This window comes from Leucobacter sp. gxy201 (genome assembly GCF_051043335.1).
Classification (GTDB): domain Bacteria; phylum Actinomycetota; class Actinomycetes; order Actinomycetales; family Microbacteriaceae; genus Leucobacter.
Genome location: NZ_JAMXWS010000002.1, coordinates 1 through 115343, shown reverse-complemented (window position 1 = coordinate 115343; position 115343 = coordinate 1). Strand labels below are relative to the sequence as shown.

Here is a 115343-nt window from a genome sequence, read left to right as displayed (position 1 = left end):
GCCCGAGCTGCCCGTCGGCGAGGGCATCGTGCCCGACGTCGTGCTGCACGCGCACTCGGCGCCCTTCGACCCGTCGAAGGGCGAGATCGAGCAGGGATCGATGCAGCTCACCTTCCCCGCCGACGAGATGGGCACGATCCTCGGGCTCATGGCCGGCGACGCCTGGCAGTCGGCGACCATCGAGAACGGCGAGATCCTCGTCGACTCGAGCTTCGACGTCGGCGGCATGCAGATTCCGATCTCGGCGGCCATCGCCATCACGCCCGGCGACGCGAACGAGCTGCAGATCTCGCCCGAACTGCGCGAGAACCCCGATTCCCCGGTATCGCTCGACGAGCTGCTCGCGATGGGCGGCGCCGAGCTCGCCCAGCCGAGCACGGTCTGCATGCGGGATTCTCTGCCGCAGGGCTTCACGATCACCGGCGTCGAAGTCACCGCCGACGGCGGGTTGCTCGTCACGGTCGACCTCGCGCCGACCATCCTGTCCGACCCGGCGGAGATGCGCGCCGGCACCTGCGACTAGGAGCACCTACGGGTAAGTTCGTAGTGTGTCAATGGGGTTGACATTGCCTGCTGTAATGTTTGATTGTTCTGCGCCTGCGACCCGTCGTGGCGCCCGACCGCGCCCTGGGAGCCCGAGACTTCATGACTCTGCCGTCGTATCCGCTGGATTTTTCGCTCCACTCCTACGAGGAGACCCTGAAGGCCTATCGAAAGGCCGGCTACGAGGCCACGCACTTCGCGGGCTTTCTCGACGACCCGCGTGAGAAGCATCTGATCCTGCGCCACGACATCGACAACGATCTGGAGCTCGCGGCCCGCGTCGCGCGGCTCGAAGCGCGCGTCGGCTGCACCGCCTCGTACTTCCTGCGCGTGCACGCCCGCGGGTACAACCTGCTGAGCCTGCCGTCGCTGCGCACCATCCGCGAGCTCGAAGCCCTCGGGCACGAGGTTCAGCTGCACCTCGAAGGCGGGCTGTGCGATGTGGTCGGCGGCGACAACCTCGAATGGGCCGAGCGGCAGCGCAGCGTCTTCGAAGCCGCGGTCGGCCGGCAGCTCACCGGATTCAGCTCGCACGAGCCCGCACGCATGGGCGGGGTGGAGTTCGCCGACTCGCTGCTCGCCCGCTGGTCTCCGACCGTGCGCTACCACGCCTATGAGAGCCGCTTCATGATGCCCACGATGAAGTACCTGAGCGACTCCAGCGGCCGCTGGCGCGAAGGCCACTTCGGCGACTGGGTGGGGCGCGAACCCATCATGCAGATTCTGACCCACCCGTTCTGGTGGTTCGAGAACGTACCCGCTGAGAACTACTGAACCCTAGAGCGTGTCTGTTGAATAGTTCAGCCAGGCAGTGACTCCGTTTGAATCGCCCTGGGTTTCGTTCCTATCGGGAGGCTTGCCCGGCAAGGGCAAGGGAGGGTGATTCCTGGCCAGCGTAATACGCCTGCTCGACCTCGACTGGGGTGCGGTAGCCGAGCTCACCATGGAGGCGGGAGTTGTTCCACCACCACACGTACTCGAGCGTCGCGAGCTCGACCTGCTCGACCGTCCGCCACGGACCCCGCCGACGGATCAGCTCGGCCTTGTAGAGACTGTTCACTGCCTCCGCGAGGGCATTGTCATACGAGTCGCCGACGGTCCCGGTCGAGGGCTTCGCGCCGAGTTCCGCGTTCCGATCGGTATAGACGATGGAGAGGTAGTTCGAGCCGTGACCGGCGTGATGAACGAGCTCGTCCAGCGGCCGTCAGCGGTGAACGCGGCCATGTTCAACGCCTGCAACGGCAACACGTCCGCCTTCAGCGTCGAGGCAACGTTCCAGCCCACGATCCGACGGCTGAACACGTCGATCACGAACGCCGTATACGCGAAGCCCTGCCACGGGGCGGATTCCAGTGGTCGTTGCAACACTCGGAGTTTGGAGTGGGAATGGCAGAGCAGAAGTACAGTCACGAGCAGAAACAGGCAGTGCTCGCGGCTGTCGATCGAGGGGCAACAATTCGCGCTGCCGCAATAGCTGTCGGGGTGTCACCTCATACCGGCTATCGGTGGGTGAAACAGGCAGGATTATCGACCTCGCGAAGCTCGCCGAGGAAATATTCAGACGAGGAGAAAGCCCGCTTCGTGGCGCGGCTTGCCCAGGTGCGGAACGTATCGAAAGTGTCACGCGAGCTCGGCATCAATCGGGTGACAGGGTATGCGTGGGCGCATCGCGCCGGTATCTTCACCAGTGACGATGCGAACGAACGGAAAGCCGAGTTTCTGCGCCTGCGCGCAGATGGCGTCCTTCGTGCTGACGCGGCCAGGCAGCTTGGTATCGAACAGCGCCAGGCGATGGACTGGGACCGCGGGATCAGGTCATTCGCAAAAGGACGGATCTACCCGGACGGCAGGGTCGTGCTGTATAACCAAGACGAGATACTTGCCAATGTGAGACGACCAAGAACCACGTGGGCACAAGGCGAGCACATCCGGTTAGGCCGGGTAGAGCAAGTCATCAGTGCCAGGTATTTGAGCCTGCGAGAACGTGAGCACATTAAAGACCTCTCCGCGCAAGGGCTCTCGATTCGGAAGATCGCATCACACCTCGGGCGGGCCCCTTCAACGATCAGCAGAGAGCTGCAACGCAATACGACCGGGCGGGGGCACTATCTGCCCCATACCGCGCATCGGCTTTCGGTGAAACGAAGGTTCCGGCCGAAAGCAGTGAAGCTCGCGGCCCCCGGACCGTTGCGGGACTATGTTGCTGCGAAACTTGAAAAGCGGTGGTCGCCTGAGCAGATCGCCCACCGTCTACGGAAAGACCACCCCGACGAGATGGAGATGCGGGTGTGTGCTGAAACGATCAACCAAGCAATATATGTGCATGCCAAAGGTGAATTGAAACGTGAGCTTGCCGCTTCGCTTCGGCGCGGTCGCAAACGACGCAAGCCACGCAAGATTTCCGAGCAGCGCACCCCGAGATTCGTGGACGAGATGGTGCCCATTTCCCAACGGCCAAGCGATGTCGATGATCGTGTGCTCCCGGGACATTGGGAGGGTGATCTGATCGCGGGTACGCAAAACCGTTCAGCAGTCGCGACGCTCGTAGAGCGGAACACGAGATACGTCGTACTGGGGCATTTGCCTGGCGATCATGGGGCTGAGTCTGTACGAGAGAGCCTCGTGCGTGCTCTTCACCCATTGCCTGAGCAGTTGCGTCGCTCTTTGACGTGGGATCAAGGCGCTGAGATGGCTGAGCACAAAGCGTTCACTGTCGCCACTGAAATGGATGTGTACTTCTGTGATCCGGGCTCTCCTTGGCAGCGAGGCACGAACGAGAACACGAACGGGCTGTTGCGTCAGTACCTCCCCAAAGGGGCTGATCTTCGCCAGTTCACATTGGAGCAGCTTGCCATGATTGCGGAGGAGTTGAACGGGCGCCCCCGAAAGTCGTTGGGCTGGGACACTCCGGCAGAGCGGATAGCTGCTTTACTGGAACCTGCATAAGTATCAACTGTTGCGACGACCACTGGAATCCGCCACGTCGCGACATACGTGATGTCCGCCACCCATAGCTTCCGCGGCGCGGGAGCGGTGAAGTCGCGCTGAACGAGGTCTTTCGGCTTCGCCTGCTCCGGATCGGGTTTCGTCGTGAACGCCCGACGGGCTTTCGAGACCCCGCGGACGCCGGCCAGGCGCATGAGCCTCGAGGTCTGGTCGCGGCCGACGTCCCATCCTTGCCGGCGCAGCAAGGCATGCATTTTCCGGACGCCGTAGACGCCGTAGTTCTCGCCGTGAAGCCGCACGATCTCTGGGACGAGCAACTCGTCACGCAACTGCCTGGCTGACTTCGGGCGGGCTTTCGCGGCGCGATAACCGCGGGAGGTGAAGAACCCTCGCACCGCGCCTGGAGGACGCAGCAGATGAGCTCGACCCCGAAACGCTGCCGGTTCTCGTCGATGAACCGGATCATTTCGTCGAGGGGTGGTCGAGCTCCTTCGCGAAAAAGATGCTCGCAGCTTTGAGGATCTCATTCGCCTTTCTCAGCTCCGCGACTTCGCGGCGCAGCCGGGCGTTCTCGGCTTCGACGTCGCTGGGCACGCCGGGCCGTTCACCGGCGTCAACCTCGCGGCGGCGATGCCAGACGCGCAGGGTCTCGGCGCTCATGCCGAGGAGCGCTGCGACATGCCGGACGGCCGTCATGAGGTTCGGGTGCTCGGGCTTCGCCTCGTCGAGCATCCGGAGCGCGCGTTCGCGCATCTCGGGCGAGTACTTCTGATTCATCGTGTTCCATCCTTGCTTGAAGAACGGAACGAAACCCAGGGCGAATCACCACCTCGACTACGGAGGTCTCTCCTACGTCAACAACGATCCGGGTCAGTACACCTAGGCCGCGAGCAGTGACCGGGCGAGCTCGACCGGACGCGTGAACAGCGCCTCGTGGCTGCCCGGCGTCTCGGTCACCGGCACCTCGCCGAGGCGCTGCGGGAATCGGGGCAGATACCCCCACTCGCCGGGAGGCAGTGACAGATCGGCGTCAGAGGCGACATAGCTCACGGGAACGCCCAGTGCAGCCCAGTCGAGCGCTGCCACCGGTTCGGTGAGGTACTGCATGGGCTGCGGGGTCAAGAGTCCATGGGCGAGCCGCTGCGCCTTCTCGTCGGCATCCTGCATGAAGGCCGATGAGAAGATCTCGAGCGGCAGCGCGATGCTGTTGTTGCCCGACGCCGCCGCGAGCCCGGTGAACGCCTCGACGTAGGAGGGCGGCACCTCCTCGAGCAGTGGGACCCCGTCATTCGGTACGAAGGCGCTCCAATAGACGAGCTTCTCCAGCCGCGACGCGAGCCGGGGTGCGGCCCCGGTCATGGGGTACCCACCCCAGCTGTGGCCGACGAGCGTGACGTTCTGCAGATCAGCGCCCTCGACGAGATCCACGAGATAGTCGATGACGTCGGTGAGGCTGTGCGATCGCGGGTCGTCGCCGTCGGCGAGACCAGGGAGGGTCGGGGCAATGACCCGATGGCCTGAACGGCGCAGTTCTTCTGCAACCGGGCGCCAGGCCCAGCCGCCGTGCCATGCGCCGTGAATAAGGATAAAAGTTCTGGTCATGAGCTGATCCACTCCTTCTTCGTTGAAGCCGTGTCTTAACCCGAGAATAGCGTCGCTCCGAAGCTCCTGGACATGAACTTCTTCATGCCAGAAGTAACATTGCAGGTGGTCAGCGCCCGCCGGTCGCGATGACGACGTCCGCGACATAGCGCGCGACCGACTGCAGCGAGTGATGCTCGGCGGCCCAATGGCCGAGCGCCTCGCGCTCTGCAGCGGACGCAGGATCGTCCACGAGCTGCGCCATCGCCGCCGCGACCGCATTCGCGTCGTAGGCGCAGGCTTCGCCCGCGCGCACGTGCTCGTTCGCATGCTCGAGCAGGTCGATCGTCGGGCCGGGGCCGGTGAAGAGCACCGGGCAGCCGACGTTCAGCGACGAGAAGGCCTTCGAAGCGTACGAGTACTCGTACACCGTGTCCGGTTTGATCGAGGCGAGGCTGGCCGCGGCGCTCGCGAGGTGCGGCACCAGTTCGCTCGGCGGCACCGGGTCGATGTAGTCGACGCTGTCGGTGATGCCGAGCTCGTGCGCCCGCGCCTGCAGTTTCGGCCGTTCGACGCCGTTACCGATGAAGCGCAGTCGGTGCCCCGGATGGGTGTCCAGGAAGCGGGCGAAGCCGTCGATGAAGATATCGGCGCCGTGGTACGGGGAGTAGCTGCCGGCGTAGACGAAGACCGGTTCGCGCTCGCGGACCGCGACGGGGAACTCGTCGACATCTGCGCCGAACCCGGTCACCGTCACCGCGCGCTTGGCGCCGAGCTCGCGTACGCGCCGCACCACGCCCTCCGAGACCGTCACGATGTGCGAAGCCCCGCGAAGCGCGAAGCGCTCGACTGCGCGCAGTGCGCGGATCACCCAGCCCGGCACCTCCTCGAGCTGTGCGGCATCGGACCAGATATCGGCGGCATCGTAGACGTACGGGATGCGGCGGAGGGCGCAGACCATGCGTACGACCGCGCCGGTCGTCGGCGGCGGTTCGACCAGCACGACGTGCGGCTTCGGCAGTACGAGCAGACGGAAGGCGAGCGGGATATCGAAGCTCATGTACCCGGCGTAGCCGCGCACGTACCCCGACTTGTCGCGCAGCACCGGCCTGGTGCGCACGCGCTCCCCGCGCGACTGCGGCTGCATTCCGGGCGGTGGCGTCGCGGTGAGCACATCGACCTCGTGCCCCTCGGCGAGGAGCGCGTCGACGACGGCGCCGAGGAACAGCGAGGCCGCAGCCGGTTCGGGGCGGTAGATGCGGGAAACGACTGCGATGCGCAAGATACTCCTGAGGACGATGCTGAAGGGGCCGGGCGCCGGGGACGGGCTACGCCCGCTCGACCCCCATGACGCCGGCGCCGTGCGTCTTCAGATGAGTGTATGCCTCCTCGTAGGTTTCGGCCTCCGGCACATCGTGCAGGCCGAACTTCGCCTGCACGAGCCCTACGAGACCGCGGCCGGGAGGGCTCAGCGGCTTGTCCTTGTGCTCGTGCGCGGGGTGCGGCGGCGCCTCCTGCGGGTTCTCGGGCAGCCACTGGGGCGAGGTCTCCGGCCAATCCTCGGGATGGCGCGGCTGTTCCAGATTCACCACCAGCGAGAGGCTGTTCGCGCTCTCGTCCCGCCGCGACAGCGGCTTGAGGCCGTGCTGCTCGCTGAGCGTTTTGATCACCGAGCCGTGATGCATCACGTCGTTCACGATCGTATTTCGGGCCGTGTAGGCCGAGACGGCGATCGCGGGAACGCGGCATCCGAGGCGCTCGAAGGTGAAGCCCATCTCGCCCGGCGCGGCATCCCCGTGCGGCGCGACGGTCGCGGGCGGCGGCACGTGGTCGTAGGTGCCGCCGTGCTCGTCGAAGGTGATCAGCAGCATGGTGTTCACCGCATTCGACCCCTCGTCCGACGCCGAATTCTTGATCGCCGAGTAGATGTTGTGGATCAGGGCCTCGCCCGCGCGCACATCGGAGACGGCGCTGTCGATGACGTCCATGCCCTCGAGGCTCGACTCCTTCAGCTTGCCGAAGGGCGGGTGGAAGTCGTTGTGGTTGAACGCCATGCGCGGCTCGACGAACGAGTAGGCGGGCAGATCGCCGTTCTCGACATCGATGTAGAACTGGTCCATGGTCGCGAAATGATCCGACTTCCAGAACTTCTCGAGCACCGGCGCGTGCAGCACGCCCGTGAACGCGAGCAGCTGCAGTTCGTCGTAGTAGATGCGCCAGTCCACACCCGCATCGTCGAGGCGGTTGAAGATCGTGGGCGACTGCTCGGAGTCGATCCACTTCTGGTACCCGCCGCCGTGCTTATTGGTGACGAAGCCGTGGGAGGTCGAGGAATGGAAGAACGAGCGGTTGCAGAAGGTCTGCGAGGGCACGGCGCAGAACCAGTGATCGAAGACCGCGAACTCCTGCGCGAGGGTCGAGAGCACGGGCAGCATGTCGGGTGAGAAGCTGCCCATGATGGTGTTCAGCTCGTCGGACGGCGGCTCGACGCCCTTCTGCAGACGCCGGTAGTTGATGTAGTAATCCTGCACGAACCCCGAATTGTCGGGCTGCAGCCCAGGCGCCGGGCTGTTGAACGGGTGCTCCATGTGCTCGACCCACAGCTCGGAGTTGCCGGCGGGAGCGACGGTGCCGAAGAGCTGCGTGTTGACGTGCGGAAACTCTTCGCCCGGGTCGGGGCTCGGCTGGCCCATGATGTCGTCGGTACTGCCCTCGTAGACGTGGGCGCTGTAAACCGTGCCGTCGGGGCCGGTGTTGCTGTAGTCGCCGAACGCGAGCCCCTCGAAGCTCTTGCCCTCGGGCAGCGTGTCGGGCGTGTAGAGGTAGCCGAGCAGATTGTCGAACGACCGGTTCTCGCCCATGACGACGACGAGATGGTCGAAGCCCGGGGTCTTGCGGGGCGAGAGGTTGGCGAAGTTGTCCGTGCCGGCCTGGAAGCCCGCACGATAGCCCGCCGCAGCACCGGCGGCCGCGCCGCCTCCCGCGAATACCGCACCCGCGGCGGCGACCCCGCCCCACTTCAGGAGGTTGCGCCGTGTCGGTTCGGGTGCGCCGGCTTCTTTGCTCACAGAGGGTCCTTTCTTGGCGGCGATGCAGCGGGTCGGCGGCCACGAGGCCGTGCCGTGCCCGAGCGTTACGTTAGCAGCGTGCCCCTGCGTTCGACGGTGGAAGCAGAGCGTCTCCGGCCGAGCGGCGAAACCTCGCCAGGGATCAGGCGCCTACGTGGTTTCCCGTGCCGGATCGGCGCCCGCCGCGCCGACGCCTCCCGGGCGGAGGGCTCGCAGCACGCGCGGTCCGAGCCAGCCGTGCAGAATGATGCTTCCGAGCACCGTGATCACCGTCACGTAGATGGCGGCGTTCGCGTCATCGTCGTTCAAGGCGTTGAAGGCGAGCAGCCCGAAGACGATGCTCGAAGTGCCGCGGGGGCCGATGAACCCGAGGGTGGTGCGTTCGCGGAGCGAGACCCGGCTCCCGAGGAAGGCGATGTAGACCGGCACCATGCGCAGCACCGTGAGCGCGAGAACGGCGAAGAGAATCCATGGCCAACCGGCCGGAGTGGTGAAGACCAGCGCCGTGACCGAGCCGACGATGAACCACATGAACAGCGACGCCACGGCGCCGAGATCATCGACGAGGGCGAGCTCGGCGTGCGGCACGTCGTGGTCGTCGCCGCGACCCCGGGTGCGCAGCAGCTTGTAGGCGATCCCTGCCAGGAACGCGGCGACGAAGCCGTTGCCGTTCAGTGCGACCGTGCACTCGTAGGTGACGAACGGCACGAGCAGCATGGCGACGCGCACGCCGTGCGCATCGACCCAATCGCGTGCGAGGGCGAGGCGGACGGCGGCTCCCATGAATCCGCCGACGCCGACGCCGACGAGCACCGCGAAACCGGCGGCGGGAAGGGCATGGCCGAGCGCCTCGGCGGGAGTGAGCGCCTCGCCATCGTTCGCGGCGCCCAGCAGCAGCAGCGCGAAGGCGAAGATGGGCGAGAATATGCCATCGTTGTAGCCGCTCTCCACGGCGAGGCCGTGCCGAAGCCTGCGGGGCACCAGCCGGTCGCGCATCATTTCGGGAGAGGGGGCGAAATCGACCGGCAGCACGATGCAGGCGAGCACCAGCACCAGCGCGATCGACGAGGTGCTGAACAAGGGCAGGTCGAACAGCGGGATGGCGACGGCCCCGGTGAGGATCAGCGATAGCGGCAGGGCGACGACGAGGAGGCGGGTGACCACCGAGCGCTCTCCGGCGAGGAAGCCGCCGCGCACCTCGGTCGCGTCGACGAAGAGGAGCACCGCCAGGATGAGCTCGACGATGTGCTCGGCGAGATCTGTGTTCAGATGCTCGCTGATCTCATCGCGCAGGAAGAGGCCCGCGATCGTGCCGCACAGCACCATCGCCACGGCTCCCGAGATATGCCAGCGCCGCAGCCGTTTGCTGACGACCGTCCACAGCAGGATCGCAATCGTATTGCATACGAGGAGGGTGGCCATGTCGCGTCCTCTCCATGAACTGCCATGCCGGGCCGTGTGCGCCCGGGTCTGGCTGACCAGAGCGAACCCGACCAGACTATATCGCCGTGCCGCGGAGGCCGCTGCCGCGGAGGCTCGAGCCCTCGCCTCTGCGTAGTTTCACGTAGGGGCTCGGCGACGGTGCTGAAAAGCCCGGGAGGGAAGAATCTCAATGGTCTGCACCATTCGCAGCAGCTGCTCGCACCTCATGCCGCACGGGTCGCTATGCGGGCGATGACCGGCATAGCCGCCGTGGTAGACAGTTTGCAGGGAATGCGCGGGTATTCCACGGATCTAGCAGGCGCGAAGGGGTGAAGACGCAGTGATGTCGCCGAAAGTTGCCATCAGGCTCGCCGGGTTCACGCGACGCGACGCGACGTGCATGCGCTACGTCGCCGACGCCCTGACACCCGCGCAGCTGGCGGGACGGAGCATGCTGCCGGAGATCCTGCCATTCGTGCCCGCCATGAGCGACAGCGTCGTGCCCCGCGACAGTACGCCCGCCGCCCGCCGCCTGCTGCTGCGCGCGGCATTCGACGTCACCGGCCGGCCGGAGATCGTGCTCGCCGCCTCCGCAGTCGACGCATCGGTGCTGCTGCTCGGGCCGCTGAAGCAGGAGCTCAAGATCATCGATGGGCTGCTGCGCTTCGCGGACGAACGCGTACGTTCACGGGTCGTGCACGAGGCGAGCCCGTTCGAACGCAGAGAGGCCTATGTCGAACTCGCGCGCGCGGCGAGGCGCTCGGGGTGCCGCGAGGCCGCACTGCTCTACACGGCCCGCTCGAGCGACCTCGGCCGACAGCGCCCGCTGGTGCAGTCCATTCTGCAAGAGGCTCAGTCGCAGCTCGAACGGGGATACACGCGCAATGCCTACGCGCTGGCGCACAGCGTGATCGACTCCACGCGCGACGCCCAGGCCCAAGCGCTGTCGATCTGCGGAAGAGCGGCATTCTGGCACGGCTGCTTCGATGAGGCCCGCGAGTTGCTCGGCCGCGCCGACGACCATCGCGATCTCGTCGAACTGAGCCACCGGATCGAACAGGGCCCCGCGCCGCACCCCGACAACCGCAAACGCGGCGTCGAGGTCGCCGAGTGGCTCGGCGAAGTCGCCGAGGCGCACGCCGACAAGCAGGCCATGGACGGCATCGGCACGCTCACGGAGCTGTGGTACTCGGAACAGTTCGACGAGTGCGACAGCTACGGCGCTCAGCTGCTGCTGACGATGTCCGCCCTGGGCAGAAGCAACGGGTGGACGACCCAGGGCCACCGCCTCACGCCGCTCGCCGATGCGCAGATGTGCGCGCTCAAGTCCGGAGTCCAGATACAGGCGGGGAAGCTGGAAAGCGCGGCTCAGACCATCTCCGAGGACATGCCGCGGATGCCGCTCGAGCACGCCGCGGCGGGCGTGATCCCGAAATTCATGCGTTTGCTCGCGGAAGCCGGCGTGCCGGTCGATCTCGCGCTGGCAGAGCGCTTCGAAGCGCTCCTCGGGGCCCAACCGGAGAAGCACGTCGCGTTCGGCCCGGTTGCGGGTGAACGCTTCGCGGCGGCCGCGCAGGCGCTCGCCCAGAAGGCCGTCGAACGGGCCGACTCGTGCAACGAGCAACAGGCGGTGCCGGCGCTCACCCCGCGGCAGCAGGCCGTGCTGGGGCTCGTGCTCCGTGGAATGACGAACCGCGAGATCGGCGAGGTCCTGCGCATCAGCGAGCGCACCGTCGAGGTGCACGTCGCGGCGCTTCTGCGCAAGGCCGGCGTGACGTCGCGCAGCCGGCTGATCGCGCTCCTCATGCAGACCGGAGAGTGAGTCTCTTCGTCGTGCGAGGTCAGCCGCGTCGGGTGATCAGCGCGCCGGCGAGCAGCGTGCGGAACGGCGCCTGCGCGTGGAACCAGCGCAACGGGCTGCGCGTCAGCAGCACCGCGGGCGACGTGTAGCGGCTGCGGGCCGCGATCATCGCACGCACGGACACCGCATCGAGCTCGGTGTCCGAGCCCAGCGCATCGAGCACGCGGCGGTCCGCGAGCGACAGCAGCCCCGGCGCCGACGGCGACAAGCGCGTGAGCCGCGCGAGCACCGCACGGAACGGGGCACGGTTCTCGCGCAGCTGCTCATCCGAGTTCGCCCGCAGCAGGAGCGCATCGAACACGTGCATTCTGATGAGCTTCACGACAACGGCCTCGCGCACCCGGGCCGGGGCCTGCGCGAACCACGGCATCGCCTCGAGGTGGTCGAGAAACGCGAAATCCTCGGCCAAGGGGCGCGCCTCGGAGGTGACGCGGTCGCCGGCGTCGCCGTTCACGATGTAGGCGGGGCCTGCGAGGTCGTACGCGAGGCGCGCGCCTGTGAACCACACCGTCAGCGAGTAGGCGAGATCCTCGCCCGACCCGACACCGGTGGTCAGCCGCAGGCCGCCGAAGCGCTCGCGCGACACCATGCCGAGCGGCGCGCTGCGATACGCGAGGCGATCCCTGGCGCCGTCGAGATCGCGCACCCGCCGACCGAGCCGTACGGGAGGGTACGGATCGACCCCGCCGCTCGCGAGCCGGATGCGCGCGAGCACCGCGTCGGCACCCGTCTCGCGTTGCAGCGCCAACCACGAATCGATCGCGCCCGGCGCGAGCTCGTCATCGGAGCCGAGCAGCGCGACGAACGGCGCCTCGGCGCGGGCGAAGCCGAGATTCATAGGGCCGGCGGGGGAATGGATGCCGTCGGCCAGACCGATGAGCCGCAGCCGCGGGTCGTCCGCGAGATCGCCGAGCCGCTCGCGGATGATCTCGGGGTCGATGTTGTGCGCGACCACGGTCACCCGCACCGGGGCCTGCGTGCCGGTGAGCACCGAACCGGCCGCGCGGGCCACCGGGCGCTCCGCCGAGTGCACCGCGATGACGACGTCGACTGCATACTCGTTCACCCTGCCATCTTACGGAAAACACGTACTCCAGGTCGTGCGCGCGCGAGGCAGTAGAGTTGACCGCGGCCCTTTTCCGACGCAGAACCGAGACTATGAACCCGAGAACCGCAGCGATCCTCGCAGAACGCACGCCGCGCCTCGACGTGCTCACCGGGCTGCGCTGGTGGGCCGCATTCATGGTCTTCCTGTACCACATGCGCGTCTTCGCGCCGCTGCCGGGCAAGATCAACCTCCTCTTCAACCAGGGCTACTTCGGTGTCACCTTCTTCTTCGTGCTCTCGGGCTTCGTGCTCACCTGGTCGATGCGGCCGCAGGTGCCGACGAGCACGTTCTACTGGCGCCGCTTCGCCCGCATCTGGCCCGCGCACATGGTCGCGCTGCTCGTCGCCATCCCGGTCTTCTACACCTTCGCGCCGATTCCCGAAGGCAGCTTCCTGAAACCGTTCGACCTCGGCATCCTGCTGCTCTCGGTCGTCGTGCTGCAGGCATGGTGGGCGAACCCCGTCATCCTCTTCTCGGGCAACCCGGCCGCCTGGACCCTCTCGGTCGAGGCGCTCTTCTACGCGATCCACCCGTGGGTGTCGCGCATCCTGCTGCCCCTCACGAAGCGCGGTGCGCTGCTCTTCTCGCTCGCCGCGATCGCGTGGGCCTTCGCCTATCGCCTCGGCATGACGCTCTGGCCCGAATCCTGGCTCGCCGCCGTGCCCGTGCCGGTCACCCGCGTGCCCGAGTTCCTGCTCGGCATGGGGCTCGCCTGGGCCGTGCGCAGCGGCTGGCGCCCGCGCTTGCACCCGTTCGTCGGCGTCGCCGCGATCGGCGCCGCGCTGGTCGTCATCATGGGCTCCGAGTTCTTCAACGGGATCCGCCCGCTCGGCGTGCTCGCGGGCTTCGGCAACGAGATCTTCACGGTCGCCACCGGCCTCGCCATTCTCGTGTTCAGCCTGAACACGCTGCGCGGGCGCCGCTCCATCTTCGAGACCAAGCTGCAGGTGAGGCTCGGCACCTGGTCGTTCGCCTTCTACCTCGTGCACGCCACCGCGATCTACCTCGCCCTGCGCGTCTTCGGCCCGCAGGCCCCCTCGTGGAGCAACATCGGGTGGAACCTCGCGCTGCTCGCCGTCGACATCCTGCTCGCCTGGCTGCTCTACCGCCTCATCGAGCACCCCGTCGAGGGGCGCATGCGCCGCTGGAAGGACGCCCGCGATAAGACCCGCGCCGAGCGGGGTGCCGGGCGCGGCGCAGCTGCCGCCTGAGCCTCGGAAGAGGTGTGCGCTCCCGAAGAGGCGTGGAGCCTGAAGCACCACCCAGGGCATGCCGGTGATGCATGAGGCTCCACACTGGGGGCGCTGTGCCGGCGAGCTGGATGAAATGGCCCGTGTTCGAGGCGCGTGACGGAGATCCGAGCTCCGCACGCGTGTGCCTGAGCCCGGGCTACGCTCGGATCCAGCGCGACGTGAGCGCCCGGGCGCTCGCCTCGCCCGTGTGCATCCGCGCCACGAAGCAGGGGCCGGCCGCCGCGAGCTCGCGCATGCGCGCCGGGTCGGCGATGAGCTCGGCCACCACATCGTGCAGCGTATCGGGCGTCGCCTCGACGATGGGCAGCTCCACGCCCGCATCGCGTTCGACGGTCTCGCGCACCTGCGGCAGCACGTGCCCGACGACGACGCGGCCGGCGGCCATCGCCTCGCACGCCGCGACCCCGTACGAGCCGAGCCGGAACTGGTCGAGCACGATATCGGCGCCCGCGAAGACGCCGGGCATCTCGGCCGACGGCGTCGACCCGATCAGCTCGTATTCGAGCGCGCCGCTCGCGACAAGGGGGGCCATGGCGGGCTCGATGCTGCCGCTGCCTTTCTGCAGGTGGTTGCTGGACGCATGGATGACGCGCGGCCGGCTGCTGCGCGCGGCGGGCAGGAGCGGCGCATCCGTGGCGAAGCGCTCGGCATCGACGACGACCGGGCACCACGTCGCACCGGGCACGTCGATGAGCAGGTCGGGCGTCGAAACGAACACGGGCCGCCCCATGCGCTCGAGCAGGGCAGCGTTCTCGCGGGCGTCGCTCTGCAGGTCGGCGGTGCGCGGGTCTTCGGGGTACGGCGACCACGGGGTCAGCGCCGCATGCCGCTCGGGGTCGCGGATGTCGGTGCCGTGGCAGATGAACGCGACCGAGACGCCCTCGGCTTCGAGCGCCCGCACCTCGGCTTCGAGGTCGCGGCCGAAGCGCTTTCCGAACATAGGCCGCTCGGCCTCGACCAGCACGTGCGTGAACCGCTTCGCGGCCTGCCACTCGGCTTCGGCCCACTCGGCCGACGCGTTCACCGTCGCGATCGATACCGGCGTATCGGCGGGGAAGGCGTAGCCGCCCGGCAGCAGGACGGCGCAGTTGCGGGCCGCGACCGTTTCGCGTTCGCCGTCGACGCTTTCGTTCCCGGCCCCGAACTGCTCCAGGGATCGCGCCCACAGGTAGCCCTGGCCCGAGTAGTTCGTCGGCGCGATGTAGACGCGTACATCGCCTCCGGGCACCTCGGTGTTCGCACTCGCCGCGCCCCCGCCGAGCAGCTTGCCGCTCACGCGCCCGATGAACCCGTCGGGGTTGCGCGCGGCCGACTCCATGAGGCGCCCCATCCAGCGCGGCATGCGCGACTTGTTCTTGACCGCCCAGTCGGCGGCGGATGCGAAGAACTGCTTCATGCTCATGGCTTCCGAGAGTACCGCCTGAGCGCCGGCGCTGACGCGGCCACCCGCAGCAGCACATCGCGCACCTTGCGGCCCGTCGCGAGCATCGAATGCTCCTCGGCCGCCCATTCGGCGACCCGCTGCCGCTCGTCTGCCGGCAGCGGGTGGTCGGCCGCGGCCCGCATCGCCTCCGCGATCGCGTCGGCGTCGTAGACGACCGCGCGCCCGACGGGCAGAGAGCCGGCCGCCTCGTCCATGAAATCGACCGTCGGGCCGACGCCCGCGAAGATGACGGGGCAGCCGCTTGCGAGCGACGAGTACGCCTTCGATGTGAACGCGTAGGCGTATCCGCCATCGGGGTCGAGGGTGGCGAGGCTCGCGACTGCACCGTTCAGCTGCGGGCGCAGCTCGGCCGCAGGGATCGACTCAGTGAATTCGACGCTCGATGCGACGCCGAGACGGGCGGCCTCCGTGCGCATGGCCTCGACGCCGGTGCCGTGGCCGACGAACTTCAGGCGGTACCCGGGGTGCGTCTCGTTGAAGCGGGCGAACGCGTCGATGAGAATGCCGGCACCGTGCAGCTCGGTGAAGGTGCCCGCGTAGAGGAAGAGCTTCTCGAGTGGGCGCTCCTCGTACGAGAAGACCGAGGTGTCGGCGCCGAAGCCGGTCACCGTCATCGGGGTGTCGACCCCGAGCTCGCGCACGCGCCCGACCACGCCCTCCGAGATGGTCGTCATGGCGGCGGCGCCCCGCATCGCGAAGCGCTCGACCCAGCGCAGCGCCCGCACCACGAGCGACGAGTCGGTGGCGTGCCCCGCCGCATCCGACCAGATGTCGGCCGCGTCGTAGACGTACGGTATGCGGCGCAGCGCGCAGATCACCCGCACGACCGCGCCCGTCGTGGGCGGCGGCTCCACGAACACCACCGACGGGCGGCGCACGAAGAGCAGCCGGAACGCGAGCGGCACGTCGAACGACAGGTACTGCAGATAGCCGCGCACGTAGTCGCTCTTGTCGCGCAGCACCGGGAAGGTGCGCACCCGCTCAGAGCTGCTCGGCGATCCCTGGCGAGAACCGCCCGACCGCCCGCGCAGCGAGCGCGGGGGAGTCACCGTCAGCACCTCGATGTCGTGCCCGGCCTCAGCGAGCGCATCGGAGACGCTGCCGAGGAACAGGGAAGCGGCGGCGGGTTCGGGGCGGTAGATGCGGGAGGCGATGGCGAAGCGTTCGACCGAAGTCATGCGTGCGAGTGTACGTGGAAAGACGTAGTGAAAGCTGCGCGGGGGCCTCGACCCGGCCCGATCGCCGCCCGAACGGCACCCGGGCGCCGCACGGTGCGCCCCGCCGCGATGGATGATGCCTCGGGTAGGATTCATCGGGAGAATCCGCGGCTGAGAGGACACGCACGCACATGGAGTCGAGCCGCTGGAAGCGCATCGTCATCACCCTGGCGCTGGGCCTCTTCGCGTTCGTCGGGCTCGGCGGCTGGGCGCTCGCCTCGCCCGTCGGCGCCGCCCCCGACGACGACTACCACCTCGCGAGCATCTGGTGCGCCTGGGGCGAGACCGAGAACGTGTGCGAGCCCGGCTCGGAGGCGCTCGTGCAGGAGGTGCCGAGCTGGCTCGTGCTCTCGGCGCACTGCTACGCCGCGAACGACGAGCAGAGCGCGGCCTGCGTACCCGAAGACGAAGACCTCATGGGCACCACCCGCACCAACGCGGGCGGCGGCTATCCGCCCGTCTTCTACTCGGTGATGCGCGTCTTCGTGACCGACAACATCGAGGGCTCCGTCATCGCGATGCGCCTCTTCAACGCGGCCGTGTTCGTCGGGCTCACCATCGCCGTGCTCGCCCTCATCAGGCCGGGGCGGCGCGGGCCGATCCTGTGGGCGTCGACCGTGGCCCTCGTGCCCGTCGGCGTCTTCTTCATCGCGAGCTCGAACCCGAGCAGCTGGGCCGTGCTCTCGGGCCTGCTCGTGTGGGTCGCGCTCACCGAATACCTGAGAACCGACCGGCTCGGCCCCCGCATCGGGCTCGGCGCGCTCGGCGCGCTCGCCGGCACCATGGGGGCCGGCGCCCGCAGCGACGCCGCCAGCTACGTCGCCTTCGCCGCCGTCATCGCCATGATCATGAGCTTCCGGCGCAGCCGCCAGTGGCTGGCGCTGTGCCTGCTGCCGCTCGGCCTCATCGCCGTCGGCGGCTACTCCGTGCTCACCTCCGGCCAGACCAGCTGGGCCGTTGTCGCCGGCGCCGAGGCGATCACCGCCCCGAGCTACGGCATCGGCGACCAGATCAAGCTGCTCATCTCGAACATCACCCAGCTGCCCTTCCTCTGGGCCGGCAACCTCGGCGCCTGGCGCCTCGGCTGGCTCGACACCCCGGTGCTGCCGAGCGTGATGGTCGTCATGATCGGCGTGTTCGTCGCCCTGCTCATGTGGGGCCTGCAGAAGCTCGGCTGGCGCAAGACCCTCTCGCTCGCACTGACGCTCGCAGCCCTCGTCGTGCTGCCGCTCTACGTGCTGCACGGCCAGCACGCCAACGTCGGCCTCGAAGTGCAGCCGCGCTACATCCTGCCGCTCATGCTCATCTTCATCGGACTCGCCACGAGCGGCTTCGACTCCGACAACCTCGGCCTCAACAAGATCCAGGCCTTCTTCGTGTTCTTCGGCGTCGGCGTCATGAACGCGCAGGCGATGCACACCAACATGCAGCGCTACCTCACGGGCGTCGACGAGGCCAACGGCAACCTCAACCAGGGCTACGAGTGGTGGTGGAGCACCGTACCCCTGCCGCCGCTGACCGTCTGGTTCGTCTCGAGCGCGGCGTTCGGGCTGTTCCTCTTCGGGCTCTACCTGCTGCTCTTCACGAAGCGCGGGCAGCGGCTCATCCCGGGCACGAGCTCCGCGGCGATGGTGCCGGCGCTCGCCGCAGCGCCGGCGGCCGAGCCGGCGATCGCGGGCGGGGCCGCCCCTATCACCGCACCCGATACGACCGCTCCTGAACCGGCCCCCGAAGCCGCAACGGAGACCGCCCCCGAGGCCGCCGAGGAGGACTCCGCGAAGCAGGTCGCCCCGTGAGCGCGCCCCGCATCTCGGTAGCGCTCGGCACCCACAACGGCGAGCGCTTCATCGGCGAGCAGATCGCCTCGATCCTCGCGCAGACGCGGCCGGTCGACGAGATCGTGCTCAGCGACGACGCCTCCCAGGATCGCACCGTCGCGATCGTCGAGGACGCTGTCGCGGCCCACCGCGACGTGCACGGCACCGCCCCCGAGCTCGTCGTGCTGCGCAACGACCCGCCGTTGCGCGTCACGAAGAACTTCGAGCAGGCACTGAGCACCGCGACCGGCGATCTCATCGCGCTCTGCGATCAGGACGACGTGTGGCATCCCGAACGCATCGAGCGTCTCGCCGCCCGCTTCGACGACCCCGCCACGCTCTACGTGTTCAGCAATGCGCGCCAGGTCGACGCGGCCGGCGCACCGCTCGGGCACGATCTCTTCACGGCGCTCGCGATGTCGGCCGAGGAGCGATCCCTGGTCGAAACCGGCCGCGTCTATCAGCAGCTGCTGCGCCGCAACCTCGCGACCGGCGCGACCGTCGTGCTGCGCCGCGAGGTCGTCGAGGCCGCTCTGCCCTTCCCGGATTCGTGGCTGCACGACGAATGGCTCGCCCTTGTCGCCTCGCTGCGCGATGGCGTGCGCATGCACGACGAGCAGCTCACCGACTACCGCCAGCACGACAGCAACGAGGTCGGCATGACGCGGCTCGGCGTGCGGCAGAAGGTGCGCATGTTCGCCGAGCCCCGCACCGATCGCAACCGTCGCCTCTACCTGCGCGCCGCGGCGCTCGCATCGCGCATCTCCGGGCTTCCCGGGGCGAGCCCCGAACGCATCGCCGAGGCGCAGGAGAAGTACCTCTTCGAGGAGGCGCGACAGGCGTACCCCGAAGCGCGAGCGCTGCGCATCGTGCCCGTGCTCAGGCAGCTGCGGCTCGGGCGCTATGGTCGTTACGGCACCGGCCTGAAGGATGCGGTGCGCAACATCTTGCAGCCCGTGTAGCGCGGGCTGCGCACGGGGAGGCCGCATGCGACAGGAGACGCCGCGACGAGAGCAGCGTGAAGCGCGCATCTCTGCGAAGACTGGAATCGTCGTGGGGTACCGCCATGCGCTGCGGCGCATCGGGCGCGGCGCCCTGCTGGTCGTGCTGGTGCAAGGCGCCGTGGCGCTTGTCGCGGTGCCGGCGCTGGCGTTCATGTTCTCCGAAGGGGTGCGATCCGCCGGCCTCAGGTCGCTCACCACCGACGACATCTCGAGCCTCGTCACGAGCCCCTGGGGCCTCGGTATCGTCATCGCATCGCTCGTGTGCGCGGTCATCGCGATCGTGCTGCAGATCATGGTCTTCCTCGTCGCGGCGAACCTGCGGCAGGCAGGCATCACCCCCGGGCTACGCAATATCACGCATGCGATTCTCTCGATCGCGAATCGGCTCCGTCGGCAGCCCGGCACGCTCATGCTCATCCCGTACATCGTGATCGTCGTGCCGCTCGCGCACATCGGTGTGAACTCGGCCCTGACTCGCTGGGTCGCCGTGCCCGCCTTCGTGAGCGACGAACTGCTGAAAGAGCCGCTGCACGCCGTGCTGTACACGGCGGTCATGCTCGGCATCGCCTACCTCAATCTGCGCCTCGCATTCGTGATGCCGGCGATCGTCACCACGCAGGTCGGCGTACTCGGCGCGTTCGCCGCGAGCTGGCGGTCGACCAGATGGCGCAGCGTGCAGGTGCTGCTGCTGTTCGCTGCGATCGTGCTGCCGCTCGTGGCGCTCACCGCGCTCATCGGGGGCGTCGCCCTGCTGCCGGTCTGGCTGACCGATAGCGTGCTGCCGGCCGCCTCGCCGGTGACCGCAGCGATCATGTTCGGACTCGCGCAGCTCCTCGTCTTCCTCGTCACCGGGCTGATGCTGTGGGTGCAGGCGCACCTGCTCATCGCCGCGTACCGCGGGCGCGCAGCACAGCGCTCGCCTGTCGCGCAGGAGCCCTCGCCCGAAGCGCTTCCCCGGACCGCGGAACCCGCGACGGCGGCAGCCGGCGCATACCCTGGCGCATCCCCGGCGAGCACACCTTCCGGTCGCACGCCGAACGGGCGACCGCTGCGGCTCGCGATCATCGTCGGCGGTCTCGCCGTGGTCGCCGCGCTCGCGGTGCACTCGTACGCGGTGATCGACGAACGCAGCACGGGCAAGACCACGATTCTCGCCCATCGCGGCTTCACCGAAGGCGGCGTCGAGAACACGGTCCCTGCGCTCGAAGCGGCGATCGATGCGCAGGCCGATGTCGTCGAGCTCGACGTGCAGCAGACCGCCGACGGCGAATGGGTGCTGATGCACGACCCCGACCTCAAACGGCTCGCCGGTCTCGATACGCGCATCGCGGACCTGGCCCAGGCCGATGCGACGCAGATCGAGGTGAAAGACGAGGCGGGCAACACTGCGACCATCCCCTCGCTCGAGGAATACCTGCAGCGGGCGAGCGACGGCGGGCAGACATTGCTCATCGAGGTCAAGGTGCACGGCGGTGAGACACCCGACTACCTCGACCGCCTCATCGCGACTGTCGACGGGCACGGTGGGCAGAACGATCACTACTTCCACACGCTGAGCGCGAAGGTCGTCGACGAGATGAAGCAGCAGTACCCCGACCGGGCGATCGGGTACATCGTGCCGCTGTCGTACGGCGGGGCGCCCGTCGAGTCGTCCGCCGACTTCCTCGTCGTCGAGCAGGCCGTCTACTCGCACGACGTGCTCAACACCGTGCATGCGAGCGGCAAAGAGCTCTACGTCTGGACGGTCGAGGATCCGCGCGATATGCGCTACCTCTTCCGCGACGGGGTCGACGGCATCATCTCGGATCGCCCCGACCTCGGCCTCGCCGAGCTCGAGCGGGTGCAAGCCGACGCCCGGGTGCTGCCCGTGCTGCTCGACGATCTGCGCGACCTCATCAAGCTGTAGCCCTGAGGTCGCGGTCGGGCCCGGTACGGGTGAGCACGTACTCCGGATCGGCTGTTCTCGCCATCGGGCTAACCTGAAGCCGGTGGCCGGTCAGTGCGCAACGCATCGGCGTGCACCTATCGCATCACTGCCGGCCGCTCAATACCCGGTCGCGCGGCTTTACCCCTGGTCGCACGGTCAACGTGCAGGTCTGCCTCGTAGCTCAGTCAGCGCCGGGCTGCGGGGCAGACCCCTCGCGTGCGGCTCAGCCCCAGCGCACGCCCCCGTCTTCGATGCAGAAGGCGGTGTCCTGATTCTCGGGCGCGAGGCAGGTCTCGTCCACGAGCTCGCGATCGCCGAGGGGATCGGCGAGTTCGACGGTTGCCGGGACCGCAGGGCTTCCCTGGCACGTGTATAGAGTACGATCGGAGCCTGATGCGAGTGGTTCGACGACGGCGCGGATCAGAATACGGCCGGTCTCGTACGTCACCTGGGGCGGCAGCGTCTTCCCCGTTACACCGCTCGAACACTCGGCGCGAGTGACCAAGATCTTGAACTCGGTGGTCTCCGGAGTCAGTTCTTGGCCTGATTGCAGCTCCCACGTCCCTGGCGAGCCCTTCGCGGCCGGAGTCGGCGTCGGGACCGAGCTCGGTGTCGCCGGTGATGCCGAGGTCGGCGACGCGGGCGGTCCCGACGCTTGGGATCCGTATGCGGTGAGAACCGTCAGCGCCGCACCGAGCAGCGCCACGACCGTGGGATTCGTCGACTGCGCATAGCCGCACCATAGCCGGTCGTGCAGCGTCAGCGGGGCATCGTTGGGAGAACGTTACGGCGGTTCCGTCGCCCGTCGCCCGACCGTATGCGATCGGCCGACGGTGCGGCCGATCCCTGGCGAGATCTCAGATCTACGGCCGAAACCGTATCGAAGGGCGATGCCAGCCGGCTTGAGTGCCGACGACGACTCTTCGCGGGCGGATAATCTGAAGTACCGGCCTTGTTGATTAAGGTTATGCTGTTTAAACTTAACTATCAATCGCGGTGGTGAAAGTTATTGGACGGAAAGATGAATGGGTTCGCGACTGCCGGGGTGTGGCCCCCGCACGGTGCGGAAGTTCTGCCCTGGCAGCAGAAAGCTCGCGGCGGTACGCGCGAGGACCGCATGCTGCGCAGCGTCGAGGTCAGCATCCCGCCCGTCATCGCTGAACTCGATTATCTCCCTTCGCTTCTGACGCAGGTCGAGAGCGAGCGCGCCTTGATCGCAGCGGCCCGAGCGGAAGCCGATGCGACAGCGGATGGGCACAGCGCAGCCCTGTCCCGTTTCATGATCCGCAGCGAGTCCGTCGCGTCGTCGAAGATCGAACGCATCAGCGCGAGCGCCGAGGACTTCGCGCGAGCGCTGGCAGGAAGTCGCGGCAACTCGAGTGCGACGAGCATGGTGGCTGCGAGCCGTGCGATGGTCGGGCTCATCGAAGAGGTCGGCGCGGCCGGGAGGTTCAGCTCGGACATGATTCTGGCCGCCCACCGCCACCTGATGGAGGACGACCCCTATGAAGCCGAGTACGCGGGTCGAGTGCGCGATATGCAGAACTGGGTCGGTGGCAGCGACCATTCGCCGCGGGGGGCGCTGCATGTCCCGCCCCGGCCTGAACGATTGGGCGAGCTGTTCGATGATCTGGTCGCTTATCTCAACCGCGATGATGTGCCGGTGATCGTACAAGCGGCGATCGCGCATGCGCAGTTCGAATCCATACACGCATTCACCGACGGCAATGGACGGATCGGTCGTGCACTGGTCAGCGCTTCGATGCGGCGCCGCGGAGTGACTGAGAACGTCATCGTTCCGCTCGCCAGCGGTTTGCTCGCTCGACGCGAAGACTATTTCGACGCACTCACTGCTTATCGTGTCGGCGACCCCGGCCCGATCATTCACCTGTTCTCAGTGTCGGCGCGAATAGCGGCGGAAGAAGCGCGGGGGGCGATCGCGCGCACGGCCGAGATACAGCAAGAATGGCGTTCCGAGTACCACCCGCGCGCGGGGTCGACCGGTAGTGCGCTGCTCGAAGCATTCATCGATCATCCGGTGATGTCGGCAGAGGCGATCGAGCAGGTAGTCGGCGCGTCTGACCCGGCTCGGAACGCGGCGATCTCCGCAATGGAAACCGTCGGGATTCTGCGTGAAATAACGGGCCGGAAACGTGACCGAGTGTGGGTCGCGTCAGAACTGCTCGCCGAACTCGACGAGCTCGACCGCCGCATTCGGAAGCGGATGGGCTCCGAAGCCGGATAGCTGCGTGGCAGGCGACGCGGCGACCGGCCCGCCTACTCGTCGTCGACGTCGAGCGACCCCGACAAGCGCCACACGGCGGCCGTGAGCTCGGGCACCTGCTCGGCGATCTCGCGCAGCAGTGCGAACTCCGCCCGGTCGGCATTGCGGCGGTGCTCCGCCGCGTCGGGCCCGGAGCCGCGGGCGGCGAGGCGGGTCATCGAGTACTCCGCCATACGACCGCGATCCTCGAGCATCTCGTCGCGCAGCGCGGTGACGACGAACTCGTCGACGCCCGGCACCTCGGCCACGGCCTCGGCGGGGTCGCGCCCATCGCGCATCATGTGCTCGAGAATGGTGTCGCGCTCGAGCTTCGCGAACATGCGCAGATGCTCGAGACGCTCCGAGGTGACGGCGATCATGAGTCGCGCGGCTTCCGGGCCCGGGCCGCCGGGGCCGCTGCGGCTGTCACGGCGTTCTCGCGAGGGATCGGCACCCGCCGCCACGGCTCGCGTCTGGGTTCGGCGTCGAGCGACGGCAGCTGGAAGTCGACCCGTGATTTCACGGCGAGCAGCACGAGCAGCATCCAGCCGCCCTCGATGAGGATGCGGCTCTCGGTGAGCGACTGCACGACCAGCGCGATCATCACGAGCCACGGCCACAGGGCGCTCGTCGCGTACGGCAGGGGCGGGCCGTAGCCACGGCGGGGCGGGTCGACGGCGCGGAACCAGGTGCGCCACAGCGTGAGCACCACGAGCGGGGCGAACGCGAGCACGCCGATGATGCCGAGTTGCAGCCAGACGTCGATCCACGCATTGTGGGCGCTCATCACCTGGATGCCGCCCTTCGTGTCGAGCGACTTGAACGGTTCGACCCAGGGCGCCCAGTAGCTCACCCAGCCCCAGCCGAACCAGGGGCGCTGGTCGGCGAGCTCGGCGACCTTCTGCCAGGTCTCGAGGCGGCCGGTGAGGGTGCCGCTCTTGCCGAGCAGCCCGAAGGTGAACTCGCGGGCGAAGAGCGCGGCGGCCGCGACGCCCGCCGCGAGCACCGCCGAGACGATGTAGAGCGGCACGCGCCGCTCGGGCCCGAGCCGGCGCCCCCAGAGCGCGATCGCGAGGCCGGCGATGACGGCGACGAGCGCGACCGTCACGGTCGCTCCGCGGGTGAGCGCCAGCGTGAGCACCGACAGCGCGACCCAGAACCAGCCGTTCAGCCGGCTCACGAGGCCCGCGCGCAGCTGGATGCCGAAGACGATGAGGCCGAGCAGACCGATGAAGCCGAAGAGCACGGAGCTCGCCACGACGCCCTGGATCGGGCCGCCCGCGAAGAGCAGGTCGCGGCTCCAGAAGAGCAGCATCGGCGTCTTCTCGGACCCCGCGGGCTCCGCCATCCACCACGGCAGCAGCGGGTGCTGCACGACGAGCGCGACCCACAGCTCGAGCACGAACGAGAGGCCGATGAGGTAGCGCAGCGCCGTGCCGAGGGTGCGCAGCACCTCGTGCCAGGTCAGTACGAAGGCGAGCACCACCGCGATGAGCGTGGTGGCGAGCTGCGCGATGACGCCGAGCACGCTCTCGAAGCGGTACTGCGACCAGAAGACCGAGAGCACCGCCAGCCCGAGAAACCAGAACAGCGGCGACGGCAGGCGGTACCAGCGAAACTTCTCGGGCTTCACATGGATGAATAGGACGACCGCGCCGCCGGTGATGGCGAGGGAGAGGATCAGGAACGCGGGCCAGCCGAAGAGATTGCGCACGCCATTGCTGCCGAGAGTGAAGATGAAGACACAGATCGCATACGCACTAATGCCCAATCGGGTCTTGCTCTCCGCCATAGTCGGTATGGTAGAGCATCGCGCATGCTGACGAAGTGGAGACCATGCTCATCTTCATCAAGAACACCCCGCGCACCTACGCGTGGGGTTCGCGCAACGCGATTCCCGAACTGCTCGGCGAGCAGCCGACGGGAGAACCGCAGGCCGAGCTCTGGCTCGGCACGCATCCCGGCAGTCCCGCGAGTGTCGCGAAGGCGACGCACGACCCGCACACCCTCATCGACCTGGTCGACAGCGACCCCGAGCTGTACGGCGTGCGCGGCGGGCCGCTCCCCTTCCTGCTGAAAGTGCTCGCGATCGAGGCGCCGCTGTCGCTGCAGGTGCACCCCGACATCGAGCAGGCGCGCGAGGGTTTCGCGCGCGAAGAAGCGGCAGGGGTGCCGCGCGATGCCAGCGGTCGCAACTACGGCGATCCGAACCACAAGCCCGAGCTGCTCGTCGCCCTCACTCCGCTCAGCGCGCTCAGCGGCTTCCGCCCGATCTCGGAGGTGCGCGACGACCTGCGCGGCCTCGAATACCGTGCGAGGGCGCTCGGCGATGAGGCGGGTGCGGCCGGGCTGGCGCACGCGGTGTCGCTGCTGCACGGGGTCGGCGCGGAGGCGGCGCGGGACGCCTGCATGGACTGGGCGTTCGGCGACGACCCGCGGGTGCAGGCGGCGCTCGCCGCGATCGAAGCCGTCGTCGGCGCCGACGCGGCGGGCGACGGGGAGGCCGACGGTCAGGAGCGCGCGCACGAGGCCCCAGCGCCCGGCGCCGAGCGGCTCGACGCGCTGCGATCCCTGGCATGCACCTACCCGGGCGACCCGGCCCTCATCATCTCGCTGCTGCTGCACCTCGTGCTGCTGCAGCCCGGCGAGGCCGTCTACCTCGGTGCGCGGCAGCTGCACGCATACCTCGGCGGCGTCGGCGTCGAAGTAATGGCGGCATCCGACAACGTGCTGCGCGCCGGCTTCACCGGGAAGCACGTCGACATCGCCGAACTGCGCCGCATCCTCGACCTCGGCGAACTCGTCGAGCCCCGGTTCTCGGGCACGGCCGTCGCCCGAGGGGTATGCGCCTGGCAGCCCGCCATCCCCGACTTCCGGCTCGTGCGCGCGCGCCTCTTCGACATCGAGGCGACCCGGCCCGGCCGCACCCTGCCGGGCAGCGCGGAGGAGGTGGTGCTCGACGCGGAGTACCCGCTCGTGCTCATCGCGACGTCGGGGCGCGTGCGCGTCGAACGGCTCGAGGCGGAATTCGCCGAAGTCGCGAGCGTGCGGCGCGGCCAGTCGTTGTATATATCGGCGGGCTCCTCGATCAGACTCACTGGCGAGGGCGAGGTCTTCCTCGCGACCGTCGGCATCGTCGCGGAGTAGGGTATCGCAGCGACTCGTCGGACGGTCGTAATGCAGGGCTTCGTCGGCCGGCTCACCGGACGACCGGTCGGGCTATTCGCCCCTCGCAAATGGGAGGCGCAGAACATTTCAGACACGCCAGCGTGTCATGGAACCTCAAGCACCCATTGAGGGTTTACACTCAGCCGGCTTGACTTGAACGAATGACAACGGTGTAATTGTCTGAGACATCGCGCAGTTGCCGTTGTTTTTCGCTCGAGAGGAGAACAGAGAACGTGGAACACCCGTCACCCTCCTCGATGCCGAGTGCAGTGCCGAGCAACTGGTTCGTCGATCCCGTCAATCTGGGCATGCCCGCGATGCGGCCCGAAGACGAGGCCCTCTCATGGCAGGGCGATGCGCTCTGCGCCCAGACCGACCCCGAAGCCTTCTTCCCCGAGAAAGGCGGCTCGACCCGCGAAGCGAAGCGCATCTGCGAAAGCTGCGAAGTGCGTTCGCAGTGCCTCGAGTACGCGCTCGAGAACGATGAGCGCTTCGGTATCTGGGGCGGGCTCTCCGAGCGCGAGCGCCGCAAGCTGCGCCGCGAAGCCGGCTGACCACGCGGTCGGGCCCCGGCTGTGCAGGAAGCCGTAAGGTGAGCCTCGCCGGAACTCGCAGCGCGCTTCCCGTCGGCTGCTTCCTGAAGTCGTCACAGCGGCTACGCGCGTCGAACCTGCTGAGTCGGTCCCGCCCAATGGTGAGGCCGGGCGCCTTCGGACGTGGCGGTGGGGGAACCGTCAACTGGGGGAGGAAGGGGCCCGGCCAGACGGGCCGTCCGCTGCAGGGGGAGCAGCGTCGGAGTCGACCCGTTCACCTGTGCGCGATCTCTACTGATGAAGAATCGTGCTGGTGGATTCCATCTGTGGGGAATCTCATCCATCATCCGCTGATCCGTACGTCCGCATTCCTTTCGCGGCCAGTTTTAGTGCTGTGCATCATTCGCCTCCGGGAGCGGTCATTCGTATCCGCTGAGCAGACGCCCCTCGCGCGCGATGCGGAGTGCATCGTCGAAGCTGTGGGCACCGAGTTTCCGGTATGCAGTGGTCAGCTGGTTACGGACGGTGTGACGGCTCAGGAACAACGACTCGGCAGCCCGGGGAGTGCTGCCGTGCCGGGCCACTGCGGCCAATGCACGCATCTCCGCTTCTGAGAGGGGCGTACGTTGAGCCGCGGACCCGGCAGCGCCGTCCGAGGGGTCGAGCAGCGGCTGATACACCGTGAGCTGCGCGAGTGCTTCGGAAGTAAGCGTTCGGTACGGCAGCGCCAGTTCGTTCGACGAAGCCCGACGATAGGCGAGTTTCGTCGCGTTGCCGGCGAGGTCCGCGTCACCGTCGAGATGCGCGAGATGCGCCTGCAGGAGGAGCAGCTCGACATGCCGACGCGGGTGGTGGAGGTATCCGGGGAGGCTCAGCAGCCGGCTCACGAGCGCTCGGCTCCGATTGCGTTCATTCCGCCCGATGAGCGCGTACAGGTCGGCCAAGCTGGAGGCGCGTCGTGCAGGACTGAGCTGCCCATGCTTTCCGGAGATGTACTCGAGTCGTCCGCGGAGTCCGTCGAGCTCGGCCTGCAGCGACGGAGCAGCCGGAAAGCGGGAACTCCGAAATTCGAGCTCCTGATTCAGATAGTCGAGGGCGGTGGAAGCGTCGTGGTGCCGTTCCTCCAGCAATGCGCTGATCATCACGAGGTACGGCCAGTACTCGATCTTCAGCCAATGCCGACGCATCTCGCGCATCTGATGTTCCGCTGAGTCGGTGTCGTCGCTTTCCAAAGAGCAGAGCGCTGTGGCGATGCGGAAACCCGAACCCGCATACGATGTCCTCCAGCCCACCGGCAATATCAGCGAGTCAGCGAGTTCGAGGTGTCGTCGAGAGTCGGGGATCTGACCGCGCACTGCGAGTATCAGAGCTTGCAGGGAGATGCGATGCGCCTGCTCGATCGGCCGGGAGCGGCTCTCGAACGCCTGCATCTGACCGAGGGCATCCTCTGCGTCGGCGAAATGGTGCCCATGCAAGTAGGTGATCGCCTGCTGCAGATAGATGTTCGGAATCTTCGTGCTGATCAGTTCGGATTCTTGCTCGCTGAGGTCGGAGAGCGACTGCGAGGTGCGTTTCGCGGCTGCCCGCCCGAGCGCTTCGTCGCCGCAGAGACGTGCGGCGATCATGCGGAGCATGGCGGTGTACAGGCCGGGCAGGCCGGGACGTCTCGAAGCTTCGGCGAGCCACGGGCCCGAGAGCATACGCAACTCCTGCAGGATCTCTTCGAACTGCCCGTCGGGATATGCGTAGGCCTGAAACGCCGCGTAGGCGTAGATCACAGGATATTTCTTGCGCACCTCGAGCGGGATGCGTCGGAGCAGCATGCTCCGCGGATGGTCCTCCGGTTCTCCGACGAGATCGGATATCGGCCCTGTCAAGAGCAGTTCGCTGAGTGCGTCCCATGCCTCGCCGCGAATCGCCGCGCGAAGCGCCTCGAGACGATCGAAAGGGGCGAGGGCGAGGGCGGCTCGACGGTAGCGGCTGCGGAGGTCGTCCGGAGGAGTCCGAGCCTCGACGTCGCGGAGAAGTTCTCGCCGTACGGCTTCAGGAAAACGGTACCAGCGAACCCCCTGCGCATCCATGCGGTAGGTCAGATAGGGGAATGCCGCGGATGACAAAGCCTGTGCGATCGACTCCTCCGGCTGGTTGAGCATACGTGCAAGCACACTGGTCGGCGCCGCGATGACGAGCGCGAGCGCGCCGACGACCGATCGAACATGGTCGTCCCATGTCGCAACTGAACGAGTGATGAAACTGCGGATCCATTCGCTTCCCCGCTCGAGGGCATCCGGGGTCGACCCTGCCCGCCATTCCTCGATGTAGGCGTGCGCAGCCAGCGGCCAGCCTTTCGTGGCGTGATAGACCTGCGCCGATGAGAGCGGTGTGCGGTCGGGGCTATCGGCCTGCGTGCGGACCGAGATCAGGGCGGCGATCTCATCCTCGGTGAATGCGAGATCATCGCTGGTCAGATGCAGAACCGGAACCCGTACTCGAGCGTCGATACCTGAGAGCCCCGGCAACTCGACCTGTGTCGTTACCACCGCCTTCCAGTGCGTGAACGTCTCGAGGAACGAGATGAGGCTGTTGCCGACCTCGTCGTCGTAGACGAGATGCAGCTCATCGAGGACGAGGCAGTGGTCGCCTGCCGCGGCGCCGAGCTCGTTCCGGATGCTTCGGAAGTCTGCCGGTGCTGCTTCCCAGGCGAGGGGGGCGTCGATCGCGGGTGCAGCATCCTGCGCTTCGTCGCCGCGAAATGCGCAATGCACTCTGGACCAGAACGACTGAGCTCCCGTCTCGCCGGCTTCGAACTCGAGCCAGATCGATGAATCGCCGCTATCGATACTTCGCCGGGCGACCGCCGAGGCGAGGGCGGTCTTGCCCGTGCCGAGCCCGCCCTCCAGGACGAGAAGCGCGGGTGACGTGCGCTCGACGCGATGCAGGATCGCCCCTCTGTCGAGCATGTCGAAACGATGTCGAGGTACCCCAAAAGTGCTCAACAGAGTTCACCGTCCTCCCCCTGAACAGATCATCAGCACGACCGGTTCCCCCCTGACCGACCGATATTAGTTGACAACCCTGCTCTACTTAGCAATGTGTGGCGCAATTGATCTCGTGTACCAATGCATTTCTTGGGTTCGAACTATGGCATTGGAAACTCAGATCTCAGTGAACCATCCGCGAAACCACTAGTGCTCTGCACTATTTCGCCGCACCGAGAGCCCCGATTCGACGGACGCTATCTAGATTTGCACCGATGCCGGCCTGCGGTTCTATTCGCAGAAACGGCCCATGAATTCTGGCGCCGCGTTCGAGCGACCCGGAGGAAAGGTGCACTGTGGTGAGAGCCAGAACAGTATTCTCGAGAGTCGCCGCAGTCGCGATCGCGTCGACGCTGGTTGTCGGGGCATTTCCATGGGTGGACACGTCGCAGGCGCGTGCACAGTCGGAGGCTCCCGAAGGCATCACGGAGGTCGCGGAAAGTCCGGCTTCCCCCGACGCGGATACGCCCGCCGAGGGCGAGCAGACCCTCGAGGGCGGGGCGTCGAACACCGAGTCTCCCGATGAATCTCCCGAGGGACAGGACGAACCGGACGGCAGCAGCGAAGGAGCAGCGCTGCCGGACGGCAGCGAAGGTGCCGTCGAGTCGGCGCCGGAACCGCTCGGCCCGTCGGCACAGGAGCTCTCGGCGCCGACAGCCATCGAGCCTCTGGCGCTCGGTACCGTCACGGCTCCTCCCGCGGGGGCGCACTTCACTCGAACGACACCCGGTGAGTTCTCGACGGTCGTGCCCGAGACGATACCCGGGTACACGGGTCAGGTGTGCGCGGTCACGATCACGACCCTCGCGGGCGCGGGGGGCAACGTGAACGATACGACCAATGCGGGCGCGGGAAACTACAAGAACGGATCGGGCGCAGCTGCGACCGCGACCTATCCCGTGCGGCCGGGCATGCCGGTCACTGGGCACGTCGGGCAGGGCGGCCGATATCTCGGACAGGCCTACACTGACGCGGCCTTCGCCACAGACATCGCCGGCTTCTCGACGATGAATATCAACAACAATCAAAACACGCAGAACTCCTCGCGTGCGCGCGCTGCAGGCGGTGCCCCGGACGGTGGCTTCGGCGGCAGCATGCCCGGAGCCTGGTGGGGCAACATCCGCCACGTCGGTGCCGGCGGCGGCGGCTCCTCGCTCGTGAGTATCGCCGGGGAGGAACTCGTCATGGTCGGCGGTGGCGGCGGCAACGGCGGCGGGCACTCGACGCTCATCGGTATCGGCGGAGACGGCGGCCAGCCGACCGGGCCCGGAGTCACCCCGGGGCTCGACGGTTCGAATGGTGCGGACAGCCAGTGGTACCAGAGCCACACCAACTACAGCAACGTCGGAAACATCAATGAGAATCTGGCGAACTCCGGACAAGGGAACCGGATCATCTACTGGACCAACCCGTACATCGAGCCGAACCCGGGCTTCGTTCCCGGCGGCGGGCAAGGCGGCCAGGCCGCCGGTCCGGGCATCGGCGGCTTGCATCGCATCGACGGAAACTCCGACGTCGTGATTCCGACCAACGGATGGACCACCTATCCGACGAACAGCCAGTATCTGCGCAACCAGCGCAACTCGCTGCTCCATGGCTTCGATGCCGTGGGCAGAATCGGGGGCAACGGTGGCGACGACCAGATCTTCTTCCGCGGTTCGGACCCGCAAGGGCTGCGCCGCACCACCGGCAACCCCGACTCCGGCGGCGGTGGGGGCGGTGGATACTTCGGCGGCGGCGGCGGTGCGTCGACGGTCAGCTACGGGCTGAGCATCAGCGCGAACCGCGGAGTCACCGGCGCCGGCGGCGGCGGCGGGGCGAGCTTTGTCTCACCCGGCGGCATCCAGACCGGCAACGGCATGATCGGCGCGGTCCGCGGCATCGATTCCGGCCTCGGCCCGAAGGCGCTCAGCGAGCGCAACGGCGCAGACGGCTTCGTGGCGCTGCAGTACTCGACCGATTGCGGCAGCGCGTGGAAGACCGTCGATCTGGCGCCCATGAGCCCGAGCATCGTGAACGAGAGCGGAGAGTTCGCTGAGCCGGGCCAAACGGTGAAGTACACGCTGCATTTCCGTGCCTCGAGCACGGGCGACTACGCAGTCGATCAACTCGACCACCTGGCGGGGGTGCTCGATGACGCCGAATGGCTCGGCAACTTCCGCTACGGCGACAGCGAGACGGTGCCTGCCGGGCAGACCGGGCCGTATGTTCCAGGGGTGCAAGCGAACTTCGATGCGACCGCGCAGACCATCCGGGTCACTGGCATGGTGCCGTCGAACCAGATCCGCACGGTGTCCTTCGAAGTGCGGGTGAAGGCGAACTTCCCCGACCGTCTGGCGGACTCCTCGGGCGACTACGTGCTGCAGAACTTCCTCGGCGAGAGCGGAACAACTCCTCCCGAGGAATGCGAACCGGACGATCCGAACTGCACCGAGAACCCGATTCTCGGCTCGGCGGTCTGGGAGAAGATCGACGGCGACGGCGAGCGACTCGCCGGCTCGAAGTGGCGGGTCAACGGCCCTGCGGGCGACGGTTCGCAGGGGCTGGACATCAGCGACTGCATTGCCGCCTCCGCAGCCGACTGCAGCGGTCCCGACAAGGATCCGCGATCCGGTCGCTTCGAAGTCGTGAATCTCGTGTGGGGCGACTACGTGCTCGTCGAGACGGAGGCGCCCGCCGGGTACCTGCTGGATGCCACGGAGCACCCCTTCAGCATCGGCAGTAGCGGCGCGCTCGGGGTCGCCGTCGACCTCGGCTCATACGAGAACGCACCGAGACCACCGCTCCAGATCCCGCTCACCGGCGGGATGGGCGCGGACGGCTTCCTGATCGGCGGCGGCGCCCTGCTCGGCCTCCTCTGCGCATTCGCCCTCTTCCGTGCACGGCGAGCACGCTCGCTCATCTCGGCGGCGTCCGAACTCTGACGCCGGCGGACTGGATCACAGACCTCCAACTGTGTTGTGAAAACGAAAGGAACAACATGACCACCTCAACCACTCGACGGTCGTACCGTCTGGCGGCTGCCGTCGGAGCCCTGGCAATCGGTGCCATCGGCCTCTTCGGCGCCACTGCGGCCCAGGCCGCGCCCGGCAATATCGACACGACCACGCCGGGCTCCGTCACTATCCACAAGCACCTCGAGAACAGCTCGGCCCCGGCCGCACCCGACGGTTCGGGTTCGGTCAGCGGCGCGGCCGTCGCAGGCGTCGAGTTCGAGATCTACGAGCTGAACTACAATGGCCAGCCCATCGACCTCACCCAGTTCGACGACTGGGAGGGGCTCGCCGACGTGCAGCTCACCGCCGCCTGCGACGTCGCCCAGCCGAGTGACTACTCGCTCGGGGCACTGGCGACGACCGTCACGACGGCGGCCGACGGAAGCGCCGTCTACGACACCGGAGTCGTGCGCAAGGCGTACGTCGTGTGCGAGTCCGACACCTCCGGCGCGACCGTCGCGGGCGATCCCGTGAACATCGTCAAGAAGGCGGCGCCGTTCGTCGTGTCGGTGCCCATGCCGTACGAGGACGAATGGCTGTACGCAGTCCATGCATACCCGAAGAACACCGTCGCAGGCATCACCAAGACGATCGACAGCCAGCCCGCCGACGGTCTGGGCCTCGGTTCGGAAATCACCTTCCCGGTGACCACCGATATCCCGAAACTGGCGGAGGGCGACGAGCTCACCGGCTACATCGTGCGGGACCGTCTCGACGACCGGCTGTCGCCGGTGTCGGTGAAGTCGGTGACCGTCGACGGCGACGATGTCGACGCATCCTTCTACGACATCAAGGTCAACGCGACTGACGCTCAGGATATCCGCGTGGTGTTCAACCAGGCGGGCCTCGACTGGCTCGAGACCCAGGGCGGCAAGCAGGTCGTCACCGTGTTCGCCGGTACGGTCATCGAGCTCGGCGATGGCATTATTCCCAACGAGGCGACCCTCTTCGTGAACGACCCGGAGGCCGATAGCGACACGACCCCGAACCCGGGCATCCCCTCGAACGAGGTCGAGAGCCACTGGGGCGACGTGATCATCCAGAAATCCGACGCAGCGAACGATAAGAACCTTTCGGGCGCGACCTTCCAGGTCTACTCGGCAGACCCCGCCTATGTCGCCGAAGGTACCCCGTGCACTTCGAAGGTGACCACCGGTGCCGCCATCTCGGTGAACGGCGAGGACAGCTTCACCACTGGCACTGACGGCAAGGTCATCATCGACGGTCTGTTCGTCAGCGACTCCGAGAACGAGCCGAAGGGCGCGACTCAGCGCTGCTACGTCATCGTCGAGACCGCGGCGCCCGCCGGCTACACGCTGCCGACCGGAGACGCCGCGAAGACAGCGGTGACCGTGAAGACCGGTCAGACCACCCCGACGGCCTTCGACGTCGACGTGCCGAACACCAAGCAGGACGTGCCCGAGCTGCCCCTCACCGGCGCAGCGGGCCAGACCCTGATGGTTCTCGGCGGTGCAGCCTTGATCGCGATCGCGACCGGCCTCGTGCTGGCCCGTCGTCGCCGCGCAGCACAGCTGTAACCCGCGCACGGTTCGGCCGTGGCGGCGAACGAGCAGGAGCTCCTCGTCGCCACGGCCTCCTGCGTGCTCGCGAAATGCTGAGAGGGGCGTCTGAATGACTGGAACACGCGCTGACACCGCGACTGCGGAAACAGCCCCTGGCGCGGCTGACACCCGTGCGTGGAAGCCGGGCCTGCTGACGTGGCTCATCGCGGCCCTCATCATCGGCGGGTCGGGTGTCCTGCTGTATCCGAGTACTGCGGCCTGGCTCACATCCGTCAACCAGTCCCGCATCATCGACAGCATCGGAGCGCTGGTCGACGACGCGAATCCCGGCGCCGAGGAGCAGCTGCAGCAGGCGCGTGCATACAATGCGGCTCTCACCGCGGGCGTCGAACTGCGCGCGAATGCCAACGTACCTGCGGGCTCCGGCTCACTCGGCGACGACCGCTTCGACTACCGGAGCATTCTCACTGCAAACCCGAGCGGACTCATGGCTCGGATCAAGATCCCGAATATCGGAGTGGACCTGCCGATCTACCATGGAACGAGCGACGAGACACTCCTCCGGGGCGCCGGGCACCTCGAAGGTTCGCATCTACCGGTCGGCGGCCCCAGCACTCATGCGGTGATCACCGCTCACCGTGGACTGGCAAACGCAACCATGTTCACGAATCTCGATCGTGTGGAGGTCGGCGACACATTCACGATTGAAACGTTCGGCGAAGTGCTGACTTACCGAGTGCGGGAGACGAAAGTCGTCCAGCCGGAGGATACCGACTCGTTGCGTGCAGAATCCGATCGTGATCTCGTCACCCTCATCACGTGCACGCCGCTTGGCATCAACTCGCATCGCATTCTCGTGACCGGGGAGAGGATCACCCCTACGCCGCAGCAGGACCTCGACGCAGCGGGCGCCGCATCCGAGATTCCGGGCTTCCCCTGGTGGGCGCTCGGCTTCGCCGCCTCTGTGACCGCTGCGGCCGGGTACGTCTGGAGGGGCGGAGTGAGTGACGCGCGAGTGCGTCGCGCCGCGAGCTAAGGAAGCTGCGGCGCGGTGCACGGCTTGCCGGGCCCCGCCTTCCGCTGCGGGAGCGGCTATGCCACCGTAGTGCTGCTCCGCCGCATGCCGAGCCCGCTGATGAGTGCGATGAGCGACGCGCGGCTCTGTACCTCGTGCTTGCGCAGCAACTGAGCGACGTGCACTTCGACCGTGCGCGGCGAGATGCTCAACAGTTCCGCGATCTCCTTGTTCCGATGGCCCTGCACGATCAGCCGCAGCACTTCGCGTTGGCGCGGGGAAAGGTTGACGGGACTGCGAGCGGCGATGCCGCTTCCGGAGCCCGCGGCCGAAGCGTGGAGCGCGGCGGCGGCCGACGCACGCCGGCCGACATCCGGGCCGTGGCCGATCGAAGCGCCATCGCCGTCGTAGCTCAGGGGTGCGGTAACGCGGATCGCGTCGTACGCATCCGCAATCGATTCATCCAGCCCGGAATCGAATGACTCGAGGAGCCGAACGTAGCTGGAGACGACGCCGGCAGCGGCGTGCGCGAGAGGCAGGCGTGCTGCGGACCTGCGGAGGAGCCGCGCGGCTCTGGCCCGGTCTCCGCCCTGGGACTGGAACGCGACCTGCATCATCACGACATGGGCTTCGGCGTGCGCGCCGAGACCGGGCCCGCGCGTCGGGCCGGGGTGTCCGTACGACAGGAAGAGTCGGGCCTGCAACTGATCGGCCTCATACGGGCTGTGGTAGACGGCATCGGCGACTGCGGCGAGCTGCGTGATCGCGTCGCGATCGATCGGATTGCGCGCTGCCCGGCGCATCGCGTCGAAGATCCGAGCCGCCTCTTCGCGTGTGAAGATCTCTCCGGCGGGGCCTGCGGTGAGGCTCCGACAGGCGAAAAGCGCCGCGTCGATCTCAGCTGCCGATGTCCTGAACGGGGCACGGCCCGCGAGCGCCATCCAGTCGGATGCCCGCTCGAGGTGCTCCGCGGCCTCCTCCAACAGGCCGGCCCAGAAGGCGGCGAGCCCGGCGGTAGCGGACGCGGAGGCGCTGAGCTCGGGCGAGGCGCCGCGTGCCGCGAGGAGCGCGAGCGCCTGCGCCCTGTCGTTCTCGCCGCGCGTGAGATACTCTCCGGCGGAAGCGATCGCGGCGCGGATCGAACGGTCGTTGACGAGGCGATCGGCGTGCGCGTAGTGCCAGGTGGTCGTCGCCCGATCGTCTCTGCTCTGGGCGGCGCGGGCGAGTGCTTCGTGCGCCGATCGACGCTCGAGCGGACCCGCTGCCTCGATGACGAGCGTGCGCGTCCTCGAACTGTTGAATTCGGCCCGGCCGCTCTCGACCGTGAGGATGTCTCGCGGGGCCCCGAAGAACAGCACATCGGATTCGACGGCGGCCGCATCGAGTATCTCCGAGATGAGACCCGTGGCAGACAGTGCGGCGATGAGCAGCAGTCTCCGTTCCGCCCCGTTCAGCGCCGCGAGTTCCGCGGGTCGTGCATCGCCGCCCAGGGGCAGCGGGTCGGGAAGGGCGGCACCGGCGCGGAGTTGGGCCGCGGTGAGCGCCCGGGCGACGCTCGCCGCAACGATGGCATCGCCGTCGGCGAATGCCCAGATCCGCGCCGCAGTGAGCGGCGCGACCGGCAACGCGGCGGCCGAGCCGACGGCCTTCAGCGCCCGAGGGAGATCGCCCACTTCTGTGACCCTTCCATGCGTGACGTACGCACTGTGCTCTCGACGCCCATCGACGCGACAGGCCCCATCGTAGCCGCTCGATCGCTCACCGCGAGCCCGGTGCGTCATCACGTCGGCCGGTGATGCACCCGACACGGCCGCGATCGGCCCCGGGATACGCGCTCCGGAGGCCGCATTGGCGGCTTGCCGGGCATGGCTCCAGTCCGGTCGCACCTTCCGCGCATAGACTGGGCGCGATATGCGCACGAGAGTAACAGCCGTTCTCGTCGCCCAGAGGGGCGGCGCCTGGCTCGACGAGACCATTGCAGGCATCGCCGCGCAATCGCACGCCCCCGACACGATCATTGCGATCAACAATGGCGGGAGCACGCGGGTCGGCGCGCAGCTGATGGAGAGCGGAGCCGCGAACGTCATCGACCTGCCGAACCGGCTGCCGTTCGGCCGCGCCGTGCAGTTCGCGGTCGACGCCGTCACCGTGACGGGTGCGCTCGACGAAGAATGGGTGTGGCTGCTCACCGAGGATTCGTGCCCCGAACCCGACGCACTCGCTCACATCGTGAGCAGCGTGCAGCGCTCGCCCTCGGTCGCGGTCGCCGGGCCGAAGCTCGTCGACTGGGACCGCCCGGAGCGCATCGTCGAACTCGGCGAGAGCCTCACCCGCTACGGCTCGCGCTGGCTGCTGCGCCGCCAGGAGCTCGACCAGCAGCAGTACGACCACCTGCAGGATGTGCTCGGCGTCGGCCCCGTCGGCATGCTCGCCCGCCTCGACGTCTGGCAGCAGCTCGGCGGCTTCGACCCCGCCTACCCCGTCTACGACGACGGCCTCGACTTCTGCGTGCGCGCCCGCCTCGGCGGCCATCGCGTCGAGGTCGCCCCGGCCTCGCGCGTGCGCTTCGCCCGCAGCGGCGTCGGCGGGCCGCACGTCGACCGCAAACGATCGATCATGCGCACCTCGCATCGGCAGGCGCGCACCGCGCAGCTGCACCGGCGCATCGCCTACGCCCCCGCCTTCTTCGCGTTCCTCGCCTGGCTGGGGCTCCCAGTGCACGGGGTGCTGCGCCTGCTGTGGGCGCTGATCCGCGAGCAGCCCGGCTACATGGTCGGCGAACTCGCTGCCGCCTTCACCGTGTTCTTCCGCCCGCACCGCATCATCGCTTCGAGGCGCCGCATCAGACGCGGCTCCTCGGCCGGGTGGGCGGCGATCCGACCGCTGCGCATCGACCCCAAGACCGTGCGCACAGCGCGCATGATCGACCGCGAGGCGATTCTCGCGAACAGCGGCCGGCAGCGCCACGAGCTCCACTTCATCTCGACCGGCGGTCTCGCCGTGCTCGTCTTCGCGATCGTGGCCGCGGTCGCCTGCACCTGGTGGGCCTTCGCGCACACGAGCCTCGTGGGCGGCGGCATCGCGCCGCTCAGCCCCATCGGCGAGCTCTGGCGCAACACCCGCCCGATCGACGGGGTGCCCGCCGACCCCTTCACCTGGGTGCTCGCCCTGCTCGGGTCACTCACTTTCTGGAACCCGTCGCACGCCGTCGTACTGCTGCTCATCACCGCGATTCCGCTCACCGCGCTCGGCGGCTGGATCTGGGCCGCGCAGATCACCGAATCGAAGGCGGGCCGTGCGCTCGTCGGCGTCGGTTTCGCCGTCAGCCCGATGCTGCTCGACTCGATCTCGAGCGGCCGCCTGCCGACCCTCATCCTGACGATCGTGCTGCCGTGGCTGCTCGTCGCCGCCACTCGCTGCCGCGAGTCGTGGAGCTGGGCGGGCACCGCGTCGCTGCTCGCCGCGATCGCGCTCGCCTGCGCCCCCGTACTCATGCCGGCGGCCCTGCTGCTGCTCATCGTCGGCATCTTCACGACGCTGCGCGGCATCGCCCGGGTACTCACGACCGCCCTCGCGTCAGCCGTGCTCTTCGCGCCGAAGATCGTCGCTTCGCTGCTCGCCGGGCGCCCCCTCGACATCCTCATGGACCCGGGCCTCACCAACGCGTACGAGCCCGGCAGCACCTGGCATATGCTGCTCGGATTTCCCGAGTTCGGGCTCGAAGGCTGGGCGCGCATCTTCGATGACCTGGGCAGTCTCGGCGCCCTGCCGGCGACGCTGCTCGTCGGCGTGCTCATGCTGCCCATCGCGCTGCTCGCGCTGCTCGGCCTCTTCACCGGCCGCGTCGCGATCACCGTGCTCAGCTCGCTGCTCGGCGGCCTCGGCATGATCACGGCCCTCGCCTCGGCCCAGCTGCACCTCGGCATGCAGGGCAGTGAAACGGTCGCGCTCTGGGCCGGCTCTGGCCTGGCCGTGTACTGGCTCGCCGTGCTCAGCCTCGGCGCGGTCGGCGCCGGCGCCATCGGCCGCGCAGGCATTCCCGTCGTCTCGGTCGGGCTGCTCACCGCGCTCATCGCGGTCGGTCCGCTCTTCGTGCAGCTCGCGACCGCGCAGACCCCGCTCATCCCGGGCACCTCGCAGATGCCCGCGCTCGTGCAGGCCGCGGGCGAGAACGACCCCGGGGTGCGCACCCTCGTCGTCACCGCAGAAGGCCCCCACGCCGTGCGCGTGCAGAACGTGATCGGCACCGGCAGCCGCCTCGACCAGGTGCGCACCGCGTCTCAGACCCCCGAGACCACCGCGGCCGATGAAGCCGTCGCGGAGATCGTCGGCGGCCTCGCGAGCACCGGCGGCCCCGATCTGAGCGATCGCCTGCGCGCAGAGCGCATCGGTTTCGTACTGCTGCGCGCCGGCGGCGACGAGGCGGAACGGGCCGACCTGCAGCGCGTCTTCGACCAGCACGCGTCGCTGACGAGCGCGGGCGTCACCCATCAGGGGCTGCTCTGGCGCATCCTCGATTCGGGCTCGGGAGACGAAGCCCTCGGCGACGATCGGGTGAAGCTCAGCGGCACCTCGTTCACCGGCAAGACCATCTGGACCGTGCAGCTCGTCGTACTGATCGGCCTGCTGCTGCTCGCGCTGCCGACCGGCGAGGTCGTCGAGCGGCCCGAGCGGCGCAAGCGGCCGGCCCGTGCCCCCCGCTCGGTGCGTGCGGCGCGGCCGAAGAAGGCGCCGAAGGCCGAGCAGGCCGGTGCCGGTGCAGCCGGCACGGCGGGTGCTGCCGGTGCCGATACGGTCGGTGCTGCGGTCGGCGTCGATGCCGCGGTGGAGCCCGAGATCGTTGCCGAGCCCGGTACCGAGCCCGAGACCGTCGTCGGCTCCGAACCCGACGTCGATGCCGGCACCGAACTCGAAGCCGAGCCCGTGCCAGAGGCCGCGCCAGAGGCTGGGGCCGAACCGCCCACGGCGACCGAAACGGAGGCCGAACCGGCCACCGACTCCGACGCGGATGAGAAGGGCGGTGCACGATGAGCGAGGGTTCGAAGGTGCTGCGCGGCACGGGCCGCGCTGCGGCCGGGCTCGTGGTCATCGCGGCCGCGGCCGCATCGCTGCTCGTGCTGCAGGGGTCGTCGATCCCTGCATTCGATCAGACCCCGCCGTCGGTGACGGTCGACACCACCCAGAACAGCACGCAAACGCTCGTGTGCGCGGGTGCATACTCCGTGCTCGGCGCAGACCCGAGCCGTCCCGAGGCCGCGATTCCGACCGGCGCGCCCGAGACCGTCATCTCAGGGGAGCCCGACGCCGTCGAGGCGCTCGCCCGAGGCGAAGGCGGCGACGCGCCCCCGGCCGCGATCACCGCTCCCGCCGGTGCCGCGATCGGCGCAGCGCAGGTGCAAGCCGTCTCGACCGAGACCGCCGTCGGAGCCGTGGCGAGCGCGTGCGCGACGCCGACGAACGAGCAGTGGCTGATCGGCGGCGACACGAGCGAGGGCGTCTCGACGACCCTCAGCATCGGCAACGCGGGCAACGTGCCCGCGACCGTGCAGATCGAGCTCTTCGACGAGAACGGGCGCGTCGAAGCGGCCGGCACCAAGGCGGTGCTCGTGCAGCCGCACGCCGAGCAGATCGTGTCGATCAACGGCTACGCGCCCGAGCGAGCGAGCCTCGCCGTGCACGTGGTCAGTACCGGTGCGCCGGTCACCGCGACGCTCGGCATCGGCCGCATCGTCGGCCTCGACCCGTTCGGCGTCTCGACGGTGACCCGCCAGATCGAAGCGTCGAACACGCTCGTCATCCCGGGCGTCACCCACATCGATGACGGTCACGATCACGGCCCGAACGACGTCGGCGAAGAGAGCGAGCTCGGCGTGCATGTGCGCTTGCTCAACCCGCTCGGTGAAGAGGGCGATGTCGGCGAGGCGCGCATTCTCGGCCTGACGAAGAAGGGCGATCGTATCGACCTGGGCTCGCTGTCGGTCGTCAGTGATGCCGTAGCCGAGTTCGTCGTGCCGCGGTGGCCCGCCGAGGTCGACGCCATCGTCGTCGAATCGGACTTGCCGGTGGTCGGCGGTGCGCTCGGCCACGCGACCTCCGATGACCATCACGACTTCGGCTGGTTCGCGCCGGCCCCGGTGATCGCGGCCGACACGACGGTCGCCGCGCCGGTCGTCGACGGCGGCGAGCTCGTCATCGCGAACCCCGGCGACGCAGACGCCGAGGTCGAGCTCGCGCCCGCCGCGGGCAAGACGCGCACCGTGAAGGTCGCGGCAGGGGCGGCTGTCGCCGTCGACGCGTCGGCCGGAGGCACGCTCACCAGCACGAGGCCGGTGCACGCCGGCGTCCGGTACACCGCCGGCGGCGACATCGACGGCTACCCGATCCTCGCGCCCGCCGAGCGCGACGGGGCCCTCACGGTCTACACCCGCTAGCACGGGGCGGCAGCGGTCGCCCGAGTAGACTGGAACCCATGTTCGGCAGGCCCCGCAAGACCACGAGCCGCGCCCCGATCCATCGGGGGCGCCGGCACGGCCGACGCGACGCCCGCTCGTCGATCACGGGGCCGGGACTGCCCGACCCGAACGGCCGCGTCACCCGATTCGAGGTGTACGCGCGCGGTGCCGTCGAGCTACTGCAGTCGCTGCTGCCCGACGAGTTGCAGGGCGTGAACTTCGGGTTCCAGACAGTGCCCTCGACGGTCGGCACGGGCGAGTTCCCCATGCTGTTCTCAGTCGATCGCCCGGGGCAGACGATCGTGCTGTACCGCCTGCCGATCCAACGCACCCGAGGCCTGCACGTCGACGACGAGGAGCACCGCCGCTACTTCGTCGAGCACTGCGCCTACCTCGCCGTCTGCGAGTACCTCGGGCGCGACCCGTGGGATCTGCTGCCGGGGCGCTTCGAGCACTTCTGAGTTCGCGGCCTCCCGCTTTCTCGGCCTGGCGCGCCCTCGCGTTCGCGGCTCGCGCGGCCTCGCGCGGCTCGCGGTTCGCGTTCGCGGGCTCGCGCGGCCGTGTTCGACGGTCACCCTAATTCTCCCGCGAGCCCATTCGCCCGCCACCGTATAGGCGATCCACCAACGTGCAGCCGAAATACGGTGAGCACCCTGCACGCTGGTGAATCGCCTGCACGCTCGCTTCGAGAACCGGTCTGTCAGACGCGCAGCACCCGCTCGCTCTCGTCGAGGATGCCGTCGAGGCTCAGTTCGGCGTCGAGCGCAGAGCCCGCGCCGCCGCCCGTGCGGGATTACGCGTAGTCGCGCACGCCGGTCGGCCGGTTCCGAGCCGCCGCGCAGCGCCGCGGCGCCGCAATACAGCCCACCTCGTAGCCGAACGGCCATAATGGGACCATGAGTGCGCGAATTCTGGTCGTGGACGACGATAAGGCTCTAGCGGAGATGCTGGGCATGGTGCTGCAGGCCGAGGGGTTCGAAACCCGCCACTCGGCCGATGGCGCCGAAGCGGTCGAAGCGTTCCGCGAGATGCGGCCCGACCTCGTGCTGCTCGACGTCATGCTGCCGAGCCTCGACGGTATCGAGGTGTGCGAACGCATCCGCGCCGAGTCGGGCACTCCCATCATCATGCTCACGGCCCGCACCGACACCCGCGACGTCGTGCGCGGGCTCGAGGCCGGCGCCGATGACTATGTGGTGAAGCCGTTCAACCCGGCCGAGCTCACCGCCCGAATCCGCGCCCGCCTGCGCGAGCCGCAGCAGGAGACGAGCGAGAACCTGCGCGTCGGCGACCTCGAGATCGACGTCTCCGCGCACGAGGTGCGCCGCGGCAACGCGCCGATCGCCCTGACGCCGCTCGAGTTCGACCTGCTCGTGATCCTCGCCCGCAAACCGCAGCAGGTGTTCACCCGCGAAGTGCTGCTCGAGAAGGTGTGGGGCTACCAGTACAAGGCCGATACGCGGCTCGTGAACGTGCACGTGCAGCGCCTGCGCGCCAAGATCGAGCTCGACCCCGACCGCCCGACGATCGTGACGACCGTGCGCGGCGTCGGGTACCGCGCCGGCGCGCCGACGGATTAGGCCGCGTATGGCGCGCGCCGCCGTCCGATCACGGCTCTCCATCGCCCTCCGCAGGCTGCGCCTGCGGTGGCTGCGGGTCACCCAGCCCGTTCTGGGGCCGTTCCGTCGGCGCTGGCGCACCTCGCTCATGGTGCGCACCATGACCATCACGGGCATCGTGACCGGCTTCGTCGTGCTCGTGTCGGGAGTCTTCATTCTCACGAGCGTGGGCGAAGACCTGTATTCGGCGCGCAGGGATCAGGCGCTCCAGGATTCGGCCCGCGCCACCCGCGCGGCGCAGCAGCTGATCGACGCCTCCGACGCGTCGGACCGCAGCGCCCTGTCGACCCTCGCCGGCTCCGTGCGCCGCACGGTGCAGGACACCTCGGCGAGCCAAATGGTCTATCTGCGGCGCCAGGCCGGTCAGGTCGCCCTGCCCGAAGCGCCGCCGCCCTCGACGACGAGCCCCATGGTCGTCGAAGCGGTCACGCCCGAGCTCTCGTCGAGCCTGATCGACGGCGATGCCCCGCAGTACTGGCAGCCGGTCACGTTCATCTCGGAGGAGGGCGACCCCGCCCCGGGCATCATCGTCGCGTCGAGCCTCACACTGCCGGCCGGGGCCGGCGTCTACGACCTCTTCATCGGCTACAACCTCGCCGACACGCAGGAGAACCTCGCGTTCATCCAGCGCACACTCTTCATCGCCGCCGTCGCAATGATGGCGTTCATCGGCGTGCTCGTGTGGATCATGACGCGCATCGTCTTCCGCCCGATCCGCGCCGCGGCGAGCACGAGCAGCCGTCTCGCCGCCGGCGAGAACGATGCCCGCATGCCGTTGCAGAACGACGAGCACTTCGATGTGCTCTCGCGAGGCTTCAACGAGATGGCCGACACTCTGCAGGCCCGCATCGAAGAGCTCGACACGCTCTCGGAGATGCAGCAGCGCTTCGTCTCGGACGTATCGCACGAATTGCGCACGCCGCTCACCACCATCCGCCTGGTCAGCGAGGTGCTGCAGAACTCGAGCGACGCACTCGAGCCCGGCCAACAGCGCGCCATCGAGGTGCTCGGTACCCAGATCGAACGCTTCGAGTCGCTCTTGACCGACCTGCTCGAGATTTCGCGCTACGACGCCGGCCGGGTCACGCTCGAGACCGAGCCCACTTCGATCGTGGCGCTCGTGGAGGAGGTCGTCGAAGGCCTGCGGCCCCTCTCGCCGGGCCTCATCGAAGTGCGGCCCCTCGGCGGCTACGTCGACGTCGACGTCGACGCCCGCCGCATTCGCCGCATCATCTCGAACCTCGTCGGCAACGCGATCGAGCACGGCGAGGGCGAGGCGATCGTCGTCACGATCGACTCGAACGCGGGCGCCGTCGCGGTCACCGTGCGCGACTGGGGCGTCGGCATGGCCGCCGAATCGGTCGAGCACGTGTTCGACCGATTCTGGCGCGCCGACCCGTCGCGCAAACGCACGCTCGGCGGCACCGGCCTCGGCCTCGCCATCGCGCGTGAGGACGCGGCGGTGCACGGCGGCATTCTCGATGCCTGGTCGCGCCTCGGCGTCGGCACCGTCTTCAGGCTCACGCTGCCGCGCGAGGAAGGCCTCGCCGACTTCATGTCGCCGCTGCCGCTGCTGCCGGGCGACGTGCTCGCCGAGGAGGGCGACCCGCAGGCCACGGGCGGCTGGCTCAGACGGCCGAGGCTCTGGACCTCACGGGTGCCGAAGGGCACGAAGTCGCAGGTCAAGCCGCTCGCGAAAGCGCAGCCGCCCGCGAAACCGCAATCGCCTTCGAAACTGCCTTCGAAACCGCCTTCGAATCCGCAGACGAACCCGCCGAAGGAGGGCTGAGGACGATGGGACGACGTCGGATGCTCGCGGCCGCGCTCGCCGCGGTCGCTGCGCTCGGGCTGGTGGGATGCAATGCCATTCCGGGTTCGGGCGATGTGGAGACCGGACTCGCCGACCTGCGCCAGGCCGAGCAGTTCGTGCAGTTCAACCCGCTCGGGCCCGTCGCGGAGTCGAGCCAGGAGGACATCGTGCGCGGCTTCGTGCTCGCCGCCTCCTCGAACGAGGCCGACTACGCCGTCGCCCGAGAGTTTCTCACCCCCGCATACGGCGAGCAGTGGGACCCGTCGTTCGGCGTCGTCGTCGACGAGGGCGCACGTCTCTACTCGACCGAGGGGGAGTCGAGCGGGGTGCTCGAGGTGTCGGCGATCGCGAAGGTCGATGGGCAGGGGGAGCTGCTGCCGATCGGCCCCGGCCCGAGCACCGACATGCGCTTCGAATTCGAGCAGGTCGACGGCGAGTGGCGCATCTCATCGGCGCCCGCGGGCATCATCCTCGACCGCACGACGTTCACCGCGGTCTGGTCGCCTCACCAGGTCTATTTCGCGACCTCGGCCGGGCTCATGGTGCCCGAGACGCGCTGGTACCTCAGCCGGGCCTCGCTCGCGACCGAGATCGTGAACGGCCTGCTCGCGGGCCCGAGCGAGCGCATGGGCGAGGTGCTGCACAGCGGCTTCCCGTCGGGCACTGCGCTCGCCACCTCGGCGGTCACCGTGCTCGACGGTCGGGCCCGCATCGATCTCACCGCCGAGGCGGTCGAGGCGGGGCCCGACGCGATGGCCGAGATGTTCGCCCAGCTGCGCGAGAGCCTCAAATCGGTGCCCGGGGTCATCGGCTTCGACGTGCTGGCGAACGGCGCCACCATCCGCGAGGTCGGCGGGGCGGCCGAACAGCCGTCGGTGCCGGTGGTCGAGACGCTGAATCCCTCCGTGATCCGCGACGGCGCCTTCGGCACGATCGAGCACGGCGAGTTCGTCGAGAATGCGCGGTTCGGTGGTGCGCTCGTCGAAGACGGGCCGACGGCGATCATGCTCTCCGACGACGGTTCGCTGGCCGCGTCGCTCGGCGCGCACGGCGTCAGCCGGATCGTGGCGGGGTCGCGCACCGTCGTCGACGAGCGCCCGAACCTGCTCGCCCCCGACCTCGACCTCTACGGCTACACCTGGAGCACGAACGCGGCGGGCGAGATCTGGGTCTCGGGCGCGAACGGAACGGGCTACGCGCTGCCGGCGCCCTGGCTGGCGGGCTTCGGGGCGTCGGTCGTGCAGGTGTCGCCCGACGGCAGCCGCATCGCGGCGCTCGCGCAGAGCGGCGATGATTACAGCGTCGTCGCCGTCGCCGGTGTGGTGCGCGACGAGGCCAGTGCCCCGGTGCGCACGACCTCCGAAGCCGATGTGCGCATGTGGGCAGAGGGCGATGCGACCGACTTCGACTGGATCGACTCGACGCGCTTCGCGACGCTGACGCGCGAGGGCGGCGCCGGCAATGTCGGCGTCGGCGGCGTCGGTCTGCTCTTGAACGAGCAGGGGTCGGTGCCGGGCGGCGTGCAGATCGCGAGCGGCGGCAGCCGAGCACAACTGCGCGTGCGCGCGGCCGACGGCGAGCTCTACGCCTCGCAGGGCGGCGGCTGGCAGCGCTCGATCGGTGAAATCTCGGTGCTCGCGAAGCAGGAGTGACCCGGGCCGGGCTCGACAGGGATCGCGTCGCACCGCCCTGCGGTCCTCCCTCCACAGGGCGGCCCGCGACGTCATCGGCGCCTGCTTTCGCACATTCGCCATTCTGCGGTGGTGCGCGCGGCGTTCTGCGACGAGCCTGGAGCCATGCGCGTGATGATGCCGGCGATACGAGAGCTCGGGCTCGACCTGCTCGCCCTGCTCTGGCCCACCGCGTGCCTCGGCTGCGGCGCTGCTGATCGCGATTGCTGCGACGCGTGCCTCGCTGAGGTGCGCGCCCCGCCGACGCTGGTCGAGCGCGACATCGGCCTGCCGTGCTTCGCGGCCGGAGTCTACGACGGACCCGTGCGCGCGATGCTCGTGCTGTACAAGCACGCGGGGCGGGCGCGGTTCGCCCGCGAGCTCGCGCCGCGTCTGAGCGCCCCGCTGCGCGCCGCGCTCGCACAATGCCGGGGGCCCGGCGCGCCTCTGGTCGTCGCCGTGCCGTCGCGACGGGCGCAGGTGCGCCGGCGCGGCTACCGGCACGTCGAGCTGCTGATCGCCCGCGCGCTGCGGCGCGGAGCGCCGGGGGAGCGGGCCGCGAACGGGCTTCGTGGGCGCCGCATCGCCGCGATGCGCCTGCCGGCGCTGCGGGCCCTCCCCGGGCGCATCGCGCAGGTCGGGCTCGCCTCCCGTGAGCGCGAGCGAAACGCCCGGAGGGTCGCCGTGAAACGGTCGTGCGAAAAACTTCTTCGCGGGCGAGAGGTCGTGCTCGTCGATGACATCGTCACGACGGGTGCGACGCTGCGCGCCGCCGCGGAGCGCCTGGAAATCGCGGGCGCCCGGGTGGTCGTCGCGGCCGTCGTGTGCGCGGTGCCCCGACACGACGACCGAGGCGGCCGGCTCGGAGTTTCATCAGCAGACGCGGAACAGGTGGAACCGGCCGCCCCGCACGCGGTAGAGTTCGATCAAAGGCGTAACGGTGCGCCGCACTGGCCCACCCGCCTGAGTCACCTGGGAGGTCACTATGGACGTGAACATCCGCGGCAAGAACGTCGGGATCACCGATCGGTTTGAGAACTACGTCGAAACGAAGACGGAGAAGGTGGCGGGCCTGCTGCCCAAGGCGCAGGCGCTCGAGGTCAGGGTTTCCAGGCAGACCGATCGCAGCCCCAAGCACGGCGATCGCGTCGAGATCACGCTCATCGGCCCGGGCCCCGTGATTCGCGCAGAATCCGTGGGCGGCGACAAGTACACGGCCTTCGACATGGCCTACGGGCGCGTGCTCGAACGCATCCGTCGCATGAAGGACAAGCGCCAGGATCGCCGCGGTCGCGGCCGCACCTCGCTCGCCGATGCGTCGGCAGAAGACTTCGCGGGAGTCGACATCACTCCCGCACCCGCCGAGGTGCTGAACGCGGTGGCGACCGGTGCGGTGCCCGTCGTCGGCACCGACGAAGAACAGGACTACAGCCCCGTCGTCATCCGTACGAAGGAGTTCCCGGCTGAGAAGCTGTCGGTCGAAGAGGCCGTCGACCAGATGGAGCTCGTCGGCCACGACTTCTTCCTCTTCGTCGAAGCCGGCTCCGAGAAGCCGAGCGTCGTCTACCGTCGCAAGGGATGGAACTACGGCGTGATCTCGCTCAGCGACGACTGAGCGAACACCCCGTGCGGGCCCGCGCACCCCGACCGATTCGGGGGCGCGGGCCCGCACGCGTTACGCCAGCACGCGTTACGCCGGCTCGCGGCGCGGGAAGCGCAGCCGCCACCCCCAGCGCAGCACCCCGTAGAGCGCTTCGAGCACGATCGCGCTCGACATCTTCGACCGCCCGCCCGCGCGCTCGACGAACACGATCGGCACCTCGGCGATCGGGCAGCCCATCGTCTCGAGCCGCCACGCCGTCTCGACCTGGAACCCGTACCCCTGCGAATCGATCGACTCGAGATCGAGCCGGGCGAGCCATGCCGTATCGATGACGCGGAACCCGCTCGTCAGGTCGTGCAGCTGCGAGCGCAGCGCGACCCGGGCCACTCCGGTGCCGGTGCGCGAGATGCAGCGCCGATAGCGGGGCCAGCCCACGATCTCGCCGCCGGGTACCCAGCGCGCCCCGATCGCGAGGCCCGCGCCGTCCTCCGCCGCGACGAGCAGTGCGGGGAGATCGCGGGGGCGGTGCGACCCGTCCGAATCCATCTCGATCGCGAAGCGGTAACCGTGGTCGATCGCGTGGCGGAACCCCTGGAGGTAGGCGGTGCCGAGCCCGAGCTTGCCGCCGCGATGCTGCACGGCGACACCGGTCGATTCGGCCGCGATCGCGTCGGCGAGAACGCCCGTGCCGTCGGGGCTCGCATCGTCGATGACGAGGATGTCGGCGCCGGGCAGATGCTCGCGCACACCGGCGATCGTGGCGGGCAGGGTCTCGCGCTCGTCGTAGGTGGGCAGGATCACGAGGGAGCCCGCGCCGAGATTGCCGCTCACCTCTCCATCCTGGCATCCCGCGGCTGAGCGGTCGCGAGGAGTCGCGGGCGGGCGCGCCGTCGGCGCGCCGGGGCCCGTGGGGCGGGCCGGCACCACGAGTGCACCGGGAACAGTGAAGGGCCGGCCTTCTCGAGTGAGAAGACCGGCCCGGTTCACCGCTCGCGAGAGGAATCAGCCCTCGTGCACGTCGGTCGCGCGGTCGCCCGCGCCGGCGGCGTACGCTTCGCGCAGGTGCTGGCCGAGGCCCGCATCCACGTTCGTCCAGTACTGGAAGAAGCGCTCGCGGATCTCGTCGATGGTGATCGCCTTGGCCTGGCCCTCGAGGTTCGCCTTGAGGTAGGCGCGCTCCTCGTCCGAGAACACGTCGCGGTAGAGGATGCCGGGCTGCACGAAGTCGCCGTCATCCGCGCGCAGCGTCGCCGCCGAGCGCACGAGCTCGCCGTCGGCCTCCCAGGTCGCCTCGACGCCCGCCGACGGGTTGACCGCCGGGCCGCCGGCCGCGCCGAACGAGTTCGGGTGGTAGACGCGCTGCGATGCGGGCGGGAAGTGGTACTGCATGTTGCCCTGATGCATGTAGTTGTTCGCCTCGGTGGCGTGCGGCTGGTTCACCGGCAGCTGGTTGTAGTTCGCGCCGATGCGGTAGCGCTGCGCGTCCGCGTACGAGAACACGCGGGCCATGAGCATCTTGTCGGGCGAGATGCCGGTGCCGGGAACCTGGTTGCCGGGCGAGAAGGCGGCCTGCTCGATCTCGGCGAAGAAGTTCTGCGGGTTGCGGTTCAGCGTGAAGGTGCCCACCTTGATGCGGGGGTAGTCGGCCTTCGGCCAGGTCTTCGTGAGATCGAAGGGGTTGAAGCGGTAGGTCTTCGCCTCCTCGTACGGCATGACCTGCACGTAGACGTCCCACGACGGATAGTCGCCCTGCGCGATCGAGTCGAAGAGATCGCGTCGGTAGTAGTCGGCGTCTTCACCGGCGATGCGCTCCGCATCCTCGGGCGACATGGGCACGACGCCCTGCTGCGAGAGGAAGTGGTACTGCACCCAGAAGCGCTCGCCGTCGGCGTTGATCCACTGGTAGGTGTGCGAGCCGTAGCCGTTCATGTGGCGCCACGACTTCGAGAGGCCGCGCGGTCCCATCACGTAGGTGACCTGGTGGGCCGATTCGGGCGATAGGGTCCAGAAGTCCCACTGCATATCGGCGTCGCGCAGGCCGGAATCGCCGAGGCGCTTCTGCGAGTGGATGAAGTCGGGGAACTTGATCGCGTCGCGCAGGAAGAAGGTCGGGGTGTTGTTGCCGACGATGTCGAGGTTGCCCTCGGTCGTGTAGAAGCGCAGCGAGAAGCCGCGCACGTCGCGCCACGTGTCGGGGGAGCCCTGCTCGCCCGCGACCGACGAGAAGCGCAGCAGCGTCTCGCTCTTGGCGCCCTTCTGGAAGATGGCCGCGCGGGTGTACTGCGAGACGTCCTCGGTGACGACGAACTCGCCGAACGCGCCGGCGCCCTTCGCGTGCGGGTTGCGCTCGGGCACGCGCTCGCGGTTGAATGCGGCGAGCTTCTCGACCAGGTAGCGGTCGTGCAGCACGGTGGGCCCGTCGGCGCCGACGGTGAGCGAGTGCTCGTCGCTGGCGATGGGCGTGCCGGTCTGGGTCGTCGTCAGCTTCTGCTCTGACATGGTGATCCTTTCGGGTTGCGGTGGTGCGTTGCGGTGAATGGTGGCTCGGGGGTGTCGGCAGGGATCAGTTCGCGCCGACAGCGCTGTCTGCGCGAGCGTCGCGCGAGCAAGCGGCGCACATGCCGTGGAAGACGACTTCGGCCTGCTCGACGGTGAAGCCCGCCGTGTCGCTCGGCGTCAGGCACGGGGCAGCGCCGATGACGCAGTCGACGTCTTCGATGCGGCCGCATGCGCGGCAGACGAGATGATGGTGGTTGTCGCCGATGCGGGCCTCGTAGCGGGCCGGGCCGCCGGTCGACTCGATCTTGCGCAGCAGGCCCGCGTTCGTGAGCGCGCTGAGCACGATGTAGATCGCCTGCAGCGAGGTGCCCGGCAGGTCGTGCTTGAGCGCGTCGAACACGTCGCTCGCATCGAGATGACCGCCCCGCGAGAGCGCCTCGAGCACGGCCCGACGGGGCGCGGTCGAGCGCAGGCCCGCGGCGCCGAGACGCGCGGCGGCGTCGGGCAGGGCAGCGGTGGAGGTCATGCCGACAGTCTACTCGTTATTTTGAATGATTCAAAAAAGATCTCGTTCGGAAGTGTCGCAGGCGCAGCCGGAGCGCGGAGACCGCCGGCGGGCACTCTTGGAATCCACAGTGAGCCCCGAGATCGGCATTGCTAAGCTGAGTTGTTGTCTCAATTTGGCAACGGCGGCGATTCATGGAATCGACGGATCTGCCGGGCAAACCGTATCAGGAGTAACAACGTGGCGACAGTTCTCGAGAAGCTTCTTCGCGTCGGCGAAGGCCGCACGCTGAAGAAGATGGAGCGGATCGCGAAGACGGTCGCAGATCTCGAACCGTCATTCGCCGACCTGAGCGATGAGGAGCTGCGCGAGGAGACCGCGGAGTTCCGCGGGCGTCTCGCCAAGGGCGAAACCCTCGACGACCTGCTGCCCGAGGCGTTCGCCGCGGTGCGCGAGGCGGCGAAGCGCACCATCGGCCTGCGCCCCTTCGACGTGCAGGTCATGGGCGGCGCGAACCTGCACCACGGCAACATCTCCGAGATGAAGACCGGTGAGGGCAAGACCCTCGTCGCGACCCTGCCCGCGTACCTGAACGCGCTCGCCGGCAAGGGCGTGCACATCGTCACCGTCAACGACTACCTCGCCACCTACCAGAGCGAGCTCATGGGCCGCGTCTTCCGCGCCCTCGGCATGACCACCGGCTGCATCATCGCGGGCCAGGACCCGACCGTGCGCCGAGAGCAGTACAACGCCGACGTCACCTACGGCACGAACAACGAGTTCGGCTTCGACTACCTGCGCGACAACATGGCCTCGAGCGCCGCCGAGCGCGTGCAGCGCGACCACTTCTTCGCCATCATCGACGAGGTCGACTCGATCCTCATCGACGAGGCCCGCACCCCGCTCATCATCTCGGGCCCTGCCTCGGGCGAGGCCAACCGCTGGTTCGCCGAGTTCGCCCGCGTCGCGCGCAAGCTGCAGCCCGAGGTCGACTACGAGGTCGACGAGAAGAAGCGCACCGTCGGCGTGCTCGAGCCGGGCATCGAGAAGGTCGAAGACCACCTCGGCATCACCAACCTCTACGAGTCGGTGAACACCCCCCTCATCTCGTTCCTCAACAACTCGATCAAGGCGAAGGCTCTCTTCACCCGCGACAAGGACTACGTCGTGCTGAACGGCGAGGTGCTCATCGTCGACGAGCACACCGGCCGCATCCTCGCCGGCCGCCGCTACAACGAGGGCATGCACCAGGCCATCGAGGCGAAGGAGGGCGTGCAGGTCAAGGCCGAGAACCAGATGCTCGCGACCGTCACGCTGCAGAACTACTTCCGCCTCTACGAGAAGCTCTCGGGCATGACCGGCACCGCCGAGACCGAGGCGGGCGAGTTCATGTCGACCTACAAGCTCGGCGTCGTGCCGATCCCGACGAACAAACCCCTCATCCGCAAGGACCAGCCCGACCTCGTCTACAAGAACGAGGAGGCGAAGTTCACGCAGGCCGTCGAAGACATCGCCGAGCGCCACGAGAAGGGCCAGCCCGTGCTCGTCGGTACGACCAGCGTCGAGAAGAGCGAGTACATCTCGCGCCTGCTCGCGAAGAAGGGCGTGCGCCACGAGGTGCTCAACGCGAAGAACCACGCGCGCGAGGCCGCGATCATCGCGCAGGCCGGCCGACTCGGCGCCGTCACCGTCGCCACCAACATGGCCGGCCGCGGTACCGACATCATGCTCGGCGGCAACGCCGAGTTCCTCGCGGTGCAGGAGATGGCCGCGCGCGGCCTCTCGACCGAAGACGATCCGGACGCCTACGAGGCCGCCTGGGACGACGTCTTCGCCGCGGTGAAGGAGGCCGTCTCGGAGGAGGCCGACAAGGTCGCCGCCGCCGGCGGGCTCTACGTGCTCGGTACCGAGCGCCACGAATCGCGCCGCATCGACAACCAGCTGCGCGGCCGCTCGGGCCGTCAGGGCGACCCCGGCGAGAGCCGCTTCTACCTGTCGCTCGCCGACGACCTCATGCGCCTGTTCAACTCGGGCGCGGCCGCATCGCTCATGAACCGCGACGGCTTCCCCGACGACCTCGCGATCGAATCGAAGATGGTCACCCGCGCCATCCAGAGCGCGCAGAGCCAGGTCGAGCAGCGCAACGCCGAGATCCGCAAGAACGTGCTGAAGTACGACGACGTGCTCGACCGCCAGCGCAAGGCGATCTACACCGACCGCCAGCAGATCCTCGACGGCGGCACCATCGAGGACCGCATCGACGCCTTCCGCGTGCAGACGATCGACGCGATCCTCGACTCGCACGGCACCGACCAGGATTGGGATTTCGACGCCCTCTGGAGCGACCTCAAGCAGGTCTACCCCGTGAGCATCACCGTCGACGAGCTGCTCGCCGAAGCCGGCAGCTCGAAGATCGATAAGGCGTTCCTGCGCCGCGAGATCCTCTCCGATGCCGAGGTCGCCTACCAGAACCGCGAGGCCGCCCTCGGCGAGGAGGCGACGCGCGAGCTCGAGCGCCGCGTCGTGCTCACCACGATCGACCGACGCTGGCGCGACCACCTCTACGAGATGGAGTATCTCAAGGAGGGCATCGGCCTGCGCGCTATGGCACAGCGCGACCCGCTCGTCGAATACCAGCGCGAGGGCTACACCATGTTCGAGGGCATGATGGGGCAGATCAAGGAGGAATCCATGGGTCTGCTCTACAACCTCGAGGTCAAGGTGCGCCCGGCCGAAGGCCCGCAGGATCACGTGCACCTCGAAGGCGGCGGCCTCGAAGCGGAGCAGGCGACCGACCAGTCGAAGCTCAGCTACAGCGCCCCCGATGAAGACGGCGACCCCGAGGTCTCGGGCGCGAACGCCGGGTCGGGCGGTGCCGGGGCCCGTGCCGCCGCGGGCGGCCGTGCCGCTCAGGCGCAGCAGGCTCCCACCGAGCGCGGCGCATTCGGCCAGCAGGTGCCCGCAGAGGGCAATAACCGCGCTGCTCGCCGCGCCAACAAGAAGAAGTAGCGCGGCCCGACCCCGCGATCACATCACGAGAGAAAACTTCCACAGTCATGTCGAATGAATCGAACGCTCGTCCTACCAAGAACGAACGCCGCCAGCAGGCTCGCGAGCAGGCCCGCGCCGCCCGCGAGCAGGAGCAGAAGCGCGAGAAGCGCAACCGCCTTTTCATCCAGGGCGGCATCGTGCTCGGCATCGTGGCGATCCTCGCCATCGTCGGGCTCGTCGTCCAGCAGGCGACCGCTCCCGCCGGCCCCGGCCCCGCCAACATGGCCTCGGGCGGTGTCGTCTTCGGCAAGGACCTGAAGGTGCAGAAGACCGCCGCACTGCAGTCGGACGAGACGCGCAAGGCGCCCGAGGTGAACCGCGATGAGCTGCCGCTCGACGTCACCGTCTACGCCGACTACATGTGCCCCGCCTGCGGCGCCTTCGAGCAGGCCAACGGCACCATGCTCGAGAACTACGTCGGCAGCGGCGACATCACGCTGCAGGTGTACCCCCTCAACTTCCTCGACCCGGCATCGCTCGGCACCAAGTACTCGACCCGCGCCGCGAACCTGTTCGGCTGCGTCGTCGAGCAGCAGCCCGATGCCGCCTTCAAGCTGCACAATGCGCTGCTCAGCGCCGAGGTGCAGCCGTCCGAGAACACGCAGGGCCTCACCGACGACGAGCTGCTCGACCAGGCCAAGGCCGCCGGGGCGAACGTCGACACGGAGCTGAAGCAGTGCGTCAAGGATCGCCGCTTCGCCGACTTCGTCGCCTCGAACACGAAGGCCGCGACCGAGACCGGCGTCGTCGGTCTCGCAGAGGGCGCCCAGATCGCGCTCGATCAGACCGGCCAGGAGCTGCAGCCGGAAGGCGAACCGCAGCGTCTCATCTCGACCCCGCTCGTGATCGTCAACGGCCAGCAGTGGCTCTCGGGCCGCGATGGCGACCTCGAGAACTACCTGCTCAAGGTCAAGGCCGAGGTCGAGAAGGCCGCGAAGGGCGGCGACGCGTCGAAGGACGCCGCGAAGGACGAGTCGAAGGACGCTGGCGCCGCGAAGGAAGCCGACGCCGCAACTGCCGGCTGACCCGCGTCGACGGAAACGCCCACGGGTCCCGCACGGTGATCCGTGGGCGTTTCCGTCTAGTAGACTGCCTGGGGGCGGTTTCGCCGCCCACGCCTCCCTAGCTCATCTGGTAGAGCAGCGGCCTTGTAAACCGCAGGTGGCCGGTTCGAGTCCGGCGGGGGGCTCTCAGCTCCGAATGAGGAGCATTTGGGGCCGAGAGCCCGTGCCGCCCACGGCGGCAGCCCACGGAGCGCAGCGCGGGGTGGGCTCTGATACCGGCCCGGTGAAGCGTTCTTCCCGCCGCGTGCGGAGATAAGTGCAGAATCAGTCGAGAATTGTGCACCAGATCCCGCACGCGAGTTCGGCACGGGTCGATAGAGTGGTGCGAATGCACGACAAATTGCGCATCCCGGCCGCGCTCTTCAGCGCATGCATCGCGGGCATGCTGGTCGCGGCGCAATCGCGCGTCAACGGGGGCCTCAGTCAGGAGCTCGGCGGCGGGTTCGTCGCCGCCTGCTATTCGTTCGCTTCGGGCCTCGTGCTGGTCGCGGTCATCACGATCTGTTCGGCGCGGGCGAGGCGCGGTTTCGGCAAGCTGAAGACCGAACTGCGTTCGGGCCGCTTCCCGCTCTGGGCGACGCTCGGCGGGGCCGCCGGCGCGGTATTCGTACTCGGTCAGTCGCTCGTCGCGCCCCTGATCGGGGTCGCCCTGTTCACGGTCGGCGTGGTTGCCGGCCAGGTCATCGGCGGGCTCGTGCTCGACCAGGCGGGCCTCGGCCCGGCCGGCAAGGTCGCGCCCACGCTGACTCGCCTCATCGGCACGGGGCTCGTGATCGTCGCGGTCGTGATCTCGGTCGCGGGCAGCATTTCGGGCGGGGTGCTCCAGGGCTCCCCCTGGTTCGTCATCGTGCCGCTCATCGCCGGGTTCGGCGTCTCGTGGCAGTCCGCGGTCAACGGGCTGCTGCGGTCGGCGATGGAGAGCGTGCTGTCGGCGACTTTCGTCAGCTTCGTCGTCGGCACCGTGGTGCTCGCGGTGCTCGCCGCCGTCTCGATCGCGCTGAACGGGTGGCCGCAGCACTGGCCGAGCGAACCGGTGCTGTACATCGGCGGCATCCTCGGCGCGATCTTCATCGCGATCATCACGCTGCTCGTGCGTGTCGCAGGTGTGCTGCTGATCAGCATGGCGAACGTCGCCGGTCAGCTGATCGCTTCGGTGATGCTCGAAGCGGGGGTGCCGCTCGCGGGCGGTGTCAGTATCGGTATGCTCATCGGCACGCTCGTCGCTCTCGTCGCGGTCGCGGTCGCCGCGCTGCCCGGTAGGCCGCGCACGACGCACTGATCGCCGGGGCCATAGCGCGTACCGGGGCAGCTGCAGGCCCGATATGGCGCCGGAGAAGCCTGCGTTCGTGAACGGTGGCGCTTCACGACAATGGTCGGCCCGAGCCGACCCGCGGCAGCCTCGTTACAGTGCGCTGAGATGGCGCCGCGCGTCGAGCGGGCGGCGCGGTTTGTGCTTCTGATCCCTCTCGGGGATGCCGCCGACGTAGAGCCAGCCGAGCAGGTACTCGCCCTTCTCGAGCAGGTGCGCCTTGCGCACCGGCTTCTCGCGGGTGAGCTTGCCCGTACGCCAGATCGAACCCCACCCCGCCTCGTGCAGCAGCAGCCCGAGGGTGTGCGCGACGCCGCTCGCGACGGCCTCCTGCTCCCACACGGGCACCTTCTCGCTCGCGACCGGGCTCACCACGATAGCGAGCACCAGCGGGGCGCGGTGCGCTTTCGAGATGTACTTCTCGCGGTCCTCGCCGGCGGCCTTCGCGAGCCCCTTGCCGAGCCGGTCGCGGGCGTCGCCGCGCAGCTCGATGATGCGCCACGGGCGCAGCCCCGAATGATCTGCGACCGACGACAGCACGCTGAGCATATCGAGCAGTTCGGCGGTCGACGGAGCCTCGCCGGTCAGCTTCGAGTGCGAACGACGGAGGCGGATCGCCTCGCGTGCAGGCAGGGGAGTGGCGGTCAAGACGTCGATCCCTTGCCCTCGGTCGTCTGCGTCTCGGAGGGCTCGGCGCCCTCGGCGAACTCGAGCGCGAGGGAGTTCATGCAGTATCGGTTGCCGGTCGGCGTGCCGAAGCCATCGGGGAAGACATGGCCGAGGTGCGACCCGCATCGGGCGCAGCGCACTTCCGTGCGCACCATGCCCATGCTCGCATCCTCGAGCAGCTCGACCGCTTCGGGGCGCACGCTCTCGTAGAAGCTCGGCCAGCCGCAGCCCGCATCGAACTTGGTGCCCGCGACGAAGAGTTCGTTACCGCAGGCGCGGCAGGTGTAGAGGCCCGCGCGCTCCTCGTGGAGCAGCTCGCCGGTGCCCGGTCGCTCGGTGCCGGCCTGGCGCAGCACGGCGTACTCGTCGGGGGAGAGGCGGTCGCGCCACTCGGCGTCGCTCAGGGCGAAGTCGTGGCCGCTGTCGGGGGTGATGGGGGTGCTCATCGGGGCCTCCTTCGGGGAGTCTGCTCGGGCGCAGCACTCGTCTGCGCATGCCTTTCGAGTCTACGCGCGCAGGCCCGGGGCCGGATGGTGCCGGGAGCGAACGTTCCGGCGTCTTCGCGGGTTGCGGTGTCGGATGCGTCGCGCGCCCGATCCGTGAGCTCCCTCGGACGTGCGAGCTCCCTCGGATGGAATGCGCTGTGAAGCTCCGATTGAGCTCGCACGTCCGAACGAGCTCGCACCGCACACTTCGATCCGGCGGCAACGCTTCTGCAACAACGGCCCGGGGTGCGGCACGTTCCGGGCGCGCTGCGGTGCTGAGAAGACCCTGGCCGACCCGTGAGAAATTCTTGTGGACAGGGCCCGACTTGCATCATCAGATGATATTCGTCAGACTATTGCATGGCCGTTCAGTAAGGCACGCCTTACTTGGATCTGATCTCATGTCGCGATTCGCTCGCGGCGGCTGTCATCACCCACACTGTCAAGGAGCAGCTTGCGCATGTTTGCACGCCGACGCACCCGCGGATCGATCGCCGCACTACTGGCGACCGCACTTGTGGCGGGAGGTGCATTCATCGGCGGCAGCGCGGCCTATGCGGAAGAACTTCCGGCGGATCCCGCAGCCGAGCAGGTCGAACTGCAAGGCGCCGAAGCGCCGGCGGTCGAAGCCGATGCTTCTGTGGAAGCGCCAGCGGTCGAAGCCGATGCTTCTGTGGAAGCGCCGGACGATGCTCCTGCCGATGCTCCGGTTGCGGATGCTGGGAAGCCCTTGGCCGACGCTACGGCAGAGGACTCCAGCACCGCAGAGGCGCAGGCTGCGGTAGCCCCCACCGCGCTCCCGGCGGTTCTCGAGACGATTCGCGAGGACGGCGGCGCGCTCGATTGGGGCTTCAAGGCCAGCTGGCGCAACTATCTGCGATTCGCCGGCGGTGCGCAAATGGTCTTCGGCGGCGCGACGCTGTCGGACGAAGGCATTGTGCACTATCCGGAGTCGGCCGAGTCGACATTCGACCCGGCCGCAGGCACGGGCACCATCGCCTACACCGGTGGTGTGAACTTTCTGAACGAGGCGCACGGCTTCAGCATCGTGATGCAGAACCCGCGCATCGAGATAGCGGCCGATGGCTCAGCCGTCCTGAGCGCGGAGATGAGTGTTGATGCGGCTCCCGGCGCCGAAGCCCTGCAGCGCGTCGTTATTGCGACGATCGCCGCCACTGGAGCAGCAACCGAGGCCGACGGTCTCAGCGCATGGAGCGACGTCGCTGGCACTTTCGCGGACACCATCATCCCCGCCGAGCTCGGCCAGTACGGCGGGCAGGCCGCCGACTCGCTCTCGTTCTCCACTCCGGCAGCGACGACCCCGGAAATTCCCGACGTGACCTGGTCGCCTGAGGTGCGGGTGTTCCTGGGAGATTCGGTGACGCCGTTGGCTGCGGGGGCGAAGGTGTACAAGGGTGACAAGCTGACGGTGAAGGGCACCGGGTTCGATCCCGAAGCGAACATCGGTGGTCGGGGAATGCCGATTCCCAGCACGCTGCCGCAGGGATCATATGTGGTGTTCGGCAAGTTCGCTGCCGCGTGGAGCCCGGCTGATGGGGTGTCGTCGAAGGATCGGAAGGTCGGTCCGCAGGGGTGGGTGCTCGCGGAGAACGTGCTCGACCAGGTGCCCGCGCAGTACCAGGCGATGGTGCGCAATCAGTGGGTGCCGCTTGCGGCGGATGGCAGTTGGACCGCCGAGCTGACGCTCGCCGAGCCGAAGGATGCTGCGACGATCTCGGGTGACTACGGCGTGTATACCTATGGTGCCGGTGGTGTGAATAACCAGGCGCAAGAATTCAAGCTCGGGTTGGATTACACCGACACCGAACGCCCGAAGGGATGGTCGCCTGAGGTGCGGGTGTTCCTGGGAGATTCGGTGACGCCGTTGGCTGCGGGGGCGAAGGTGTACAAGGGTGACAAGCTGACGGTGAAGGGCACCGGGTTCGATCCCGAAGCGAACATCGGTGGTCGGGGAATGCCGATTCCCAGCACGCTGCCGCAGGGATCATATGTGGTGTTCGGCAAGTTCGCTGCCGCGTGGAGCCCGGCTGATGGGGTGTCGTCGAAGGATCGGAAGGTCGGTCCGCAGGGGTGGGTGCTCGCGGAGAACGTGCTCGACCAGGTGCCCGCGCAGTACCAGGCGATGGTGCGCAATCAGTGGGTGCCGCTTGCGGCGGATGGCAGTTGGACCGCCGAGCTGACGCTCGCCGAGCCGAAGGATGCTGCGACGATCTCGGGTGACTACGGCGTGTATACCTATGGTGCCGGTGGTGTGAATAACCAGGCGCAAGAATTCAAGCTCGGGTTGGATTACACCGACACCGAACGCCCGAACGGTGCCGACTTCGAGCCGTCGATCACGGTCTATCAGGCGGACGGCGTCACCGAGCTCGGCAACACCGAGGTGACAGAGGGCGACACGCTCGTCGTCAAGGGAACCGGGTTCGACCCGTACGCGAACCTCGGCGGGCTGGGACAGCCGATTCCTGCGGACAAGCCGCAGGGCACTTTCGTAGTGTTCGGCAACTTCGCTGAGCAGTGGAAGCCGTCGGAAGGCGTCAAGAGCGACCAGCGCAAGATGGATAAGTCGAACCGCGGCTGGGCGCTGGCAGCGGACACGCTCGAAAACGATGTTCCGGATGCGTTCCGTGAAGAAGTCCGCGGGCAGTGGGTCGAGCTCGATCCTGCGACGGGATCATTCACCTGGACCGTCACGCTGAAGCAGCCGGCCGAGCTCGTGAAGGGCGGTAAGTTCGGCATCTACAGCTATGCCGGCGGCGTCAACACGGCGAACCCGGCTCAGGAGCTGCGCACGGTCGTGAACTTCAAGTCGAAGACAGAACCCGAGAACCCCGACCCGAAGCCGACTACGGGAGGCCTGCAGTGGGGCATCAAGGATTCGTTCCGCTCGTACATCGAGAGCAACTCTGACGGCAAGGTGGGGCTGAGCGGCAACGCGACCCGCACCGGCAACATCTTCAACTTCCCCCAGCTCGCGGGAGGCGAATGGAACAGCCGTGCCGAGACCGGTGAAGTGCGTTACGCAGGCGGGGTCTCGTTCAGCGCGCACGGTGGTGCGCTGAGCTTCTCGCTCGCCGACCCCGTGATCAAGGTCTCCGACGCGCGCACGGCAGTGCTGTATGCGACGTACGCCGGCAAGCAGACGGCGATTGCCGACTTGCACCTCGGTGAGTCGGTGCGCAGCGTCGCCGGCAATGGCGCGGTCACCTGGAAGGGCGTACGAACGACGCTCCGTGCCGAAGGCGTGCCGGTGTTCCAGCAGTACGAGGTCGGCGAAGTACTTGACGCGGTCACCTTCACTGTGGGTGAGGCGAGCGACGCCAAGCCTACCGACCCCGAGAAGCCTCAGCCGAAGCCCGAACCCGAGCCGAAGCCGACCCCGACTCCGGTCGCTCCGACTCCGGGGCAGCAGCAGCCCGGTTCGCTGATCTGGGGCGTCTCGTCGGGCTTCGCGAACTATGCGACCGGCCCGATCGCCAAGGGCTCCGTGAGCACGAGCGGTGTCGGCGGCGGCAGCGGCGGCTATGTCTTCCCGCAGGCCAGCAGCTCGTGGGATGCGGCGAGCCAGACGGGCTCCGTGCAGTACTCGGGGGTCGTCACCTTCACCGGACATAAGGGCCTCATGAGCGAGACCTTCAGCAACCCGGTCATCACCGTGTCGAGCGCGACCTCGGGCACCATCTCGGCGGGCGGCAGCACCTTCACGCTGAACCTCGGTGCGGCGGGCAAGTCGGTCGGTGCGAACGGCGAGGTCACCTGGAGCGGTGTGCCCGTCTCGGGCGCGATCAGCGGCGGCGGCAGCGGAAGCAGCGGCACCGGCGGTGGATCGTTCGGCATCGATCCCGTCACCTTCACTGTCGGAGCGGTCAACCATGCGGGCTTCGGCTCGACCACGGTGGCCTCGACCGTCGGCCAGAAGCGCACGGCAGCGGCCACCCCGCCCGCGACGACCGGCATCACGATTCTCACCGACGCCCAGGACATCGTGCCCGGCGGCGAGATCGAGCTCGAGGCGACCGGCTTCGAGGCGAGCGAGCGCGACATCCTGGTCGTGCTGTACTCCGAACCGACCGTGCTCGACGACAACGCCGGCGCGAACAAGGCCGGTACGGTGCGGTGGATCGGCACCCTGCCCGACGACATCGAGCCGGGCGAGCACACGCTGACTCTGCAGGGCAGCACCGATGCCGGCGCGAAGATCACGGTGCTCGACAAGAAGCAGGCCGACGCGAAGAAGAAGGATGCGAAGAAGAAGGTCGCGGCGATCGCCGCCGAGGCCGAATCGGGTCAGCTGCAGGCCGCGGGCCTCAGCGACACCGGCACCCCGATGTGGGTATGGTGGGCCGGTTCGCTCCTCCTCCTGCTCATCGCCGGCGGCACCACCGGGCTCGTCGTGGCCCAGCGCCGCGGCGCCGGCAGCGACTGACCGCGACCCAGGCCGCGCACAGACCGGCCCAGGCGGGCCCTCTTCCCCTCAATGCTCGGGGCCTGCCCCGGCTGCTTCTCGACCGAGACTCCTAGAATGAATGCTTTGCAGACCCCCAGGAAGGCCCGCTCCATGAACGCAACAGCGTCGCAACACCACCGCCCCGCACGCGCGTGGAGGCGCCTCGCCGCGGCGGGATCCCTGGCCCTTCTTGCTCTCGCAGCCCCCGCCACCGCGGCGACCGCTGCTCCGAGCGCCACCGAGGCCACCGAGACGAGCGGCACCTGCGCGGTCGGGTCGGCCGAGCTGCGCTGGGGCGTGAAAGAGAGCTTCCGCTCGTACGTCAGCGGCAGCATCGCGAACGGCGAGTGGACCGTGAGCGACGACATGCGGTACGAGACGCCCGATTTCATCTGGGATGCGGCCCAGGGCGAACTCCAGGCGTCGCCGATCTCGGGCAGCATCGGCTTCACCGGGGCGGTGCACTTCACCGGCCACGACGGTGCGCTCCAGTTCGATCTGAGCGACCCGACCATCGAGATCGAGGGCGGCGACACCGCCTACCTCGGGCTCACGATCGGCGCGACCGACGACGGCGACGCCGCGGCCGTGCAGGCGCAGTCGGTGCGCGTCGCGAAGATGGATCTCGCGGGCGCTCTCTCGACGAGCGGCGGCGAGCTCGAGATCGCGGGCGCTGTGCCGCGCCTCACCTCCGAGGGCGCCGCAGCGTTCAACGGCGAGTACGGCAGCTACGTCGCCGGCGACGAGCTCGACCCCATCAATCTGACCGCCACGGCCGCCGGGTGCGAGCTCGGCGAGACCGTCGCGACCCCCGAGCCCGACGCCCCCGCCGAGCCGACCGCGACCCCCGAGCCGACCGCGACCGAGGTGCCCTGGGTGCCCATCGTCGTGGGCGGCGTCGCGCTGCTCGTCATCGGCGTGACAGGCGGCATGCTCATCGCGGGCCGCGGCAAGGGCAAGAAGCCGGCCGACGCCGCGGATCCTGAGCCGCCGACCGAATAGGCCCGCGCGCTCGGTGCCGAGTTCGCGACTGCGCATCGAATCACCGAGTACCTGCGTTCATAACGCGATGAACGCAGGTACTCGGGCGCCAGGCAGGCACTCGGCGTCACCCTGTGCCCGGCGTGCGGCGCGGGCCGACGGCGCCCGGGCGTGCAGCGCTCAGGCGAGCGGCCGCATCGGCATGATGATGCCGCGGCCGGTCACAGGGTGAGGGATCACCTCGACCGGCGTGCGGTACACGTCCGAGACGATGTCGGCGGTCAGCACCCGCTCGGGCGCATCGCACGCCACGATCTGCCCGTCGCGCAGCAGCGCCGCGCGGTCGGCGAACGCGCTCGCCAGGTTGAGGTCGTGCAGCACGACGAGCACGGCGTCGCCGGCCTTCGCGCGGGCGCGGGCGAGGCCCAGCACGGATTCCTGGTGGCCGAGGTCGAGCGCCGCGGTCGGCTCGTCGAGCATGAGCACGCCCGTGCGCCCGGCCATGACGCGCGCGAACGCGGCGCGCGCCCGCTCACCGCCCGACAGCGACGGCACGCGTCGGTTGCCGAGATGAGCGATATCGGCCGCATTGATCGACTCCGAGATCGCCTCGTTGTCCTGATCCTCGAGCGGTGTGCGCCGCCACGGCGCGCGCCCCATCTCGACCACCTGGTGCACTGTGAACGGGAACAGCAGCTGGTTGTCCTGCAGCAGCACGCTGCGGCGCCGGGCGAGGTCGGGCAGCGACCAGTCCGAGATGTCGCGGTCTCCGAAGCGCACCGACCCCTGATCGGGGGCGACATCGCCCGAGAGGATGCTCAGCATCGTCGACTTGCCGGCGCCGTTCGGGCCGAGCAGCGCGAGCACCTCGCCGGCGCGCAGCTCGAGCGACACCTCGTCGAGCAGCTTGCGGCCGCCTCTGATGAGCGAGACCGATTCGGCAGCGCAGACGACATCGCCGGGCGCGGTGCGGGTCGGGGCCTCGAAGTAGCGCGCGGCCATCATCCCCACCCCCCGCTGCGCTTGCGGGTGCGCCGCAGCAGCCAGAAGAAGAAGGGGCCGCCGACGAGGGCGGTGAGCATGCCGATCGGCATGTCGGCGTTCGGTACGATCGTGCGGGCGCCGAGGTCGGCGAGGGTGAGCAGCAGCGCGCCGCCGAGCGCCGACGCGGTCACGAGGGGCAGATGCGCGGGCCCCAGGATCATGCGCATGAGGTGCGGGATGACGAGGCCGACGAACGAGATGATGCCGGCGAACGCGACCGAGACGCCGGTCAAGAGCGCGACGATGAAGATCATGATGATGCGCAGCGCTTCGACGTTGACGCCGAGGTGGCGCGCGTTGCGCTCGCCGAGCGCGAGCAGGTCGAGCTTGCGGGCGGCGAAGTAGGAGGCGGCGAGCCCGAGCGCGATGATGGGGGCGACGATGAGGGCCTGCGACCAGCGACTGCCGGCGAGGCTGCCGAGCTGCCAGAACACGATCTGCTCGCGCGACTGCGTGTCGCCGAGGAAGGTGAGCAGGGCGATGCCGGCGCCCGCGATCGCGTTGACGGCGATGCCGGTGAGCACGAGGGTGACGACCTCGGTGCGGCCGTCGGCGCGGCTCATCGCGTAGACGATGAGGGTGGCGGCGAGGCCCGCGGCGAATGCGAGGGCGGCGATGGTCCATTCGCCGAAGAAGCTCAGGCCGAACACGATGGCGAGGCCCGCACCGACCGCGGCGCCCGACGAGATGCCGATGACGCCGGGCTCGGCGAGCGGGTTGCCGAAGATCGCCTGCATGATGAGGCCGGCGACCGAGAGCCCCGCGCCGACGAGGGCGGCCATGGCGACGCGGGGGAAGCGGATCGCCCACAGGGTCGCATCGCCCGTGGGGTGCGTCGGCAGCGGCAGCCAGTCGATGCCGATCTTGTGGAGCAGGGATCCGAGCACCTCCTGGGGAGGGATTGGGAGCTGGCCGGTGCCTGCGGAGACGAGGATCGACGCCACGAGCGCCACGGTCAGCACCGTGAAGAGCGTGATCTTCGCGGTCGTGTGGCGTTTCGCCGACGGTGACGTGGAGGGGGTCATGCGTGGGTGAGCTCTGCCTTCGTGAACGCGCGAGCTGAGACCGGGGTGCCGCTGGAGGCGCACCCGGAACGCGCGGCGATGTGCTGGATCTTCGAAGTCCAGGGAACATCTTACCGTTGTTAGGGTAGGCTAATTCCGTTAAACATCTGATGAAGGGACGTTCGGGTTATGACGGCAGGTCGGGTGCGCAGGATCGCCGCGGTCGCAGTGCTCGCCCTTGCAGGGCTCGGGCTCGTCGGCTGCCAGACCGGCCCCGACGTCAAGAGCGCCGCCGCGCTCGAAGCGGTCGACCTGCCTCCGCTCTCCGAGCTCACCCCCCTCGACGACCCGACCGCGTTCGTCGGCAGCACCCACGCCGTCGTCGGCGGGCCGTCGATCGCGCCCCTCGCCGAGGCCCCGAAGAGCGAACTGCCCGTCACCGTCGCCTCACACGACCGCGGCGGCGACACGCAGATCACGGTGGAGGACACCGCGCGCATCGTGCCGCTCTCGATGAGCGGCTCGGTCGGTGAACTCGTGCACGCCTTCGGCTTCGGCGATTCGATCGCGGGCCGTGACGTCTCGACGAACTTCCCCGGTTCCGAAGACATCCCGGTTGTCACGAAAGACGGCCATTCGATCGATGCCGAGGGCGTGCTCGCCCTCGACCCGACCCTCATCCTCACCGACGGGTCGATCGGCCCGACCGACGTCGTGCTGCAGCTGCGCGACGCGGGCGTGCCGGTCGTCACCGTCGACCGCGCGGTCGACGCCGAGTCGAGCTACCTGACGATGCAGCAGGTCGCCGATGCCCTCGGCGTCGGCGAGGCCGCCCCCGCGCTCATCGAGCAGCTGCAGCAGGCCATCGCCGCGAAGGAGGCGGAGGTCGCGCAGCTGCTGCCGGCCGATGCCGAGAAGCTGCCGCGCGTCGCCTTCCTCTACATCCGCGGCACCGCCGGCGTCTTCTACCTCTTCGGCGAGGGCACCGGCGTCGACAGCCTCATCCGCTCGGTCGGCGCGATCGACGTCGCTGAAGAGATCGGGCTCGAGGGCGAGAAGCCCATGACCGAGGAAGCCCTCATCGGGATGGACCCCGACATCATCGTCGTGATGACGAAGGGGCTCGAGAGCGCCGGCGGGGTCGACGGCCTGCTGCAGGCCCAGCCGAGCGTCGCCCTCACCACCGCCGGCGAGAACCGGCGCATCGTCGACATCGACGACGCCGTGCTCTTCGCGGGCGGTACGCGCATCCCCGATGTGATCGACGGACTCGCCCGCGCGATCTACTCTCCCGATTCGCTCGAGCGGGCCGGCTGAGCGGCCGCGCCATCCCAGGTTCGGCTCGGCGCGTCGGGTACTCTAGTACGGCGTCGCGAGAACGATGCAGCATTTCATGACGGGCGAGGGGACGAGATTGGCGCAGAGCAACCACGGTGCCGAAACGCAGCGCCGCAGCCAGGATTACCCGGAGGATCGCTTCGATCGGGTCACCCGCAGCGGCCGCGTCGGCGCGCACCGCGTCACTGCGAAGCCCCGTCATTTCTGGTGGTACCTCGTCGCGGGCGTGCTGGGCTTCGTGCTGCTCACCTGCATCGGCGTGCTCGTGGTGCAGAGCGTCGGCGGGAAGAGCCCCACTCCGACTTCCGAGCAGCAGCCCACCTCGACCGAGGTGCCGGCCGTGCTCGACCCCGCCGCGACGATCGCCGTGTTCAACGGCACGACCGACACGAACCTCGGCGCCGGCGTCTCCGGCTCCATCACGGCCGAGGGCTGGGGCCAGGTGCTCTTCTCGGAGAACCTCGCCGAGAGCGATGTGCCGATCTCCGCGGTCTTCTACCGCGACCCGGCCGACGAATCCGCCGCCCGCGGCCTCGCCGAGCAGCTCGGCGGCGTCTCCACCTACCTGACCGAGGACTACGCCGAGTACGACGCGCGCCTCATCGTGCTGCTCGGCGCCGACTACGCCGGTCCGAACTCGGGTGCGGTCGAGCAGCCCGTCGAGCCTCCGGTCGAAGAGCCCGCCGCGGGCGATGCCGAGGTGCCGCCCGCAGACGGTTCCGTCGACGGCGCAGTGGTCGATCCCGCGGCGACCGACCCGCAGCAGCCCGAGGCCTGACCCGACGCGCGAGTCCCGACCGGTCGCTCGACGGCCCGCTCCGCCGTGCGCGCGACCGGTCGAACCGATGCGTGCTCGGCGGCTCGTCCGGGCGCGCCCGCGCCCGTGCCGGCGCTGTTCGCTGTACGCGAGCATGATTTCTTGCACTCTCAGGGTCTGAGTGCCAAGATTGGGGTTAGCAGTCGAAGCGACTGAGTGCTAAGCAACCGAGCGTTCGGGTCACCCCGAGCACCCGGTTCCCACGAACCACTAGACGTCCGGGAGGGGCGAATTACATGGCAAAGATGATTGCTTTTGATGAGGAAGCACGTCGCGGTCTCGAGCGGGGTCTCAATGTCCTCGCCGATGCCGTCAAGGTGACGCTCGGCCCGCGCGGCCGCAACGTCGTGCTCGAGAAGAAGTGGGGCGCCCCCACGATCACCAACGACGGCGTCTCCATCGCCAAGGAGATCGAGCTCGACGACCCCTACGAGAAGATCGGCGCCGAGCTCGTCAAGGAGGTCGCGAAGAAGACCGACGACGTCGCAGGCGACGGCACCACCACCGCTACCGTTCTCGCCCAGGCGCTCGTGCGCGAGGGCCTGCGCAACGTCGCGGCCGGCAGCGACCCCATCGCGATCAAGAAGGGCATCGAGAAGGCCGTCGCAGCCGTCTCGGCCCAGCTCCTCGAGAACGCCAACGAGATCGAGACCACCGACCAGATCGCGGCGACCGCTTCGATCTCGGCCGCCGACGAGCAGATCGGCGCACTCATCGCCGAGGCCATCGACAAGGTCGGCAAGGAGGGCGTCGTCACCGTCGAGGAGTCGAACACCTTCGGCACCGAGCTCGAGCTCACCGAGGGCATGCGCTTCGACAAGGGCTACCTTTCGGCCTACTTCGTCACCGACGCCGACCGCCAGGAGGCAGTCTTCGAGGATCCCTACGTCCTCATCGTCAACGGCAAGGTCTCGAACATCAAGGACCTCCTCCCCGTCGTCGATCCCGTGATCCAGTCGGGCAAGCAGCTCCTCATCATCGCCGAGGACGTCGAGGGCGAGGCTCTCGCGACGCTCGTGCTCAACAAGATCCGCGGCATCTTCAAGTCGGCAGCCGTTAAGGCTCCCGGTTTCGGCGACCGCCGCAAGGCCATGCTGCAGGACATCGCGATCCTCACCGGCGGCCAGGTCATCTCGGAAGAGGTCGGCCTCAAGCTCGAGAACGCGACGCTCGACATGCTCGGCACCGCGCGCAAGGTCATCATTACCAAGGACGAGACCACCATCGTCCAGGGCGGCGGCGAAGAAGAGGCGATCCAGGGCCGCGTGACCCAGATCCGCCGCGAGATCGAGTCGACCGACAGCGATTACGACCGCGAGAAGCTCCAGGAGCGCCTCGCGAAGCTCGCCGGTGGCGTGGCCGTCATCAAGGCCGGCGCTGCGACCGAGGTCGAGCTCAAGGAGCGCAAGCACCGCATCGAGGACGCCGTGCGCAACGCGAAGGCGGCTGTCGAGGAGGGCGTGCTGCCCGGCGGCGGCGTCGCACTCATCCAGGCCGGCGCCACCGTGTTCGACTCGCTCGAGCTCGCGGGCGACGAGGCCGTCGGCGCCAAGATCGTCAAGGCCGCCATCGAGGCGCCGCTGCGCCAGATCGCTGCGAACGCGGGCCTCGAGCCCGGCGTCGTCGCCGATCGCGTCGCGAACCTGCCTGTCGGCCACGGCCTCAACGCCGCGACCGGCGACTACGGCGACCTGGTCGCCCAGGGCATCCTCGACCCGGCCAAGGTGACCCGTTCGGCGCTGCAGAACGCGGCTTCGATCGCCGGCCTGTTCCTCACCACCGAGGCCGTCGTCGCCGACAAGCCCGAGCCCGCTGCGGCTCCGGCCGGCGACCCGACCGGCGGCATGGACTTCTAAGTCCCACCGCATACAGAGCAGGGGTTCCGCTTCGGCGGGGCCCCTGCTCCCGTTTTCGGGGCCGTTCGCATCGGCAGGGTGAGGGATCGCCGACGCCCAGGCCCGAGCCCTAGGCTGGAGGGGTGGCAGCGAGCATCTACCTCACCTCGGCCGAAGGCCGTACCGGAAAGAGCGCCGTGGCGCTCGGCGTGCTCGACGCGCTGCGGGCCGAGGCCCCGCGCGTCGGCGTATTCAGACCGCTCATCCGCTCGACCGGCCCGGATCGGGTGCTCGAGCTGCTGCGCCGCCGCTCCACGGCCGACGTGCCGTACGAGGCGTGCGTCGGCGTCACCTACGAAGAGGCGCACGCCGACCCCGAAGCGGCGATGACCCGCATCGTCGCGGCCTTCCACGAGCTGAAGTCGCGTTGCGACGTGGTCGTGGTCGTCGGCTCCGACTTCACCGATGTCGCGGCCCCGACCGAGCTGTCGTACAACGCGCGCATCGCCGCGAACCTCGACGTGCCCGTGCTGCTCGTGCTGAGCGGCCGGTCGAACGAAGACGCCGAGCTGCTCGGCCAGCTGCCGGCCCGGCGCCCGCTCGACATCGCCCAGATGGCCGAGCTCGGCCTCGCCGAACTGCATGCCGAGCACGCGACCGTGCTCGCCGCCCTTGTGAACCGCGCCGAGCCCGAGCTGCTCGACGAGATCGCGACGGTGGTCGCCGCGAAACTGCCCGACGACGTGCCGGTGTGGGCGATCCCTGAAGAGCTCAAGCTCGTGGCGCCGCCCGTGTCGGCCGTCGTCGAGGCCGTGAACGGCACCCTCGTGCGGGGCGGTGCGCAGCTGCTCGCGCGCGAGATCAGCGAGGTCGTCGTCGCCGGCATGTCGATGGTGAACGTGCTGCCGCGCCTCATCGAGGGCTCCGTCGTCGTCATCGCCGCCGACCGCTCGGAGACGCTGCTCGCCGTCACGATGGCGCACGAGGCCCCGACCTTCCCGACCATCGGCGCCGTGGTGCTGAACGGCGATTTCGCGGTGCCCGACGACGTGGAGCGGCTGCTCGACGGCATCGACTCCACGCTGCCCGTCGTACGCACGGGCCACGGTACGTTCGACACCGTGCGCCGCATCACGCAGACCCGCGGCCTGCTCACCGAGGAGTCGCCCACGAAGTTCGACACGGCGCTCGCCCTGTTCGCGCAGCACGTCGACACCGCACTGCTGCGCGAACGCCTGCGCCTGCACCGCGGCGGCATTCGCACCCCCGTCATGTTCTCGTACGAGCTCTTCGAACGGGCCGCCGCAGCCGACGCCCATATCGTGCTGCCCGAGGGCGACGACGACCGCATCCTCCGCGCCGCGAGCACCCTGCTCGCCCGCGGCACCGCGAGGCTCACGCTGCTCGGCGACGAGGCGGCTATTCGCAAGCGCGGCGGCGAGCTCGGCCTCGCGATCGATGCGGCGACGGTGATCGACCCCGAGACCTCGCCGCTGCGCGAGCAGTTCGCCGAGGAGTACGCGCGGCTGCGCGCCCACAAGGGCGTCGCGCTCGAGCAGGCGCGCGACACGATGGCCGACGGCAGCTATTTCGGCACGATGATGGTGCAGCTCGGCCTCGCCGACGGCATGGTGTCGGGCGCGGCGAACACGACCGCGCACACCATTCGCCCCGCGCTCGAATTCGTGAAGACGAAGCCCGGCGTCTCGGTGGTGTCGAGCGTGTTCTTCATGGCCCTCGCCGACCGGGTGCTCGTCTACGGCGACTGCGCCGTGAACCCCGACCCGAACGCCGCGCAGCTCGCCGACATCGCCATCTCGTCGGCCGAGACCGCAGCGCAGTTCGGCGTCGAACCGCGCATCGCGATGCTGTCGTACTCGACGGGCGATTCGGGTTCGGGCGCCGACGTCGACAAGGTGCGCGAGGCGACGGCGCTCGCCCGAGCCGCCCGGCCCGACCTGCTCATCGATGGCCCGATCCAGTACGACGCGGCGAGCGACCCCACGACCGGCGCGTCGAAGATGCCCGGCTCGCAGGTCGCGGGCCACGCGACCGTCTTCATCTTCCCCGACCTCAACACCGGCAACAACACCTATAAGGCGGTGCAGCGCTCGGCGAACGCCGTGGCCGTCGGGCCGGTGCTGCAGGGCCTGAACAAGCCGGTCAACGACCTCTCGCGCGGCGCGACCGTGCAAGACATCCTCAACACCGTCGCGATCACGGCGGTGCAGAAGATCACGACCGACGCGTAGCCAGCTCCCGAACCGAACCCCGAAGAAGGCAGTACCGTGGCCCACATCCTCGTCATTAACGCAGGCTCCTCGTCCATCAAGTACCAGCTGATCGATGCGGCCGACGGGCGACGGATCGCCTCGGGGCTCATCGAACGCATCGGCGAAGCGAGCGCCCTCGGCCGCATCGTGCACCGGGGCGCCGCCGGCGACGGTGCTGGTGCTGGTGCTGGTGCCGGTGCCGGTGCGCGTGTGGAGCGGGATCTCCCGGTGCCCGATCACGCGGCCGGGTTCGCAGCCATGATCGAGGCGTTCGCCGGGGCCGGGGCCCCGCTCGGGGCGCTCGACGTGCGCGCCGTGGGGCACCGCGTCGTGCAGGGCGGGGCCTTCGTCGAGCCGACGCTCATCGACGACGCGGTCGCCGAGCGCATCCTCGAGCTCGGGGCCCTCGCCCCGCTGCACAACCCCGGCCAGTACCAGGCGATCGTCGCCGCCCGCGCGGCTTTCGCCGATGTGCCGCACGTCGCCGTGTTCGACACGGCCTTCCACCAGACGATGCCGCCGCACGCCCACACCTATGCGATGGACCGCGGCCTCGCCGCCGAGCACGGCATTCGTCGCTACGGATTCCACGGCATCTCTCACCAGGTCGTGTCGCGTCGGGCCGCCGAGTTTCTCGGGCGCCCGCTCGATGCGCTCAAGCAGATCGTGCTGCACCTCGGCAATGGCGCCTCGGCCTGCGCGATCGACGGCGGACGCTCGGTCGACACCTCGATGGGCTTCACCCCGCTCGAAGGCCTCATGATGGGCACGCGCGGTGGCGATATCGACCCGGGGGCGCTGCTGCACCTGATGCGCGCCGGCCTCGACGCCGACGATCTCGACACGGTGCTGAACCGCCGTTCAGGGCTCGCGGGGCTGGCGGGCTCGAACGACTTCCGCGATGTCTGGGGTGCGGCCGCGGGCGGCGACGTCGAGGCGCGGCTCGCGATCGACGTCTACGTGCACCGTCTGCGGCACTACGTCGGGGCGTACCTCGCGGTGCTCGGCGGGGCCGACGCGATCGTGTTCACGGCCGGTGTCGGCGAGAACCACGCGGCCGTGCGGGCCGAGGCCTGCGCCGGGCTCGAAGCGCTCGGCATCGAGATCGACGCGGAGCGCAACGCGGCCGCCGCGGGCCCCGACTCGCCCCGCCGCATCAGCAGCGACGACTCGCGCATCGCGGTGCTCGTGGTGCCCACCGACGAAGAAGCCGAGATCGCCTCGCAGACGGGCCGGCTTATCGGAGTCTGAGCCACGGCCGGGCCAGGGATCGCCGCCTCCCGGTGCCGAACCGCCCCTGGGCGCGAATGTCAGAGCCCGCCGGTAGCATGGACCCGTGGTTGCCGCACTGTATCGCCGTTATCGGCCCGAGACCTTCACCGAGATGATCGGTCAATCCCAGGTGACCGAGCCGTTGATGACGGCTCTGCGCACCGGTCGCATCGGGCATGCCTACCTGTTCAGCGGCCCGCGCGGCTGCGGCAAGACCACGTCGGCGCGCATTCTCGCCCGCTGCCTGAACTGCGCCGAGGGGCCGACCGACCAGCCGTGCGGCGTCTGCCCGAGCTGCGTCGAGCTGAGCCGCGACGGCGGCGGATCGCTCGACGTCGTCGAGATCGACGCCGCGAGCCACGGCGGTGTCGACGACGCGCGCGACCTGCGCGAGCGGGCGGCCTTCGCTCCGGCCCGGGATCGCTTCAAGATCTTCATCATCGACGAGGCCCACATGGTCACGGCTGCCGGCTTCAATGCGCTGCTGAAGATCGTCGAGGAGCCGCCGCCGCACGTGAAGTTCGTGTTCGCGACGACCGAGCCCGACAAGGTGATCGGCACGATCCGTTCGCGTACCCACCACTACCCGTTCCGGCTCATCGCTCCCGGCACCCTCATCGACTACGTGCAGTCGCTCTGCGACAGCGAGGGCGTACGGGTCGAGCCGGGAGTGCTGCCCCTCGTCGTTCGCGCGGGTGGCGGCTCGGTGCGCGACACCCTCTCGATTCTCGACCAGCTGATCGCGGGCTCGGAGGGCGACACCGTCACCGCCGACCGCGCCGCCGGGCTGCTCGGCTTCACGCACACCGAACTCATCGACGACGTCGTGACCGCGCTCGGAGCGCACGACGCAGCGGCCGCGTTCCGCTCGACCGACCGGGTCGTGCAGACGGGGCAAGACCCGCGCCGCTTCGTCGAAGACCTGCTCGAGCGCCTGCGCGACCTCATCGTCGTGAGCGCGACCACGGTCGAAGGGGCGGCAGCGGTGTTCCGCGGCGTGCCGCAAGACCAGCTCACGCGCATGTACGAGCAGGCGCAGGCCTTCGCCCGCGGCGAGCTCTCGGCCATCGCCGACACCGTCAGCGGCGCGCTCGACAAGATGGCGGGCGCAACCGCACCGCGCCTGCAGCTCGAACTCATGATCGCGCGCGCCCTGCTGCAGGGCGCCGCGGTCGGCGCCGGCGCACCCGCGGGGCAGCCCCCGCAGGCCGCGGCCGGCTCCGTTCAGGCCGCTGCCGCGCCCCGGGGCGCCGGGGCCGTCGCTTCGGGTGCGCAGGCGCCCCAGGGGCGTCAGCCCGCCCCGGCCGCTGCGGCTCCCGCCGCTGCGCCCGCTGCGCCGAAGGCCGATCCGCTGGCGGCGCTCGCCGCGGCGCGCGGCGCGGTCTTCGACGGCCCCCCGGCTGCGGCTGCACCGGTTGCTGCGGCTGCACCGGTTGCACCGGCTGCTGTGCCTGCGCCCACCGCTGCTGCGGTGCCCGAAGCTCCTGCGGCTCCCGCCCCGCCGAATGCGGCCGAGACAGCGGCGTCGGTGCGCGACTTCCTGCGCGAAGACACCGCCGGTACTCCCGCCGACGAAGCCCCGGCTTCCTCGGCAGCGCCCCAGCAGGCCGAGAATGAGGGCGCGGCGGAGCCTGAGCGTGCCGCGGAGCCCGAGCAACCCAGCGAGCGCGTCGCACCGGCCGCGGCCGCGACTCCTCAGGCCTCCTCTGCAGGTACCCCGCACCCGAACTCCGGTGCGGCATCGTTCGGGCGACCGATCTCCGACGTGCTGAGCGGCGCGCAGCTCTCGAGCATGGGCAGCGACGCGGCCTTCCGCGCACCGGCCGAGGAAGCGCCCGCGCCGAGCGCGCCCGCTTCGGACATCCCGGAGCAGCCGCAGACTGCGGCGCAGCCCGCGGCACCCGGCGACAGCCAGGACTCCGACGGGGGAGCGGCCTCCGCTACCGGCATACCGACCGCGCCCGCAGAGGCTGCCGGGCCCGCAGCCCAGGCCGAGTCCGAGCAGCACGACGACGGCCAGCCTGCCGGCTTCGACGACCTGCTCGAGCTGTGGCCCGAACTGCTCGAAGAACTGCAGCACAGCGACCGCGACGCCTGGAACGCCGTGCGCGTCGTGCAGCCGCTGGCGCTCGACGGAGACGTGCTCGCCGTCGGCCTCGCCTCGAGCTCCGACCTCGCCGTCTTCAAGAGCTCGGGCGCCGGCCCGCTGCGCGAGGCGATCAACGAAGCGACCGGCCTGAGCGTCAAGTACGTGCCGAAGCGCATCGAACCGGGCGCCGCCGCGCAGCGCGAGCCCGGCATGCCGCAGCGACCGCAGCCGGGTGAGCCCGACTCCGAGGAGCCCCATCGAGGCGGCCCACGCGCATCGGCCCCGGCCTCCCCGGGTGCATCCGCGGCGGCCCCCGCAGCCGGCTCCGCAGTCGATCCCGATGACCCGAACGACCCTGTCGCGCGTGCCGCCGCACGATTGAGCGTGCTCGGCCCCGCCCTCGCCGCCCCGGCGTGGGCTGACCCGGTGCCCCAGGCTCCGACCGAGCCCGCGCCTCCCGCCGAACCTGCTGCACCGGCAGAGCCGGCAGAGCCGACGGACACCGCGGAGACTGGGAACACCGCGGAACCGGAACACACTGCGGAGCCCGGGCACACTGCGGATCTCGAGCACACTGCGGGGCCCGCAGCTCTCGGCGCCCCCGTAGTCGCTGAGGTCGCGCCCGCCGTGGTCTCACCCGGCGTGGTCGAGCCCGCCGCCGTCGCGCCCGCTGCGGCCGAACCCGAGCCCGCCGCTGAGGCCGAGACAGATGCCGACACCGGTGCCGGCGATTACGACGCCGGCGACTACGGCGACGGCCCGAGCGACGATTCCGAGTACGGGGCGTACGCCGAAGGGCAGGGCGACCCCTACGCGGGGTCGGGCGAGCGCGCGGCGATCCCTGGCGAGGGTGCGCCGGCGTCACCGGCACCGCCCGCGCCGGCTCGGCCGCAGTCGGCGACCGCAGCGGCGCGTCCCGAACCGAAGCCCGAGCAGGCTCCCGAACCCGAGCAGGGCCGCCGCTCGGCGCCCTCGTTCAACCGCTACGGCGAAGCCATCGTGCGCGAAGTGCTCGGTGCCCGATTCATCGAGGAGCGCCCGCTCCCATCCAGGCCGGAGGTCTAACCCGTGTACGACGGCATCGTTCAAGACCTGATCGACGAGTTCGGCAGACTGCCCGGCATCGGCCCGAAATCGGCGCAGCGCATCGCGTTCCATATTCTGCAGACGCAGAACTTCGACGTCACGCGCCTCGCCGAGCTGCTCTCGGAAGTGCGCGAGAAGGTGCGCTTCTGCGAGGTCTGCGGCAACATCACCGAATCGGAGCGCTGCTCCATCTGCCGCGACCCGCGCCGCGACCAGGGCCTCATCTGCGTCGTCGAAGAACCGAAAGACGTCGTCGCGATCGAGCGCACCCGCCAGTACCGCGGCCTCTACCACGTGCTCGGCGGCGCCATCAGCCCGATCGACGGCATCGGCCCCGACGACCTCAGCATCCCGTCGCTCATGCGCCGCATCGGCGACGGTGACGTGAAAGAGGTGATTCTCGCGACCGACCCGAATCTCGAGGGCGAGGCCACCGCCGCGTACCTCTCGCGCCTGCTGAACAGCATCGAGGTGCCCGTGTCGCGCCTCGCCTCGGGGCTGCCCGTCGGCGGCGACCTCGAATTCGCCGACGAGGTCACTCTCGGGCGGGCGTTCGAGGGCCGCACCAAGGTCGAGTAGTCCGGCCGCTTCACCGCGACCAGGCCCCCGCCGCCGTTCGCGAGCGTGCCCGAGCACGCCCACGAGAGCCGAGCGCGCCGAGGATACCGCTCCGGCGGCGCCCTGGCCACCCTCTGCCGCGCCTGCGATCTCCCGGCGACGATGGATGCAACCCGTCGCCGAGCAGGCCGTCCGTTCGCGTGCGACCCTCGCCGCGACCCTGCGGCACGGGTGAGGCAAAGGGGAGAACGATGGGCGTCTGCGACACCTGCGGCAACGAATACGACAAGACCTTCACCGTCACGATGGCGGGGGTCGGCGGTGCGATCGGCACCTTCGACAGCTTCGAGTGCGCGGTGCACCTCATCGCGCCGAGCTGCGCGCACTGCGGCTGCCGCATCCTCGGCCACGGCGCAGAGGTCGACGGTGCCATCTACTGCTGCGCGCACTGCGCCCGCGTCGTGCCGAGCGACGAGGAACGCGGCGGCGAGCAGCGGCTCGTCGATCGGGCCTGAACCTGGGGGCGCCATGGGCACCGACCGCTCTGGTCGTGGCGGGAAGCGACCCGACCCGACGAAGGTGCTCGACCAGCCGGCGCTGCGCACCTCGCAGGGCGCGATCTGGCTCGTCATGGGCGGGCTCTTCGCCGCGGCGGCGCTCGTGCCGTTCGTGCTGCTCATCGTGAAGGGCGGGCCGTCCGCCGAGCTGGCGCTCGCGACGGCAGTCGTCATCGTGGCGCTGTACGCGGCCATGCTGGCGCTGCGCTTCGCCGTCGCGCGCCGCATACTGCGCCTCCGGCTGCTCATGGCCTGCCTGCTGAGCGTGGCCGCGATCTCGCTCATCAGCATCTGGGCCGCGGGCCTGCTCGAGGGCGCGTGACGGCCTCGCCCCGCAATCGGGCGTAACGCGGCGAACCCGCAGGAGCATTCGGAGGCGATGCGGCTAGACTGGACCCTTGGAGTAGGACTGGTCAGAGGAGGACCCGCGTGGCGTTGATCGTGCAGAAGTTCGGGGGTTCATCCGTCGCGGATGCAGAAAGCATCAAGCGGGTCGCCAAGCGCATCGTCGAGACCCGCCGTGCGGGCAACGATGTCGTCGTCGCAGTGAGCGCCATGGGCGACACGACCGACGAGCTGCTCGACCTCGCAGCGGAGTGCACGCCGATCCCTGCCCCTCGTGAGCTCGACATGCTGCTCACCGCGGGCGAGCGCATCTCGATGGCGCTGCTCGCCATGACCATCAAGGGCATGGGCATCGAGGCGTTCTCGTTCACCGGCAGCCAGGCCGGCATGATCACCACGTCCGAGCACGGCCACGCGAAGATCGTCGACGTGACCCCGGGCCGCGTGCGCGAAGCGCTCGACGAGGGCGCCGTCGCCATCGTCGCCGGCTTCCAGGGCTTCAGCCGCGACTCCCGCGACATCACTACGCTCGGCCGCGGCGGATCGGACACGACCGCCGTCGCCCTTGCCGCGGCGCTCGGCGCCGACGTCTGCGAGATCTACACCGACGTCGACGGCATCTTCACCACCGACCCGCGCATCGCGCCCCTCGCGCGCAAGATCGATGCGATCACGCTCGAAGAGATGCTCGAGCTCGCCGCCTCGGGCGCGAAGGTGCTGCACCTGCGCGCCGTCGAATACGCGCGCCGCCACGGCGTCGTACTGCACGTCCGCTCCTCGTTCTCGAGCGAAGAGGGCACCATCGTCTACGACCCCGCCAAGGGGCACCCGAAGGGAGATCAGGTGGAAGAGCCGATCATCACTGGTATCGCCGCCGAGAAGGATGAGGCGAAGGTCACCGTCAGCGGTGTGCCCGATGCGCCGGGCAAGGCCGCGCACATCTTCGAGATCGTCGCCAAGACGAACGCGAACGTCGACATCATCGTGCAGAACGTCTCGGCCGCGGATACGAACCGCACCGACATCTCGTTCACGATTCCGGTCGCCGACGGCCGCCGGGTCATCGAAGCGCTCGAGGCCGAGCGCGAGGTCCTCGGCTTCGAGAGCCTCCAGTACGACGACCAGATCGCGAAGATCGCTGTCGTCGGCGCGGGCATGCGCACGAGCACCGGCGTCTCGGCCCAGCTCTTCCGCGCCCTCTCGGAGGCCGGCATCAACATCGAGATGATCTCCACCTCCGAGATCCGCATCTCGGTCGTCACCCGCGCCGACCTCATGGAGAAGGTCGTGCAGGTGCTGCATTCCGCCTTCGAGCTCGACGCCGACAAGACGGCCACCGTCTACGCCGGCACTGGCCGCTAGGCGCACACGCTCCGGGCGCATCGCGCTCATCCCGGCGCATCGCGCCACTCCTTTCCGGGCGCCCCGCCCCGCATGCAAGACAGAAGAGGTTCACCACCATGGCAGATCAGCAGGGTCTCAACGTCGCCGTCGTCGGCGCCACCGGCCAGGTCGGCGCCGTCATGCGCCGACTGCTCGTGGAGCGCGACTTCCCGATTGCGAGCATCCGCTTCCTCTCGAGCGCGCGCTCGGCGGGCACCACCCTCGAATTCCGCGGCGAGGAGATCACCGTCGAAGACGTCGCGACCGCCGACCGCTCGGGCATCGACATCGCGCTCTTCTCGGCCGGCGGCGGCCCGTCGAAGCAGTACGCCCCCGAGTTCGCCGCAGCCGGCGCGATCGTGATCGACAACTCGAGCGCGTGGCGCAGCGACCCCACCATCCCGCTCGTCGTGAGCGAGGTCAACGCGCACGCGATCGACGAGATCATCTCGGCGCGCCACGGCATCATCGCCAACCCGAATTGCACCACCATGGCCGCCATGCCCGCCATGAAGGTGCTCGACGGCGAAGCGGGCCTCGAACGCCTCATCGTCACGACCTTCCAGGCCGTGTCGGGCTCGGGCCTCGCCGGCGCCCGCGAGCTCGCCTCGCAGGCGACCGCGGCCGTCGAGTCGGGCAAGCTCACCGACCTCGTCACCGACGGCGAGGCCGTCGATTTCCCGGCCCCCGAGGTCTATACGAAGACCATCGCGTTCGACGTGCTGCCGCTCGCCGGCTCGATCGTCGACGACGGCCAGGGCGAGACCGACGAAGAGAAGAAGCTGCGCAACGAGAGCCGCAAGATTCTCGAACTGCCCGAGCTGCTCGTCTCGGGCACCTGCGTGCGCGTGCCCGTCTTCTCGGGCCACTCGCTCGCGATCAACGCCGAGTTCTCGCGGCCCATCTCGGCCGACCGCGCGCGCGAGGTGCTCGCCGAGGCTCCCGGCGTCGAACTGAGCGATGTGCCGACCCCGCTCGAGGCCGCCGGCCGCGACGCGTCGTTCGTCGGCCGTATCCGCGCCGACCAGTCGGCCCCCGAGGGCCGCGGCCTGACGATGTTCATCTCGAACGACAACCTGCGCAAGGGCGCGGCGCTCAACGCCGTGCAGATCGCGGAGATCGTGGCGCGAAAGCTCATCGCAGCCTGACCCGCCGAATCGCGGGCACGGGGGCCAGGGATCGCGGATCCCTGGCCCCCGTGTCGTTCGTGCGTCCGTCTGCACGTCGGTCCCCGCCGCTCCGCCGCTCCGCCGCTCCGCCGCTCCGCCGCTCCGCCGCTCCGCCGCTCCGCCGCTCCGCCGCCGTTCTCGTCGGAACCACTCTTCGTCTTTCGGACACCCGAATGACGAGCGTGTACCTCGAGCACCGTGATTTGCCTATACGGGCGTGCTTCGTCTATACGGTGGTGCGCGTGTGAGGCCGGGCGCGCGGGCGGCGGGCCGGGCGCGCGGGCGGTGGGACTGGGCGCGCGGGCTGCTGACCCGGGCGCGCCTGAGCGCCCCGCGCAGACGGGTCGGCGGGCTTGAGGCTCAGCGGGCGGCTTCGAGCGTGATGAGGGAGGCCTCGGGGCGGCACGCGAAGCGCACCGGCGCGTAGATCGAGTTGCCGAGCCCCGCGCTGACGTTGAGGTAGGCGGCGCGGTGCGCGTCGAACCAGACGCTCAGGCCGCGCGCCTGCGACACGGGCAGGTCGCAGTTCGAGGTGAGGGCGCCGACGCCCGGCATGCGCACCTGGCCGCCGTGCGTGTGGCCCGCGAGAATCACCGACGCCCCGTCGTCGAGCAGTTCGCCGAGCGCCTGCTGGTAGGGGGCGTGCACGACGCCGATGCGCAGCGCGTCGCGGTCGCCGGCGGCAGCGGGGGAGCCCTCGGCCTCGTCAGCCGAGTCTTCGTCGCCGGAGGTGTCTTCGGCGACGAGCGCGGTCAACTGCTCGCGCATGGCGCTCGCGTCGTCGTAGCGGATGTGCGGGTCGTTCAGCCCGAGCAGCTCGACCGTGGTGCCGCGCAGTTCGAGGCGGGCCGCCGAGTTGTTGAGGTTGATCATGCCGAGGCCCTCGAGGCCGTGGGTGAGCGCGACGTTATCGATGTCGGGCTCGCGGCTGCTTTTGCGGCTCGGCTCCATGAGGTACCGCATCGGGTTCTTCGCGATGGGGCCGTAGTAGTCGTTCGAGCCGTGCACGAAGCAGAGCTCGGCGCCGCTGCGCGCGAGCGGCCGCAGGGCCTCGAGCAGCGACGAGCGCGCCTGCACGTGGCCCATGAGGTCGCCGGTGAGCACGACGAGGTCGGGCCGCAATTCGGCCAGGGATCGCACCCAGTTGATCTTGTTCGTCTGCCAGGGGGCGAGGTGCAGGTCTGAGAGCTGCAGCACGCGGATCGGCGCCGCGCCCTCGGCGAGCACGGGCAGCGCGTGCCGTCGGATCGTGAAGAGCCTGCGCTCGATCACGGTCGACCAGACGGCGACCCCTGCGGCGGCCGCTCCGAGAGCGGTCACCGCAGGGTGGCGCGACGCGAATCCCATCGTGCGCCTAGCTGCAATCCACGGTGAGCGAGATGATGCTCGTCGGGGCCAGCTCGGTGCCGGCTGCCGGGTCCATCGCGGTCACCTTGTCGTTGCCGCCGGGCTTCTTGTCACCGGCAGCACAGCTGGCGTTGACGTCGAAGCCGGAGCCCTCGAGCTTCTTCTGCGCATCCTTCAAGCTCGAGCCGATGACGTCGGGCACGGGCTGCGCCTTTCCGTCGCTGCGGTAGATGCTGATGCCCGAACCGAGGGGCGCTTCATCGCCGCCCGCGGGGCTGGTGGCGGCCACGCGGCCCTGCGGCACCGACGACGAGACTTCGCCGCCGTCGACCGGCGAGAAGCCGAGCTGCGTGAGCGTCGCCGACGCCTCTTCGAAGGTCTGCCCCTTGAGATCGGGCACGGCCACCATCGTCACGCGGGTCGCCGCAGAGGACGGCTCGGGGAACGCCTCGCCGCCGTACTTCGCGTCTGCGACGTTCATCATGGCCGGCCAGATCGTCTGGTCGGCGTACATAAGGCCGCCGAAGGGCTGCGTCGAGACGCGGCTCCAAGTGCCGTCCGGGAACTGTACCGGGCCGGCGTTGCCGACCCACGTCGCGGTCGCGACGCGGCTGCTCGCGCCGACCGTCCAGTTGTCGACGACGTCATCGGTCGTACCGGTCTTCGCGAGATGCGGAATGCCGTAGGCCGACGAAGCGTGGCGTGCGAGGCCGTTGTTCACGGTGTATTGCAGGGCGTACGCGACGCCGGCTGCGACCTCGGGCTGCAGCGCCTCGGTGCAGTCCGCCTTCTTGAACGGCACGGGTTCGCCGTCGGGCCCGATGATCGAGTCGATCGGCACGGGCGTGCAGACGGTGCCGTTGCCGGCGTAGGCGCCGAAGGCGAGCGACATGGTGATCGGGGCGATCTCGTCGATGCCGCCGTACACGTTCGACGGCACCATGGTGAGTTCGGTGGTGTCGTAGTTCGGCAGGTCGGGGTTCGTCTGGGGCGAGGCGCGGTGGATGCCGAGCTTCTTCGCCGTCGCGAAGGTCTCGCAGAGATCCATCTTCTGCTGCATCGAGACGAGACCGCCGTTGACCGAGTTGGCGATCGCGGTGAGCACGGGCTGGTTGCCCTTCGTGCCCTCGTTGTCGTTCGTGAACGCGAACGAGCCGAAGCCGTAGACCCCGTCGGGCATGCACGATGCCCGGAACGAGTTCTCCTGCACCGTGCGGCCGTTGACGTTGACGACCTCGCGCACCGAGTGCCCGGTGCGGATCCACTCGGCGAGAGTCACCGACTTGAAGGTCGAACCGACCTGGAAGCCGTTCGAGCCGCCGTAGTCGAAATCGGTGTTGTAGTTGATCGCGGTGAAGTTCGGGTCGGACTCGGTCACTGCGGGGTCATTGCTGTACAGCCGGTTCTGCACCATGGCGAGCACGCGCCCGGTGCCGACCTCGGTGCTGACGCTCGCGCCGCCGACGTTGATGCCGTCCATGTACGAGGGCACGGTGCCGCGCATGGCCTCGGTGCCGGCCGCCTGGATATCGAGGTCGATGGTCGTGTAGATGTCGTAGCCGCCGCGGCTGAAGTTGAATTCGCGCTCGGCCTGGGTGTCGCCGAAGTTCGGGTCGTGCTTGATGTAGCGCTGCACGTAGTCGCAGAAGTTGCCGAGGCCGTAGTTCGTCTCGGCAGCGGCGCAGCCCTGGATGCGCGGCGTGATCTGCGGCGCGATCTCGGTCGCGACCGCCTCGTCGTACTGCGCCTGGGTGATGCGGCCGTGATTGAGCATGCTGCCGAGAATCTTGTCGCGGCGCTGCTTGTTCGCCTCGAGATTCTCGGGCAGGTCGATCTGCAGCTTCGACGGGTTGTTCACCGTCGCGACGAGGCTCGCCGACTCGGCGAGCGACAGATCTTTCGCGCTCTTGCCGTAGAAGTACTGCGCCGCCGACTCGATGCCGTAGATCTGGCGGCCGAAGAGGGCGATGTTCAGGTAGCCGAGCAGAATCTCGTCCTTGGTGTACTTCTTCTCGACCCCGAGCGCGAGCTTCATCTCCTTGAGCTTGCGGTCCATGTCCTGACGCATCGCGTCGTCGTAGGCCGCGTCGCGCTTCTCTTCATCGGCAATCGACATCGCATCCTGGATGAGCACGTTGCGCACGTACTGCATGGTGATGGTCGAGGCGCCCGAGAAGCCGGTGCCGACCGCGTTCTGCAGGGCCGCACGCGTCGTCGCGAGGGCGTCGACGCCGCCATGCGTGTAGAAGCGCGGGTCCTCCTCGGCGACCGCTGCATCCTTCACGTACTGCGAGATGTCGTCCCACGCGACCATCTCGCGGTCCTGGTCGTAGAACGTCGCGATCGGGTAGACCGTTGAATCCGCGCCTGTCGCATAGATCGTCGACGGCTCGGCGAGACGGCCGGGGTTCAGGTGGTCGGGAAGATCCTGGAAGATCTTGACGGCCGATGACGCCGCGGCCCCGCTCACCGCGACCACGGGGGTCACCGCTGCGGTGATCAGAATGCCTGCGACCGCGCTCATGGCGACGGCTCCGATGATGCCTCCGAGGGCTCCACCTGCGCTGCGCGGCTTGAAAGTGCGCACGCGCGAAGACTTGGATGTCTGTGGGGTCATAGAATCAAGACTAGGCGACGTTGCTGGAAATATTCCGCAGCGCATGCCTCTGCCCTGCCGTTCGGGTCGCTTCGCGCACCCACCGGCCGCACCGAATTCGAGAGGAGATCGCACGTGAGCGATTCGTCCGAGGGCTCCGTCTGGGAGTACTTCGTCACACCGCTGCTGCTGCACAAGGAGGCCCAGATTCTCAACAACTGGGGCGCCCAGGGCTGGGAGCTCGTGCAGATCATCGAAGGCCCCGCCGGCGGCAACGTCGCATACATGAAGAAGAGGAAAGCCTGATATGTCAGTCATCGAAGCACGCCTGAAGGAGCTCGGCTACGAGGTGCCGGAGGTCGCGGCCCCCGTCGCGGCGTACGTGCCCGCGCTGCGCGACGGCGACTACATCTACACCGCCGGCCAGCTGCCCGTCGTCGACGGCAAGCTGCCTCTCACCGGCAAGGTCGGCGACGGCGAGGGGCTCGTCTCGGCCGAGCAGGCGGAGGAGCTCGCGCGCCTGTGCGCGCTGAACGGTCTCGCAGCGGCGCGCGGCGTGCTCGGCTCGCTCGACAAGATCAGCCAGGTCGTGAAGGTGACCGCGTTCGTCGCCTCCGACCCGTCGTTCACCGGCCAGGCCGCGGTCGCCAACGGCGCCTCCGTCTTCCTCGGCCGCGTCTTCGGCGACCTCGGCATCCACGTGCGCTCGGCCGTGGGCGTCGCGGTGCTGCCGCTCGACGCCCCCGTCGAGATCGAGTTCGTGTTCCGGGTGGCCGACTGATCACGGTTCCGACAGAGGCCGAGACAGCCTCTGCGCTGGCGTCGCGGCGAGGCCCAGAAATGGGCCTCGCTCTGAGCTCCAGCGCGCCCGTCGAGATCGAGTTCGTGTTCCGAGTGGCCGACTGCGCCATACCGCGCAAGACATGATCGAGGGCCAGGGATCGGCGATCCCTGGCCCTCAGCGCATTGCAGCGGCGCCCGTCAGCCCCGGGCGTTCTTCTCGGCGTTGACCCGGTCGGAGATGGTCTGCATCACCATCGTGTCGGCGAGCGTCGTGGTGTCGCCGATGACCTTGCCCTCGGCCGCATCCTTCAGCAGGCGGCGCATGATCTTGCCCGAGCGGGTCTTCGGCAGCTCGGTCACCACGAACACCTGGCGGGGGCGCGCGATCGCGCCGATCTGCCCGGCGACGTGCTTCTTCAGCTCGACCTCGGCCTCTTCGGGCGTGACCAGCGTCTGCTGCGACTTCAGAATCACGAACGCGACGACGGCCTGACCGGTCGTCTCATCGCTCGCGCCCACGACCGCGGCCTCGGCGACCGCGTTGTGCGCCACGAGCGACGACTCGATCTCGGCCGTCGAGAGACGGTGGCCCGACACGTTCATGACGTCATCGACGCGGCCGAGCAGCCAGATATCGCCGTCCTCGTCGACGCGGGCGCCGTCGCCGGCGAAGTACTGGTCGCCGAACTTCGCCCAGTACGTGTCGATGAAGCGCTGGTCGTCGCCCCAGATCGTGCGCACCATCGCCGGCCACGGCCGCCGGATCGTGAGCAGGCCGCCCTGGCCGCGATCGACGCGGTTGCCCTCGTCATCGACGATATTCACGTCGATGCCGGGCAGGGCCGCCTGCGCACTGCCGGGCTTGAGCGCCGTGATGCCGGGCAGCGGGGCGATCATGAACGCGCCGGTCTCGGTCTGCCACCAGGTGTCGACGATGGGGGCGGTGCCCGAGCCGATGACCTCGCGGTACCAGCGCCACGCCTCGGGGTTGATGGGCTCGCCCACCGAGCCGAGTACGCGGATCGACGACAGGTCGTACTGCTCGGGAATCTGCCGGCCGACCTTCATGCACGCGCGGATCGCGGTCGGGGCGGTGTAGAACAGCGACACCCGGTACTTCTCGATGATCGACCACCAGCGGCCCCAATCGGGGGTCTCGGGGGTGCCTTCGTAGATGACCTGCGTGGCGCCGTTCGCGAGGGGCCCGTAGACGACGTAGCTGTGGCCGGTGACCCAGCCGATGTCGGCGGTGCACCAGTACACGTCGGTCTCGGGCTTCAGGTCGAACACGTCGCGGTGCGTCGTCGAGACCTGGGTGAGGTAGCCGCCGCTTGTGTGCAGAATGCCCTTCGGCTTGCCGGTGGTGCCCGAGGTGTACAGGATGAACAGCGGGTTCTCGGCCGGGAAGCCCTTCGCCTCGTGCTGGTCGTCGTAGGTGACGATCTCGTCGTGCCACCACAGGTCGCGGCCGTCGACCATCTCGACGTCGTTCTCGCAGCGCCTGACGACGAGCACCTTGCGCACGGGGTGGCCGTCTTCGCGCAGCGCGTCGTCGACCGTCGGCTTCAGCGCCGACACGCGGCCCTTGCGGTAGCCGCCGTCGGCGGTGATGACGACCTCGGCGGCCGCGTCTTCGATGCGGGCGCGCAGGCTCTCGGCGCTGAACCCGCCGAACACGACCGAGTGCGCCGCACCCAGACGGGCGACGGCGAGCATCGCGATGACGGCCTCGGGAATCATCGGCAGGTAGATCGCGACGCGGTCGCCGGCCTTCACGCCGAGGCTCGTGAGCATGTTCGCGGCGCGCTTCACCTCGCTCGTGAGCTCCGCGTAGGTGATGGTGCGGGTGTCGCCGGGCTCGCCCTCGAAGTAGAACGCGACCCGATCGCCGAGACCGTTCGCGATGTGCCGGTCGAGGCAGTTCGCGGCGACGTTCAGCTCGCCGTCCTGGAACCACTTCGCGAACGGCGGGTTCGACCAGTCCAGGATCTCCTCGAACGGCTTGGTCCAGGCGAGCTTCTCGGCCTGCTCGGCCCAGTACCCCTCGGGGTCTTCGGCTGCGCGCGGGTACACGGACGGGTCGGTGAGATTCGCCGCTGCCTTGAACTCTGCCGACGGCGGGTAGGTCTCGCTGTCGAGCGGGTAGCTCTCGATGGTGCCATGCTGATCGCTCATGTGGACGTCGTTATCCAATCTTCATCGTGATGATTCGTCTGCTGTGACGAAGCCTGGGCACTCTTCAGGGTATACCTGATGCGTTTCGCGAAACCCGCCCGTTCCCATGCTCGCGGCGCATCTCGGCGGTGACCGGGCGGTGAGACCTGCTGTTTCGAGCGATTCGGGCGCTACCGATGTGCGAATCGGTTGTCTCGTCGCTCACAGGCCGTCGTTTTCGTGATTTTCGGGCGACTTATTCACATTCGCGGTTCAGGGGGCGACAGATCGGCCGAAACCCGGTGGGCTGGGGTCATGGCCTCGACAGGGATCCGCACCGCCGCCCTCGACCTGCGCGCCCGGCGCGCATTCGGCGGCCTGCTGCCCCTGCTCGACGACCCCGAGTTGCGCGACCTGCTGCTGCAGGCGCGCGGCGGCGAAGCGCAGCTGTGGCTCGACCGCGGCGCCGGGCTGCAGCAGATGCGCGGCTGGCATGCCGAGCCCGACGCCGTCTCGCGGCTCGGCGTCGCCCTCATCGCGGCGGGCGGGCGTCACCTCGACGAGCTGCACCCTTTCGCCGATGCGCGGCTCGGCGACGGCATCCGCGTGCACGCCGTGCTGCCGCCCGTCGCCGTTTCGGGCGCGGCGGTCTCGATCCGCGTGCCGCGGCCCGCGCCGCTCGGTTTCTCGGAGCTCGTCGCGACCGGGCTGTGCACCGCGGGCGTCGCGCGGCTGCTCGCCGAGGCCGTCGCCGCCCGCCGCAACCTGCTGATCACCGGCGCGACCGCGAGCGGCAAGACCACGGTGCTCGGGGCGCTGCTCGACCTCGCCGGGGCAGGCGAGCGCATCATCTCGATCGAAGACGTCGCCGAACTGCGCCTGCAGCACCGGCACGTCATCGCGCTCGAGGCCCGGCAGGCGAACAGCGAAGGCGCGGGCGAGGTCTCGCTCGACCGGCTGCTGCGCGAGGCGCTGCGCATGCGGCCCGACCGCATCGTACTCGGCGAGTGCCGCGGCGCCGAAGTGATGACGCTGCTGACCGCTCTCAACACGGGCCACGATGGCGGGGCCGGTACGCTGCACGCGAGCGCGCTCGCCGATGTGCCCGCCCGGCTCGAGGCGCTCGGCGCGCTCGCAGGGCTCGACGCCGATGCGACCGCGCGGCAGGTCGTCGCAGCCCTGCACCTCGTCGTGCATCTCGAGCGCGGCCCGCTCGGGCACCGCGTCGCCGCCGTCGGGCGGCCCGTGCTCGAACGCGGTGGGCTCGCGATCCGTGCCGTGGGTGCGGCCGGATCGTTCGGCGGTTCGTCGGGCGGCTCATCCGGTGGGTCGTCGGCCGGCTCGATCGGCCGTGACGGGGAGTGACAGCGTGGTGCAGAGCGGTGCCGTGTGCGGCCTGGTGCGGGCCATGCGGGCCGTGCGGGCTCGTGCCGGGCCCGCCGATGCGCGCGGGGGCGCTCTCGCCGCCGCAGAGTTCGCGGGCCGCTGCGCGGTGCTCTTGCGGGGCGGGCTCGCTCCCGACCGGGCTCTCCGCGCAGCCGCATTGGAGACGCCCGGAGCGCCGATCGAGCTCATCGGCCACCTCGATCGAGGCGCATCGGCGGCCGAGGCGCTCCGCGCGGCGACGGCCGACCCCGATTGGCGGCTCGTCGCCGCGGCCTGGACTCTTGCCGAGCGCAGCGGTGCGCCGCTCGCCCCGGCCCTCGAACGCATCTCGGCGGCGCTGCACGATCTCGTGCGCATGCGGGGGCGCCGTGCGACGCTCCTCGCCGGGCCGCGCATGACCGTGCGCATGGTGGCGTCGCTGCCCCCGCTCGCCCTGCTGCTCGGCGCCGCACTCGGATTCGATCCGATACCGGTGCTCGTCGGCCCCGCGGGTGCCCTGCTGCTCGCGGTGGGCACGGCGCTGCTGGTCGCGGGCATCGCCTGGGCGCGCTCGCTCACGCGCACGGTCGCCGACCGGGATCGCGTCGCGGCCGTCGAGTTCGAGCTCGTCTGGATCGTGCTCTCGGGAGGCGCCGGCCCGGGGGAGGCGCTCGTGCGCGTCGCCGATTGCGTGTCGGATCTGCGGGTCGCCTGGGTGAGGTTCGACGAGCTGTGCGCCGGGCGGCCGCTGCGGCGCACGCTCGCCGGAGCAGCGCGCGCCGGAGTGCCCGTCGCGACGCTGCTGCTCGAGGAGGCCGAGGCCGTGCGCGGCCGGGCCCTCGCCGACCTCGAGAGCGAGGCCGAGCGCTTGGGCGTGCGCGTGCTCGTACCGCTCGGCGTGTGCGTGCTGCCCGCCTTCATCGCGCTCGGCGTCATGCCCGTGCTGCTGTCGATGCTCGGCGGGGTCGGGTAGTGCGGTGCGGGCTCGCTCGGATTCGAGAGCTCGTTCGGATGGGAATGGGCCGAAACGTCCGACTGATCTCTCAGATCCGACCGAGCGCGCGACCGACCTTCCTCCCCAACCGTCGCGCATCGTGATCCCGGCAGAGCTTGTCCACAATCGCGGAAACCGGCTTCCCTTCGCCGCACCGCTTGCGCAGCATGGTTCGACCGGCGAGCGCCGGCGCCGTGCCCGACGAAGGGAAGACACCGATGACCAGCAAACTCCATCTCGTCTCCGATCGCGGCGCCGCCGTCGGCGAGCCGGTCGCCGACGGGCACCCGGCCAGGGCCGCACGACGAACCGCCCTCGCCGTCGCTACGGCCGACACCGGCGGCGTGGGCGGTGCCGCGGCCGCCGTCGCCCCGATTCCATTCGCGGCACCGCGACGCAGCCTGCGCCGAGACGAACGCGGCGCAGTGACCGCCGAGTACGCCATCGTGATCATGGCGGCCGTCGCGTTCGCCGGCCTCCTCGTCGCGATCATGCGCTCGAGCGAGATTCGCGCGATGCTCGTGCAACTGGTCGAGAATGCGCTCGGTGCCGCCGGGTGACCCGACGACGAGGCCGAACCCCGACCCCCGGCAGCCCGCGCGGCCTGCGCTGCGGCACGACGACCGCGGCACGGCGACCGCCGAGTTCGCGATCGTGCTGCCCGCCGTGCTGGTGGTGCTCGGCCTCGTCATCGGCGGCGTCGCGCTCGCCGCCCACCGCATCGTGCTCGTTTCGGCCGCCGCGGACGCCGCCCGCCTCGAAGCGCGCGGCGAATCCGCGGCACCGGCCCTCGAACGGCTCGGCACCGGCGTGACGATCGAGCGCACCACCGAGCAGGGCCTGCACTGCGTCGCGCTCGCCGCGGCGCCGATCGGCGGCCCGCTCTCGTCGATCACGGTGCGCGGGGCGTCGTGCGCGGCGGTCAGCGACGTCGCCGCGATCGACGACTGAAGCGGCTGCGGCCGAACTGCCCGCGAAGAAATATACAGAGAAAGGGGCCAACGATTGAGTACACCCGCAGCGCTCTCGTGCGCCCTCGCCGTGCTCGTGCTCGGTCTCCCCGTGCTCTCCGCCGGGGCGCACCTCGAGGCCCGGCACCGCGCCGCCGGCGCCGCCGATGCAGCGGCGCTCGCCGCAGCCGACGCGGTGAACGGGTTCCTCGTCGCCGAGCCGTGCGAGGTCGCGGCGGAGGTCGCGGCCGCCGTCGGCACGAGCATCTATGCGTGCGACGTCGATGCGCTGCGCGGCGAGGCCCGCGTCACCGTGCGCATCGGCACCGTGCTCGGCGGCGTACTGGCCCGGGCGCGCGCCGCGCCGGAGGCGGGCCCCGCTATCGTGCTGGCCGGGGTGCCGGGGGCGAACGGGTGGGCCTGGCCCTCCGGGGCGCGCGCCGTCACCCAGGGCCACCACGACGGCACGGCCATCGATCTCGCGGTCGGCGACGACGGCCTGCTCTACGCGCCCTACGACGGCACCGTCGTGCGGGTGGGCGGCGACGGCGGCGGTGTTCCGGCGGCATGCCGGTCGAACCCGGAGTGGTGGCGCGGCACCAACCACACGGTCGTCATCGCCCACGACGTCGCCGGGAGAAAGGTGTACAGCTCGCACAACCACATCGCGCCGGGCTCGCCCGAATCCCTCGGCGTGCGCGCGGGCAGCCCGGTGCTCGCCGGTCAGGCCGTCGCGGCCGCCGGGATGAGCGGATGCACCTCGGGAATCCACTCCCATTTCACTCTGTCGTCGACCCCGAGCAACGCGTCCGCCGATATCGATCCGTACGAATATCTGGGACCGCCCTGAAGATCCGCAGCGCGAGCCATGTGAGATCGAGGAGGGTTTTTTACGTCATACTGTGTATCGTGTCGGTGCAGAACAGTCGGCCGGCCCCGCGAGATCCTCAGGGTGACCCAGCGGCCCCGCACGGCTTCAGGTGCAGTCGGCACCGATTTCATTCATTCTTATTGAAGGAGACCCGTGGCGGGCGCGAAGAAACTCGTAATCGTCGAGTCGCCGACCAAGGCGAAGACGATCAGTGGCTATCTCGGTGACGACTATGAAGTGATCGCATCGGTCGGCCATATCCGCGACCTCGCCGAGCCCTCGGCGCTGCCGAGCGAGCTCAAGCAGGGCGCCTTCGGCAAATTCGCAGTCGACGTCGACAACGGCTTCACTCCCTACTATGTCGTGAACGACAACAAGAAGAAGACGGTCTCCGAACTCAAGCGGGCCCTGAAGGGAGCGGACGAGCTCTGGCTCGCCACTGATGAGGACCGCGAGGGCGAAGCCATCGCGTGGCACCTGCTCGAGGTGCTGAAGCCCCAGGTGCCGGTGCGCCGCATGGTGTTCCACGAGATCACCAAGGATGCGATCGAAGAGGCGAAGGCCAACACGCGCGACCTCGACATCGCGCTCGTCGACGCGCAGGAGACCCGTCGCATCCTCGACCGCCTCTACGGCTACGACATCTCGCCGGTGCTCTGGCGCAAGGTCGCGCCCCGACTCTCGGCGGGCCGCGTGCAGTCGGCGGCGACCCGCCTCGTCGTCGAGCGCGAGCGCGAGCGGCTGGCCTTCCGCACCGCCGAATACTGGGATCTGACCGCAACCTTCACGCCCGCGGCCGATGCGGCCGATACGACCGCGTTCGCAGCGCGCCTCGTGCGCCTCGACGCGCAGCGCCTCGCCACCGGCGGCGACTTCGGCGACGACGGCGCGCTCACGCAGAAGGCCGAGAAAGCGGGCGTGCTGATGCTCAGCGCCGAGCGCGCTCGCGCCATCGCCGCCGACCTCGCCGAGCAGGGCCGCGCCTCGGTCGTCGGCGTCGAGACGAAGCCGCACACGCGCCGACCGGCAGCGCCGTTCACGACCTCCACGCTGCAGCAGGAGGCCTCGCGCAAGCTGCGCTACAGCTCGCGCCAGACGATGTCGTTCGCGCAGTCGCTGTACGAGAACGGACACATCACCTATATGCGTACCGACTCGCCGACGCTCTCGAAGCAGGCGATCTCGGCCGCGCGCTCGCAGGCCGCAGCGCTCTACGGCGCGCAGACCGTGCCCGACAAGCCGCGCGTGTACACCGGCAAGGCGAAGGGCGCCCAGGAGGCGCACGAGGCCATCCGCCCCGCGGGCGACGTGTTCCAGCGCCCGAGCGAACTCAAGGGCCGCCTGACGCAGGGCGAGTACGCGCTCTACGAACTGATCTGGAAGCGCACCGTCGCGAGCCAGATGGCCGACGCGAAGGGCTCGACCGACACCGTCACGCTCTCTGCCCCGGTCGCCGAGAACGGGGGTACGGTCACCGCCGAGTTCACCGCCAGCGGCACCGTCATCACCTTCCCCGGATTCCTGCTCGCCTACGAAGAGGGGCGCGACGAGAAGCGGGGCGACAAGCAGGGCTCCGACCAGAACGTGGCGCTGCCACAGCTCGTCGCCGGTCAGGGCCTCGCCGTCTCCGAGGCCGAGGCGAAGGGGCACGAGACCAGCCCGCCGCCGCGCTACACCGAGGCGAGCCTCACGAAGCGGCTCGAAGACCTCGGCGTCGGCCGGCCCTCGACCTACGCCGCCATCATCAGCACCATCATGGATCGCGGTTACGTCACGAAGAAGGGGCAGGCCCTCGTGCCGAGCTGGATCGCCTTCTCGGTCGTGCGCCTGCTCGAAGCGCACTTCAGCGCCCTCGTCGACTACGACTTCACTGCCGAGATGGAGAACGACCTCGACCGCATCGCCGCAGGTGAAGAAGCGCGTTCGAAGTGGCTCGGCGAGTTCTACTTCGGCACCGACTCGCACCCCGGTCTGCGCGGCGTCGTCGACAACCTCGGAGAGATCGACGCGCGCGCGATCAACACGATCAAGATCGACGACTCGATCTCGCTGCGCAACGGCAAGTACGGCCCCTACCTCGAAGTGTTCGACGAGAAGTCCGAGGTCGGCGAAGACGGCGCGCTGAAGCCGCGCAGCGTCAACATCCCCGACGGCCTCGCGCCCGACGAGCTCACCCCCGAAAAGGCGCACGAGCTGGCCGACGCCGAGCCGGCAGAGGACCGCGTCGTGGGCCTGCACCCGAGCACGGGCAAGCGCATCGTCGCGAAGAACGGCCGCTTCGGCCCTTACGTGACCGAGCTGCCCGACGAGGGCGAAGAGCTGCCGAAGGGCGTGAAGGCCCGCACAGCGTCGCTCTTCAAGAGCATGGACCCGGCGACCGTCGACCTCGACACCGCCGTCGCGCTGCTCGAGCTGCCCCGCATCGTCGGCGTCGACCCCGAATCGAACGCCGAGATCACCGCGCAGAACGGCCGCTACGGCGCCTACCTGAAGAAGGGCACCGACACCCGGTCGCTGCCCGGCGAGGACGCGATCTTCTCGATCGATCTCGCCGGCGCGCTCGAGCTCTTCGCGCAGCCGAAGTACGGCGCCCGTCGCGCCTCGAGCGCCCTCAAGGAGTTCGACGCCGACCCCGTGAGCGGCAAGCCGATCAAGGTACGCGACGGCCGCTTCGGCCCGTACGTGACCGACGGCGAGACGAACGCGACCATTCCCCGCGGCGACAGCGTCGAAGACATCACCTTCGAGCGCGCCGTCGAGCTGCTGGCCATCAAGCGGGCGAAGGGCCCCGCGAAGAAGAAGGCGCCGGCCCGCAAGGCGGCCGCGAAGAAGCCTGCGGCCAAGAAGCCCGCGGCGAAGAAGACCGCGGCGAAAAAAGCCGTCGATCCGGCGCGCTCGGCTGCGGCGAAGAAGGCGGCCGAGACCCGCAAGGCGAATGCCGCGAAGAAGGCCGCCGAGGCGGCCGCCGGAGCCGCCGACGCATGACCGGTCTCTTCATCACGCTCGAGGGCGGCGACGGCGCGGGCAAGACCACCCAGGCCGAGCTGCTCGAGGTCTGGCTCGCAGAGCGCGGCCATGAGGTGGTACGCACCCGCGAGCCGGGCGGCACCCGCCTCGGCGTCGAAGTGCGGCGCCTGCTGCTGCACGGCGGCGATGAGATCGGCGCGGTCGACGCCCGCGCCGAGGCCCTGCTCTACGCCGCCGATCGCGCCCAGCACGTCGCCAAGGTCGTGCGGCCCGGGCTCGAGCGCGGCGCGGTCGTGGTGCAGGATCGCTACATCGACTCGTCGCTCGCCTACCAGGGCGCCGGTCGTGTGCTCGACGTCGACGACGTGCGCCGGTTGAGCGAATGGGCGACCGAGGGGCTCTCTCCCGATCTGACGGTGCTGCTCGACATCGACCCCGAGACGGCGGCCGAGCGCCGCAGGGCTCGGGGCGGCGAAGCGGATCGGCTCGAGGCCGAGGCGGCCGAATTCCACGCCGCCGTGCGCGCGGGGTTCAGAAGCCTCGCGCAGGCCGAGCCCGACCGCTTCCTCGTGCTCGACGCGGCGCGTCCGGCCGACGAGCTGAACGCGCAGATCATCGCGCGGGTATCGTCGCTCCTCTCGCACTGACTCATCTGTCACAGGCTGTGCTAGCGGTAGCGCCAGTCTGCAGGCGCTTTCCTCGTTCGGGGTGCCCCGCTGTTATTGATGAAACTTTCTCGCCGTAAAGTTGCTTCAAAACGACATTGAGGCAACTTTGCTGTTGTTGCGATGGCAGCCCCGGGCATAGCCCGGCTGCGTGATCCCTGTCGGGCCTTGATCGCGCCGCTTTGCAATTTGTAAAGCGGCCGATAGGCTCGCCCTGTGAACGCCAACTCGTCAGCCTCGGCGAGCTTCACCCTCGAGGATGTGCTCGACATGTCGGCCATCGCCGCGGGGGAGCCCGAACTGCTGACCCCCTCGACGCCCCTCGACGTGCCCGTGCGCTGGGCGCACGTCATCGGCATCCCGCACCCGGGCAACATGCTCTACGGCGGCGAGCTCGTGCTGTCGACGCTCGGCGGCATCGACGAGAACCACCCCGACCCGGCCGGTGCGCTCCACGAGTTCCTGAACGACCTCGACTACGTCGGCGCCGCCGCGCTCATGGTCGAGGTGTTCTCGAATCGCCGCCACCTCATCTCCGCGATCCGAGAGGTCGCCACCGAGCGCGAGAAGTTCCAGGCCGGCAAGCTCCCCATCTTCCTGTTCCGGCGCGAGGTGCGCTTCGTGCGCATCACCGAGTCGGTGCAGCGCGACCTGATGGTCAACGACATCGAGATCCACAGCGAGACGCTGCGTCTGCGCGACCCGCTCGGGCGGGCGACGACCAACCTGCTCGAAGACCTCTCATCGTCGAGCGGGCTGAGCGACGACGAGACGATCGAGCGCGCCGCAGCGCTCGGTCTGCCCTCGACCGCAGGCCTCCCCGAGGCGGGCACCGGCGCGGGCTTCCTCACCGCCATGGTGTTCCGCGTCGATGCGGCCAAGCACGTCACCAACCAGCACCCCCAGGTGCTCTCGGCGCTCATCCGCGCGGCGAGCCACAGCCTGCGGCTACCGGCGCTCATCGGCAACCACACGGGCACCGAGCTCGCCGTCATCCTGCCGCAGAACGCGCCCGAGCGGTTCTGCGCGGCCGTGCGCGACGAGGCGGCGAGACGTCGCAGCTACGAGATCGTGCCGAGCTACACCGTCGGCGTCGGCACGGTGAACGGGCGCGACCGCGTGCTCTGGCGAGACATTCCCGCCGCCCTCGAGAGCGCCGCCGCGGTCGCCGAGGCCGGTGCGCGGCTGAGCGTGCGCCGAGGCTCCTCGGGCGCCCGCTACGCGCCCGCGGAGTCCGTGCGCGAGAAGGGGTTCTGGCGCGTCGCCGACCTCGGGCTCGCCGGTCTGCTCGTGCAGCTGCTGCCGCCCACCGCGGCGCCGGGCCGCGCTGACTGGTACCTCGACCACCACCTGGCCCTCTTCCGCGGTGAAGACGGGCCCGAGATGCGCGACCTCGTCGAGGCGTACGTCGCCGTGGGCGAGAACAAGACCGAGCTCGCGCGCTACCTGAACATCAGCCGGCCGACGCTCTACAGCCGCATCCAGCGCTGCGAGGCCGCGATCGGCGGGCCGCTCATGGGGGAGCGGCTGACGATCCTCTCATCGGTGCTGCTGCTCGACCGCCTCGGCGGGTAACCGCGGCCGCAGGGCGCCCTGCGCTGCACGACCCGTGCCAGAATGTGCAGCATGACCCGCGCATTCACCCTCGCGCAGCTGCGCTACTTCGAGGCCGTTGCCGACTGCGAGAGCATCACCGAGGCCGCGGCGCGCCTGAACGTGGCGCAGTCGACCGTCTCGACTGCCCTCGGGCTGCTCGAGGAGTCGCTCGGGGTGCAGCTCTTCATCAGGCAGCCCAATCGCACGCTCGTGCTCTCGTCGGCCGGTCGGCGCCTCGCCGCCGAGAACAGCGCGTTCCTCGACCACGCCGACGCGCTCTACGCTTCGGCGCAGGGCGTGAGCAATGCGCTGACCGGGTCGGTGCGGGTCGGCATCTACGCGCCGATCGCCCCGTTCCGCCTGCCCGGCATCCTCGTCGAATTCGAACAGCAGTACCCCGAGGTGCAGGTCGACTTCTTCGAGGCCGACCTCGCCACTCTGCAGACGGCGCTGCTCAGCGGCGAGTGCGAGATCGCGCTCATGTACGCGCACGGGCTCGGCCCCGAGTTCGAGGCGCGTCTGCTCGATCAGGTGCCCCCGCACGTGCTCGTCTCGGCCGAACACGCGGCCGCACGGCGCGGCAGATCGGTGAGTCTCGCCGACTTCGCCGATGAGCCCTACATCAGGCTCGACCTGCCGCATTCCCGCAAGTACTACGAAGACCTGTTCGGCATCGCCGGGGTGCGGCCGAAGCTGCGGCACTCGTTCACCGGCTATGAGACGGTGCGCTCGTTCGTCGGCATGGGGCACGGCTATACCCTGCTGAACCAGTGGCACGTGCCGCAGACCTACGCCGGCGCGCTCACCGCCTCGCTGCCCCTCACCGACGACTTTCCGCCGATCGAGGTCGTGCTCGCCTGGCCCGGGCAGATGCGCCTGACGCGTCGCGCTCGGGCGTTCGCCGAGGTCTGCGAGGGGCTGTATCGTCAGCGGCAGCAGGGGGCCGGCGGGGCGCCGTGATCGCGAATGCGGGCGGTCGGTGATCCCTCACGCACTGCTCAACCCGAAAAGCGTTGCTGTAATCACTGCTCATCGATTCTCTCGATGAGCCATTTCAGTTATTTCCGTTGGCGCACGGGGCACGAGCGCCCATACGATGTCACCGAGGCCGTCATCGAGGAAGAAGATGACCTCGGTAGGCAATTTCAGAATTTTCAATATGGGTTCCGATGACGACGCGGTCACCACGTGCGACTCGCGGCGAACCGTACCCCGGCGCGTCCGAAGGTGGGCGCGGGCGAGTCCCGAGGAGATCTCTTGTCCGCAGTGGAGCAGACAGCAACGCAGGCGCCGAAGCAGCGCTCGGAGCGGCTGTACAACAAAGACCTGGCGCCCGAATCGGCGACCGGCAGCTGGAAGGCGCGCAACCTCTTCAACTGGTGGATGTCGGGCTGGCACAGCCTCGGCGGCTACACCATGGCCATCGGCCTGTTCATGTTCGGCATCACCGGCTGGCAGCTCATCTTCGCGTTCGTCATCGGCGTCGCGGTGCTCTACCTCGTGAACAACCTCACCGGCGTCGCCGGCCAGCGCGAGAAGGTGCCCTTCCCCGTGTTCGCGCGCGGAGCGTTCGGCGTCTTCGGTGCGAATATCCCCGCCATCATCCGCGCCATCGTGGCGGTCTTCTGGTACGGCATCCAGACCTACCTCGCCTCAGCCGCGATCATGCTGCTGCTCATGAAGGTCGTGCCCGCCACCGCACCGCTCGCCGAGACCTCGTTCCTCGGGCTCTCGGCCCTCGGCTGGATCTGCTTCGTCGCGCTCTCGGGCCTCCAACTGCTCGTGCTCATGATGGGCATGGAATCGGTGCGCAAGCTCTCCGACTTCGCCGGCCCCACCATCTGGGTCGCCCTGCTCGCCCTCGCGATCTGGATGCTCGCCCGCGCCGACTGGAACATCGACCTCGGCGTCTCGCTCACCGACTTCACGCCCAGCGCCGGCATGCAGATCTACGGCATCCTCGCCTCCGCGTTCATCGTCGTCTCGTACTTCGCGGGCCCCTCGCTCAACTTCTCGGACTTCACCCGCAACGCCCCCAGTGAGAAGTCGGTGCGCACGGGCAACGCCTACGGCCTGCTGCTCAACGCCTCGGCGTTCGGCATCGTCTCGGTCGTCATCGCGCTCGCCTCGGTCGAGGTCTACGGCGAGGCCATCCACGACCCCATCGCCCTGCTCGCCGACATCGACAGCATCACCCTGCTGCTCGTCGCGATCATCGCGATCAGCATCTCGACCGCGGGCGTCAACATCATCTGCAACTACGTCGCGCCCGTCTACGACCTCATGAACGTGTGGCCGAAGCTCTTCACCTTCCGCAAGGCCGGCGCGCTCGTCGGCATCCTGTCGATCGTCATCACCCCGTGGAACCTGTTCTCGAACCCCGTCATCGTGAACCAGCTCATCGGCTCGATCGGCGCGCTCATCGGCCCGCTGTTCGGCATCATCGTCGCCGACTACTACCTGATCCAGCGCCGCCGCCTCACCACCGACGACCTCTTCACCGAAGACCCGCGCGGCCGCTACCACTACCGCAAGGGCTATAACCCCAAGGCGATCTGGTCGCTCGCGATCACGGGCCTCATCACCATCATCGTGAGCTTCGCCCCCGTGTTCAGCTCGCTCGTGCCCTTCACCTGGCTGATCGGCGCCGTGCTCGGCGCGGTCATCTACACGGTGCTCAGCCGCGGCAGCATCGCCCGCGGTGCTACCGGTGCCGACGGCGAGGTCGAGGGCGAGGGATCGGCGACGACCGCCGCCGGCGCCGATGCCGAGGAGCCGGCGCTCATCGGCTGACGCTCCGCACACAGACTTAGGCCGGGCCGCTTCCCGCCGAACACCACCACCACGAGGGAAGCGCCCGGCCTAATAATCTCCGGGCCGGGGTGCTCGTCGCCGCGCACCTGATCTCCGACGCGAGGCTCTTCACGCAGTTCCCTGCGCAGCTCGTCAGTAGATGCTCGCCGTTCGCGTTCCGGGAGCATCTGCTGACCAGCTGCGGTGCGGCGGGGTGCGACCGGGCCCGAAATGCGTGATGGGGGCCAGGGATCGCCGATCCCCGGCCCCCAGCACGTCGAAAGGGGAGTGCGCAGAGGCTACGCCTCTTCGCTGACCACCTTGCCGAAGTACGAGGGCAGCGTCGCCTGCGAGGCGGCGCGCAGCTCGGCGAGGGGCAGCGTGAAGCGATCCTGCACCTCGATCGCGGCGTTCTCGCCCGCGCCGTCGGTCACGCCGATCTTCAGCACCGGGAACTCGCGGCCCGAGCAGAGACCGCGGAACTTCACGTCCTCCTCGTGCGGCACGGCGACGAGCACGCGCGCCTGCGACTCCGAGAAGAGCGCCGCCGTCGCGTCGACGCCGTCGCGCGACATGATCTCGTCGATCCACACGCGGGCGCCGACGCCGAAGCGCAGCGCGCCGTCGGTGAGCGCCTGGGCCAGGCCGCCCTCCGACAGATCGACCGCGCCCGAGAGGATGCCGCCCTGCGATGCCGCGTGCAGCAGCTCGGCGAGCGAGCGCTCCGCAGCGAGGTCCGCCACGGGCGGGCGACCGCCGAGGTGCTCGTGCACCGTCTCGGCCCATGCCGAGCCGTCGAGCTCGTCGCGGGTGACGCCCAGCAGGTACAGGTGCTCGCCCTGATCCTGCCAGCCCGACGGGATGCGGCGTGCGACGTCGTCGATGATGCCGAGCACGCCGACGACGGGCGTCGGGTGGATCGGGGTGTCGCCGGTCTGATTGTAGAGCGAGACGTTGCCGCCGGTGACGGGCACCTCGAGCGCGAGGCACGCGTCGGACAGGCCCTCGACGGCCTGCGAGAACTGCCACATGACCTCGGGGTTCTCGGGGCTGCCGAAGTTCAGGCAGTCGGTGACGGCCGTGGGCACGGCGCCCGAGGTGGCGACGTTGCGGTACGCCTCGGCGAGGGCGAGCTGCGCGCCCACGAAGGGGTCGAGCTGGCAGTAGCGTCCGTTGGCGTCGGTCGCGATCGCGATGCCGAGCCCCGACTCCTCGTTCACGCGGATCATGCCGGCGCCGTCGGGGAACGCGAGCGCCGTGTTGCCCTGCACATACTTGTCGTACTGGTTGGTCACCCAGTCGACCGAGGCCTGGTTCGGCGAAGCGGCGATGGCGACGAGCTGGTCGCGCAGCTCCTCGCCCGACGCGGCGCGGGCGAGGCCGGCGGCGTTCACGCTGTCGGCCTGCAGAGCGTCGATCCAGCTCGGGCAGGCGACGGGGCGCTCGTAGACGGGCCCGTCGACCGCGACGGTCGACGGGTCGACGTTCACGATCTCCTCGCCGCGCCAGTTGATGACGAGGCGATCGGTGTCGGTGACCTCGCCGAGCACGCTCGTCTCGACCTCCCACTTCGCCGTGACGGCGAGGAACTCGTCAAGCTTCTCGGGGCGCACGATGGCCATCATGCGCTCCTGGCTCTCCGACATCAGAATCTCTTCGGCGGTGAGCGAGGGGTCGCGCAGCAGCACGCTGTCGAGCTCGATGAACATGCCGCCGTCGCCGTTCGCGGCGAGCTCGCTCGTCGCGCAGGAGATGCCGGCAGCGCCGAGATCCTGGATCGCCTCGACGAGGCCGCCCGAGTAGAGCTCGAGGCAGCACTCGATGAGCACCTTCTCGGCGAACGGGTCGCCGACCTGCACTGCGGGGCGCTTCGTGGGGCCGCCCTCGCTGAAGCTGTCAGATGCGAGGATCGACGCGCCGCCGATGCCGTCGCCGCCGGTGCGCGCGCCGAAGAGCACGACCTTGTTGCCGGGGCCCGAAGCGTTCGCCAGGTGGATGTCCTCGTGGCGCAGCACGCCGACGCCGAGGGCGTTGACGAGCGGGTTCGCCTGGTAGACGCCGTCGAACACGGTCTCGCCGCCGAGGTTCGGGAGGCCGAGGCAGTTCGCGTACGACGAGATGCCCGAGACGACGCCGTGCACCACGCGGGCGGTGTCGGCGTGGTCGATGGCGCCGAAGCGCAGCTGATCCATCACGGCGACGGGGCGCGCGCCCATCGAGATGATGTCGCGGATGATGCCGCCGACGCCGGTCGCAGCGCCCTGGAACGGCTCGATGTACGACGGATGGTTGTGGCTCTCGACCTTGAAGGTCACCGCCCAGCCCTCGCCCACGTCGACGACGCCGGCGTTCTGTCCCATGCCGACCAGCAGGCGCTCGCGCATCTTGTCGTTGACCTTCCCCCCGAACTGGCGCAGGTAGGTCTTCGACGACTTGTACGAGCAGTGCTCGGACCACATGACCGAGTACATGGCGAGCTCGCCCGAGGTCGGGCGGCGGCCGAGGATCTCGCGGATCTGCTCGTACTCGTCGGGCTTGAGGCCGAGCGCGCCGTACGGCTGCTCCTTCTCGGGCGTCGCAATCGCGTCGGCGACGGTATCGGGGCGGGGGCCGGTTGCGGCGATGTCAGTCACGCTCGATGTGCTCCGTTGGTGAGGGATCGGGTTCGGCCGAATCGGCCGAGAACATGCAGGCTTCAGTCTACGCCGTTCTGCGGCGGGTCGCCGCTCGCTGCGCGGGAGGGCGGTCGCCGCGCGGCGGAGGTGCCGCGAGCCGCGCCGCGGGTGGCGATTCACAGGCAGACACGGAAGACTTGCAGCATGAGCGACCAGAATCCTCCCGTCATGCAGGCGCCGACCGGTCAGCCGGTGCCCGGCCCCCAGCCCGGCCCGCACGCCGTCGGGCAGCCCGGCACGCACCCCGGCGCGCAGCAGCCCGGGGTGCGCAGGCTCTCGACCTTCCTGAAGGTCAGCATCATCCTGCTCGCGGGCCTCACGGTGGCCTCGATCTCGCTGCTGTTCATCGGCGACTTCGAGGGCAAGTTCGAGCGCGTCTTCTCGACCTTCGCGCTCTTCGCCGTCTTCGTGCTGTTCACCGCGCTCGATACGCGCCGCGAGCAGAAGTCGGAGTGGTACGCCCCGGTCGCGCTCATCGCCAACTCGTACATCCTGGCGCTGCTGCTCATCGTCATCTGGATGACGAGCTTCACGCCCTTCGGGCTCATGTTCGAGATCTTCTGGAAGTCGCTGTTCGTCATCGTCTCGACCCGCCTCGTGATTCTGTGCTGCCAGCTGCTCTTGCGTTCGAGCGACGAGCAGCCGGTGGCGGTCACCCGCTTCGCCTTCATCACGAGCGTGCTCGCGGTGCTGTGCGGCATTCTCTTCACCGCACCGGTCGGCGTCGAGGCGTTCGACCTCACCATCCCCGACCTGTACTGGCGCATCGCGACCTCCCTGCTGATCCTCACGGCGCTCGCGCTGTCGATCACGCTGCTGCTGCGCTGGTTCTACGGCGCCGACCGCCGAGACGCCGCGCGCGAGGCGCGCGCCGCCCAGCACCTGCAGCAGCAGGCGGCGGCCGAGCAGGCCCGCGTGCAGCAGGCGCAGATCGCTCAAGCGCAGGCCGCGCAGTTCCAGGCCCAGGCCCAGGCCGCGCAGCCGCTGCTGCCGTGGCCGACGTTCGCAGACGGCACCCCGCTGCCGGCGGGCCCCGACGGGCAGCCCGACTTCTCGGCGACCCAGCGGTAACGGTCAACGCGACCGCACCGCCCGCTCGTCCACTCCAGGCGAGCGGGCGGTGCTGCGTGGGGTCGAAACTCCGACACCATCAGGGGTTCTTCGTTCATCATTTGAACATCAGATGAAGGTAAGTCTAGGCTAATTGGAGCGTCGATACGGGTCGCCCCGCCGACGCTGTTCCGTGTCAGCCGATCCCGTGAGGAACCACAGTGAGCCTTCGCCCGACCCTCAGCCCGTTCACCAGCCGCAGCGGCGCCGACCCGACGAGCCGTCGTTCGCGTCGCATCGTTCCCGCGGCGGCGCTCGCCGTGGGCGCGGCTCTGCTGCTCGCCTCCTGTTCCGGCAGCGCACCGAGCGAGAACTCCGAGCCGGCCGAGGCCGGCACCGTCACCATCACCGACAACCACGGCGAGATCGACGTCCCGGTGAACCCCGCGACCGTGGTCGCCCTCGACAACACCGCCTTCGACACGCTCAGCGAGTGGGGGGTCGAGCTCGCCGCCGTGCCCAAGGACGTCATGGGCGACGTGTGGCCCGAATACACCGACGACGAGGCGGTCGCGAACGTCGGCAACCATCGCGAGCCGGATCTCGAGACCATCGTCGCCGAGCAGCCCGACCTCATCATCGCCGGTTACCGTTTCGCCGACTACTACGAGCAGATCAGAGAGCAGAACCCGCAGGCGGCCGTCATCGAGATCAACCCGCGCGATGGCGAGGACCGTTTCTCGGAGCTGCAGCGGCAGACCGAGATCCTGGGCGAGATCTTCGCCCATGAAGAAGAAGCCGCCGCCCTCAACGACGCCCTCGACGCCTCGATCGCCGACGCCAAGCAGGCGTACGGCGACAACGGGACCGTGATGGCGGTCAATACCTCCGCCGGCAAGATCGGCTACCTCGCGCCCGTGGTGGGGCGCTCGCTCGGGCCCGTCTTCCCGGCACTCGGCTGGCAGCCGGCGCTCGAGGTGGAAGGCGCGACCGACGACCACCAGGGCGACGAGGTCAGCGTCGAAGCGATCGCGCAGTCGAACCCCGACTGGATCGTCGCGCTCGATCGGGACGCGGCCTTCGCACCGGCCGATCGCGAAGCGGGCTCCCAGCCGGCCGATGAACTGCTCAAGCACAGCGAAGCGCTGCAGAACGTCACCGCAGTGCAGCAGGACCAGATCGTGATCCTCGACCCGAACTTCTATCTCACCGAAGGGATCCAGGCCTATATCGAGATGTTCGACCAGCTGCAGGCGGCGTTCGCCGACGCATGACCTCGGAAACCTCGATGACGCTTCGGGGGCGGGCGATCGCCCCCGAAGCCCGGCCGCCGCGACGCCGCCCCTGGGCGCTCGCGACGGCCGTCGTGCTCGTCGCGGCGCTGCTCGCGGTGTCGCTGGCGGTCGGCGTCTACGACGTCGCCGGCAGCGACTTCGGCTCCGAGATGTTCTGGATCACCCGCGTGCCCCGCACCATCGCCCTGCTGCTCTCCGGCGCCGCGATGGCGACGAGCGGTCTCGTCATGCAGATGCTCACGCAGAACCGCTTCGTCGATGCGACGACCTCGGGCACCACCGAATGGGCGGCGCTCGGCCTGCTCGTCGCGACACTGGTCGTGCCCGGGCTCGGCCTGACCGGCAAGATGATCGTGGCGAGCGTCTTCGCTTTCGTCGGAGCGATGACGTTCCTGCTGATCCTGCGCCGCATCGTGATCCGTACGACGCTCGTGGTGCCGCTCATCGGCATCATGCTCGGCGCCGTCGTGAGTTCGCTGACGACCTTCATCGCGGCGCAGTTCAACCTCCTGCAGATGCTCGGTACCTGGTTCATGGGCAGCTTCACCGCTGTTGTGCGCGGCCGCTACGAGGTGCTGTGGGTCGTCGCGATCGTCACCCTGCTCGTGTTCGTCATGGCCGACCGCATCACGGTCGCCGGCCTGGGCAAGGACGTCGCCACGAGCGTGGGCGTGCGCTACGAAGCGATCCTCATCGGCGGCACGGCGCTCGTCGCGGTCGCAGCCGGAGTCACCACCGTGGTCGTCGGCTTCCTGCCGTTGATCGGCCTCGTCGTGCCGAACATCGTCTCGCTCGCCCGTGGCGACAACGTACGCAGCAATCTGCCGTGGGTGTGCCTCGGCGGCATCGCGCTCGTCGTCGCGTGCGACCTCCTTGGCCGCACTGTCATCATGCCCTTCGAGATCCCGGTATCGATGGTGCTCGGGCTCGTCGGCTCGGTCGTCTTCATCGCACTGCTGCTGCGCCAGCGGAAGACCCTGGGGTGACGCCCATGAGCAGCATTCTCAATCTCAGCAGCACGGGCGCCCCGCCGACGCCTGCAGCAGCGCAGTGCGGTCGCTCGCGCAGAGCCCTGCCGATCATCATCGTGTACGCGGTCGCGCTCGCACTCGCGGTCGCGATCCTCGTCATCGACAACCCTGCGCCCGCCGGCAGCCCCGGGTTCTGGATCATCGTCGGGACCCGCCTCGTCTCACTCGGCACGATCGCGTTCGTCGCGGTCGCTCAGTCGCTCGCGACGGTACTCTTCCACACCGCGACCTCGAACCGCATCCTCACGCCGTCGATCCTCGGCTTCGACGCGCTCTACGTGCTGATCCAGACCGCGCTCGTGTTCGTATTCGGCACTGCCGCGGCCTGCATGGAGGGCATCCCGAAGATCATCGCGCAAAGCATCATCATGGTGATGTTCGCCTCGCTGCTCTACGGCTGGCTGTTCTCGGGTAGGCGAGCGAACCTGCACCTGCTGCTGCTCGTCGGGGTGGTGCTCGGCATCGGCTTCGGGTCGATCTCGGCGTTCATGCAGCGCACGCTGACACCGAGCGAGTTCGACGTGCTCAGCGCCAGGCTCTTCGGCAGCATCGGCAAGGCCAATCCCGGCTATCTGCCGATCGCCGCAGTCATCGTGCTCGCCATTCTGATGTTCGTCTGGCTGCGCCGCCGTCGCTACGATGTGGTCGCGCTCGGTCGCGACGTCGCCGTGAGCCTCGGGGTGAACTACCGGCGCGAGGTCGTCATCGTGCTCGTGCTCGTCTCGGTTCTCGTCTCCGTCTCGGCCACGATGGTCGGCCCGATGACGTTCTACGGCTTCCTCGTGGCGACCCTCGCCTACCAGTTCGCGCGAGGCGATGCGCACTCCGAGATCGTGCCGCTCGCGATCGGCATCGGCCTCGTCACCCTGCTCGGTGCGACCCTCGTGCTCAAGCACGTCTTCGCCGCCGCGGGCCTCGTCACCGTGATCATCGAGTTCGCCGGCGGACTGCTGTTCCTGATCGTCCTGCTGAGAAAGGGGCTCCGATGAGCACCGCTTCCGAACTATCCGCCGAGCCCGTCGTCGGAGCCGCTGCGGCCGCCGCGCCTCGCGCAGATGCTGCTCCGGGCATCGCCCTCGCGGGCGTCGAGAAGGTCTACTCGGGACGGCCCGTGCTCGGGCCGGTCGACCTCACGATCGAACGCGGGGGAGTGACGGCGCTCATCGGCCCCAACGGGGCCGGGAAGTCGACCATGCTCACGATCATCGGCCGACTGCTCGAACCCGACAGCGGCAGGGTCACGGTCGGCGGCCTCGATGTGCGGTCGGCGAAGTCGAAGGATCTCGCGAGGGTCGTATCGATCTTGAAGCAGGAGAACCACTTCATGGCACGCCTCACGGTGCGCCAGCTCGTCGCCTTCGGCCGCTTCCCGCACTCCGCCGGTCGTCTCACCGAGACCGACGAGCGCGCCATCCATGCGGCCATCGCCTTCCTCGACCTCGCGGGCCTCGAGCACCGCTTCATCGACGAGCTCTCGGGCGGGCAGCGGCAGCGCGCCTTCGTGGCGATGGTGCTCGCGCAGGACACCGACTACGTGCTGCTCGACGAGCCTCTCACCGGTCTCGATATGCGCCACGGAGTCGCCATGATGGGGCAGGTGCGCGCCGCCGCCGACGCGCTCGGCAAGACCGTCGTGCTCGTCATCCACGACGTCAACTTCGCCGCGGCCTACGCCGACCGCATCGTCGCGCTCGCGGAAGGGCGCGTAGTGGCTTCGGGGACGCCCGAGGAGATCATCACCTCGGAAGTGCTCGAGCGGGTCTTCGAGACCCCGGTCGACGTGGTCGAGCACGCGGGCCGGCGGGTCGCGATCTACTACCGGCCGTGACTCCGCGGCCCGTGCGCCGGGAAATGGAACGGGGGCCTGCGGAGATCGATGATCCCTGCAGGCCCCCGTTCGTCGACGTCGGCCGCGGCGCGCGGGTTACACCCGTGCGGCGAGCGCTGCGACGGCGCTCTCGAAGAAGCGCAGGCCGTCTACCCCTGAGCGCATGGCTGCGGGCATGTCGGGGCCGAAGCCGGGCTCGACCGCGTGCTCGGGGTGCGGCATGAGACCGACCACGTTGCCGCGCTCGTTGGTGAGGCCGGCGATGTCGTCGAGCGAGCCGTTCGGGTTCACTCCGCGGTAGCGGAAGGCGACGAGGCCCTCGCCCTCGAGGCGCTTCAGGTCTTCAACGCTCGCGATGAACCCGCCGTCGCCGTTCTTCAGCGGGATGACGATCTCTTCGCCCGGTTCGAACAGGTGCGTCCAGGCGGTGTCGGCGTTCTCGACGACGAGCTTCTGGTCGCGGCGGATGAACTGCTGGTGCGCGTTGCGGATCAGGCCGCCGGGTAGCAGGTGCGATTCGACGAGCACCTGGAAGCCGTTGCAGATGCCGAGCACGGGCATGCCCTTGTTCGCAGCGTCGACGACCTCGCTCATGATGGGCGAGACCGCGGCGATCGCGCCGGGGCGCAGGTAGTCGCCGTAGCTGAAGCCGCCGGGCAGCACGATCGCGTCGACGCCCTGCAGGTCGTGGTCGGCGTGCCAGAGCGCGACCGGTTCGGCGCCGGCGATGCGGATCGCGCGCTGCGCGTCGCGGTCGTCGAGGGAGCCGGGGAAGGTGACGACGCCGATGCGGGTCGCCATCAGCGGGCCTCGCCGTCGACGCTGATCGCCACGACGTCTTCGATCACCGAGTTCGAGAGGATCTCGTCGGCGACCGTGCGCACCTCTGCGAGCACCTCATCGGTGACATCGCCCTCGACGGTGAACTCGAAGCGCTTGCCGACGCGCACGTTCTCGAACTTGCCGTGACCGAGGCGGGCGAGGGCGCCCGTGGTCGCCTTGCCCTGGGGGTCGAGCAGTTCGGCCTTGGGCATGACATCAACAACAATCGTGGGCACAGGTGACTCCGGTTTCAGTGCGGCTGAAGTGTGAGGCGGGCGCGGCTCGCGCGCTCCTCGTTCAAGTCTACCTCCTGGCGAGGCGGGCTCAGGCGCCGAATCGGGTGCTCAGATCGCGGCAGCGGCGCGGTCGCTCGCGACGCCGACCTTCACCCGGTTGCGCCACGGGTCGAGCACCGTGATCTCGCGCCCGTCGAACTCGCGGGCGATGCCCCGGTGCGCGAGGCGCTCGTCGAGGGCGCCGAGCGCGTCGGTATCGGGCAGCGCGATCGTCACCTCGCCGAGGCCGAGCGCGGGGGTGCGCGCGCCGGCGCCGCGCGACTCCCACGTATTCATGCCGACGTGGTGATGGTAGCCGCCGGCCGAGACGAAGAGCGCCTGATCGCGGAACGTGGCGGTGACGCCGAAGCCGAGCGCGTCGACGTAGAAGCCGCGCGCCGTGGCGATGTCGCCGACCTTGAGGTGCACGTGGCCGACCACCGCCGGGGTGTCCGCGACGGCGGTCGCGCCGGCGTCGGTGAGGTGCTCGCGCAGGTAGCGGTTCGGGTCGAGGGCCAGCGTTCCCATCGTGATCTCGCCGCCATCGGCGACCGTCCACGTCTCGCGCGGGCGGTCGACGTACAGCTCGACGCCGTTGCCCTCGGGGTCGGCGAAGTAGAACGCCTCGGAGACGACGTGGTCGCTCGCGCCCTGGTAGCGGTCGCCGTAGCCGCGGGCGACGGAGGCGACAGCCGAGGCGAGGTGCTCGGCCGTGTCGAAGAGGAACGCCGTGTGGTAGAGCCCGGCCGCCGCCGCGGGGGCATGCGCGAGCGCGCCGTCCTGATCGAGCACGAGCAGCGGTACGCCGCCCCGGCCGAGCACCGCGCCGCCCCGGCGCTGCGCGAGCACCTGCAGCCCGAGGGCGCCGTGGTAGAAGGCGAGCATGCGGTCGAGGTCGGCGACCGCGAGGGTCACGGCGCCCATGCCGGTCGCATCGGGCAGGAGGTCGTCGAGGTGCTGCATGCTCGGGAGAACGCGCGGGGTCGCACCGCTATTCCTGTCTGTCGCTGAGCTGCCGGGTACCGGCGGCCGTGGCGCGCTCCGATCAGGGGAGCACGTACGCGCCGGTGGGCCCGGGGTTCACCGCGACCTCCCACCGGAAGCCGTCGGGGTCGGCGAAGTAGCCGGAGTAGCCGCCCCATTCGCGGTGCTCGGCCCGGTGCACGGCGGAGCCGAGCGAGGCGGCGAGCTCGAGCACGGCGTCGACCTCGGGCTCCGTCGGCACGTTGTGGGCGAGCGTGATCGGTGCGAGACCGCGCGCCGGCGGCGCCCCGATCTCGGAGGTGAAGCCGTCGATGCTCCACAGCGAGAGCATCAGGTGCTCGCCGACCGGCAGCATGACGACGTCATCCGCCTCGAACATGGGCGCCCAGCCGAGCCCGTCGACGTAGAAGCGGCGGCTGCGGGCGACGTCGTCGACCGCGAGCGTGATGAAGCTGACGCGCTGGTCCATCACCCCAGCATGCGCGCGAACCGCGGGCCGCGCAAGGCGCGCGGCCCGTCAGCCGGCGAGGCGGTCGAAGAGCTCCGCGTAGCGGGCGTAGGTCTGCGCGACGATCTCGTCGGGCAGGCGGGGCGGGGTGCCCTGCTTGTCCCAGTGCGCGGCGAGCCAGTTGCGCACGATCTGCTTGTCGAACGAGGCGAGGCGCTCCGTGCGCGGCAGCGACTCGTCGCCGTAGAGCGCGGCATCCCAGTAGCGGGCGGAGTCGCTCGTCAGCACCTCGTCGGCGAGCACGAGCTCGCCGGTGCGCGGGTCGCGCCCGAATTCGAACTTCGTGTCGGCGAGTACGACGCCGCGGGCCGCCGCGAGATCCCTGGCCTGCGTGAAGATGCGCAGCGAGGCCTCGCGCAGGGCCTCGGCGACCTCGCCGCCCACGATCTCGGCCGAGCGCTCGAAGGTGATGTTCTCGTCGTGCTCGCCGAGCGGCGCCTTGTAGGCCGGCGTGTAGATCGGCGCGTCGAGCAGATCGCCGTCTTCGAGGCCCGCGGGCAGCTCGATGCCGCATACCGCGCCCGTCTCGCGGTACTCGATGAGGCCCGAGCCGGTGATGGCGCCGCGCACCACGCATTCGATCGGGTACATCTCGAGCTTGCGGGTCAGCATCGAGCGGTCGGCGACCTCGGCCGGCACGGCCGGGGCGTCGCTCGCGCCGTCGGCCAGATGATTCGCCAGATCGATGCGCTCGAACCACCAGCGAGACAGCTTCGTCAGCATGGCGCCCTTGCCCGGAATCTCGGGGTCGAGCACGAAATCGAACGCGCTCACCCGGTTCGAGGCGACGACGAGCAGGTAGTCGTCGGAGCCGCTCTCGGGCGCGTACAGGTCGCGCACCTTGCCCGAGTAGATGTGGCGCCAACCGGCGAGCTGAGCGGGAGCAGAATGAGAGGTCACGCGACCATTCTTCCACGGCCTGCCGACATGCTGCGAAGTCGATGCATCTGCACATGGGAGACCGAGTACAGTCATGATGAGGGGGAGCGAGCGTATGTGGTGCTGCTCCGCCGGCCAGTCGAAGGCTGAGGAGATTCTATGATTCCGCTAGGGCCAGTAGTCGCACGCGCACGGGTGCGCGCGCAACGGGCGGTCGTCTGGAAACACTTGGTCGACCCCGCGCTTCGGGAGCGCTGGTGGCCGACTGCCGCACTCGATGCCGTGCTCGGCGGCAGCGTCGGAGACGGCTCCGCAGCGGGCGACGTCGACGTATTCGTCGAGGGGCATGCTCTGGGGTTCCGATGGGCGGCGCTTCCCGTGGCCGCTGCCGATTCCGCAGCGGACGGCACCGACGGCTCGACCGACGGCTCGGCTGACGGGTCGCGCTCCCGGCCGACGGCCGTGCTGTTCACGCTGCGCGCCCAGGGCGTCGACACCGGCGTGACGGTCACCGAGACGGGCTTCGACGCGCTGCCGCAGTCCGCCGAGCGCGCTGCGGCGGCGACCGAGCGCTGGCAGGGGCTGCTCGCCGCGCTCGTCGCGGCCGTCGATGCATTCGAGCCAGGGATCGCCGACGCCGGTTCGCCCGCCGCGGCCGCGGCCGCCGGCGTCGCCGGGGGCGCCGTGGCCACTGCCGGCAGCGCCGAGGTCGAGTCTTCCGGCCCGGAGTCGGATCCGGTCCCGGCTCCGGAGCCGGGATCGGCCGCGGAGACGCGCGGCGGCGCGGACGGCGGAGCCGAATCTGACGCGGGCGGCCAGGAGACCGACTCCGAACCGGAGACCGACGACGCCTCCGCGGACACCGTCGTGATCGAAGTGGCGACGATGCCGGCCGAGCCCGAGGACGCCGAGTCCGCGAGTGCGGAGCCTGCTCGCGCCGAGGCGTCGAATGCGGCGGACGCCGCAGAGCCGGTCGCCGCAGAGGAGGACCCGGACGCCGGCATCGTGCCGCTCGTGCTGCCCGGCCCGCCGGGCGTGCAGCAGAATGCCGACGACGCCGACGAGCTGAACGAGGGGGACGCCGAGGAATCGCTCACGGGCGACCCCGACTTCGACGCCCTCATCCGCGGCGACTCGCTCGAATAGGCCGGCGCCCCGACTCGGAGCCCGCAAACGGCACGGGCCCGCAGAACGCGAAAGTTCTGCGGGCCCGTGCCGTTTGCGGCGGCAGCGTCAGGCGACGCGCGCCGCGATATCGGTGCGGTTCTGCGACCCCTCGAGATCGATCTGCGCGACCGCCTCATAGGCGCGTGCGCGCGCCTGCGAGAAATCGGCCCCGCGCGCGACCACGCCGAGCACGCGCCCGCCCGTCGCGACCCAGCCGCCGTCGGCATCGCGCCGCGTCGCCGCATGCACCAGGTGCACGCCCGGCACCTCGGCCGCGGCCTCGAGCCCCGTGATCTGACGGCCCGTGACCACATCGCCCGGGTAGCCCTCGCTCGCGACGACCACGATCACCGCGGGCTCCTCCGAGAACACGGGAGCGGGCAGCTCGGCCAGCGATCCCTGGGCCGCCGCCAGCAGATACGCGCTGACCGGCGACTCGAGCCGCGCCAGGACCACCTGCGTCTCGGGGTCGCCGAACCGGGCGTTGAACTCGATGACGCGCAGCCCCTTCGACGTGACGATCAGACCGCAGTAGAGCAGCCCCACGAACGGAGTGCCCTCGGCCTCCAACCGGCGCACCGTCGGCAGCGCCACGGTCTCGGCGACCTCCTGCACGAACGCATCGACACCGCCCGGCAGCCACGGCAGCGGCGAATACGCGCCCATGCCGCCCGTGTTCGGGCCCTCATCGCCGTCGAAGATGCGCTTGTAATCCTGCGCCGGCGTCAGCGCCACGACATCGTGCCCGTCGGCGAAGAAGAACAGCGACACCTCCTGGCCGTCGAGGAACTCCTCGACGAGCACATCGCCGTGCGGAGCCCACGTCGCGACATGCTCGAGCGCCGCATCGCGATCCTCGGTCACGAGCACGCCCTTGCCCGCAGCCAGCCCATCGGCCTTCACCACGTACGGCGCCCCGAACTCGTCGAGCACCGCACCCGCATCCGCGGCCGACTCGACCCGCACGGCACGGCCCGTCGGCACCTGCGCCTCATCCATGATGCGCTTCGCGAACGCCTTGGACCCCTCGAGCTGCGCCGCAGCCCGATCCGGACCGAACACCGGCACGCCCGCCGCCCGCAGCGGATCGGCGACCCCCGCGACCAGCGGCGCTTCGGGCCCGATGACGACGAGATCGAACCCGTCGCGCGCGTTCACGAACTCCGCGACCGCGACCGGATCGGTGTAGTCGAGCGCCGGCGTCTCGACGCCGCTCGCCGCGATACCGGCGTTACCGGGAGCGCAGACGATCTCGTGATCGGCGCCCTCTTCGAGGAGCGCGAGGACAATAGCGTGTTCGCGGGCGCCCGGGCCCAGTACGAGAATCTTCACCGTTTCAGGATAGTCGGGGACGCGGCACGGCAGCGGTCCGGAGGCGAGATTCCGTCCGGTAATTGCGTTCTCGAGATGTGCCGCTTCGCTTATTGCACATCTCTCGGCCGCAAATCGGACGGAACCCGCCTCCGGACCGCTGACGTGCCGCTCGCGTCGGTCGGACGGTGCGGGTTCTCGTGCTGGGCGCGGATGCCTGCTGGCGAGGAAGGGGAAGAGGAGCGGGGCGCTCGATAGGGTGGGGGCATGGCGAAGCGGAGGATCCCTGTCGATGCCGGGCGCGAAGCGCTGCAGGCCGTGCTCGCCGTCGGCGCAGAGCATGCGGCGCGCCCCGAGCTCGCGACCGCCGTGCGCTACCTGCTCGAAGAACTCGCCGAGCGCGCGCCGGGCAACACCCTCGAAGTGCGGGTGCCGCCGTTCGGAGCGACCCAGTGCGTCACCGGGCCGCGGCACACCCGCGGCACCCCGCCGAACGTCGTCGAGACCGACCCCGCCACGTGGATCGCGCTCGCCGCAGGGCAGCTCGCCTGGAGCGACGCCCTCGCCGAAGCGCGGGCGACCGCGTCGGGGTCGCGGGCGAGCCTTGACGGCCTGCTGCCCCTCGTGCGCCCCGTGCCGCACCGCCCTGAGACAGCGGGATGAGTTCGGTGCACTATTCGGCGGCGATAGTGCACCAAACCCATCCCGGTGCGTGACGAACCCGCGGCGTGATGTGCGCGGACGCGGCCCGGCACTCAGGTGCGGGCTGAGACAATAGAGGCATGAGCAATTCCGACCCCGCCGCGCGCCCCGAGGGCGCAGCGAGCACCGCAGCCGGCGAGAGCGCCGCAGCCGCGGAGAACCCGACGAACACCCCGACTCCGGCGGTGGATGCCGACACCGTCGAGAGCGCCAGAACCGCCGCGGACGCCGCGGACGCCGCAGACGCCTCGCCGGCCCCGCACGAGCCAGTCATCGTCACGAGCGAGCAGACGGTCGAACTGCAGCGGTCGGTGCGCTACGGCCGCGTGCTCATCGGCGCCGCCGTGCTCGGCGCGCTGATCCTCTCGCTCGCGAGCCTCGTCATGCCGCTCGACCCCGAGAGCGAGTACTCGATGGCGCAGATCGTCGGCTTCATGGCGCTGATCGGCGCGGCCGTCGGCCTGGGTGTCGGCGCGATCCTGTCGGTCGTGCTCACCGCGGTGGCCAAACGGGGGCACGGCTCCGGGGTCGCGATCCAGACTGACGTGCGATAATTAGCCGACTTCGACGAAACTGGAGAGAACTCAGCATGCTGCAAGGCCTCACCGGATGGCACCTCATCGTCATCCTGTTCATCATTCTGCTGTTGTTCGGAGCCCCGAAGCTTCCGGGGCTCGCGAAGAGCCTCGGGCAGTCGATGAAGATTCTGAAGAAGGAAGTGCGTAACGACGAGGACGGCAAGGCCGAGAACTCGGCCGACGCCGACGTCGAGACCGCCGGCACCGCTCCCGCGGCCGCCGCTCCGGCTGCACCGGTCGCTCCGACCGCACCGGCGACTCCGGCGGCTCCGGTCGCCGATGCCGACGCCGAGATCGCACGGGCCCGCGCCGAGGCCGAAGCCGCCAAGGCCGAGCTCGAAGCGCTCAAGCTGCAGGCCCAGGCCGACAAGCGCTCGCAGGCGGGCGAATAGCCTCCCCGAGCAGCCTCGGAAGAGCCTTCCCGGCACCGGCCGGAACGGCAGTGGGGGGGGGCGCGCGGCGGGGGGGGGCCCCC

At 69.3% G+C, this 115343-nt stretch carries 90 protein-coding genes, 1 tRNA gene and 3 pseudogenes (1 of these 94 running past the window's edge); 62 read left to right on the top strand and 32 right to left on the bottom strand.

What is annotated here, in order from left to right:
• Both NHL51_RS03430 and NHL51_RS03425 read left to right on the top strand, forming a co-directional pair.
• A protein-coding gene (locus NHL51_RS03430; RefSeq protein ID WP_434141771.1) for an LmeA family phospholipid-binding protein crosses the window boundary here: on the top strand, positions 1-523 show its 3' portion. 218 nt of this gene lie to the left of the window's left edge; only the last 523 of its 741 coding nucleotides appear in the window; its start codon lies beyond the left edge, outside the window; it ends in the stop codon at positions 521-523.
• Between the two features lie 122 nt (positions 524-645).
• Positions 646-1317, top strand: a complete 672-nt coding sequence (locus NHL51_RS03425) for a GCN5 family acetyltransferase (RefSeq protein WP_434141770.1) — start codon at positions 646-648, stop codon at positions 1315-1317.
• Positions 1318-1387: 70 nt separating this feature from the next.
• On the opposite strand, the pseudogene NHL51_RS03420 reads toward NHL51_RS03425, so the two are convergent.
• Positions 1388-1875 (bottom strand): annotated as a pseudogene (locus tag NHL51_RS03420) (integrase core domain-containing protein); the annotation flags it as partial.
• A 54-nt stretch (positions 1876-1929) separates the two neighbouring features.
• Here NHL51_RS03420 and NHL51_RS03415 point away from each other — a divergent pair.
• Both NHL51_RS03415 and NHL51_RS03410 read left to right on the top strand, forming a co-directional pair.
• A pseudogene (locus NHL51_RS03415) lies at positions 1930-2067 on the top strand (transposase); the annotation flags it as partial.
• Positions 2053-3489 carry an IS30 family transposase gene (locus tag NHL51_RS03410; protein ID WP_434142185.1) on the top strand — a complete coding sequence of 479 codons (1437 nt, stop codon included), beginning with the start codon at positions 2053-2055 and terminating at the stop codon, positions 3487-3489. The pseudogene NHL51_RS03415 and the gene NHL51_RS03410, both read left to right, overlap by 15 nt.
• Before the next feature lie 164 nt (positions 3490-3653).
• On the opposite strand, the pseudogene NHL51_RS03405 reads toward NHL51_RS03410, so the two are convergent.
• The 6 genes and pseudogenes from NHL51_RS03405 to NHL51_RS03380 all read right to left on the bottom strand — a co-directional run.
• A pseudogene (locus tag NHL51_RS03405) lies at positions 3654-4016 on the bottom strand (IS3 family transposase); the annotation flags it as partial.
• Positions 3952-4266: a transposase gene (locus tag NHL51_RS03400; RefSeq protein ID WP_434141769.1), complete on the bottom strand. Its 315-nt coding sequence runs from the start codon at positions 4264-4266 to the stop codon at positions 3952-3954. The pseudogene NHL51_RS03405 and the gene NHL51_RS03400, both read right to left, overlap by 65 nt.
• 102 nt (positions 4267-4368) lie before the next feature.
• A complete protein-coding gene (locus NHL51_RS03395; RefSeq protein ID WP_434141768.1) occupies positions 4369-5091 on the bottom strand; it encodes an alpha/beta fold hydrolase in 723 nt (240 codons plus the stop codon).
• A gap of 109 nt (positions 5092-5200) precedes the next feature.
• Complete coding sequence (locus NHL51_RS03390) at positions 5201-6352, bottom strand: glycosyltransferase (protein WP_434141767.1); 1152 nt, start codon at positions 6350-6352, stop codon at positions 5201-5203.
• 46 nt (positions 6353-6398) lie between these two features.
• Positions 6399-8138, bottom strand: a complete 1740-nt coding sequence (locus tag NHL51_RS03385) for an alkaline phosphatase family protein (RefSeq protein WP_434141766.1) — start codon at positions 8136-8138, stop codon at positions 6399-6401.
• A 150-nt stretch (positions 8139-8288) separates the two neighbouring features.
• A complete protein-coding gene (locus NHL51_RS03380; protein WP_434141765.1) occupies positions 8289-9560 on the bottom strand; it encodes a cation:proton antiporter domain-containing protein in 1272 nt (423 codons plus the stop codon).
• A gap of 343 nt (positions 9561-9903) precedes the next feature.
• Between NHL51_RS03380 and NHL51_RS03375 the strand changes: the two genes are divergently transcribed.
• Positions 9904-11382, top strand: coding sequence for a helix-turn-helix transcriptional regulator (locus NHL51_RS03375; protein ID WP_434141764.1), 1479 nt, complete (start codon positions 9904-9906; stop codon positions 11380-11382).
• A 19-nt stretch (positions 11383-11401) separates the two neighbouring features.
• Here the strand turns inward: NHL51_RS03375 and NHL51_RS03370 are convergent, their stop codons facing one another.
• The gene (locus NHL51_RS03370; RefSeq protein ID WP_434141763.1) at positions 11402-12487 is read right to left on the bottom strand and encodes a glycosyltransferase; all 1086 of its coding nucleotides are present in this window, start codon (positions 12485-12487) and stop codon (positions 11402-11404) included.
• Between the two features lie 92 nt (positions 12488-12579).
• Here NHL51_RS03370 and NHL51_RS03365 point away from each other — a divergent pair, with 92 nt between their 5' ends.
• Complete coding sequence (locus tag NHL51_RS03365) at positions 12580-13740, top strand: acyltransferase family protein (RefSeq protein WP_434141762.1); 1161 nt, start codon at positions 12580-12582, stop codon at positions 13738-13740.
• A gap of 178 nt (positions 13741-13918) precedes the next feature.
• Here NHL51_RS03365 and NHL51_RS03360 read toward each other — a convergent pair whose 3' ends face one another.
• The gene (locus tag NHL51_RS03360; protein WP_434141761.1) at positions 13919-15184 is read right to left on the bottom strand and encodes a glycosyltransferase family protein; all 1266 of its coding nucleotides are present in this window, start codon (positions 15182-15184) and stop codon (positions 13919-13921) included.
• A complete protein-coding gene (locus NHL51_RS03355; RefSeq protein WP_434141760.1) occupies positions 15181-16404 on the bottom strand; it encodes a glycosyltransferase in 1224 nt (407 codons plus the stop codon). The genes NHL51_RS03360 and NHL51_RS03355 overlap by 4 nt, the downstream gene beginning before the upstream one ends.
• Positions 16405-16574: 170 nt before the next feature.
• On the opposite strand from NHL51_RS03355, the gene NHL51_RS03350 reads away from it, so the two are divergent.
• The 3 genes from NHL51_RS03350 to NHL51_RS03340 are packed head-to-tail and all read left to right on the top strand — an operon-like array spanning position 16575 to position 21170.
• Complete coding sequence (locus tag NHL51_RS03350) at positions 16575-18239, top strand: DUF2142 domain-containing protein (protein ID WP_434141759.1); 1665 nt, start codon at positions 16575-16577, stop codon at positions 18237-18239.
• Positions 18236-19222 carry a glycosyltransferase family 2 protein gene (locus NHL51_RS03345; protein ID WP_434141758.1) on the top strand — a complete coding sequence of 329 codons (987 nt, stop codon included), beginning with the start codon at positions 18236-18238 and terminating at the stop codon, positions 19220-19222. Before NHL51_RS03350 ends, NHL51_RS03345 begins: the two co-directional genes overlap by 4 nt.
• 25 nt (positions 19223-19247) lie before the next feature.
• The gene (locus NHL51_RS03340) at positions 19248-21170 is read left to right on the top strand and encodes a glycerophosphoryl diester phosphodiesterase membrane domain-containing protein (protein WP_434141757.1); all 1923 of its coding nucleotides are present in this window, start codon (positions 19248-19250) and stop codon (positions 21168-21170) included.
• A 244-nt stretch (positions 21171-21414) separates the two neighbouring features.
• Here NHL51_RS03340 and NHL51_RS03335 read toward each other — a convergent pair whose 3' ends face one another.
• The gene (locus tag NHL51_RS03335; RefSeq protein WP_434141756.1) at positions 21415-21639 is read right to left on the bottom strand and encodes a hypothetical protein; all 225 of its coding nucleotides are present in this window, start codon (positions 21637-21639) and stop codon (positions 21415-21417) included.
• A gap of 49 nt (positions 21640-21688) precedes the next feature.
• Here NHL51_RS03335 and NHL51_RS03330 point away from each other — a divergent pair, with 49 nt between their 5' ends.
• Both NHL51_RS03330 and NHL51_RS03325 read left to right on the top strand, forming a co-directional pair.
• Positions 21689-21925, top strand: coding sequence for a hypothetical protein (locus NHL51_RS03330; protein WP_434141755.1), 237 nt, complete (start codon positions 21689-21691; stop codon positions 21923-21925).
• A 383-nt stretch (positions 21926-22308) separates the two neighbouring features.
• A complete protein-coding gene (locus tag NHL51_RS03325; RefSeq protein WP_434141754.1) occupies positions 22309-23436 on the top strand; it encodes a Fic family protein in 1128 nt (375 codons plus the stop codon).
• Between the two features lie 32 nt (positions 23437-23468).
• On the opposite strand, the gene NHL51_RS03320 is transcribed toward NHL51_RS03325, so the two are convergent.
• On the bottom strand, positions 23469-23834 hold the full coding sequence (locus tag NHL51_RS03320) for a hypothetical protein (RefSeq protein WP_434141753.1): 366 nt from the start codon (positions 23832-23834) through the stop codon (positions 23469-23471).
• Complete coding sequence (locus NHL51_RS03315; protein WP_434141752.1) at positions 23831-25246, bottom strand: O-antigen ligase family protein; 1416 nt, start codon at positions 25244-25246, stop codon at positions 23831-23833. Before NHL51_RS03315 ends, NHL51_RS03320 begins: the two co-directional genes overlap by 4 nt.
• 44 nt (positions 25247-25290) lie before the next feature.
• Between NHL51_RS03315 and manA the strand changes: the two genes are divergently transcribed.
• Together manA and NHL51_RS03305 are read left to right on the top strand one after the other, a co-directional pair.
• On the top strand, positions 25291-26601 hold the full coding sequence (manA, locus tag NHL51_RS03310) for a mannose-6-phosphate isomerase, class I (protein WP_434142182.1): 1311 nt from the start codon (positions 25291-25293) through the stop codon (positions 26599-26601).
• Between the two features lie 278 nt (positions 26602-26879).
• Positions 26880-27176, top strand: a complete 297-nt coding sequence (locus tag NHL51_RS03305) for a WhiB family transcriptional regulator (protein WP_434142181.1) — start codon at positions 26880-26882, stop codon at positions 27174-27176.
• A 398-nt stretch (positions 27177-27574) separates the two neighbouring features.
• Here NHL51_RS03305 and NHL51_RS03300 read toward each other — a convergent pair whose 3' ends face one another.
• Positions 27575-29695 carry a response regulator transcription factor gene (locus NHL51_RS03300; RefSeq protein WP_434141751.1) on the bottom strand — a complete coding sequence of 707 codons (2121 nt, stop codon included), beginning with the start codon at positions 29693-29695 and terminating at the stop codon, positions 27575-27577.
• An 875-nt stretch (positions 29696-30570) separates the two neighbouring features.
• On the opposite strand from NHL51_RS03300, the gene NHL51_RS03295 reads away from it, so the two are divergent.
• The 3 genes from NHL51_RS03295 (at position 30571) to NHL51_RS03285 (ending at position 35748) form a co-directional block, all read left to right on the top strand.
• Positions 30571-33117 (top strand): SpaA isopeptide-forming pilin-related protein, encoded by a 2547-nt coding sequence (locus tag NHL51_RS03295; RefSeq protein ID WP_434141750.1) that lies wholly within the window; start codon positions 30571-30573, stop codon positions 33115-33117.
• A gap of 56 nt (positions 33118-33173) precedes the next feature.
• Complete coding sequence (locus tag NHL51_RS03290) at positions 33174-34727, top strand: SpaH/EbpB family LPXTG-anchored major pilin (protein WP_434141749.1); 1554 nt, start codon at positions 33174-33176, stop codon at positions 34725-34727.
• Positions 34728-34821: 94 nt separating this feature from the next.
• Positions 34822-35748, top strand: coding sequence for a class C sortase (locus NHL51_RS03285; RefSeq protein WP_434141748.1), 927 nt, complete (start codon positions 34822-34824; stop codon positions 35746-35748).
• A gap of 56 nt (positions 35749-35804) precedes the next feature.
• Here the strand turns inward: NHL51_RS03285 and NHL51_RS03280 are convergent, their stop codons facing one another.
• Complete coding sequence (locus NHL51_RS03280) at positions 35805-37400, bottom strand: helix-turn-helix transcriptional regulator (protein WP_434141747.1); 1596 nt, start codon at positions 37398-37400, stop codon at positions 35805-35807.
• 238 nt (positions 37401-37638) lie between these two features.
• Here NHL51_RS03280 and NHL51_RS03275 point away from each other — a divergent pair, with 238 nt between their 5' ends.
• From NHL51_RS03275 to hpf, 8 genes are all read left to right on the top strand, one after another.
• The gene (locus NHL51_RS03275; protein WP_434141746.1) at positions 37639-40758 is read left to right on the top strand and encodes a glycosyltransferase; all 3120 of its coding nucleotides are present in this window, start codon (positions 37639-37641) and stop codon (positions 40756-40758) included.
• Positions 40755-42158 carry a DUF5719 family protein gene (locus tag NHL51_RS03270; RefSeq protein ID WP_434141745.1) on the top strand — a complete coding sequence of 468 codons (1404 nt, stop codon included), beginning with the start codon at positions 40755-40757 and terminating at the stop codon, positions 42156-42158. Before NHL51_RS03275 ends, NHL51_RS03270 begins: the two co-directional genes overlap by 4 nt.
• Before the next feature lie 38 nt (positions 42159-42196).
• Positions 42197-42640 (top strand): metallopeptidase family protein, encoded by a 444-nt coding sequence (locus tag NHL51_RS03265; protein ID WP_434141744.1) that lies wholly within the window; start codon positions 42197-42199, stop codon positions 42638-42640.
• 435 nt (positions 42641-43075) lie between these two features.
• Positions 43076-43759, top strand: coding sequence for an MtrAB system response regulator MtrA (gene mtrA, locus NHL51_RS03260; RefSeq protein ID WP_434141743.1), 684 nt, complete (start codon positions 43076-43078; stop codon positions 43757-43759).
• Between the two features lie 7 nt (positions 43760-43766).
• Positions 43767-45587 carry an MtrAB system histidine kinase MtrB gene (gene mtrB, locus NHL51_RS03255; RefSeq protein ID WP_434141742.1) on the top strand — a complete coding sequence of 607 codons (1821 nt, stop codon included), beginning with the start codon at positions 43767-43769 and terminating at the stop codon, positions 45585-45587.
• Positions 45588-45592: 5 nt separating this feature from the next.
• Positions 45593-47260: an LpqB family beta-propeller domain-containing protein gene (locus tag NHL51_RS03250; RefSeq protein WP_434141741.1), complete on the top strand. Its 1668-nt coding sequence runs from the start codon at positions 45593-45595 to the stop codon at positions 47258-47260.
• 108 nt (positions 47261-47368) lie between these two features.
• Complete coding sequence (locus NHL51_RS03245; RefSeq protein WP_434141740.1) at positions 47369-48313, top strand: ComF family protein; 945 nt, start codon at positions 47369-47371, stop codon at positions 48311-48313.
• Positions 48264-48893 carry a ribosome hibernation-promoting factor, HPF/YfiA family gene (hpf, locus tag NHL51_RS03240; protein ID WP_434141739.1) on the top strand — a complete coding sequence of 210 codons (630 nt, stop codon included), beginning with the start codon at positions 48264-48266 and terminating at the stop codon, positions 48891-48893. The genes NHL51_RS03245 and hpf overlap by 50 nt, the downstream gene beginning before the upstream one ends.
• Positions 48894-48968: 75 nt before the next feature.
• Here the strand turns inward: hpf and NHL51_RS03235 are convergent, their stop codons facing one another.
• The 3 genes from NHL51_RS03235 to NHL51_RS03225 all read right to left on the bottom strand — a co-directional run bounded on the left by NHL51_RS03235 (position 48969) and on the right by NHL51_RS03225 (position 51906).
• On the bottom strand, positions 48969-49712 hold the full coding sequence (locus tag NHL51_RS03235; RefSeq protein WP_434141738.1) for a polyprenol monophosphomannose synthase: 744 nt from the start codon (positions 49710-49712) through the stop codon (positions 48969-48971).
• A 171-nt stretch (positions 49713-49883) separates the two neighbouring features.
• Positions 49884-51380, bottom strand: a complete 1497-nt coding sequence (locus tag NHL51_RS03230) for a catalase (protein ID WP_434141737.1) — start codon at positions 51378-51380, stop codon at positions 49884-49886.
• A gap of 64 nt (positions 51381-51444) precedes the next feature.
• Positions 51445-51906: a Fur family transcriptional regulator gene (locus tag NHL51_RS03225; protein WP_434141736.1), complete on the bottom strand. Its 462-nt coding sequence runs from the start codon at positions 51904-51906 to the stop codon at positions 51445-51447.
• Positions 51907-52125: 219 nt separating this feature from the next.
• Here NHL51_RS03225 and secA point away from each other — a divergent pair, with 219 nt between their 5' ends.
• The 4 genes from secA to NHL51_RS03205 all read left to right on the top strand — a co-directional run bounded on the left by secA (position 52126) and on the right by NHL51_RS03205 (position 57279).
• Entirely contained in the window at positions 52126-54894 is a 2769-nt protein-coding gene (gene secA, locus NHL51_RS03220; protein ID WP_434141735.1) for a preprotein translocase subunit SecA, read from the top strand.
• A 47-nt stretch (positions 54895-54941) separates the two neighbouring features.
• The gene (locus NHL51_RS03215) at positions 54942-55961 is read left to right on the top strand and encodes a DsbA family protein (RefSeq protein ID WP_434141734.1); all 1020 of its coding nucleotides are present in this window, start codon (positions 54942-54944) and stop codon (positions 55959-55961) included.
• A gap of 91 nt (positions 55962-56052) precedes the next feature.
• A tRNA-Thr gene (locus tag NHL51_RS03210) sits at positions 56053-56125 on the top strand.
• 203 nt (positions 56126-56328) lie between these two features.
• Positions 56329-57279 (top strand): DMT family transporter, encoded by a 951-nt coding sequence (locus tag NHL51_RS03205; RefSeq protein ID WP_434141733.1) that lies wholly within the window; start codon positions 56329-56331, stop codon positions 57277-57279.
• A 123-nt stretch (positions 57280-57402) separates the two neighbouring features.
• Here the strand turns inward: NHL51_RS03205 and NHL51_RS03200 are convergent, their stop codons facing one another.
• Both NHL51_RS03200 and msrB read right to left on the bottom strand, forming a co-directional pair.
• Positions 57403-57957 (bottom strand): nitroreductase family protein, encoded by a 555-nt coding sequence (locus tag NHL51_RS03200; protein ID WP_434141732.1) that lies wholly within the window; start codon positions 57955-57957, stop codon positions 57403-57405.
• Positions 57954-58424 (bottom strand): peptide-methionine (R)-S-oxide reductase MsrB, encoded by a 471-nt coding sequence (msrB, locus tag NHL51_RS03195; protein WP_434141731.1) that lies wholly within the window; start codon positions 58422-58424, stop codon positions 57954-57956. Before msrB ends, NHL51_RS03200 begins: the two co-directional genes overlap by 4 nt.
• 499 nt (positions 58425-58923) lie before the next feature.
• Here msrB and NHL51_RS03190 point away from each other — a divergent pair, with 499 nt between their 5' ends.
• Positions 58924-62910, top strand: a complete 3987-nt coding sequence (locus tag NHL51_RS03190; protein ID WP_434141730.1) for an HtaA domain-containing protein — start codon at positions 58924-58926, stop codon at positions 62908-62910.
• Between the two features lie 132 nt (positions 62911-63042).
• Entirely contained in the window at positions 63043-63933 is an 891-nt protein-coding gene (locus NHL51_RS03185) for an HtaA domain-containing protein (protein WP_434141729.1), read from the top strand.
• 159 nt (positions 63934-64092) lie between these two features.
• Here the strand turns inward: NHL51_RS03185 and NHL51_RS03180 are convergent, their stop codons facing one another.
• Positions 64093-64914 carry a heme ABC transporter ATP-binding protein gene (locus tag NHL51_RS03180; RefSeq protein WP_434141728.1) on the bottom strand — a complete coding sequence of 274 codons (822 nt, stop codon included), beginning with the start codon at positions 64912-64914 and terminating at the stop codon, positions 64093-64095.
• On the bottom strand, positions 64914-65981 hold the full coding sequence (locus NHL51_RS03175; protein ID WP_434141727.1) for a FecCD family ABC transporter permease: 1068 nt from the start codon (positions 65979-65981) through the stop codon (positions 64914-64916). Before NHL51_RS03175 ends, NHL51_RS03180 begins: the two co-directional genes overlap by 1 nt.
• Before the next feature lie 168 nt (positions 65982-66149).
• On the opposite strand from NHL51_RS03175, the gene NHL51_RS03170 reads away from it, so the two are divergent.
• The 11 genes from NHL51_RS03170 to NHL51_RS03120 all read left to right on the top strand — a co-directional run bounded on the left by NHL51_RS03170 (position 66150) and on the right by NHL51_RS03120 (position 80661).
• On the top strand, positions 66150-67277 hold the full coding sequence (locus NHL51_RS03170) for a heme/hemin ABC transporter substrate-binding protein (RefSeq protein ID WP_434141726.1): 1128 nt from the start codon (positions 66150-66152) through the stop codon (positions 67275-67277).
• A gap of 97 nt (positions 67278-67374) precedes the next feature.
• The gene (locus NHL51_RS03165; RefSeq protein WP_434141725.1) at positions 67375-68076 is read left to right on the top strand and encodes a LytR C-terminal domain-containing protein; all 702 of its coding nucleotides are present in this window, start codon (positions 67375-67377) and stop codon (positions 68074-68076) included.
• Positions 68077-68351: 275 nt separating this feature from the next.
• Positions 68352-69971 carry a chaperonin GroEL gene (gene groL / locus NHL51_RS03160; RefSeq protein ID WP_434141724.1) on the top strand — a complete coding sequence of 540 codons (1620 nt, stop codon included), beginning with the start codon at positions 68352-68354 and terminating at the stop codon, positions 69969-69971.
• A gap of 122 nt (positions 69972-70093) precedes the next feature.
• On the top strand, positions 70094-72202 hold the full coding sequence (gene pta, locus NHL51_RS03155) for a phosphate acetyltransferase (RefSeq protein ID WP_434141723.1): 2109 nt from the start codon (positions 70094-70096) through the stop codon (positions 72200-72202).
• A 36-nt stretch (positions 72203-72238) separates the two neighbouring features.
• Positions 72239-73474 carry an acetate/propionate family kinase gene (locus tag NHL51_RS03150; protein ID WP_434141722.1) on the top strand — a complete coding sequence of 412 codons (1236 nt, stop codon included), beginning with the start codon at positions 72239-72241 and terminating at the stop codon, positions 73472-73474.
• A gap of 85 nt (positions 73475-73559) precedes the next feature.
• On the top strand, positions 73560-76649 hold the full coding sequence (locus NHL51_RS03145) for a DNA polymerase III subunit gamma and tau (RefSeq protein WP_434141721.1): 3090 nt from the start codon (positions 73560-73562) through the stop codon (positions 76647-76649).
• Between the two features lie 3 nt (positions 76650-76652).
• Entirely contained in the window at positions 76653-77249 is a 597-nt protein-coding gene (recR, locus tag NHL51_RS03140) for a recombination mediator RecR (protein WP_434141720.1), read from the top strand.
• 230 nt (positions 77250-77479) lie between these two features.
• Positions 77480-77743: a hypothetical protein gene (locus NHL51_RS03135; protein ID WP_434141719.1), complete on the top strand. Its 264-nt coding sequence runs from the start codon at positions 77480-77482 to the stop codon at positions 77741-77743.
• Positions 77744-77756: 13 nt separating this feature from the next.
• Entirely contained in the window at positions 77757-78107 is a 351-nt protein-coding gene (locus NHL51_RS03130) for a hypothetical protein (RefSeq protein WP_434141718.1), read from the top strand.
• Between the two features lie 107 nt (positions 78108-78214).
• Positions 78215-79492 (top strand): aspartate kinase, encoded by a 1278-nt coding sequence (locus tag NHL51_RS03125; RefSeq protein WP_434141717.1) that lies wholly within the window; start codon positions 78215-78217, stop codon positions 79490-79492.
• A 98-nt stretch (positions 79493-79590) separates the two neighbouring features.
• On the top strand, positions 79591-80661 hold the full coding sequence (locus NHL51_RS03120) for an aspartate-semialdehyde dehydrogenase (protein WP_434141716.1): 1071 nt from the start codon (positions 79591-79593) through the stop codon (positions 80659-80661).
• A gap of 381 nt (positions 80662-81042) precedes the next feature.
• Here NHL51_RS03120 and NHL51_RS03115 read toward each other — a convergent pair whose 3' ends face one another.
• Together NHL51_RS03115 and NHL51_RS03110 are read right to left on the bottom strand one after the other, a co-directional pair.
• Positions 81043-82029 (bottom strand): metallophosphoesterase, encoded by a 987-nt coding sequence (locus tag NHL51_RS03115; RefSeq protein WP_434141715.1) that lies wholly within the window; start codon positions 82027-82029, stop codon positions 81043-81045.
• A gap of 7 nt (positions 82030-82036) precedes the next feature.
• Complete coding sequence (locus NHL51_RS03110; protein ID WP_434141714.1) at positions 82037-84646, bottom strand: transglycosylase domain-containing protein; 2610 nt, start codon at positions 84644-84646, stop codon at positions 82037-82039.
• Between the two features lie 114 nt (positions 84647-84760).
• Between NHL51_RS03110 and NHL51_RS03105 the strand changes: the two genes are divergently transcribed.
• A complete protein-coding gene (locus NHL51_RS03105) occupies positions 84761-84931 on the top strand; it encodes a DUF4177 domain-containing protein (protein ID WP_434141713.1) in 171 nt (56 codons plus the stop codon).
• 1 nt (position 84932) lies between these two features.
• A complete protein-coding gene (locus NHL51_RS03100; RefSeq protein ID WP_434141712.1) occupies positions 84933-85406 on the top strand; it encodes a RidA family protein in 474 nt (157 codons plus the stop codon).
• A 200-nt stretch (positions 85407-85606) separates the two neighbouring features.
• On the opposite strand, the gene acs is transcribed toward NHL51_RS03100, so the two are convergent.
• The gene (gene acs, locus NHL51_RS03095) at positions 85607-87583 is read right to left on the bottom strand and encodes an acetate--CoA ligase (protein ID WP_434141711.1); all 1977 of its coding nucleotides are present in this window, start codon (positions 87581-87583) and stop codon (positions 85607-85609) included.
• 294 nt (positions 87584-87877) lie between these two features.
• Between acs and NHL51_RS03090 the strand changes: the two genes are divergently transcribed.
• The 10 genes from NHL51_RS03090 (at position 87878) to NHL51_RS03045 (ending at position 99763) form a co-directional block, all read left to right on the top strand.
• Positions 87878-88927, top strand: a complete 1050-nt coding sequence (locus NHL51_RS03090; RefSeq protein ID WP_434141710.1) for a CpaF family protein — start codon at positions 87878-87880, stop codon at positions 88925-88927.
• Positions 88928-88931: 4 nt separating this feature from the next.
• A complete protein-coding gene (locus tag NHL51_RS03085; protein ID WP_434141709.1) occupies positions 88932-89900 on the top strand; it encodes a type II secretion system F family protein in 969 nt (322 codons plus the stop codon).
• Positions 89901-90139: 239 nt separating this feature from the next.
• Positions 90140-90481: a DUF4244 domain-containing protein gene (locus tag NHL51_RS03080; RefSeq protein ID WP_434141708.1), complete on the top strand. Its 342-nt coding sequence runs from the start codon at positions 90140-90142 to the stop codon at positions 90479-90481.
• Complete coding sequence (locus NHL51_RS03075) at positions 90468-90872, top strand: TadE/TadG family type IV pilus assembly protein (RefSeq protein ID WP_434141707.1); 405 nt, start codon at positions 90468-90470, stop codon at positions 90870-90872. The genes NHL51_RS03080 and NHL51_RS03075 overlap by 14 nt, the downstream gene beginning before the upstream one ends.
• Before the next feature lie 54 nt (positions 90873-90926).
• Complete coding sequence (locus NHL51_RS03070) at positions 90927-91721, top strand: Rv3654c family TadE-like protein (RefSeq protein ID WP_434141706.1); 795 nt, start codon at positions 90927-90929, stop codon at positions 91719-91721.
• 174 nt (positions 91722-91895) lie between these two features.
• On the top strand, positions 91896-94727 hold the full coding sequence (topA, locus tag NHL51_RS03065; protein ID WP_434141705.1) for a type I DNA topoisomerase: 2832 nt from the start codon (positions 91896-91898) through the stop codon (positions 94725-94727).
• Positions 94724-95356: a dTMP kinase gene (tmk, locus tag NHL51_RS03060; protein WP_434141704.1), complete on the top strand. Its 633-nt coding sequence runs from the start codon at positions 94724-94726 to the stop codon at positions 95354-95356. The genes topA and tmk overlap by 4 nt, the downstream gene beginning before the upstream one ends.
• Positions 95357-95590: 234 nt before the next feature.
• Positions 95591-96949, top strand: a complete 1359-nt coding sequence (locus NHL51_RS03055) for a PucR family transcriptional regulator ligand-binding domain-containing protein (RefSeq protein ID WP_434141703.1) — start codon at positions 95591-95593, stop codon at positions 96947-96949.
• Positions 96950-97000: 51 nt separating this feature from the next.
• On the top strand, positions 97001-97930 hold the full coding sequence (locus tag NHL51_RS03050; protein WP_434141702.1) for a LysR family transcriptional regulator: 930 nt from the start codon (positions 97001-97003) through the stop codon (positions 97928-97930).
• 306 nt (positions 97931-98236) lie between these two features.
• Entirely contained in the window at positions 98237-99763 is a 1527-nt protein-coding gene (locus NHL51_RS03045; RefSeq protein WP_434141701.1) for an NCS1 family nucleobase:cation symporter-1, read from the top strand.
• 299 nt (positions 99764-100062) lie between these two features.
• Here NHL51_RS03045 and purL read toward each other — a convergent pair whose 3' ends face one another.
• Positions 100063-102396, bottom strand: a complete 2334-nt coding sequence (purL, locus tag NHL51_RS03040) for a phosphoribosylformylglycinamidine synthase subunit PurL (protein WP_434141700.1) — start codon at positions 102394-102396, stop codon at positions 100063-100065.
• Between the two features lie 186 nt (positions 102397-102582).
• Here purL and NHL51_RS03035 point away from each other — a divergent pair, with 186 nt between their 5' ends.
• The 5 genes from NHL51_RS03035 to NHL51_RS03015 all read left to right on the top strand — a co-directional run bounded on the left by NHL51_RS03035 (position 102583) and on the right by NHL51_RS03015 (position 107642).
• A complete protein-coding gene (locus tag NHL51_RS03035; RefSeq protein ID WP_434141699.1) occupies positions 102583-103509 on the top strand; it encodes a hypothetical protein in 927 nt (308 codons plus the stop codon).
• Between the two features lie 275 nt (positions 103510-103784).
• The gene (locus NHL51_RS03030; protein ID WP_434142179.1) at positions 103785-104762 is read left to right on the top strand and encodes a siderophore ABC transporter substrate-binding protein; all 978 of its coding nucleotides are present in this window, start codon (positions 103785-103787) and stop codon (positions 104760-104762) included.
• A complete protein-coding gene (locus NHL51_RS03025; RefSeq protein WP_434141698.1) occupies positions 104759-105769 on the top strand; it encodes an ABC transporter permease in 1011 nt (336 codons plus the stop codon). The genes NHL51_RS03030 and NHL51_RS03025 overlap by 4 nt, the downstream gene beginning before the upstream one ends.
• A 5-nt stretch (positions 105770-105774) precedes the next feature.
• On the top strand, positions 105775-106803 hold the full coding sequence (locus tag NHL51_RS03020; protein WP_434141697.1) for an iron chelate uptake ABC transporter family permease subunit: 1029 nt from the start codon (positions 105775-105777) through the stop codon (positions 106801-106803).
• The gene (locus NHL51_RS03015; protein ID WP_434141696.1) at positions 106800-107642 is read left to right on the top strand and encodes an iron ABC transporter ATP-binding protein; all 843 of its coding nucleotides are present in this window, start codon (positions 106800-106802) and stop codon (positions 107640-107642) included. Before NHL51_RS03020 ends, NHL51_RS03015 begins: the two co-directional genes overlap by 4 nt.
• Before the next feature lie 96 nt (positions 107643-107738).
• Here the strand turns inward: NHL51_RS03015 and purQ are convergent, their stop codons facing one another.
• The 5 genes from purQ to NHL51_RS02990 form a co-directional block, all read right to left on the bottom strand.
• Positions 107739-108443 carry a phosphoribosylformylglycinamidine synthase subunit PurQ gene (purQ, locus tag NHL51_RS03010; protein WP_434141695.1) on the bottom strand — a complete coding sequence of 235 codons (705 nt, stop codon included), beginning with the start codon at positions 108441-108443 and terminating at the stop codon, positions 107739-107741.
• Positions 108443-108700 carry a phosphoribosylformylglycinamidine synthase subunit PurS gene (gene purS, locus NHL51_RS03005; protein ID WP_434141694.1) on the bottom strand — a complete coding sequence of 86 codons (258 nt, stop codon included), beginning with the start codon at positions 108698-108700 and terminating at the stop codon, positions 108443-108445. The genes purQ and purS overlap by 1 nt, the downstream gene beginning before the upstream one ends.
• Before the next feature lie 108 nt (positions 108701-108808).
• Positions 108809-109702 carry a VOC family protein gene (locus NHL51_RS03000; RefSeq protein ID WP_434141693.1) on the bottom strand — a complete coding sequence of 298 codons (894 nt, stop codon included), beginning with the start codon at positions 109700-109702 and terminating at the stop codon, positions 108809-108811.
• An 82-nt stretch (positions 109703-109784) separates the two neighbouring features.
• The gene (locus tag NHL51_RS02995; protein ID WP_434141692.1) at positions 109785-110192 is read right to left on the bottom strand and encodes a VOC family protein; all 408 of its coding nucleotides are present in this window, start codon (positions 110190-110192) and stop codon (positions 109785-109787) included.
• A gap of 48 nt (positions 110193-110240) precedes the next feature.
• Positions 110241-111131, bottom strand: a complete 891-nt coding sequence (locus tag NHL51_RS02990; protein ID WP_434141691.1) for a phosphoribosylaminoimidazolesuccinocarboxamide synthase — start codon at positions 111129-111131, stop codon at positions 110241-110243.
• A gap of 138 nt (positions 111132-111269) precedes the next feature.
• Here NHL51_RS02990 and NHL51_RS02985 point away from each other — a divergent pair, with 138 nt between their 5' ends.
• On the top strand, positions 111270-112256 hold the full coding sequence (locus tag NHL51_RS02985; RefSeq protein WP_434141690.1) for a hypothetical protein: 987 nt from the start codon (positions 111270-111272) through the stop codon (positions 112254-112256).
• 87 nt (positions 112257-112343) lie between these two features.
• On the opposite strand, the gene purD is transcribed toward NHL51_RS02985, so the two are convergent.
• Positions 112344-113609 (bottom strand): phosphoribosylamine--glycine ligase, encoded by a 1266-nt coding sequence (gene purD, locus NHL51_RS02980; protein ID WP_434141689.1) that lies wholly within the window; start codon positions 113607-113609, stop codon positions 112344-112346.
• Between the two features lie 246 nt (positions 113610-113855).
• On the opposite strand from purD, the gene NHL51_RS02975 reads away from it, so the two are divergent.
• The 3 genes from NHL51_RS02975 to tatA all read left to right on the top strand — a co-directional run bounded on the left by NHL51_RS02975 (position 113856) and on the right by tatA (position 115260).
• Entirely contained in the window at positions 113856-114251 is a 396-nt protein-coding gene (locus NHL51_RS02975; RefSeq protein ID WP_434141688.1) for a sterol carrier family protein, read from the top strand.
• A 119-nt stretch (positions 114252-114370) separates the two neighbouring features.
• A complete protein-coding gene (locus tag NHL51_RS02970; RefSeq protein ID WP_434141687.1) occupies positions 114371-114844 on the top strand; it encodes a hypothetical protein in 474 nt (157 codons plus the stop codon).
• 35 nt (positions 114845-114879) lie between these two features.
• Positions 114880-115260 (top strand): twin-arginine translocase TatA/TatE family subunit, encoded by a 381-nt coding sequence (gene tatA / locus NHL51_RS02965; RefSeq protein WP_434141686.1) that lies wholly within the window; start codon positions 114880-114882, stop codon positions 115258-115260.
• Positions 115261-115343: the final 83 nt, after the last annotated feature.

Coding starts and splice junctions, on each gene's coding strand:
- NHL51_RS03425 (WP_434141770.1), top strand. CDS start 646: ATGACTCTGCCGTCGTATCCGCTGGATTTTTCGCTCCACTCCTACGAG.
- NHL51_RS03400 (WP_434141769.1), bottom strand. CDS start 4,266: ATGAATCAGAAGTACTCGCCCGAGATGCGCGAACGCGCGCTCCGGATG.
- NHL51_RS03395 (WP_434141768.1), bottom strand. CDS start 5,091: ATGACCAGAACTTTTATCCTTATTCACGGCGCATGGCACGGCGGCTGG.
- NHL51_RS03380 (WP_434141765.1), bottom strand. CDS start 9,560: ATGGCCACCCTCCTCGTATGCAATACGATTGCGATCCTGCTGTGGACG.
- NHL51_RS03375 (WP_434141764.1), top strand. CDS start 9,904: ATGTCGCCGAAAGTTGCCATCAGGCTCGCCGGGTTCACGCGACGCGAC.
- NHL51_RS03365 (WP_434141762.1), top strand. CDS start 12,580: ATGAACCCGAGAACCGCAGCGATCCTCGCAGAACGCACGCCGCGCCTC.
- NHL51_RS03360 (WP_434141761.1), bottom strand. CDS start 15,184: ATGAGCATGAAGCAGTTCTTCGCATCCGCCGCCGACTGGGCGGTCAAG.
- NHL51_RS03355 (WP_434141760.1), bottom strand. CDS start 16,404: ATGACTTCGGTCGAACGCTTCGCCATCGCCTCCCGCATCTACCGCCCC.
- NHL51_RS03350 (WP_434141759.1), top strand. CDS start 16,575: ATGGAGTCGAGCCGCTGGAAGCGCATCGTCATCACCCTGGCGCTGGGC.
- NHL51_RS03340 (WP_434141757.1), top strand. CDS start 19,248: ATGCGACAGGAGACGCCGCGACGAGAGCAGCGTGAAGCGCGCATCTCT.
- NHL51_RS03325 (WP_434141754.1), top strand. CDS start 22,309: ATGCTGCGCAGCGTCGAGGTCAGCATCCCGCCCGTCATCGCTGAACTC.
- NHL51_RS03320 (WP_434141753.1), bottom strand. CDS start 23,834: ATGATCGCCGTCACCTCGGAGCGTCTCGAGCATCTGCGCATGTTCGCG.
- NHL51_RS03315 (WP_434141752.1), bottom strand. CDS start 25,246: ATGGCGGAGAGCAAGACCCGATTGGGCATTAGTGCGTATGCGATCTGT.
- manA (WP_434142182.1), top strand. CDS start 25,291: ATGCTCATCTTCATCAAGAACACCCCGCGCACCTACGCGTGGGGTTCG.
- NHL51_RS03305 (WP_434142181.1), top strand. CDS start 26,880: ATGCCGAGTGCAGTGCCGAGCAACTGGTTCGTCGATCCCGTCAATCTG.
- NHL51_RS03290 (WP_434141749.1), top strand. CDS start 33,174: ATGACCACCTCAACCACTCGACGGTCGTACCGTCTGGCGGCTGCCGTC.
- NHL51_RS03285 (WP_434141748.1), top strand. CDS start 34,822: ATGACTGGAACACGCGCTGACACCGCGACTGCGGAAACAGCCCCTGGC.
- NHL51_RS03275 (WP_434141746.1), top strand. CDS start 37,639: ATGCGCACGAGAGTAACAGCCGTTCTCGTCGCCCAGAGGGGCGGCGCC.
- NHL51_RS03270 (WP_434141745.1), top strand. CDS start 40,755: ATGAGCGAGGGTTCGAAGGTGCTGCGCGGCACGGGCCGCGCTGCGGCC.
- NHL51_RS03265 (WP_434141744.1), top strand. CDS start 42,197: ATGTTCGGCAGGCCCCGCAAGACCACGAGCCGCGCCCCGATCCATCGG.
- mtrA (WP_434141743.1), top strand. CDS start 43,076: ATGAGTGCGCGAATTCTGGTCGTGGACGACGATAAGGCTCTAGCGGAG.
- mtrB (WP_434141742.1), top strand. CDS start 43,767: ATGGCGCGCGCCGCCGTCCGATCACGGCTCTCCATCGCCCTCCGCAGG.
- NHL51_RS03250 (WP_434141741.1), top strand. CDS start 45,593: ATGGGACGACGTCGGATGCTCGCGGCCGCGCTCGCCGCGGTCGCTGCG.
- hpf (WP_434141739.1), top strand. CDS start 48,264: ATGGACGTGAACATCCGCGGCAAGAACGTCGGGATCACCGATCGGTTT.
- NHL51_RS03230 (WP_434141737.1), bottom strand. CDS start 51,380: ATGTCAGAGCAGAAGCTGACGACGACCCAGACCGGCACGCCCATCGCC.
- NHL51_RS03225 (WP_434141736.1), bottom strand. CDS start 51,906: ATGACCTCCACCGCTGCCCTGCCCGACGCCGCCGCGCGTCTCGGCGCC.
- NHL51_RS03215 (WP_434141734.1), top strand. CDS start 54,942: ATGTCGAATGAATCGAACGCTCGTCCTACCAAGAACGAACGCCGCCAG.
- NHL51_RS03205 (WP_434141733.1), top strand. CDS start 56,329: ATGCACGACAAATTGCGCATCCCGGCCGCGCTCTTCAGCGCATGCATC.
- msrB (WP_434141731.1), bottom strand. CDS start 58,424: ATGAGCACCCCCATCACCCCCGACAGCGGCCACGACTTCGCCCTGAGC.
- NHL51_RS03190 (WP_434141730.1), top strand. CDS start 58,924: ATGTTTGCACGCCGACGCACCCGCGGATCGATCGCCGCACTACTGGCG.
- NHL51_RS03185 (WP_434141729.1), top strand. CDS start 63,043: ATGAACGCAACAGCGTCGCAACACCACCGCCCCGCACGCGCGTGGAGG.
- NHL51_RS03180 (WP_434141728.1), bottom strand. CDS start 64,914: ATGGCCGCGCGCTACTTCGAGGCCCCGACCCGCACCGCGCCCGGCGAT.
- NHL51_RS03175 (WP_434141727.1), bottom strand. CDS start 65,981: ATGACCCCCTCCACGTCACCGTCGGCGAAACGCCACACGACCGCGAAG.
- NHL51_RS03170 (WP_434141726.1), top strand. CDS start 66,150: ATGACGGCAGGTCGGGTGCGCAGGATCGCCGCGGTCGCAGTGCTCGCC.
- groL (WP_434141724.1), top strand. CDS start 68,352: ATGGCAAAGATGATTGCTTTTGATGAGGAAGCACGTCGCGGTCTCGAG.
- NHL51_RS03135 (WP_434141719.1), top strand. CDS start 77,480: ATGGGCGTCTGCGACACCTGCGGCAACGAATACGACAAGACCTTCACC.
- NHL51_RS03130 (WP_434141718.1), top strand. CDS start 77,757: ATGGGCACCGACCGCTCTGGTCGTGGCGGGAAGCGACCCGACCCGACG.
- NHL51_RS03120 (WP_434141716.1), top strand. CDS start 79,591: ATGGCAGATCAGCAGGGTCTCAACGTCGCCGTCGTCGGCGCCACCGGC.
- NHL51_RS03115 (WP_434141715.1), bottom strand. CDS start 82,029: ATGGGATTCGCGTCGCGCCACCCTGCGGTGACCGCTCTCGGAGCGGCC.
- NHL51_RS03110 (WP_434141714.1), bottom strand. CDS start 84,646: ATGACCCCACAGACATCCAAGTCTTCGCGCGTGCGCACTTTCAAGCCG.
- NHL51_RS03100 (WP_434141712.1), top strand. CDS start 84,933: ATGTCAGTCATCGAAGCACGCCTGAAGGAGCTCGGCTACGAGGTGCCG.
- acs (WP_434141711.1), bottom strand. CDS start 87,583: ATGAGCGATCAGCATGGCACCATCGAGAGCTACCCGCTCGACAGCGAG.
- NHL51_RS03090 (WP_434141710.1), top strand. CDS start 87,878: ATGGCCTCGACAGGGATCCGCACCGCCGCCCTCGACCTGCGCGCCCGG.
- NHL51_RS03080 (WP_434141708.1), top strand. CDS start 90,140: ATGACCAGCAAACTCCATCTCGTCTCCGATCGCGGCGCCGCCGTCGGC.
- tmk (WP_434141704.1), top strand. CDS start 94,724: ATGACCGGTCTCTTCATCACGCTCGAGGGCGGCGACGGCGCGGGCAAG.
- NHL51_RS03050 (WP_434141702.1), top strand. CDS start 97,001: ATGACCCGCGCATTCACCCTCGCGCAGCTGCGCTACTTCGAGGCCGTT.
- NHL51_RS03035 (WP_434141699.1), top strand. CDS start 102,583: ATGAGCGACCAGAATCCTCCCGTCATGCAGGCGCCGACCGGTCAGCCG.
- NHL51_RS03025 (WP_434141698.1), top strand. CDS start 104,759: ATGACCTCGGAAACCTCGATGACGCTTCGGGGGCGGGCGATCGCCCCC.
- NHL51_RS03020 (WP_434141697.1), top strand. CDS start 105,775: ATGAGCAGCATTCTCAATCTCAGCAGCACGGGCGCCCCGCCGACGCCT.
- NHL51_RS03015 (WP_434141696.1), top strand. CDS start 106,800: ATGAGCACCGCTTCCGAACTATCCGCCGAGCCCGTCGTCGGAGCCGCT.
- purQ (WP_434141695.1), bottom strand. CDS start 108,443: ATGGCGACCCGCATCGGCGTCGTCACCTTCCCCGGCTCCCTCGACGAC.
- NHL51_RS03000 (WP_434141693.1), bottom strand. CDS start 109,702: ATGCAGCACCTCGACGACCTCCTGCCCGATGCGACCGGCATGGGCGCC.
- NHL51_RS02995 (WP_434141692.1), bottom strand. CDS start 110,192: ATGGACCAGCGCGTCAGCTTCATCACGCTCGCGGTCGACGACGTCGCC.
- NHL51_RS02985 (WP_434141690.1), top strand. CDS start 111,270: ATGATTCCGCTAGGGCCAGTAGTCGCACGCGCACGGGTGCGCGCGCAA.
- NHL51_RS02975 (WP_434141688.1), top strand. CDS start 113,856: ATGGCGAAGCGGAGGATCCCTGTCGATGCCGGGCGCGAAGCGCTGCAG.
- NHL51_RS02970 (WP_434141687.1), top strand. CDS start 114,371: ATGAGCAATTCCGACCCCGCCGCGCGCCCCGAGGGCGCAGCGAGCACC.
- tatA (WP_434141686.1), top strand. CDS start 114,880: ATGCTGCAAGGCCTCACCGGATGGCACCTCATCGTCATCCTGTTCATC.